The organism is Sinorhizobium psoraleae, assembly GCF_013283645.1.
Classification (GTDB): Bacteria; Pseudomonadota; Alphaproteobacteria; order Rhizobiales; family Rhizobiaceae; genus Sinorhizobium; species Sinorhizobium psoraleae.
In genome coordinates, this window is sequence record NZ_JABEKV010000003.1 from 111,536 (window position 1) to 221,014 (window position 109,479).

Annotated in this window: 111 protein-coding genes and 5 pseudogenes (2 of these 116 only partly in view); 46 read left to right on the forward strand and 70 right to left on the reverse strand. The window is 62.5% G+C overall.

All coding sequences use genetic code 11. The features are described from left to right. A protein-coding gene (locus ILFOPFJJ_RS16380) for a dihydrodipicolinate synthase family protein (RefSeq protein ID WP_173511634.1) crosses the window boundary here: on the forward strand, positions 1-868 show its 3' portion. Its footprint begins 89 nt before the window's first position; 868 of the gene's 957 nt are visible here — the last part of the coding sequence; the start codon falls outside the window, past its left edge; the stop codon is at positions 866-868. Positions 869-1,196: 328 nt separating this feature from the next. Here the strand turns inward: ILFOPFJJ_RS16380 and ILFOPFJJ_RS16385 are convergent, their stop codons facing one another. Next, positions 1,197-1,919: a FadR/GntR family transcriptional regulator gene (locus ILFOPFJJ_RS16385; RefSeq protein WP_173512468.1), complete on the reverse strand. Its 723-nt coding sequence runs from the start codon at positions 1,917-1,919 to the stop codon at positions 1,197-1,199. A 77-nt stretch (positions 1,920-1,996) separates the two neighbouring features. Between ILFOPFJJ_RS16385 and araD the strand changes: the two genes are divergently transcribed. Both araD and ILFOPFJJ_RS16395 read left to right on the forward strand, forming a co-directional pair. Then, positions 1,997-3,721 (forward strand): L-arabinonate dehydratase, encoded by a 1,725-nt coding sequence (gene araD / locus ILFOPFJJ_RS16390; protein ID WP_173511635.1) that lies wholly within the window; start codon positions 1,997-1,999, stop codon positions 3,719-3,721. A 15-nt stretch (positions 3,722-3,736) separates the two neighbouring features. Further along, positions 3,737-4,523 (forward strand): annotated as a pseudogene (locus ILFOPFJJ_RS16395) (NAD-dependent epimerase/dehydratase family protein). Between the two features lie 274 nt (positions 4,524-4,797). Here the strand turns inward: ILFOPFJJ_RS16395 and ILFOPFJJ_RS16400 are convergent. Further along, entirely contained in the window at positions 4,798-6,084 is a 1,287-nt protein-coding gene (locus ILFOPFJJ_RS16400) for an ABC transporter substrate-binding protein (protein WP_173511637.1), read from the reverse strand. Between the two features lie 147 nt (positions 6,085-6,231). Here ILFOPFJJ_RS16400 and ILFOPFJJ_RS16405 point away from each other — a divergent pair, with 147 nt between their 5' ends. The 7 genes from ILFOPFJJ_RS16405 to ILFOPFJJ_RS16435 all read left to right on the forward strand — a co-directional run bounded on the left by ILFOPFJJ_RS16405 (position 6,232) and on the right by ILFOPFJJ_RS16435 (position 12,771). Then, complete coding sequence (locus tag ILFOPFJJ_RS16405; RefSeq protein ID WP_173511638.1) at positions 6,232-7,257, forward strand: LacI family DNA-binding transcriptional regulator; 1,026 nt, start codon at positions 6,232-6,234, stop codon at positions 7,255-7,257. Then, positions 7,254-9,107 (forward strand): DUF2264 domain-containing protein, encoded by a 1,854-nt coding sequence (locus ILFOPFJJ_RS16410; protein WP_173511639.1) that lies wholly within the window; start codon positions 7,254-7,256, stop codon positions 9,105-9,107. The genes ILFOPFJJ_RS16405 and ILFOPFJJ_RS16410 overlap by 4 nt, the downstream gene beginning before the upstream one ends. Then, the gene (locus tag ILFOPFJJ_RS16415; protein WP_173511640.1) at positions 9,104-10,114 is read left to right on the forward strand and encodes a hydroxyacid dehydrogenase; all 1,011 of its coding nucleotides are present in this window, start codon (positions 9,104-9,106) and stop codon (positions 10,112-10,114) included. Before ILFOPFJJ_RS16410 ends, ILFOPFJJ_RS16415 begins: the two co-directional genes overlap by 4 nt. After that, on the forward strand, positions 10,111-10,881 hold the full coding sequence (locus ILFOPFJJ_RS16420) for a sugar phosphate isomerase/epimerase family protein (RefSeq protein WP_173511641.1): 771 nt from the start codon (positions 10,111-10,113) through the stop codon (positions 10,879-10,881). The genes ILFOPFJJ_RS16415 and ILFOPFJJ_RS16420 overlap by 4 nt, the downstream gene beginning before the upstream one ends. Before the next feature lie 204 nt (positions 10,882-11,085). Further along, entirely contained in the window at positions 11,086-11,511 is a 426-nt protein-coding gene (locus ILFOPFJJ_RS16425) for a low affinity iron permease family protein (RefSeq protein ID WP_173511642.1), read from the forward strand. A 99-nt stretch (positions 11,512-11,610) separates the two neighbouring features. Continuing rightward, entirely contained in the window at positions 11,611-11,985 is a 375-nt protein-coding gene (locus tag ILFOPFJJ_RS16430) for a hypothetical protein (protein WP_173511643.1), read from the forward strand. Between the two features lie 3 nt (positions 11,986-11,988). After that, positions 11,989-12,771, forward strand: a complete 783-nt coding sequence (locus tag ILFOPFJJ_RS16435; RefSeq protein WP_173511644.1) for an SDR family oxidoreductase — start codon at positions 11,989-11,991, stop codon at positions 12,769-12,771. Positions 12,772-12,854: 83 nt separating this feature from the next. Here ILFOPFJJ_RS16435 and ILFOPFJJ_RS16440 read toward each other — a convergent pair whose 3' ends face one another. The 7 genes from ILFOPFJJ_RS16440 to ILFOPFJJ_RS35995 all read right to left on the reverse strand — a co-directional run bounded on the left by ILFOPFJJ_RS16440 (position 12,855) and on the right by ILFOPFJJ_RS35995 (position 15,457). Then, entirely contained in the window at positions 12,855-13,271 is a 417-nt protein-coding gene (locus tag ILFOPFJJ_RS16440) for a GFA family protein (RefSeq protein ID WP_173511645.1), read from the reverse strand. 49 nt (positions 13,272-13,320) lie between these two features. Beyond that, positions 13,321-13,785: an SRPBCC family protein gene (locus ILFOPFJJ_RS16445; protein WP_173511646.1), complete on the reverse strand. Its 465-nt coding sequence runs from the start codon at positions 13,783-13,785 to the stop codon at positions 13,321-13,323. Beyond that, complete coding sequence (locus ILFOPFJJ_RS16450; protein ID WP_173511647.1) at positions 13,782-14,111, reverse strand: ArsR/SmtB family transcription factor; 330 nt, start codon at positions 14,109-14,111, stop codon at positions 13,782-13,784. The genes ILFOPFJJ_RS16445 and ILFOPFJJ_RS16450 overlap by 4 nt, the downstream gene beginning before the upstream one ends. 154 nt (positions 14,112-14,265) lie before the next feature. Beyond that, positions 14,266-14,460 carry a hypothetical protein gene (locus tag ILFOPFJJ_RS16455; protein ID WP_173511648.1) on the reverse strand — a complete coding sequence of 65 codons (195 nt, stop codon included), beginning with the start codon at positions 14,458-14,460 and terminating at the stop codon, positions 14,266-14,268. Positions 14,461-14,733: 273 nt separating this feature from the next. After that, on the reverse strand, positions 14,734-14,985 hold the full coding sequence (locus tag ILFOPFJJ_RS16460) for a hypothetical protein (protein WP_173511649.1): 252 nt from the start codon (positions 14,983-14,985) through the stop codon (positions 14,734-14,736). A gap of 11 nt (positions 14,986-14,996) precedes the next feature. Continuing rightward, a complete protein-coding gene (locus ILFOPFJJ_RS16465) occupies positions 14,997-15,239 on the reverse strand; it encodes a hypothetical protein (protein ID WP_173511650.1) in 243 nt (80 codons plus the stop codon). Positions 15,240-15,325: 86 nt separating this feature from the next. Beyond that, the gene (locus tag ILFOPFJJ_RS35995) at positions 15,326-15,457 is read right to left on the reverse strand and encodes a hypothetical protein (RefSeq protein ID WP_282438646.1); all 132 of its coding nucleotides are present in this window, start codon (positions 15,455-15,457) and stop codon (positions 15,326-15,328) included. A gap of 173 nt (positions 15,458-15,630) precedes the next feature. Between ILFOPFJJ_RS35995 and ILFOPFJJ_RS16470 the strand changes: the two genes are divergently transcribed. After that, positions 15,631-16,488 carry an SDR family oxidoreductase gene (locus ILFOPFJJ_RS16470; protein ID WP_173511651.1) on the forward strand — a complete coding sequence of 286 codons (858 nt, stop codon included), beginning with the start codon at positions 15,631-15,633 and terminating at the stop codon, positions 16,486-16,488. A gap of 156 nt (positions 16,489-16,644) precedes the next feature. On the opposite strand, the gene ILFOPFJJ_RS16475 is transcribed toward ILFOPFJJ_RS16470, so the two are convergent. The 5 genes from ILFOPFJJ_RS16475 to ILFOPFJJ_RS16495 all read right to left on the reverse strand — a co-directional run bounded on the left by ILFOPFJJ_RS16475 (position 16,645) and on the right by ILFOPFJJ_RS16495 (position 18,874). After that, positions 16,645-16,911 carry a DUF982 domain-containing protein gene (locus ILFOPFJJ_RS16475; protein ID WP_173511652.1) on the reverse strand — a complete coding sequence of 89 codons (267 nt, stop codon included), beginning with the start codon at positions 16,909-16,911 and terminating at the stop codon, positions 16,645-16,647. After that, positions 16,911-17,381 (reverse strand): CBS domain-containing protein, encoded by a 471-nt coding sequence (locus ILFOPFJJ_RS16480; protein ID WP_173511653.1) that lies wholly within the window; start codon positions 17,379-17,381, stop codon positions 16,911-16,913. The genes ILFOPFJJ_RS16475 and ILFOPFJJ_RS16480 overlap by 1 nt, the downstream gene beginning before the upstream one ends. Before the next feature lie 296 nt (positions 17,382-17,677). Beyond that, complete coding sequence (locus ILFOPFJJ_RS16485; RefSeq protein ID WP_173511654.1) at positions 17,678-17,953, reverse strand: hypothetical protein; 276 nt, start codon at positions 17,951-17,953, stop codon at positions 17,678-17,680. Positions 17,954-17,995: 42 nt separating this feature from the next. Next, positions 17,996-18,280, reverse strand: coding sequence for a DUF1236 domain-containing protein (locus tag ILFOPFJJ_RS16490; protein WP_173511655.1), 285 nt, complete (start codon positions 18,278-18,280; stop codon positions 17,996-17,998). Between the two features lie 288 nt (positions 18,281-18,568). Further along, positions 18,569-18,874 (reverse strand): hypothetical protein, encoded by a 306-nt coding sequence (locus tag ILFOPFJJ_RS16495; protein ID WP_173511656.1) that lies wholly within the window; start codon positions 18,872-18,874, stop codon positions 18,569-18,571. A 316-nt stretch (positions 18,875-19,190) separates the two neighbouring features. Between ILFOPFJJ_RS16495 and ILFOPFJJ_RS16500 the strand changes: the two genes are divergently transcribed. Further along, on the forward strand, positions 19,191-19,712 hold the full coding sequence (locus ILFOPFJJ_RS16500; RefSeq protein ID WP_173511657.1) for a sigma-70 family RNA polymerase sigma factor: 522 nt from the start codon (positions 19,191-19,193) through the stop codon (positions 19,710-19,712). Between the two features lie 24 nt (positions 19,713-19,736). Here ILFOPFJJ_RS16500 and ILFOPFJJ_RS16505 read toward each other — a convergent pair whose 3' ends face one another. From ILFOPFJJ_RS16505 to ILFOPFJJ_RS16530, 6 genes are all read right to left on the reverse strand, one after another. Further along, entirely contained in the window at positions 19,737-19,895 is a 159-nt protein-coding gene (locus tag ILFOPFJJ_RS16505) for a hypothetical protein (protein ID WP_173511658.1), read from the reverse strand. Between the two features lie 274 nt (positions 19,896-20,169). Beyond that, positions 20,170-20,358 (reverse strand): DUF3008 family protein, encoded by a 189-nt coding sequence (locus ILFOPFJJ_RS16510; RefSeq protein ID WP_173512469.1) that lies wholly within the window; start codon positions 20,356-20,358, stop codon positions 20,170-20,172. A gap of 248 nt (positions 20,359-20,606) precedes the next feature. Further along, positions 20,607-21,119 carry a hypothetical protein gene (locus ILFOPFJJ_RS16515; protein ID WP_246299670.1) on the reverse strand — a complete coding sequence of 171 codons (513 nt, stop codon included), beginning with the start codon at positions 21,117-21,119 and terminating at the stop codon, positions 20,607-20,609. Between the two features lie 122 nt (positions 21,120-21,241). Continuing rightward, positions 21,242-21,682, reverse strand: coding sequence for a CBS domain-containing protein (locus ILFOPFJJ_RS16520; RefSeq protein ID WP_173511659.1), 441 nt, complete (start codon positions 21,680-21,682; stop codon positions 21,242-21,244). Between the two features lie 66 nt (positions 21,683-21,748). Then, positions 21,749-22,000 carry a DUF2934 domain-containing protein gene (locus ILFOPFJJ_RS16525; RefSeq protein WP_173511660.1) on the reverse strand — a complete coding sequence of 84 codons (252 nt, stop codon included), beginning with the start codon at positions 21,998-22,000 and terminating at the stop codon, positions 21,749-21,751. A gap of 59 nt (positions 22,001-22,059) precedes the next feature. Further along, positions 22,060-22,248 carry a hypothetical protein gene (locus ILFOPFJJ_RS16530; protein ID WP_173512471.1) on the reverse strand — a complete coding sequence of 63 codons (189 nt, stop codon included), beginning with the start codon at positions 22,246-22,248 and terminating at the stop codon, positions 22,060-22,062. A 283-nt stretch (positions 22,249-22,531) separates the two neighbouring features. Here ILFOPFJJ_RS16530 and ILFOPFJJ_RS16535 point away from each other — a divergent pair, with 283 nt between their 5' ends. Then, on the forward strand, positions 22,532-23,221 hold the full coding sequence (locus ILFOPFJJ_RS16535) for a BON domain-containing protein (RefSeq protein WP_173511661.1): 690 nt from the start codon (positions 22,532-22,534) through the stop codon (positions 23,219-23,221). Positions 23,222-23,243: 22 nt separating this feature from the next. Here ILFOPFJJ_RS16535 and ILFOPFJJ_RS16540 read toward each other — a convergent pair whose 3' ends face one another. Continuing rightward, positions 23,244-24,287: a DNA topoisomerase IB gene (locus ILFOPFJJ_RS16540; protein ID WP_173511662.1), complete on the reverse strand. Its 1,044-nt coding sequence runs from the start codon at positions 24,285-24,287 to the stop codon at positions 23,244-23,246. Further along, a complete protein-coding gene (gene glgX / locus ILFOPFJJ_RS16545; protein WP_173511663.1) occupies positions 24,280-26,385 on the reverse strand; it encodes a glycogen debranching protein GlgX in 2,106 nt (701 codons plus the stop codon). Before glgX ends, ILFOPFJJ_RS16540 begins: the two co-directional genes overlap by 8 nt. Positions 26,386-26,542: 157 nt before the next feature. Here glgX and treZ point away from each other — a divergent pair, with 157 nt between their 5' ends. Together treZ and ILFOPFJJ_RS16555 are read left to right on the forward strand one after the other, a co-directional pair. Next, positions 26,543-28,345 carry a malto-oligosyltrehalose trehalohydrolase gene (gene treZ, locus ILFOPFJJ_RS16550; RefSeq protein ID WP_173511664.1) on the forward strand — a complete coding sequence of 601 codons (1,803 nt, stop codon included), beginning with the start codon at positions 26,543-26,545 and terminating at the stop codon, positions 28,343-28,345. A 66-nt stretch (positions 28,346-28,411) separates the two neighbouring features. Further along, a complete protein-coding gene (locus tag ILFOPFJJ_RS16555) occupies positions 28,412-29,113 on the forward strand; it encodes a UdgX family uracil-DNA binding protein (protein ID WP_282438649.1) in 702 nt (233 codons plus the stop codon). Here ILFOPFJJ_RS16555 and ILFOPFJJ_RS16560 read toward each other — a convergent pair. Both ILFOPFJJ_RS16560 and ILFOPFJJ_RS16565 read right to left on the reverse strand, forming a co-directional pair. Beyond that, on the reverse strand, positions 29,108-29,842 hold the full coding sequence (locus ILFOPFJJ_RS16560) for a glutathione S-transferase (RefSeq protein WP_173511666.1): 735 nt from the start codon (positions 29,840-29,842) through the stop codon (positions 29,108-29,110). The two genes, ILFOPFJJ_RS16555 and ILFOPFJJ_RS16560, sit on opposite strands and share 6 nt — an antisense overlap. A 12-nt stretch (positions 29,843-29,854) precedes the next feature. Continuing rightward, complete coding sequence (locus tag ILFOPFJJ_RS16565) at positions 29,855-30,148, reverse strand: DUF3175 domain-containing protein (RefSeq protein WP_173511667.1); 294 nt, start codon at positions 30,146-30,148, stop codon at positions 29,855-29,857. 162 nt (positions 30,149-30,310) lie between these two features. Here ILFOPFJJ_RS16565 and ILFOPFJJ_RS16570 point away from each other — a divergent pair, with 162 nt between their 5' ends. Further along, on the forward strand, positions 30,311-30,817 hold the full coding sequence (locus ILFOPFJJ_RS16570; RefSeq protein WP_173511668.1) for a cupin domain-containing protein: 507 nt from the start codon (positions 30,311-30,313) through the stop codon (positions 30,815-30,817). Positions 30,818-30,824: 7 nt separating this feature from the next. Here ILFOPFJJ_RS16570 and ILFOPFJJ_RS16575 read toward each other — a convergent pair whose 3' ends face one another. Together ILFOPFJJ_RS16575 and ILFOPFJJ_RS16580 are read right to left on the reverse strand one after the other, a co-directional pair. After that, on the reverse strand, positions 30,825-31,262 hold the full coding sequence (locus ILFOPFJJ_RS16575) for a PPC domain-containing DNA-binding protein (RefSeq protein WP_173511669.1): 438 nt from the start codon (positions 31,260-31,262) through the stop codon (positions 30,825-30,827). 57 nt (positions 31,263-31,319) lie between these two features. Then, positions 31,320-31,535, reverse strand: a complete 216-nt coding sequence (locus tag ILFOPFJJ_RS16580; RefSeq protein ID WP_173511670.1) for a hypothetical protein — start codon at positions 31,533-31,535, stop codon at positions 31,320-31,322. Positions 31,536-31,675: 140 nt separating this feature from the next. Here ILFOPFJJ_RS16580 and ILFOPFJJ_RS16585 point away from each other — a divergent pair, with 140 nt between their 5' ends. Beyond that, complete coding sequence (locus tag ILFOPFJJ_RS16585) at positions 31,676-32,008, forward strand: hypothetical protein (RefSeq protein ID WP_173511671.1); 333 nt, start codon at positions 31,676-31,678, stop codon at positions 32,006-32,008. Between the two features lie 134 nt (positions 32,009-32,142). Here the strand turns inward: ILFOPFJJ_RS16585 and ILFOPFJJ_RS16590 are convergent, their stop codons facing one another. From ILFOPFJJ_RS16590 to ILFOPFJJ_RS16600, 3 genes are all read right to left on the reverse strand, one after another. Beyond that, positions 32,143-32,322, reverse strand: a complete 180-nt coding sequence (locus ILFOPFJJ_RS16590) for a hypothetical protein (RefSeq protein WP_173511672.1) — start codon at positions 32,320-32,322, stop codon at positions 32,143-32,145. A gap of 101 nt (positions 32,323-32,423) precedes the next feature. Beyond that, the gene (locus ILFOPFJJ_RS16595) at positions 32,424-32,687 is read right to left on the reverse strand and encodes a hypothetical protein (RefSeq protein WP_173511673.1); all 264 of its coding nucleotides are present in this window, start codon (positions 32,685-32,687) and stop codon (positions 32,424-32,426) included. Positions 32,688-32,808: 121 nt separating this feature from the next. Then, complete coding sequence (locus ILFOPFJJ_RS16600; RefSeq protein ID WP_173511674.1) at positions 32,809-33,261, reverse strand: YbhB/YbcL family Raf kinase inhibitor-like protein; 453 nt, start codon at positions 33,259-33,261, stop codon at positions 32,809-32,811. Positions 33,262-33,837: 576 nt separating this feature from the next. On the opposite strand from ILFOPFJJ_RS16600, the gene ILFOPFJJ_RS16605 reads away from it, so the two are divergent. The 3 genes from ILFOPFJJ_RS16605 (at position 33,838) to ILFOPFJJ_RS16615 (ending at position 38,888) form a co-directional block, all read left to right on the forward strand. Beyond that, entirely contained in the window at positions 33,838-36,228 is a 2,391-nt protein-coding gene (locus ILFOPFJJ_RS16605; RefSeq protein WP_173511675.1) for a phosphoketolase family protein, read from the forward strand. A 181-nt stretch (positions 36,229-36,409) separates the two neighbouring features. Further along, entirely contained in the window at positions 36,410-37,864 is a 1,455-nt protein-coding gene (glgA, locus tag ILFOPFJJ_RS16610) for a glycogen synthase GlgA (protein ID WP_173511676.1), read from the forward strand. 109 nt (positions 37,865-37,973) lie between these two features. Continuing rightward, positions 37,974-38,888: a DMT family transporter gene (locus ILFOPFJJ_RS16615; RefSeq protein WP_173511677.1), complete on the forward strand. Its 915-nt coding sequence runs from the start codon at positions 37,974-37,976 to the stop codon at positions 38,886-38,888. Between the two features lie 156 nt (positions 38,889-39,044). Here the strand turns inward: ILFOPFJJ_RS16615 and ILFOPFJJ_RS16620 are convergent, their stop codons facing one another. Beyond that, complete coding sequence (locus ILFOPFJJ_RS16620; RefSeq protein ID WP_173511678.1) at positions 39,045-39,884, reverse strand: fumarylacetoacetate hydrolase family protein; 840 nt, start codon at positions 39,882-39,884, stop codon at positions 39,045-39,047. Positions 39,885-40,068: 184 nt separating this feature from the next. Here ILFOPFJJ_RS16620 and ILFOPFJJ_RS16625 point away from each other — a divergent pair, with 184 nt between their 5' ends. The 3 genes from ILFOPFJJ_RS16625 (at position 40,069) to ILFOPFJJ_RS16635 (ending at position 42,319) form a co-directional block, all read left to right on the forward strand. Further along, positions 40,069-40,464 (forward strand): VOC family protein, encoded by a 396-nt coding sequence (locus tag ILFOPFJJ_RS16625; protein ID WP_173511679.1) that lies wholly within the window; start codon positions 40,069-40,071, stop codon positions 40,462-40,464. Positions 40,465-40,600: 136 nt separating this feature from the next. Beyond that, positions 40,601-41,380, forward strand: a complete 780-nt coding sequence (locus ILFOPFJJ_RS16630) for an ABC transporter substrate-binding protein (RefSeq protein ID WP_173511680.1) — start codon at positions 40,601-40,603, stop codon at positions 41,378-41,380. Between the two features lie 189 nt (positions 41,381-41,569). Next, entirely contained in the window at positions 41,570-42,319 is a 750-nt protein-coding gene (locus tag ILFOPFJJ_RS16635; RefSeq protein ID WP_173511681.1) for an SDR family oxidoreductase, read from the forward strand. A 275-nt stretch (positions 42,320-42,594) separates the two neighbouring features. On the opposite strand, the gene mmsB is transcribed toward ILFOPFJJ_RS16635, so the two are convergent. The 4 genes from mmsB to ILFOPFJJ_RS16655 all read right to left on the reverse strand — a co-directional run bounded on the left by mmsB (position 42,595) and on the right by ILFOPFJJ_RS16655 (position 47,400). Next, positions 42,595-43,491 carry a 3-hydroxyisobutyrate dehydrogenase gene (mmsB, locus tag ILFOPFJJ_RS16640; RefSeq protein WP_173511682.1) on the reverse strand — a complete coding sequence of 299 codons (897 nt, stop codon included), beginning with the start codon at positions 43,489-43,491 and terminating at the stop codon, positions 42,595-42,597. Positions 43,492-43,537: 46 nt separating this feature from the next. After that, positions 43,538-44,599, reverse strand: coding sequence for an enoyl-CoA hydratase/isomerase family protein (locus ILFOPFJJ_RS16645; RefSeq protein ID WP_173511683.1), 1,062 nt, complete (start codon positions 44,597-44,599; stop codon positions 43,538-43,540). A 12-nt stretch (positions 44,600-44,611) separates the two neighbouring features. Next, a complete protein-coding gene (locus ILFOPFJJ_RS16650; RefSeq protein WP_173512472.1) occupies positions 44,612-45,754 on the reverse strand; it encodes an isobutyryl-CoA dehydrogenase in 1,143 nt (380 codons plus the stop codon). A 227-nt stretch (positions 45,755-45,981) separates the two neighbouring features. Further along, on the reverse strand, positions 45,982-47,400 hold the full coding sequence (locus tag ILFOPFJJ_RS16655; protein ID WP_173511684.1) for a helix-turn-helix domain-containing protein: 1,419 nt from the start codon (positions 47,398-47,400) through the stop codon (positions 45,982-45,984). A 159-nt stretch (positions 47,401-47,559) separates the two neighbouring features. Here ILFOPFJJ_RS16655 and ILFOPFJJ_RS16660 point away from each other — a divergent pair, with 159 nt between their 5' ends. The 4 genes from ILFOPFJJ_RS16660 to scpA all read left to right on the forward strand — a co-directional run bounded on the left by ILFOPFJJ_RS16660 (position 47,560) and on the right by scpA (position 53,837). Beyond that, the gene (locus ILFOPFJJ_RS16660) at positions 47,560-49,092 is read left to right on the forward strand and encodes an acyl-CoA carboxylase subunit beta (protein WP_173511685.1); all 1,533 of its coding nucleotides are present in this window, start codon (positions 47,560-47,562) and stop codon (positions 49,090-49,092) included. Between the two features lie 35 nt (positions 49,093-49,127). Next, positions 49,128-49,394, forward strand: coding sequence for a hypothetical protein (locus ILFOPFJJ_RS16665; protein ID WP_246299671.1), 267 nt, complete (start codon positions 49,128-49,130; stop codon positions 49,392-49,394). A gap of 29 nt (positions 49,395-49,423) precedes the next feature. Continuing rightward, entirely contained in the window at positions 49,424-51,427 is a 2,004-nt protein-coding gene (locus ILFOPFJJ_RS16670) for an acetyl-CoA carboxylase biotin carboxylase subunit (protein WP_173511687.1), read from the forward strand. A 271-nt stretch (positions 51,428-51,698) separates the two neighbouring features. Then, on the forward strand, positions 51,699-53,837 hold the full coding sequence (gene scpA / locus ILFOPFJJ_RS16675) for a methylmalonyl-CoA mutase (RefSeq protein ID WP_173511688.1): 2,139 nt from the start codon (positions 51,699-51,701) through the stop codon (positions 53,835-53,837). Positions 53,838-53,853: 16 nt separating this feature from the next. On the opposite strand, the gene ILFOPFJJ_RS16680 is transcribed toward scpA, so the two are convergent. After that, positions 53,854-54,480 carry a hypothetical protein gene (locus tag ILFOPFJJ_RS16680; protein ID WP_173511689.1) on the reverse strand — a complete coding sequence of 209 codons (627 nt, stop codon included), beginning with the start codon at positions 54,478-54,480 and terminating at the stop codon, positions 53,854-53,856. Between the two features lie 33 nt (positions 54,481-54,513). After that, positions 54,514-55,908, reverse strand: coding sequence for a selenium-binding family protein (locus tag ILFOPFJJ_RS16685; RefSeq protein WP_173511690.1), 1,395 nt, complete (start codon positions 55,906-55,908; stop codon positions 54,514-54,516). A gap of 181 nt (positions 55,909-56,089) precedes the next feature. Here ILFOPFJJ_RS16685 and ILFOPFJJ_RS16690 point away from each other — a divergent pair, with 181 nt between their 5' ends. Further along, positions 56,090-56,389 (forward strand): DUF1905 domain-containing protein, encoded by a 300-nt coding sequence (locus ILFOPFJJ_RS16690; RefSeq protein WP_173511691.1) that lies wholly within the window; start codon positions 56,090-56,092, stop codon positions 56,387-56,389. Positions 56,390-56,549: 160 nt separating this feature from the next. Here ILFOPFJJ_RS16690 and phnF read toward each other — a convergent pair whose 3' ends face one another. Further along, positions 56,550-57,287: a phosphonate metabolism transcriptional regulator PhnF gene (gene phnF / locus ILFOPFJJ_RS16695; RefSeq protein WP_173511692.1), complete on the reverse strand. Its 738-nt coding sequence runs from the start codon at positions 57,285-57,287 to the stop codon at positions 56,550-56,552. A gap of 110 nt (positions 57,288-57,397) precedes the next feature. Here phnF and phnG point away from each other — a divergent pair, with 110 nt between their 5' ends. The 7 genes from phnG (at position 57,398) to ILFOPFJJ_RS16730 (ending at position 62,632) form a co-directional block, all read left to right on the forward strand. Next, entirely contained in the window at positions 57,398-57,871 is a 474-nt protein-coding gene (gene phnG, locus ILFOPFJJ_RS16700; RefSeq protein WP_173511693.1) for a phosphonate C-P lyase system protein PhnG, read from the forward strand. Continuing rightward, the gene (gene phnH, locus ILFOPFJJ_RS16705; protein ID WP_173511694.1) at positions 57,871-58,473 is read left to right on the forward strand and encodes a phosphonate C-P lyase system protein PhnH; all 603 of its coding nucleotides are present in this window, start codon (positions 57,871-57,873) and stop codon (positions 58,471-58,473) included. The genes phnG and phnH overlap by 1 nt, the downstream gene beginning before the upstream one ends. A 4-nt stretch (positions 58,474-58,477) precedes the next feature. Further along, a complete protein-coding gene (locus ILFOPFJJ_RS16710) occupies positions 58,478-59,584 on the forward strand; it encodes a carbon-phosphorus lyase complex subunit (protein ID WP_173511695.1) in 1,107 nt (368 codons plus the stop codon). After that, a complete protein-coding gene (locus ILFOPFJJ_RS16715; protein WP_173511696.1) occupies positions 59,581-60,474 on the forward strand; it encodes an alpha-D-ribose 1-methylphosphonate 5-phosphate C-P-lyase PhnJ in 894 nt (297 codons plus the stop codon). The genes ILFOPFJJ_RS16710 and ILFOPFJJ_RS16715 overlap by 4 nt, the downstream gene beginning before the upstream one ends. After that, the gene (gene phnK / locus ILFOPFJJ_RS16720; RefSeq protein WP_173511697.1) at positions 60,471-61,247 is read left to right on the forward strand and encodes a phosphonate C-P lyase system protein PhnK; all 777 of its coding nucleotides are present in this window, start codon (positions 60,471-60,473) and stop codon (positions 61,245-61,247) included. Before ILFOPFJJ_RS16715 ends, phnK begins: the two co-directional genes overlap by 4 nt. 66 nt (positions 61,248-61,313) lie before the next feature. Further along, positions 61,314-62,021, forward strand: a complete 708-nt coding sequence (phnL, locus tag ILFOPFJJ_RS16725; protein ID WP_173511698.1) for a phosphonate C-P lyase system protein PhnL — start codon at positions 61,314-61,316, stop codon at positions 62,019-62,021. Then, a complete protein-coding gene (locus ILFOPFJJ_RS16730; RefSeq protein WP_173511699.1) occupies positions 62,018-62,632 on the forward strand; it encodes a DapH/DapD/GlmU-related protein in 615 nt (204 codons plus the stop codon). Before phnL ends, ILFOPFJJ_RS16730 begins: the two co-directional genes overlap by 4 nt. 1 nt (position 62,633) lies before the next feature. Here the strand turns inward: ILFOPFJJ_RS16730 and ILFOPFJJ_RS16735 are convergent, their stop codons facing one another. The 3 genes from ILFOPFJJ_RS16735 to ILFOPFJJ_RS16745 all read right to left on the reverse strand — a co-directional run bounded on the left by ILFOPFJJ_RS16735 (position 62,634) and on the right by ILFOPFJJ_RS16745 (position 64,723). Continuing rightward, on the reverse strand, positions 62,634-63,230 hold the full coding sequence (locus tag ILFOPFJJ_RS16735) for a DUF922 domain-containing Zn-dependent protease (protein WP_312032703.1): 597 nt from the start codon (positions 63,228-63,230) through the stop codon (positions 62,634-62,636). A 129-nt stretch (positions 63,231-63,359) separates the two neighbouring features. Next, positions 63,360-63,899 carry a DUF992 domain-containing protein gene (locus ILFOPFJJ_RS16740; protein WP_173511700.1) on the reverse strand — a complete coding sequence of 180 codons (540 nt, stop codon included), beginning with the start codon at positions 63,897-63,899 and terminating at the stop codon, positions 63,360-63,362. Positions 63,900-64,177: 278 nt separating this feature from the next. Then, a complete protein-coding gene (locus ILFOPFJJ_RS16745; RefSeq protein WP_173511701.1) occupies positions 64,178-64,723 on the reverse strand; it encodes a Pycsar system effector family protein in 546 nt (181 codons plus the stop codon). Positions 64,724-64,880: 157 nt separating this feature from the next. On the opposite strand from ILFOPFJJ_RS16745, the gene ILFOPFJJ_RS16750 reads away from it, so the two are divergent. Both ILFOPFJJ_RS16750 and ILFOPFJJ_RS16755 read left to right on the forward strand, forming a co-directional pair. Next, positions 64,881-68,501: a FecR domain-containing protein gene (locus ILFOPFJJ_RS16750; protein WP_210267494.1), complete on the forward strand. Its 3,621-nt coding sequence runs from the start codon at positions 64,881-64,883 to the stop codon at positions 68,499-68,501. Then, complete coding sequence (locus tag ILFOPFJJ_RS16755; RefSeq protein ID WP_173511703.1) at positions 68,501-70,489, forward strand: CHASE2 domain-containing protein; 1,989 nt, start codon at positions 68,501-68,503, stop codon at positions 70,487-70,489. The genes ILFOPFJJ_RS16750 and ILFOPFJJ_RS16755 overlap by 1 nt, the downstream gene beginning before the upstream one ends. Before the next feature lie 37 nt (positions 70,490-70,526). Here ILFOPFJJ_RS16755 and ILFOPFJJ_RS16760 read toward each other — a convergent pair whose 3' ends face one another. The 6 genes from ILFOPFJJ_RS16760 to pcaD all read right to left on the reverse strand — a co-directional run bounded on the left by ILFOPFJJ_RS16760 (position 70,527) and on the right by pcaD (position 76,317). Next, the gene (locus ILFOPFJJ_RS16760; protein WP_173511704.1) at positions 70,527-71,921 is read right to left on the reverse strand and encodes an FAD/NAD(P)-binding protein; all 1,395 of its coding nucleotides are present in this window, start codon (positions 71,919-71,921) and stop codon (positions 70,527-70,529) included. 650 nt (positions 71,922-72,571) lie between these two features. Next, positions 72,572-73,627 carry a 3-carboxy-cis,cis-muconate cycloisomerase gene (locus ILFOPFJJ_RS16765; RefSeq protein WP_173511705.1) on the reverse strand — a complete coding sequence of 352 codons (1,056 nt, stop codon included), beginning with the start codon at positions 73,625-73,627 and terminating at the stop codon, positions 72,572-72,574. Between the two features lie 90 nt (positions 73,628-73,717). Then, entirely contained in the window at positions 73,718-74,332 is a 615-nt protein-coding gene (pcaG, locus tag ILFOPFJJ_RS16770) for a protocatechuate 3,4-dioxygenase subunit alpha (RefSeq protein WP_173511706.1), read from the reverse strand. 11 nt (positions 74,333-74,343) lie between these two features. Beyond that, the gene (pcaH, locus tag ILFOPFJJ_RS16775) at positions 74,344-75,093 is read right to left on the reverse strand and encodes a protocatechuate 3,4-dioxygenase subunit beta (protein WP_173511707.1); all 750 of its coding nucleotides are present in this window, start codon (positions 75,091-75,093) and stop codon (positions 74,344-74,346) included. A 14-nt stretch (positions 75,094-75,107) separates the two neighbouring features. Beyond that, a complete protein-coding gene (gene pcaC, locus ILFOPFJJ_RS16780) occupies positions 75,108-75,512 on the reverse strand; it encodes a 4-carboxymuconolactone decarboxylase (RefSeq protein ID WP_173511708.1) in 405 nt (134 codons plus the stop codon). Next, a complete protein-coding gene (pcaD, locus tag ILFOPFJJ_RS16785; protein WP_173511709.1) occupies positions 75,505-76,317 on the reverse strand; it encodes a 3-oxoadipate enol-lactonase in 813 nt (270 codons plus the stop codon). The genes pcaC and pcaD overlap by 8 nt, the downstream gene beginning before the upstream one ends. A gap of 609 nt (positions 76,318-76,926) precedes the next feature. Between pcaD and ILFOPFJJ_RS35085 the strand changes: the two genes are divergently transcribed. Next, positions 76,927-77,118, forward strand: coding sequence for a hypothetical protein (locus ILFOPFJJ_RS35085; RefSeq protein WP_246299673.1), 192 nt, complete (start codon positions 76,927-76,929; stop codon positions 77,116-77,118). A gap of 143 nt (positions 77,119-77,261) precedes the next feature. Here the strand turns inward: ILFOPFJJ_RS35085 and ILFOPFJJ_RS16790 are convergent. Both ILFOPFJJ_RS16790 and ILFOPFJJ_RS16795 read right to left on the reverse strand, forming a co-directional pair. Next, positions 77,262-77,551, reverse strand: a pseudogene (locus ILFOPFJJ_RS16790) (branched-chain amino acid transport AzlD family protein). Continuing rightward, a pseudogene (locus tag ILFOPFJJ_RS16795) lies at positions 77,548-78,233 on the reverse strand (AzlC family ABC transporter permease). Before ILFOPFJJ_RS16795 ends, ILFOPFJJ_RS16790 begins: the two co-directional pseudogenes overlap by 4 nt. Before the next feature lie 2 nt (positions 78,234-78,235). Here ILFOPFJJ_RS16795 and ILFOPFJJ_RS16800 point away from each other — a divergent pair. Continuing rightward, the gene (locus ILFOPFJJ_RS16800; RefSeq protein WP_173511710.1) at positions 78,236-78,637 is read left to right on the forward strand and encodes an Lrp/AsnC family transcriptional regulator; all 402 of its coding nucleotides are present in this window, start codon (positions 78,236-78,238) and stop codon (positions 78,635-78,637) included. A gap of 119 nt (positions 78,638-78,756) precedes the next feature. On the opposite strand, the gene ILFOPFJJ_RS16805 is transcribed toward ILFOPFJJ_RS16800, so the two are convergent. The 3 genes from ILFOPFJJ_RS16805 to ILFOPFJJ_RS16815 all read right to left on the reverse strand — a co-directional run bounded on the left by ILFOPFJJ_RS16805 (position 78,757) and on the right by ILFOPFJJ_RS16815 (position 83,769). Then, positions 78,757-79,407: a TetR/AcrR family transcriptional regulator gene (locus tag ILFOPFJJ_RS16805; RefSeq protein WP_173511711.1), complete on the reverse strand. Its 651-nt coding sequence runs from the start codon at positions 79,405-79,407 to the stop codon at positions 78,757-78,759. 142 nt (positions 79,408-79,549) lie between these two features. Continuing rightward, positions 79,550-82,660 carry an efflux RND transporter permease subunit gene (locus ILFOPFJJ_RS16810; protein WP_173512474.1) on the reverse strand — a complete coding sequence of 1,037 codons (3,111 nt, stop codon included), beginning with the start codon at positions 82,658-82,660 and terminating at the stop codon, positions 79,550-79,552. Beyond that, positions 82,660-83,769 carry an efflux RND transporter periplasmic adaptor subunit gene (locus tag ILFOPFJJ_RS16815; protein WP_173511712.1) on the reverse strand — a complete coding sequence of 370 codons (1,110 nt, stop codon included), beginning with the start codon at positions 83,767-83,769 and terminating at the stop codon, positions 82,660-82,662. Before ILFOPFJJ_RS16815 ends, ILFOPFJJ_RS16810 begins: the two co-directional genes overlap by 1 nt. Positions 83,770-83,867: 98 nt before the next feature. Here ILFOPFJJ_RS16815 and ILFOPFJJ_RS16820 point away from each other — a divergent pair, with 98 nt between their 5' ends. The 3 genes from ILFOPFJJ_RS16820 (at position 83,868) to ILFOPFJJ_RS16830 (ending at position 86,724) form a co-directional block, all read left to right on the forward strand. Further along, positions 83,868-84,455, forward strand: coding sequence for a TetR/AcrR family transcriptional regulator (locus ILFOPFJJ_RS16820; RefSeq protein WP_173511713.1), 588 nt, complete (start codon positions 83,868-83,870; stop codon positions 84,453-84,455). Positions 84,456-84,534: 79 nt separating this feature from the next. After that, positions 84,535-85,839 (forward strand): beta-ketoacyl-ACP synthase II, encoded by a 1,305-nt coding sequence (gene fabF, locus ILFOPFJJ_RS16825; protein WP_173511714.1) that lies wholly within the window; start codon positions 84,535-84,537, stop codon positions 85,837-85,839. A gap of 69 nt (positions 85,840-85,908) precedes the next feature. Continuing rightward, positions 85,909-86,724, forward strand: a complete 816-nt coding sequence (locus ILFOPFJJ_RS16830; protein ID WP_173511715.1) for an oxidoreductase — start codon at positions 85,909-85,911, stop codon at positions 86,722-86,724. Positions 86,725-86,784: 60 nt separating this feature from the next. Here the strand turns inward: ILFOPFJJ_RS16830 and ILFOPFJJ_RS36000 are convergent, their stop codons facing one another. The 4 genes and pseudogenes from ILFOPFJJ_RS36000 to ILFOPFJJ_RS35095 form a co-directional block, all read right to left on the reverse strand. Beyond that, complete coding sequence (locus ILFOPFJJ_RS36000; protein WP_282438653.1) at positions 86,785-86,919, reverse strand: hypothetical protein; 135 nt, start codon at positions 86,917-86,919, stop codon at positions 86,785-86,787. A gap of 84 nt (positions 86,920-87,003) precedes the next feature. Then, positions 87,004-87,162 (reverse strand): annotated as a pseudogene (locus ILFOPFJJ_RS35090) (gluconokinase); the annotation flags it as partial. Continuing rightward, a complete protein-coding gene (locus ILFOPFJJ_RS16835) occupies positions 87,131-87,898 on the reverse strand; it encodes an SDR family oxidoreductase (RefSeq protein ID WP_173511716.1) in 768 nt (255 codons plus the stop codon). The gene ILFOPFJJ_RS16835 and the pseudogene ILFOPFJJ_RS35090, both read right to left, overlap by 32 nt. A gap of 55 nt (positions 87,899-87,953) precedes the next feature. Next, positions 87,954-88,058, reverse strand: a pseudogene (locus ILFOPFJJ_RS35095) (4-carboxy-4-hydroxy-2-oxoadipate aldolase/oxaloacetate decarboxylase); the annotation flags it as partial. 227 nt (positions 88,059-88,285) lie between these two features. On the opposite strand from ILFOPFJJ_RS35095, the gene ILFOPFJJ_RS16840 reads away from it, so the two are divergent. Continuing rightward, a complete protein-coding gene (locus ILFOPFJJ_RS16840) occupies positions 88,286-88,957 on the forward strand; it encodes a protein-L-isoaspartate(D-aspartate) O-methyltransferase (RefSeq protein WP_173511717.1) in 672 nt (223 codons plus the stop codon). Positions 88,958-89,130: 173 nt separating this feature from the next. On the opposite strand, the gene ILFOPFJJ_RS16845 is transcribed toward ILFOPFJJ_RS16840, so the two are convergent. Next, positions 89,131-90,054: a LysR substrate-binding domain-containing protein gene (locus tag ILFOPFJJ_RS16845; RefSeq protein ID WP_173511718.1), complete on the reverse strand. Its 924-nt coding sequence runs from the start codon at positions 90,052-90,054 to the stop codon at positions 89,131-89,133. 175 nt (positions 90,055-90,229) lie between these two features. On the opposite strand from ILFOPFJJ_RS16845, the gene katG reads away from it, so the two are divergent. Further along, a complete protein-coding gene (gene katG / locus ILFOPFJJ_RS16850) occupies positions 90,230-92,404 on the forward strand; it encodes a catalase/peroxidase HPI (RefSeq protein WP_173511719.1) in 2,175 nt (724 codons plus the stop codon). 49 nt (positions 92,405-92,453) lie between these two features. On the opposite strand, the gene ILFOPFJJ_RS16855 is transcribed toward katG, so the two are convergent. From ILFOPFJJ_RS16855 to ILFOPFJJ_RS16910, 13 genes are all read right to left on the reverse strand, one after another. Beyond that, complete coding sequence (locus ILFOPFJJ_RS16855; protein ID WP_173511720.1) at positions 92,454-92,657, reverse strand: hypothetical protein; 204 nt, start codon at positions 92,655-92,657, stop codon at positions 92,454-92,456. Positions 92,658-92,687: 30 nt separating this feature from the next. Further along, positions 92,688-92,822: a hypothetical protein gene (locus ILFOPFJJ_RS36005; RefSeq protein WP_282438669.1), complete on the reverse strand. Its 135-nt coding sequence runs from the start codon at positions 92,820-92,822 to the stop codon at positions 92,688-92,690. Positions 92,823-92,879: 57 nt separating this feature from the next. Further along, complete coding sequence (locus tag ILFOPFJJ_RS16860) at positions 92,880-94,490, reverse strand: GMC family oxidoreductase (protein ID WP_173511721.1); 1,611 nt, start codon at positions 94,488-94,490, stop codon at positions 92,880-92,882. Further along, entirely contained in the window at positions 94,487-95,896 is a 1,410-nt protein-coding gene (locus ILFOPFJJ_RS16865; protein ID WP_173512475.1) for an FAD-binding oxidoreductase, read from the reverse strand. Before ILFOPFJJ_RS16865 ends, ILFOPFJJ_RS16860 begins: the two co-directional genes overlap by 4 nt. Next, a complete protein-coding gene (locus ILFOPFJJ_RS16870) occupies positions 95,896-96,711 on the reverse strand; it encodes a shikimate dehydrogenase family protein (protein WP_173511722.1) in 816 nt (271 codons plus the stop codon). The genes ILFOPFJJ_RS16865 and ILFOPFJJ_RS16870 overlap by 1 nt, the downstream gene beginning before the upstream one ends. A gap of 139 nt (positions 96,712-96,850) precedes the next feature. Further along, complete coding sequence (gene fabG / locus ILFOPFJJ_RS16875; RefSeq protein WP_173511723.1) at positions 96,851-97,660, reverse strand: 3-oxoacyl-ACP reductase FabG; 810 nt, start codon at positions 97,658-97,660, stop codon at positions 96,851-96,853. Positions 97,661-97,662: 2 nt separating this feature from the next. After that, entirely contained in the window at positions 97,663-98,367 is a 705-nt protein-coding gene (locus tag ILFOPFJJ_RS16880; RefSeq protein ID WP_173511724.1) for an ABC transporter ATP-binding protein, read from the reverse strand. Continuing rightward, complete coding sequence (locus ILFOPFJJ_RS16885; protein WP_376741433.1) at positions 98,354-100,087, reverse strand: branched-chain amino acid ABC transporter ATP-binding protein/permease; 1,734 nt, start codon at positions 100,085-100,087, stop codon at positions 98,354-98,356. Before ILFOPFJJ_RS16885 ends, ILFOPFJJ_RS16880 begins: the two co-directional genes overlap by 14 nt. 83 nt (positions 100,088-100,170) lie before the next feature. Beyond that, positions 100,171-101,058, reverse strand: a complete 888-nt coding sequence (locus tag ILFOPFJJ_RS16890) for a branched-chain amino acid ABC transporter permease (protein ID WP_173511726.1) — start codon at positions 101,056-101,058, stop codon at positions 100,171-100,173. Between the two features lie 125 nt (positions 101,059-101,183). Continuing rightward, the gene (locus tag ILFOPFJJ_RS16895) at positions 101,184-102,386 is read right to left on the reverse strand and encodes an ABC transporter substrate-binding protein (protein ID WP_173511727.1); all 1,203 of its coding nucleotides are present in this window, start codon (positions 102,384-102,386) and stop codon (positions 101,184-101,186) included. Positions 102,387-102,430: 44 nt separating this feature from the next. Then, positions 102,431-104,176, reverse strand: coding sequence for an acetolactate synthase catalytic subunit (locus tag ILFOPFJJ_RS16900; protein ID WP_173511728.1), 1,746 nt, complete (start codon positions 104,174-104,176; stop codon positions 102,431-102,433). A gap of 35 nt (positions 104,177-104,211) precedes the next feature. Next, a complete protein-coding gene (locus ILFOPFJJ_RS16905) occupies positions 104,212-105,213 on the reverse strand; it encodes an NAD(P)H-quinone oxidoreductase (protein WP_173511729.1) in 1,002 nt (333 codons plus the stop codon). Beyond that, entirely contained in the window at positions 105,210-106,274 is a 1,065-nt protein-coding gene (locus ILFOPFJJ_RS16910) for a zinc-dependent alcohol dehydrogenase (RefSeq protein WP_173511730.1), read from the reverse strand. Before ILFOPFJJ_RS16910 ends, ILFOPFJJ_RS16905 begins: the two co-directional genes overlap by 4 nt. A gap of 127 nt (positions 106,275-106,401) precedes the next feature. Here ILFOPFJJ_RS16910 and ILFOPFJJ_RS16915 point away from each other — a divergent pair, with 127 nt between their 5' ends. Continuing rightward, entirely contained in the window at positions 106,402-107,118 is a 717-nt protein-coding gene (locus ILFOPFJJ_RS16915) for a GntR family transcriptional regulator (protein ID WP_173511731.1), read from the forward strand. A gap of 304 nt (positions 107,119-107,422) precedes the next feature. Beyond that, entirely contained in the window at positions 107,423-108,079 is a 657-nt protein-coding gene (locus ILFOPFJJ_RS16920) for a GntR family transcriptional regulator (RefSeq protein WP_173511732.1), read from the forward strand. Between the two features lie 64 nt (positions 108,080-108,143). Here ILFOPFJJ_RS16920 and ILFOPFJJ_RS16925 read toward each other — a convergent pair whose 3' ends face one another. Next, on the reverse strand, positions 108,144-109,479 hold the 3' portion of the coding sequence (locus ILFOPFJJ_RS16925; protein ID WP_173511733.1) for an aldehyde dehydrogenase family protein. It continues 101 nt past the right edge of the window; only the last 1,336 of its 1,437 coding nucleotides appear in the window; the start codon falls outside the window, past its right edge; its stop codon occupies positions 108,144-108,146.

Consider the following 109,479-nt stretch of genomic DNA (forward strand, 5'->3'; position numbering starts at 1 on the left):
CAAGGCGGAAAATCGCAGGCAAGTCGATTGGCTGCTCTCGGGAGGGGTGACCACCTATCTCTACGGCGGCAACGCCAACCTCTACAACTTCGGCGTCCTGGAGTTCGGCAGCCTTCTGGACATGCTCGAGGACATCGCACCGCGTGACGGCTGGATGATCCCCTCGATCGGCGCCGACTTCGGCAAGGCGATGGATCAGGCGACGATCCTGCGCGGACGGAACTTTCCGACAGCCATGGTCCTCCCGCTCGCCTTCCCCGCGACTTCGGCGGGCTTGGCATCGGGATTCGCCAAGCTGGCGGATGCCGCCGGCAGACCGCTGATCGCCTATATCAAGAATGACGGCTTCCTCGATACCGGCGATGTCGCGCGTCTCTTCCGCGACGGAGCAATCTCCGCCTTGAAATATGCCGTCGTGCGGCCCGACCCGAAAAGCGATGCCTATCTTTCCGGCCTCCTCGATGCCGTCGGCTCGGGCGAGCGTATCGTCAGCGGCATCGGCGAGCGCCCGGCGATCGATCACGTCGAGATGGGCCTCTCCGCCTTCACCTCCGGCTCGGTGTGCATCGCACCGCATTTGTCGACAGCGATCCTGAAGGCCTGCCAATCCGGCCAATTCGCCGCGGCACGGGCCATTCGCGAAAGTTTCCTGCCGCTTGAGGACCTGCGCGACGCGCACTCGCCGATCCGCGTCCTGCACGAAGCGGTGAGACTCGCGGACATCTGCGACACCGGCCCGATCGGCGAATTTCTATCGAATCTCGACAGTGCCGAAAAGCTCGATGCCATTGCCTCGGCCGCACGCAAGCTGAAGGCGAAGAGCGAAGACGCCGCTCGCGACGCCCAGCCGTTATCGACGAGCGCATGACATGGTGGCGGAGAGAGTGCGGGCAAGGCGCCGCGCTTTTCGGCGACTGGCCTTGGATCGGCATCCGATCAGATTGCAGTCGCAACGGTCGGGGACACGGGTGTCAATGGGGGAGATTGAGGAGGCACCGTATTCCACCACGGCCATTTCACGCCGCGAAGTTGGCTCTGCCGACGAGAGGGAATGGGGAACCCGCACCTTGTCCTCCACCCTTGTGGGGGAGATGCGCGGCAGGGCAGAGGGGGGTGCAGTTCGCCGTGGCTCTGAGAGGCTGCGACGCGCGAACGCTGACAGTTGCCGTAACGATCCGATCACACGGAGTATTGCTCTAGAGGTCCCCGTGGGATCCCGTGATGCGGGCCCGCGATTCCGTCAGGTGATAGCGCATGTAGAGACGTGCGAGCTCGCTGTTCTGACCGGAAATCGCCATGAATATCTTGCGGTGCTCTTCGAGAACGCGTCGCCGCCGGTCCTCCGAGCCTTGCCGCGTCAGGCTGAGCGCCATGCGCATCGAGCCCCGCAGAATGTCGCCGAGCTCCTCCAGGAGGCGCGGGAAAAGCTCGTTGCCCGCAGCCGCGGCGACCGCAAGATGGAAAGCGAAGTCCTCCTCCCAACCCGTCTCGCCGCGTGCAAAAGCGCCCTCCAGCGCCGACAGCGCGTCACCGATCTGGTTAAGCTGGGCCTTGGTGCGGCGCATCGCGGCCAGTCCCGCGCACTCCGTTTCGAGTGCCAACCGCGGCTCGAAGGCCCTGAGATAACTCGCGATTTCCGCCGAGGCCGCGAAATCGGTCAGCTTGTTGGACGGGCGCGACTTGACGAAGGTCCCGATGCCCTGGCGCGAAACGACGAGGCCGTCCGCCTGCAGCCGCATCAGCGCCTCGCGCACGACCGGCCGGGAAACCTGGAAGTCGCGGCAGATCCGCGCTTCGGACGGCAGCTTCGCTCCCTCGGCCATCTCGCCGCTCGCGATCTGCTCGAGGATTTGGCCGTAAAGGACATCGGCAAGCCGCTCCCGCCGCGCCGGTTTCAGTTTCAACATCACGTCGTTCAAGGGTTTGCTTTCGCCTGTCATTTTTCCGAACAGGTGCAATCTAGCCGACCCGCCCGGGAATGCAAAGGAGGTGACCGATGACCAGGCGCAAGAAGCCGGAGGATTTTCGAAGCTTTCGCTGGTTCGGCGTCAAGGACCTGCGCTCCTTCGGCCACAGGTCCCGGCTTTACCAGATGGGTTATGATCATGCGGAGCTCGCGAACAAGCCGGTCATCGCGATCATCAATACCTGGAGCGACATCAATCCATGCCACGCGCATCTGCGCGCGCGGGCTGAGGAGGTAAAGCGCGGCGTCTGGCAGGCGGGCGGGTTTCCGATCGAGCTGCCGGCAATGTCGCTGGCCGAAACCTACGTAAAACCGACAACGATGCTTTACCGCAACTTCCTCGCGATGGAAGTGGAGGAGCTCATTCGCTCGCATCCGGTCGATGGCGTCGTGCTGCTTGCGGGCTGCGACAAGACCACGCCGGCGACAATCATGGGGGCGATCCAGGTCGACCTTCCGACGATCTTCGTGCCGGCAGGACCGATGCTGCGCGGTACCTATCGCGGCCAGGCCCTTGGCTCTGGCTCCGATGTCTGGAAATACTGGGCGGAGAAAGAAGCCGGGCGCATCACCGAGCACGAATGGAGTATCATGGAGCGCGGCATCGCCCGCTCTTTCGGAACCTGCATGACCATGGGAACCGCCTCGACGATGACGGCGCTCGCCGACACGCTGGGCCTTTCACTGCCGGGCGCGTCGGCCATTCCGGCTGCCGATGCCGGACATTCGCGCATGGCCGCGCTGTCGGGGGCGCGCATCGTCGAAATGGTCTTCGAAGACCTGAAACCGTCGGATCTGCTGACGGCCAAGGCGTTTGAAAACGCACTGACCGTGCATATGGCAATGGCCGGCTCGACCAATGCGATGATCCATCTGATTGCGATGGCGCGGCGATGCGGCGTTCATCTGACCTTGGACGATTTCGATCGCATGTCGGAGAAGGTCCCGGTTCTCTGCAATATTCGCCCGACCGGCGAATTCCTGATGGAGGACTTCTATTACGCCGGCGGGCTGCCGGCGCTGTGGAAGCAGCTGGAGCTCCTGCTGCATCTCGAAGAGCGCAACGTGATCGGCAGCATCGGCGAGGCGATCCGCGAGATCGAAGTTCATCTGCCGGACGTCATCCGCCCGCTTGACAATCCCGTCGCCGCACGCGGCGGCACTGCGATCCTCAAAGGAAATCTCGCGCCGCAGGGATGCGTCATGAAGCCCGCCGCGGCCGATCCAGCCCTTCTCAAGCACCGCGGGCCGGCACTCGTCTTCGACGACTACGACACGATGATGGAGGCGGTGAACGACGAGGATCTCGATGTCACCGCCGACACGGTTCTTATCCTGCGCAATGCCGGCCCCGTCGGCGGACCGGGCATGCCTGAATGGGGAATGCTGCCAATTCCGAAAAAGCTCCTGAAACAGGGCGTGCGCGACATGGTGCGCATTTCCGACGCCCGCATGAGCGGCACCAGCTACGGCGCCTGCATCCTGCATGTGGCGCCGGAGTCTTACGTCGGCGGGCCGCTGGCGGCCGTCCGCAATGGCGACATTATCGCCCTCGACGTTGCCAATCGGATGCTCACGCTGGAGGTCAACGCGGCGGAAATCGCGCGCCGGCTTTCCGAATGGCGACCGCCGGAGCGCGATTATTCGAGAGGCTTTCTGAAAATGCACGCGGAGCACATCCAGCAGGCCCCCGAAGGCTGCGACTTCACCTTCCTGCAATCGCCCCACAAGCTGCCCGAGCCGGAAATCCATTGAGGACAGGTGAAACGGATGACGACGCGACTGCTGGTGACGGGAGCGGGCGGTGCACTGGGCCGCCATGCCCGGCAGGGTTTGAAGGGCTGTGCGAAGGTTCTGCGCCTGTCGGATATCGCCGATCTTGCCCCGTCCGAGGACTTTGAGGAGGTGGTCCGGTGCGACCTCGCCGACCGGCAGGCCGTCGATGATCTCACGCGCGGCTGCGACACAATCCTGCATCTTGGCGCGATCTCCATCGAAGCCGATTTCGACGGGCTGCTCCAGGCCAACATTCTCGGCACCTACAATCGGTACAGCCCGAAAGGCGCGCGTCAGACGCATCATCTTCGCGAGCACCAACCATGTGACGGGCTTTTACGGCATCGGCGAGACCCTCGACCACGCCTCGCCGCGTCGGCCGGACAGTCTTTACGGCGTCAGCAAGTGCTTCGGCGAGGATCTCGGCCGGCTCTATTTCGACAAGTACGGGCTGGAGACGGCTTGCCTCCGGATCGGCAGTTGCTTCGTCGAGCCAACGAACCGACGCATGCTTTCGACTTGGCTGAGCCCGCGCGATTTCCTGTCGCCGGTGCGCAAGCTTCTCGAAGCTCCGTCCATCGGCTACCTGATGCTGTACGGCGCCTCGGCGAACCGCGACGCGTGGTGGTCGAACGCGCACGCCGATTTCCTCGGCTGGCAGCCGATGGACAGCAGCGAACCTTACGGGCAAGCAATCGAGCAGCGCGAGCACGGATCTGCGGAAGGCAACACGTACCAGGGCGGTCGCCTTGCGACGGTTGAGGCCCGCCTCGGGGATTAGAGGCAGATCGCGCTGCGTAAATACCCCCCTCTGCCCTGCCGGGCATCTCCCCCACAAGGGGGGAGATCGGCTAGAAGCAAAAACCTCGCCCAACAGCGATCTCGTGAACGCCGAACTCAACCGTGAGCGGCGCGCAACTGGTTGAGCGGGACATCGCCGCTTATCGATCTCCCCCCTTGTGGGGGAGATGCCCAGCAGGGCAGAGGGGGGTGCCACGGCGACCAACTCGCAGCTGTGCCCCCGCGGTGAGCGCAACGACCCAGTGAGCAGGCGTTCAGCCGGCGCGGACGGTCGCTTTCCCCTCCTCGACGAGACGTGTTGCAGCATCCGCGATCGATATGCGGTCGAAGGCGAGCTCGTCGGCAATCGGGCGAAATACGCGATGGTCGAACTCCGTCGCACCGAGCGGTGCCGGGGGCGGATAGCTGCCGACCTGATCCTTCAGGGCGTTGATGTATTTCACCGTTTCCGCTTCCGTCGGGTTGAGCTGTGGCAGTATTGCCTCGCGAACTGTCGGCGACATCGGCACGCCGCGTTCGACCCCGAGAATCCTGCCGGCCTCGACATCGTTGACGAAGAAACTGATGAACTTGGCGGCTTCTTCTCCATGCTCCGTGGTGGCGCCGACGCTCCAGATCAGCGCAGGGCGATAATAGTGGCCGGATGGGCCGCCCGTCTCGGCCCGCGGCAGCATGCCGATACCGAGCTTGCTCTTCATGATGAGCTGGTAGCCGATCATCTGGTTCGAATAGGCCATGCCGATCGCCGAATAGCCGAGCGCCAGGCAGTTGGTGTCGATGGTATTCTGGTCGAGCGTCTGGATGTCGGCCCCCACGGTGCCGCCCCGCTTGCGCAGATCTTCCCAGTAGGCATACCACTCCTTGGCCTCTTCGACGCCAAAGCCCAATCCGCTTTCGTTGAAAAGACTGCTGCCGCGCTGTCTGAGCCAGGCATCGAAGACATAGGTGTAGCGAGCTGCATAAGGCCCGCCGCCCTTGCCGGTGGCCTTCGCCATTTCGACCGCGATGTCGGCGTATTCCGACCAGGTGGTGTCAAGCCCGGGAGGGGTGATGCCTGCTTTTGCGAAGGCATCCGCGTCGTAGAACAATGCAAAGGAATTGAGGCCGAGGCCGATACCCCAGAGCTTTCCGTCCACGGTCGTCAGCTTCAGCACATCATCGCCGAAGTCTTTCACATTCAGCACCGAAGCGATGAATGGATCGAGGGCGAGGCAGGCGCCGCGCTTCGAGTAATCCGAAATCGTATTGGGTTCGAGCTGGAAGATGTCGGCGATGGAGCGACCAGCCATCTGCGTCGCGAGCTTTGTCCAGTAGCCGTCGCCGCTCAGGCTCTCGCCGACAACGGTGATGTCGGGATTCTTCTCCTGGAAGAGCTTGGCAACGCTCAATGTTCGCTTGGAGCGATCGTTGGAACCCCACCACATGGCGCGCAGGTTAACGTTTTCCGCCGCGAATGTCGGCCGGAGGCCACCGGGGCCGAGCGCAATGCCAGCAGTCGCGCCGGCCGCGCCGAGCATGAATGTGCGTCGATTGAGTCGCATGCGAATCCTCCCTCTCGTTACCTGCCTCGCGCCCTCCTCCAGCGTCCGGCGGACCAAAGTTCCGCAATAACATTATGCAAAAATCCAAATCGTGCAAGAAATTGTTTTGTGCTTGCAAATTTGCGTGATTTGCGCAACATTTGCGATATGAGTGACACGCCCACAAAACGATTCCGCCAATCCGACATCGCCACCCGCGCCGGAGTTTCGGTTTCCACCGTCTCGCGCGTTCTCGCGAACGAGCCCGGCATCAGCGAAGACGTCCGCCGGCAGATTCTGAAGGTTGCAAGCGACCTCGGCTACCCCTTGAAGGTCGGCCCGAAGACGTCCCCTGGGACCTTGGCGCTGATCGCGAGCAATGGCGTCACCGGAGTCTTAAGCATTTTCTACGAGGGTATTGTCGAGGGCTTGCGTTCAGAGGCGGCCCTCAAGGGCATTCCCTTTGACATCCGTCTGATCAGCGAGGCGAAAGCAACGCCCGAGACTGTCCGGGATCTGATGGCATCCGTCGGCGCGCAAGGGCTGTTCCTGGTCGGCATCGACCCCGGTGAGGGGCTCAGCGCCTGGCTGATGGAAAGCCGCACGCCCGTGATACTCGTCAACGGCACCGACCCTCAACTGCGCTTCGAAGGCGTCTCGCCGTCGAACTTCTTCGGCGCCCATGCCGCAACGCAGCGGCTCCTCGGCGCCGGCCACCGCCGCATCCTTCATCTGACCGGATCGCATCGGCAGACGATCCGCGAGCGCATACGCGGTTTCGAAACGGCAGTCGCTTCGGTTGGAGGCGAGGCGCGTGTCATCCGCTTGCCGTTCGAGACCAATGCGAGCGTCGAGTCGCATGCGGCGACACTTGCCGTACTCAAGGAGGATCCCGGCTTCTCGGCTGCCTTCTGCATGAACGACTTTGTCGCCGTCGGCGTCCTCGAAGCGGTGACCGAGCTCGGCCTCAGGGTGCCCAGGGATTTTGCCATCGTCGGCTTCGACGACCTGCCCTGCGCCGAGATGTCAAGTCCACGTCTGGCGACGATGCGCGTCGATCGGGTGGCCCTTGGCCGCGAGGCGGTCGGCATGATGCACTTCCGCTTCCGCCACCCGGAGGCCCCCGCCCGGCACGTGTCCCACGCGGTCATCCCGGTACATGGCGGCACACTAGTCGAAGGACAGCGCTCATGACCTATGATCCTGCCAGTGCCAATCCGCTTGGCTCCAATCCACTGGCAACGCGCAGTGACATGCAGCGCGCCCTGATCGACCTCTTCGATCCGCTGCTGCCGTATTTTTCCGAGGGAAATGCCCGCGTCCGTCTCGACGCCGCCGCCGCGCACTTCGATCGCGCCGCTGCTGATCTCGAAGGTTTCGCACGCCCTCTCTGGGGACTCGCACCTTTCGGCGCCGGCGGCGGCCACTTCGCCCATTGGGACCGCTATGCGGAGGGGATCGCCAACGGCACCGATCCGGATCATCCGGAATTCTGGGGCAATGTGAACGGCCGCGACCAGCGCATGGTCGAGCTCGCCGCGCTGGGCTTCGCGCTTGTCCTGGTGCCGGAAAAACTGTGGGATCCGCTGAGCCCTCGGGCGAAAGACAACCTCGTCGCCTATCTCATCCATGCCCGCCAGTTCGACTACGCCGACAACAACTGGAAGTTCTTCCGGATATTCGTCGACATCGCTCTGGATCGTCTCGGCGTCGAATACGACCGCAGCCTGACCAGGCAGTATCTGACCGAACTCGAAGGCTTCTACATTGCGGATGGTTGGTACCGCGACGGCAATGTGCGGCGCATCGACCACTACATTCCGTTCGCCATGCACTTCTATGGGCTGATCTACTCGCGCTTCGTCGACGACGATTGCGCGAAGCGCTACCGCGAGCGCGCTCTCGCCTTCGCACAGGATTTTCGTCACTGGTTCGCCGAGGACGGAGCGACCCTCCCCTTTGGCCGCAGTCTCACCTACCGTTTCGCCTGCGCCGGCTTCTGGTCGGCGCTCGCCTTTGCCGATCTCGAGGCGCTACCCTGGGGAGAGATCAAGGGGCTTTGTCTCCGCCACCTCAGATGGTGGGCGGACAAGCCGATGACGCATCGTGACGGCGTGCTGTCGATCGGCTACGGCTATCCCAACCTGCTCATGTCGGAAAACTACAATTCCGCCGGCTCGCCCTATTGGGCGTTCAAGGCCTTCCTGCCGCTTGCGGTCGGCGAAGACCATCCATTCTGGGCGACCCCGGAAACGCCTCTGGCGCCGCTCGACGAGACGGTCGCCCTTCGTCACCCGGGCATGATGGTGATGCCTTGCAAGGGCGACGTGGTGGCGCTCTCCTCGGGCCAGGAAAACCGGCAGATGCGGTTCGGTTCGGAGAAATACGCGAAGTTCGCCTATTCGACGCGCTATGGCTTCAGCGTCGAGAGCGACGAACGGGGTTTTGCCGGCGGCGCTTTCGATTCCATGCTGGCCTTCAGCGACGATGGCATTCACTACCGGGTGCGCGAGAGCAATGACGAGGTTCGTCTTGCCGGTAACGTGCTCTTTTCCAGATGGTCGCCCTGGCCTGATGTCGTCGTCGAGACCTGGCTGCTACCGTCGTCGCCCTGGCATGTGCGTGTGCATCGGATCACGACCCCAAGGGTGCTCGAGACAGCCGAAGGCGGCTTTGCCATCGCCCGACGAGATTTTGAGGCGGACGCGCTTTTCTCGGCACCGGGCTCGGCTTATGCCGTCGGCGAGGAGGATTTCAGCGGAATCCGCGACCTCGGCTCGACTATTATACGCGAAGGCATGGCTCAGAAGGCTCCGCCAAATACCAACCTGATCGCCGCAAAGACGCTGGTGCCGCAGCTGCGTGCCACCATACCGGCCGGGGAAACCATCCTGCGCTGCGCGGTGATCGCAGTTCGCGACACCTCTACCGTGTCGGGCGAGTGGTTGAGACCGCCGGCGGCCCCTGGCATCGACGAACTGCGCATCCTCGCAAGGCAGGGCGGCAGCGTGAGTGCGATGGACGCACCGGGACGAATGCCATGAGGCGTCCCGCGATTGCCTTTGCGATGCAGCCCGAAAGGACGCGATACGTCCTGACACCGGAGCTTCTGCTGCGGTTCGATGATCTTGCCCGTATTCTGGATCAACAACCGATGACGGAGTTCGGCGACGACCGGGCAAAGCGGCTGTTGGCTGAAGCGGAAATCCTCGTGACTGGATGGGGCGCCCCGCTGTTCGATAGAGCGGCGCTTGCGGCGGCACCGCGCCTTCGCTTCGTCGTGCATGCGGCCGGAACGATCAAGGGTGTGATCGACGATTGGGTCTTCGACGCCGGCGTGGCGGTCAGCCATGCCGCCGAAGCCAATGCAGTGCCGGTCGCCGAGTTTACGCTCGCGGCAATCATCTTTGCGGGCAAGCAGGTGTTTCGGTTCCGTGATCTCTATGCCGCCGACCGTGACCGCACCCGCACCTATCTCCTGCAAGGGCAGCCGATTGGAAACTATCGCCGCACTATCGGGATTGTCGGCGCATCGAAGATCGGCAGACGGGTGATCGAGCTTCTTCGTCCGTTCGATTATCAGGTGCTGCTCTATGATCCGTTGGTCGGCCGGGATGCCGCTTCCGCCCTCAATGTCGAGAAGGTCGACCTCGATGCTTTGATGGCGCGCGCGGACATCGTGTCGCTGCACGCGCCGTCGCTGCCCGAGACCCTGCACATGATCGACGCCCGGCAGTTGTCTCTCATGAAGGACGGCGCAACCCTTATCAACACGGCGCGCGGCGCGCTTGTGGACGAGGCCGCGCTGATCGACAAGCTGAAGACGGGTACGATCGATGCGATCATCGATGTCACGCATCCCGAGGTGCCGGAAAGCCGCTCGCCGCTCTATGACCTTCCGAACGTGTTCCTGACCCCGCACATTGCCGGCGCTATCGGACTCGAACGTACGCGCCTCGGCGAAATGGCGCTCGATGAAATCACCCGGTTCATCGACGGTCGGCCACTGCTTTTCGAAGTCCGCAAGGGCGACCTGGAGCGCATGGCATGAGCGGTTTCGAACCTGCGCTCTGCACCGTCACGTTCCGCAAGATGCCCGCAGAAAGGGTCCTGGAGCTGGCCGTCCAAGCCGGGCTTGCGGCAATCGAATGGGCAGGCGATGCGCATGTCGTCCCCGGGGACGAGCCGGTCGCCCGGAACCTCGCGCGCCTTTGCGAAAGCGCGGGGTTGGCGACGTCCTATGGTTCCTACGTTGCGCCGCCGACCGACGACCTTCCCGTGTTCCGACGCGCGCTCGACAGTGCGATCGCGCTTGGCGCCTCGAATATCCGCATCTGGCCCGGCACGCGGCAGCGCGATTCCAAGGACTACAGCGAAGGTGAAAGACGCACGGCGGCGGCCGCGATCCGTGATATGGGCGCGGAAGCCGCGCGCCATGGCGTCACCGTATCACTGGAATATCACCCGCAGTCCCTGACGGATGAAAGCGACTCGGCGCGGCGTCTGATTGACGCGATCGCCCACGACAACGTCTATCTTTATTGGCAGCCGCGGCCCGGGCTTCCGCTTGGCGAAGCTCTGGCCGAGGTCGCCCAGATCGGTGAGCATGTTTCACATGTCCATGTCTTTGCCTGGGACGCTGACCGCAACCGCTTCTCACTGAGGTCGGCGTCCGATTATTGGCGAACGGTTCTGGCCGAAATGCCCGCGTCGCGCTGGACCGGAAGGCGATTTGCCATGCTGGAGTTCGTGGCAAATGACGACCCGGCGGCATTCCTCGAAGATGCCGCGACGCTCAGGCACATTCTCGAAAGGTGAAGGCTGCCCGCATCAGCAGCGCCGAAGTGCTTCGACTGAACTGCCTCCGGCAAGCGACGCCACGGTGGGCGCGATCCGCGCAGCCCGGCGGGGCAACCATCCTGCATGTCCAGGTCTTGGCACGTTCCGCTCCATCGTAGCAGCTCGGGAACTCTTTGCCACGCTGGAGGGTTATCGGAAACGAATGACGGTCGGGTGTCGCAAATGTCTCAGAAGATCAATGCGTTCAGCAAATTCTCGACTGCAATAGCGGAATATTCCGGGCGGCCTGTCACCTTCACACTTGCGGTGGCCGCGATCGTCGTCTGGGGCGTGACCGGGCCACTGTTCGGCTTTTCCGAAGCATGGCAGCTGGTCGTGAACACCGGGACCACGATCGTAACCTTCCTCATGGTTTTCGTTCTCCAAAACTCTCAGATCCGCGATGGCATAGCGATCCAGGCGAAGCTCGACGAGCTCATCCTGACGAGCTCGGCGGAGAACAAGTATATCGGCATCGAGGAGCTTGATGAGCGTGAACTCAAGCGGATCACCGAGATCCTGAAGGAACATGCCAAGAGTGAGGATGATCGCGCTCTGCATGAGAAGATATCGCGAGCAGTCGAGCGGCAGCCAGAGGAAAGCGAATAACGAAAACGGCCCTGGCCGCGAGCACGCAGAAGGCGTCGCTGGAACCAAACGTCGGCGAGGCCGTTTGCGTAGCGAATGCAGTTGCCAGGAGGGTCACGTATGCATCTCGTTGGAACACAGGTCATCCCGGAACAGGGCGGCCGCTCGGGCTTCACGGTCGAATTCGTCGGCGAAGGCGGAGAGATCGTTTCGGTTTCGATGCGCAACGACGCGGCGCGGAGCCTTAACCGGTTGAATGCGGTCGAACGCGCCAAGACCGTCATGATGGAACTCGCACGTGCGGATACGGATGCGTTGGAGAGCGACCCCGACGCGGAGCATAAAATCAAGACCGCACGGACCGCACGGGCGGCCAAAGACACGGGCGAGATGGAGCGTCAGCTCGATGAAGGGCTGGAAGACACTTTTCCTGCCAGCGACCCGGTTTCCGTCACGGGCACCACCATCGCCAGCGACCACCGGAAGAAGCACTAGGCCATGTCGGGTCGATCGTCTGTCGCCTTGGTCACGGGCGCGGGGTCCGGCATCGGCCGCGCCACCGCACTTGCGCTTGCCGCCGACGGGATGAAGGTCGGCGTGCTCGGCCGTACCCGTTCAAAGCTGGAGAAGTCCGCTTCGCAGATCGCTGCCGCTGGCGGCAAAGCGCTGGTGCTTGAGGCAGATATCGCCGATGAGCTCGAGATGCGCAACGCCGTCAAGACGCTTGTGCGCGAATTCGAGCATCTCGATGTCGTCGTCGCAAATGCCGGTATCAACGGCGTTTGGGCGCCGATCGATGACTTGAAGCCGTTTGAATGGGACAAGACCATTGCCGTCAATCTGCGCGGCACCTTTCTGACGCTGCATATGACGGTTCCCTACCTCAAGGAAAACGGCGGCGGCTCGATCGTCGTCGTGTCATCGATCAACGGTACGCGGACGTTCACCACACCCGGTGCAACCGCATATACCGCCACCAAGGCGGCGCAGGTGGCGATCGTCCAGCAACTCGCCCTCGAATTGGCCAAGCACCACATTCGCGTCAATGCCGTCTGCCCGGGAGAGATCGAGACCGAAATCGAAGAAAACACCAGTATGCGCCATGAAGAGGAGACGGCGATAGCGGTCGAGTGGCCGGACGGCCAGGTTCCGATTACCGGCGGCAAGCCCGGCCGCAGTGAGGACGTTGCGGAAGTCATCCGCTTTCTGGTTTCGGATAGCGCGCGGCACGTGACCGGCAGCCCCATCTGGATCGATGGGGGCCAAGGCCTGCTGAGATAGGTCGTGGCGCCAGATCATTCTCATCGTTTCAACGAAACAGTTAGAATGATCTAGGCGCAGGCCTCATGTTCAGAGGCAGAGGATTACGCCGGCGGCATCTTCTCGAATTTCTGCACGGCCGGATCGAGCCGGTCCCAGGCATGACCGCGCACCGTGTACGTCACCATCTGCGGCTCGTATCGGCCTGGATCGTCGAGGCTTGCGGCGTGAATGGTGAAGAAGTCCGGCGTGTCCGAGAAGGTCAGATAGACAGGCGACCCGCAGGCGGGGCAGAAGCCGCGCGTCTTCACGTTCCCGCTGTCGCTGACCATGTCCCAATGCGTCGCTTCGCCCTCGAGCCTCACCGCCTCCCTGCTAGGGAAGGTCAGATAGGATCCGTGCCCGGTGCCGCTCGTACTCTGGCAATGGCGGCACTGGCAGTCGTTCATCGCGACCGGCTCGGCCGAGATTTCATAGCGGATCGCGCCGCAGGCGCAGCCGCCGGTATAAGGCTTGCTCATGTCTCTCTCCCAATAAAGCGCTGCATTGGCCACGGCGATTTCCGTCGCGTCAGTCCTTCCCGCCGGCGATAGCGCCAATGTTCTGGACTACCTTCTTCCAGCCTTCGCCCATCTTCCTGAACGCCGTGTCGTTCTTCGGCAGGATGAAGCCGGAATGGACGAGGCGGAGGCGCGTGCCGTTTTCGACCTTGGAAAGGATGAACGTGACCACGGTGTCGAGCGGTGAGCCGTATCCGACGTTTCCCTCATCCCCGCCTCTCCAGGCATAGGCCAAACGTTCGTTCGGCTTCACCTCCAGCACCTGGCAGTGAATGGTGCCGTCCCACGCGCCGGCCGGCGTGGTCTGATAAGTAAATCGCTTGCCTTCCACGGGCTCGAAGCCGGTCGGCATCATCAGCCACCGGCCCATCAAATTGGCTGTGGTCAGCGTGTTCCAGATCGTCTCCGGCGTATGCGGGAAAACCTCGTCGACCACTATTTCTTGCACATCGAGTTTCAATGCGGCGTCGTTCATGGATCAATTTCCTTCAGCAATGTTCTGAGATCTGCAAAGCGTTCGCGCCAGAAGACGCCGTAATGGCTCATCCAGTCGACCAGCGGCGCGAGGCCGTCCGGCTGAGCGCGGTAATAGACTTTTCGGCCTTCGGGGCGCTCGGCCACCAGACCGGCCTGCTTCAGGGCCTTGAGGTGTTGAGAAACAGCACCCTGCGTCACGCCGCTCCCTCGCGTCAGATCGACGACGGTGATCTCGCCGGAGTTGACGACCTGCTCAAACACGGCCCGTCGTGTGGGATCGGCAAGGGCGCGCATGACGGCGTTGATATGAGTGGCTTCGGTCATGGCGAAATCAATAGCGTGCGCTAATTGATTAGTCAAGGCTAATTGCTTCGAATGATGTGTTGCTCCTCAGTGAGCAAAGAAAATGAGGCCACCGGTACGCGATCGCCACCGTGCTCGACGCGAAATATCCGCCGATGCTTTTCCTGGAACTGCTCTAATCGCCTTTGGTCTTGCCCGCGTCCGACAGCTTGCCGCGATGGGGGTCCTTCAGATTTTCCCCGACCGCATCCCTGTCCCGCTCGGGATTATCCTTGGCGGGAAGGTAGCCCCTCGGCTTCGTCTCCTTCGGCCCTTCCCAGCGCGGCGATTGTTCCGTTGTGCCGGGCGCACCCGGTTTCGGCGTTTTCATCATTGCTCTCCACGTTTATCTTCGGTGACGAAACCACAGCGGCTGCAAATCGTTCCCGGTTTTCAAGATCATCGCTCCCGCGTTGCCAGCAAGAACTTGTCCAAAAAATAGGGCCCCATCAAATCGATGGAGCCCGATCTGCACTGTCGTTTGGGATCGCGCGGATCCGTAGGGGCTTGCGGAGAGGGGACTTTTTCCACGCGGTCCGACAGATAAACCGGAAGCGCGGCAATTTGTTCCCGATCGGTCAGGAAAAGCTTGCGCACTCCATATTCACCACGACCAGAACCGCTGGCTTCGCGCAGGAGCGGCCGATGTACCGCCCATGACGAAACCCGCGACGAATGCGAGGGTCGCGACCACGAGCAGCGTGCTACTGAGCGCGGCCGGATGCTCGCGCGCGGTCCCGGCAACCACCGCCGCCTCGTCGCGGACGTAGCGTGCGGCATCCTGAGCCCTCGTTTTCAGATCGGGTTCCGCCGGCCTGCCGGTGAAGCCGGCTTTCAGCGATTTCGGCGCTGCCATCGTTCTACTCCTTATTCCTGGTCTTTCATGCCCGGGGTCGGATAGCGTTGGTCCGCTTCCTCGAGATCGGACTCCACGAGATAATCATCTCTCTTCGAGTGCACGGCTTCCCGCATGGCGCGATGGTTAGCGAGATCGTCCGGCTCGACGGGCTGCTTCTTCGAGCGCGGATGCAAATCACTATCCTTCTCGATGGGTCTCTGTCCGGCGGTATTGCCGGGGACGCCCTTGCGCCGCTTTTCAGTGTCTTTCATCATTTCCTCCTGAGGGTTCCTGATGGGTCAACGCCAGCCCGGATAGGAAGTTCCCCGACGGAAACCCTCGGACGATCCTCAAGCGATCAATCGGTCGTGGCGGGAACGCGTGTGCCGTCTTGCTCGGCAGGATTGCGATCGGCGGCATCATAGATCAGCAAAGCGAGAGCCGCTGCCGTCAGAAAGACAATACCTGTGAGAATCGTGCGCGGTTTCATTGCCAATCGTCCCGAAGTGAGGAAACGCCTCCCGGTGCAATCGGTTCCGACGATACACGGGACAACCGCGAGCGGAATACGTCCGGAACAAAAGCGTCCGGCCCTCGGTTAGACCCCACACAACACGAAGGCGGAACTGCGAAAGCCGCCTTGTTCACACGGAGTCTTCGGAAATGGATACCTTCCCTCACCCTCCCTTTGCGCGGCAACCCCAGGCCATGCCCGGAACGACGGATCGAATGGAGCCATTACCGGATCATGGGGAGAATTCCTACAAGGGCTCGGGCCGGCTGAAGGGAAAGAAGGCGATCATAACCGGCGGCGATAGCGGCATCGGCAGGGCCGTGGCGATCGCCTATGCCCGAGAGGGCGCGGACGTTCTGATCTCCTATCTGAGCGAGCACGAAGACGCGCAAGCGACGAAGGCGCTCGTCGAAGAAGCCGGGCGCAAGGCCGTGCTGGTAGCGGGCGACATCCAGTCCTCCGATCATTGCCGGCGCATCGTCGATACGGCAGTGGAAGAGCTCGGTGGTATAGATATTCTCGTCAACAACGCTGCTCACCAGGCGGCATTCAAGGCGATCGAAGACATAACCGACGAAGAATGGGAACTGACTTTCAAGGTCAACATCCATGCGATTTTCTACCTGACCAAGGCGGCGGTGCCGCATATGCATGAAGGCAGTGCGATTATAAATACTGCCTCCATCAATGCCGACAGCCCCAATCCGACCCTGCTTGCTTACGCCACCACCAAGGGTGCGCTCCACAACTTCACGGCCGGGCTGGCGCAGTTGCTGGCAGAGCGGGGCATACGCGCGAATGTCGTGGCTCCAGGCCCAATCTGGACGCCGCTGATTCCTTCCACCCTTCCGGAAGATTCGGTCGTCAACTTCGGCAAGCAGGTACCGATGAAGCGCCCCGGCCAGCCGGTGGAACTGGCGTCGACCTTCGTGATGTTGGCGGATCCGATGTCGAGCTACGTGTCCGGCGCCACGATCGCGGTGACCGGAGGCAAGCCATTCCTCTGATAACGGGGTAAGGAAAAGTTCGAAACAGTTGGCGCGCGTTTGAAATCGCAACACGTCCGGATGCGGGTCACGTGATTCTGAGTCTAGGCAACCCGACGGCGATCCGGTCGCATATGATAAGTTTGCCGGCGCTGCTTCGCCGGCACCAGCCAGATATCAGGAACCGGTCCAGCTATTGACGCGGAATTGTGCTTCCTCAGCCGCCTTGATGAATGCGGCCCGTGCCGCATCGGGTTCGTCAGCTCCCTCGATCACGCGGTCGCATACAGCCAATGCCTCGCTTTTTGCCTCGCCTTCCGCGAGCGGCCAGTGGTTCTTGAGGCATAGGAAGGCGTCGCGTGTACTCTGCACCCGCAGCACGCGGCTCGGCGCCTCCAGGATGACTGCTTCGCTCCACAGGCGATCCTGCGTCAGAGTTGGCATTAGGAAACTCCTTCGAGCGGAGGTGATTGGGATGCCTGGCGGCTTATTCCACCCAGTACGAGGCCACCGAGTTCCGGGCTCGCCCGCGTGATATCCCCCAGTGAAACGATGCCGGCTGCGCGCTTCTTTTCGTCGACGACAACAAGACGGCGTATTTTGTAATCATGCATTTTTTGTGCGGCCAGCAGGATGCTGTCATCCTCCTCGCAGGATTCGGCCGAAACCGTCATGAACTCGAACACGGCCGTCGATGTCGACAGTCCCTGGGCAACCACCGAGGTAAGGATGTCTCGGTCCGTGACGATCCCAAGGATCGTTCCGACGCCCGGGGCCTCGACTGGCAGGGCGCCAACGCCTGCCTCTTCCATCAAACGCGCAACCGACTGCGCCGTGTCGCTCGGTGAAACGGTGAAGACCAGTCTGGACATCACGTCCCGCACGCGTATCGCTTTGTCTTCATGGGCGGCCATTGATGAGACTCCTGCCATTGATGGATGCGGGCACCCTGACTTCCTCATCAGCCGACTTCTTGAGTGTGAGATCTACGCGATAGGGAACGATGACCTGGGGTTGCCATGTATTTCTTCGCGTCTTCTTCGGATTCGGATTCTCAGGCGGCCGCTGGAATCTCTGACGCTTCTTCTTCGATCGTTGCCGCACGATGCTCTCCTTCTGCTGGTATGGACGTGCGCGGGCTTTGCCGCAATGCATCCTTAACGCACCACAGAGAGAGCAGTTCCCGCCCATGGCAGGCTATTTCGTCTTATCAACGATCGCTTTTCGGCGCAGCGGCGGCAGTTTCCGCCGCCGCGCGTGCGCTGGCGTCCTGGAGAATGGATGAAATTTCCGTCGTCACTGCGTTCTGTCGCGCAAAGGCTTCGGACGGCACTATCCCCGGATCTTCCTCATGATCCTGCACGATCAGTTCTTCTTCCAGGATGCGATTGATCACCAGCCAGGCATCGTCATTTTTTGCCAGTGCCGAAAGGACAGCCACGAGGATTTCGCGGTGGGCGGCTAGCCGAAACTCGATGTTTTCCATGCTCCGCTTTCCGATCTTTTCGCGCTGGCAGGGGCCCGTTCGTTATTCAAGAACCTGCACGACGGTCTTCGTCTTCGGGTTCACAATGACCCGCTTTTCGTTGACGACTGCGTAGCCGTACTCAGGCTGGTCAGGAATCGGGTAAACCTCCACCACTTCGGGCACCGGCTGTCCAACGACGATCTCGCCCTCATATTGAATGGACGGCGTATTCTGTTCCAACACGTAGGTCCTGACCTCGCCGGGCAACACGACCGTTGTCTGGGCAATCGCCGACGAACCGGCCGTCAGCAGCACAGCAGCAATCATCATGGCAAATTTATTCATGATATACTCCTTCCGTAAGGGACCCTCCCAACCAGCGGCAACGCAAATGGTTCCCGGTCCGCTCGTGCTCGGTCCAAGTCGTGACCTCTCCGGTTGTGGCTTGTTTCGCCGCCGTGTGCCAGCCGAGGCAGCCCTGTGCGCGTGTGCAAAGGAAGAACGTCTCTGGAGCCGATTGTAAGCGGTAACCTCGTCACCCCGCTTCGACGAACGGCGCAAAAAGAGGTCCATCGACAAGAAGGACCTCTTTAGACCCCCTTTAGGCAGTCATCAGGTTAGAACTGGCTGTCCTCAACCGCCGCTGCCCGATGTGCCGCCGGTGCCGGCACCGTCGTCCCCTCCACCTCCACTGCCAGTATCCTCTGGGCCACCACCGCCGCCGGTACCGTCCTCAGGGCCGCCGCCTCCACCGGTACCGTCCTCACGACCACTGCTGTCGTTGCTGCTGTCTCGCGTTCCTCCCGGTATGAGAATGACACCGTTGTCGGCGTAGGCATTGCTTGAATCGCTGTCCACACTCGCCGAGATGAGCGGCGATACAGTCGCGGATGCGAGCCCAAGCAGCGACGCGGCGATGACTCTTGGAAGCTTGTCCATTGCATATCCTCCTTTGGCGGGCAAATGCCCGCCTCGGGCCAACCTTCACGAAGGAAAGCAGGCATCTGCCCCAGCCAGTCGAAGGATCGCACCAGACAGAGGCATTTTAGAGATCTGCAATACCACTGCCGAATCTGCGGCGGCACGAGAGCCGCGCGGAGAGAGGATCGGCTGTACTTTGAAGAACCAGGTAGCCAAGTAACGGGGCGTCCCACCGGCCCTTAAATATCATCCACGGCGCGAGGGAACCAAAAGGCAAGCCAGGCATTGTCCGACGTTACCTATGTTCTGTTCGTGCAAAAGGGCGGTATTCGATATGCCTGCCACCGGCATCCATGTGCTTCACCAATCGCATCACGTAGAGGAGCAGGTCGTCGATCTGATTCCTGCTCTGCGGGCGTTCGCCCGGACGTTCACATCGGTACCCTTCGAGGCGGATGACCTCGTGCAGGAAACCCTGTTTCGTGCACTGAGAAGCATCGATCAATTTGAACCGGGCACCAGCCTGAAGTCCTGGCTGTTCACGATCATGCGCAACGCTTTCCGGACGCAATACAAGATCCGAACGCGCGAGAGCCCTGGGAACACCAATTGCGCGGAGTTGCCGATTCCGATGGCTCCGCCGCAGGAATGGTCCGTCCTCAATGGCGAGCTCCGCAACGCTTTGGCGTCACTGACCCCCGAGCACCGCGAGGTCCTTGTCCTCGTCGCCGGTTTCGGCATGAGCTACAAGGAAGCGGCCGACATATGTGATTGCGCGATCGGCACCATCAAAAGCAGGCTCAGCCGCGCCCGCGAAGAATTGATGGTTCAAATGCATGGAAATCCGTTGAATTAACCGCAGCTGGAAATGAACATCCGCTCAGCGCCTGCGCGCATTCAGCGCTTGCTGCAGTTGCCGAGCGAGTTCCAGCAGCCGCTCCGGCGCAGCTTCCTTCTGTATCTTCGCCATGAGCGACGCGATCCGCTCGTCGATAGCCTTGTCTACGTTCGCACCCTCGGGTGCTCTGGTTTCGCTCATCCGCCTGTCCTTCGTCGTGGCGAGGATCTCAGGATAACGTATTGTGCCCGGTTCGCCATGTAAACCGCCAGAGCCGGATGGGAAAAGTTTGATGCGGTTTTTGTCCGCAGGGTTCGTAACCCATTGGAGTCGATCACCATTTTGGCGCAAATCCATACCGATCGAGGGCCCATTCCGGTGGACGGCCCCTGCGCAGTGGAGTTTGGCGGATCGCCAAAGCGTCAACCGTCAGTGCTGCAAACTTCGGCTCGTGCCGACGGGTACCCGTCGCATCTCAAGACTTCGAAACGTGCTCCTTCTTGCCCTTTCGCTTGGTCGACGCCATTTCCTCGAGCTCCTTTTCGGTCATGGATTTTTCCATGCTTTTCGAAGCCTCCTTGAGCTCGCTCTTCTTCTTTTCTCCCCGCTTGGCGGCAAGCGCGGCACCTGCAGCCTTTTGCTGTGCTTTTGATTTTGCAGGCATCTCTCTTCTCCTTCGGGCGCCCTTAAGCGCCGCACGGATTTCAACACCCCCGGAACCGGCAAGCGTCAATTATGTTCCGTTCGATGAGAAGGAGTGGCAAAGGCGTCAGTGGAGATTTGGAGCCGCCGCGGCCTTGGTGCCGGCTGTGTTGACCTGGGCTCGCACGTCGTCCCTTTCCTGCGTGGTAAACGCTGAAATCATGCTAATCCCAAAACGGGATTCGCCTTGAGAAATCCCGCGGCGGCCGATCAATCGGCGAAGAGCCAGAACAGGGACGCGAATATCAGGATGAAGAGCGCAATCGCTCCGAGAAAGCGGATCATGCCGGCATTGGTGTTGCCGCCAAGAACGCGGTTCCACATTTCTCCGCCGGTGCCGTCGTCGCCCTGTTGCGCGTCACTCTCGGCCGTCGCCTGGTCGCCGCGAGGTTCGTGTCCCGGCACGTATTTCACCGCCGTGCGTATGGTTTCGCCATAGTCGCGCGGTCGCGGCTGCGGCGGATCTGCCCGTGCGGCCTCTTCATCACTCGTGCTTGGCGTCCAGCCAACGGCGTCGCCGGCATCGGCGACATGTTCGCTCACCGAGGCCCTGTCTTCCGCCTCGGGCAGGCCAAGTTCCGCCGCCTTCCAAGCCTCTTCCTTCCGGGACTCTTGGGGCTTTCCTGTTCTCGGCGATCTGCCCGCATGCCTCGCTTCACGCGAGCCTGGTTGCGCTCGACGCGGGTCTGCGCCGTTGCCGCCGCTGTATTGCTTCGCTGGCATCTCCGGACTCCTTCGTTGCAAGAAAAGCGCAAGGCATGCCTTTTGTTCCGCCTTGCGCTCTGACTGCGACCAAAGCAGGCTGACCCGTACCGAAGAATAGACCGGACGCGATCGCGTGTGTCTTAGCCGCTTCGTTCGGACTGGTTGTGAGCGCCGCCGGGAACCGTCACGCCTTTAAGACCGGTGCCGGCAATCGCGGGCTGCTCGCGGGCAGCATCGGCGAGCGATACGACGCCGACCAATCGCTTGTCGCGGTCGACTACAGGCAGGCGCCGAACCTGGACATCGCCCATGTTGCGCGCGACGTCATCCACTTCCTCGTCCTCGAAGCAGTATTTGACATCGGTGGTCATGATGTCTCCTACTTTCGACTGGAGATCGAGGCCGTCTGCGACGCCCCGAACAACGATGTCTCTGTCCGTTATCATGCCGACCAGGCGGTCGTGATCTCCCACGGGCAGAAAGCCGATATCGTTCTCAGCCATTTGCTTTGCGACCTCGGTGATGGTCTCGTTCGGGCTGACAAGATGAACGTCTCTGGTCATGATTTCCGATACGTGCATGGTCTTGCTCCTTGTGAATTCTTGATTGCAACCGACCAGGCGTTCCCGCCGGCGGTTTTCGCGCGGCTACCGCCCCGCCGGTCCGGCTTTTCGGTTCTTGCCCTCAGAGGGGGGCGACGCCGGCGTTGAGGTCGCGTGCGTTGTTCCCTCGGTTTCGAGATCCTGCTTTTCGCCGGTACTCGACCGGTTTTCCTCGCGCTGCATCTCGCGCGACGCCTGTTCCCAGTGCCTCTGATCCTGGCCCTCGGGGCGACCTTCCTTTTCCCAGATCGCATAGGCTCTGCGCCGGATAAGTTCTTCCCTGTCGTTGTTGTCCATGTCCCTTCTTCCTCACCGCTGAACTCTGTCGATGGCAGAAATTCAAACGGTGCGACCGCTCAATTGTTCCACCCATTGCGGCGCGTTTGGAAATGTTTGGGGGGCTCCGGATTTTCGTCCGGATTGGGGTCCGGCACTTCGTCGGGAAGGCGGTCGGGATCCGGCTCCTCGATCGGCGGTTCGGGGTTCCAGGGCGGTGGTGGCTGCGGTGACGGTGGTTTTGGGTCCGGTTGGCGCGGATTCGGCATTTTTTCGCTCCATTCCTGAATGCGGGCACGTTCCTGAATGCGGGTCTGAAGCCCGGCCTCGGGTTTCATTGAAAATCCCGGTCGACCGTGAATGTTCCACACGTTATCCGTACCGCGGACCGCGGGGCGTCTCCCTCGCCTGCCGATCGCGGTCCAGGGCCTTGGATAAGGCCGGGCCTCTCGAGAACGACTGCGGATCGACCCGCCGTGGAAACCTGGAACCGATCCGCCCCTCAGCCGTTGGGATCGCATTGGCACGAGGAACGAGCGCAAGGAGGAACCGATGGCGAGGAAAAAGGATTTTGACCGGTCCCACGAAAGGGAGCGGGATCGGTATGGCGCACCCGACGACTATGAGCGCGAGCGGCGACGCGCGCGCGAACGCTTCGGCGAAGCTCCACGCGGCGCGGAGTACGAAAATTCCATGTATTTTCCGGATCCCGAACCCCGCCGCTCGGAGCGTTATCGCGGCACGGACGAGGACTATGACCGGTGGAACAGGGAACGGGCGTTTAGCGACTATTATGGCTCCGGCTACGGCTATAGTGGGCAACGCCCTTACCGCGGCCACGGAGCGCCTTCGGAAGAGAGGCGGCAACGTGGCTTCGTTGATCGAGCGAGAGACGAAGTTGCCTCCTGGTTCGGCGACGAGGAGGCCGAGCGGCGACGCGAGATGGATCAGCATCGCGGCAAAGGGCCCAAGGGTTACACTCGTTCCGACAGCCGTATCCACGAAGACGTGAGCGACCGGCTCAGCGACGACGGCGCGCTCGACGCCTCCAACATCGAGGTCTCCGTGTTGAATGGCGAGGTGCAACTCAGCGGTTTCGTCGATTCCAAGTGGGCCAAGCGCCGGGCCGAAGACTGTGCCGATGACGTTTCAGGCGTTACGCATGTGCAGAACAATATTCGGGTCCAGCCGACGAAAGGCGCGGCACCTCGGCCAATCGGCGACACCGATCGCGACCTCTGACTGCGTTGCGAAGGTCGGTGATTCAGTTCGGTTTCCGGCGCTTCGATCGCCCGGCGCGGGTCAGAAAATTCAACATGCGTGCCTCTTCGGCGCGTAATTCTTTGTTCGCACGGCCGCGTGGGTCGAGGTTCCTGGCTGAAACCGAACCGTCACCGGCAAGCGCAATGATTTCCGGATGGATGTAGCTCGCGCGCGCGATGGCCGGCGTGTTGTGCAGGACCGATGCGGCAGCCTCGCTCATCTGCTTGACGGTTGGCCGTTCCCCCCTCTCCACAGCGGCCCGCGCGACGGTAAATGCCGCGACGCTTCCCGCCCAGGTCCGGAATGTTTTCGCAGAAATCTCCGCTCCCGATATTTCGGCGAGATAACGGTTGAGGCGCCCCGAATCGATGGACCGCACAGTGCCGGTCTCATCCTTCCAGACAAAAAGCTGCCGGCCGGGCAAGTCCGAAATCTCTTCGAGCAGCCGCTGCAATCTCGGATGACGAAGTCTCCGCCTCACCCGCTTGCCGCCTTTGCTGGTGAAGCTCAGTTGGACGCAGCCATCGGAAAGCTTGAGGTGGCGCTTGAGCAAGGTCGTCGCGCCATAGGTTGCATTCGCCTGCACGTATGCCGGACTGCCGACACGCAGGTGAGCTTCATCGAGCAGGGCCACCAGCGCCGCCAGAACGGTGCGGACGTCGTCGGGTGCGCCCTGCATGTGGCGCCGAATCGTGCGGCGGATCCTCGGCAGCACCTTTCCGAACGTCAGAAGCTGTCCGAACTTGTCGCCGCTTCTGAGCGCCTGCCATTCCTTGTGGTAGCGATATTGCTTTCGGCCGCGCGCGTCATAGCCGGTCGCCTGAAGGTGGCCGCTTTCATCCAGGCAGATCCAGACGTTCTCGTAAGCCGGCGGCAGGCCCAGAGACGATATGCGCGCTTTCACCGCGGGATCGGAAAGCACCGAACCGTCCGGCAGACGATAGACGAAGCCCCTGCCTTTACGTTGGCGCCTGATGCCGGGCTCGGTGTCGCTGACGTAAACGAGCCCGTTTTCCTCCAGCGCGGGCTCGCCGTTTCTAGCCATGGTCCGCCGAAATGAACGCTGCGACGCTTTGCGCAGCGACAAGCGCCCGATCTTGCGCCGCGCGAACAAGTGCGGGCCCATCACTGGCCGCATCGAGACTGGCGGTATCAAGCACGCGCTGCCATTGCTCCGTTCCATTTACACGGGGAAGTGAGATCTCGCAATCGGCACCGGCATTGAAAGCCAGAAAGAGACCGTTCGCCGGCGTCGTCTCGGCGACGCCATTGCGGCTGATATAGACCCCGACGATACGCAGTTCCCCATCATGCCATGCTTCCTCGTCCATCGGATGGCCGTCAATCCTGTACCAGGCGATTTCGACGTGACCGTCGTCACCTGGTTCGCCGCGCAGAAACCGCTCCTGGCACAAAGCCGGATTGTCCTTACGGAACGCCACCATCTTTCGGCAGAAGGTCAGGAAGGTCTCATCCTCGGACGCCCAGTCGAGCCAGCCGATTTCGTTGTCCTGACAATAGGCGTTGTTGTTGCCGCCCTGGCTATTTCCGAGCTCGTCGCCGCCAAGGACCATTGGCACGCCCTGGCTGAGCATCATGGTGGCAAACATGGCGCGGCGCCGGCGTGCGCGTGCGTTCCTGATCCCCTCGTCGTCGGTGGGACCTTCGACGCCCATATTGTCAGAATGGTTCTCGGAGTGTCCGTCGCGGTTCTCCTCGCCGTTTGCCTCATTGTGCCTGTCGTTGTAGGAAACGGTGTCCGTCAGCGTGAAGCCGTCATGCGCGCTGACGAGGTTGATCGACGCGGTCGCACCGCGATCGGAATGATTGAACTGCACCGGCGAGCCCGCGATGCGCTCGGCAAGCGTCGGCACCACGCCGCCATCCCCCTTCCAGAACCGCCGGACATCGTCGCGGAAGCGGTCGTTCCATTCGCGGAACGGATGCGGGAAGCCGCCGAGCTGGTACCCGCCCGCGCCTATATCCCAGGGCTCGGCAATGAGCTTCACTCCAGCGAGAATCGGATCCTGCCTGATTGCGTCAAAGAAGCCGCCTTCCCGGTCGAACTCAATGTCCTCGCGACCGAGCGCACTCGCGAGATCGAACCGGAAGCCGTCGATGTGCATGACCTGCACCCAGTAGCGCAGGCTGTCGAGCACCATGCGCAGCACCATCGGATGCGCGACGTTGAGCGTGTTGCCGGTGCCGGTCATGTCGAAGGTATGACGCGGCTTTTCCGGCGATTGCCGGTAATAGCTGAGGTTGTCGAGGCCGCGGAAACTCAAGGTCGGGCCGTGCTCGGAGCCCTCGGCCGTGTGGTTGTAGACGACATCCATCAAGACTTCGATGCCGGCGGCATGAAACCGCTTCACCATTGTCTTGAATTCGGTGATCCGATTGCTCTTCATGTAACGCGTTTGCGGAGCGAAGAAGCCGAGCGTCTGATACCCCCAGTAATTCCTGAGACCGCGTTCGATCAAATAGCGGTCGTCGAGGAAATACTGGACCGGCAAGAGTTCGATGGCCGAGACGCCGAGTTTCGTCAGATGGTCGATGATCGGGTCGCTCGCCATGCCAATGAACGTGCCGCGCAAGTCCTCCGGCACGGCCGGATGGGTCATGGTCATGCCGCGAACATGGGTTTCGTAGATGATCGTATCCGTCCACGGGCGGCGGATCGCTTCCTCGCCGGCCCAGTCGAAAGCGGGGTCCTGGATGACGCCCTTGACCATGAAGGGCCCGCTGTCGCGCTCGTCGAAGGAGAGGTCGTTTCCCGTGCCGTCGATCGTGTAACCGAACAGCGCATCGTCCCAGACGAAGGTGCCGGCAACCTGCTTGGCATAGGGGTCGAGCAGCAGCTTGTTCGGATTGAACCGATGGCCGTTGTGCGGGTCATAGGGGCCATGGGCGCGATAACCGTAGAGCGTGCCCGGACCGATGCCTTCGATATAACCCGACCAGACATCGCCCTCGCGCTTGGGCAGCGGCAAACGTGCCGTTTCCCGGCTGCCATCCTCGGAGAACAGGCAGAGTTCGATCTTCTCCGCATGGGCCGAAAAGACCGCGAAGTGCGTGCCCTCGCCGGTGTACTCGGCACCGAGTTCGGGTTTCAGAAAATTGAGTTCGGAGAAAGATACGTTCATTGCCGTTATCATCCCTCCCGCGCCCGTTCGAAAGCGATGGTGCAACGCGGAAGAAGAGAAATTGTTCCTACCGGCGCTTTTGGCCGGTGAGACAGAGAGGGTGGAACTTTCGCCGGAGCCGACCAGTTTCCCTGCACTCAACAGGGGACCAGAGCCGATGCAGCGAGAGCAATCGTCCGGACTTTTCAGAAAAACCTGGGGCGCCAGTTTCACTTCGGCCGATGCCGCACGATTCCGATTGTGGGCACCCGACGAACGGGCCGTGAGCCTCATTCTCAACGGGGCTGCCCATGACATGCAGGCGATCGACGGCGGATGGTTCGAGCTTTCGGTGAAAGCGCAAGCCGGGGACCGATACTGTTTTCAGCTATCGGACGGGTCGCTGATCGCAGACCCGGCATCGTCAGCCCAGCAGAGCGGACCTTCCGGTCCTTCCATCCTCGTCGATCACTGCGCATATCGTTGGGAGACCGCATCCTGGCGCGGCCGGCCATGGGGAGAAGCGATCATCTGCGAGCTGCACACCGGCACCTTCACGCCGGAGGGCACGTTCCGCGCGGCAGGCGAACACCTCGCCCATCTTGCCGATGCCGGAATTACCGCGATCGAGATCATGCCCGTCGCCCAATATCCAGGCATGCGCGGCTGGGGCTATGACGGCGTGCTACATTATGCGCCTCACCATGCCTATGGGACACCGGACGACCTGAAGGCCCTCGTCGATGCGGCGCATTCGCTCGGCATCATGGTTCTGCTGGATGTCGTCTACAACCACTTCGGCCCGGAAGAAAATGCCTTGCCGCGCTACGCGGCGGACTTCTTCAACACGGATCGGGCGACGCCGTGGGGAGCCTCGATCGCCGTCGAACAGGATGCCGTCCGGCGCTATTTCATCGAGAATGCGCTCTATTGGCTCGGCGATTTCCGCTTCGATGGGCTGCGCCTCGATGCGACGGAGCAGATCAGAGACAGCCGCGAGCCACATATCCTGGTCGAAATGGCGCGCGAGATACGCGAGACATTTCCCGAGCGCCACGTTCATCTCGTCGTCGAAGATGCACACCGCCGCAGAAGCCTTGTGGGGCGAAAATCGAGAGGGATTCCCGAACTCTTCACCGCCGCGTGGAACGATGATCTTCACAACGCACTGCATGTCGCGGCGACGGGAGAAACCAAGGGCCACTACCAACCCTTTGCCGTGGACACGTGGCGGAAAATTCGCGAGGCCATGGCCGAAGGTTTCGCGTCACCCGCCGAGGGAAAGGAGATTTCGTCGCCCTGGACGGGCGACCGGGTGCCGCCGCAGGCACGCGTCAATTTCCTGCAGAACCATGACCAGGTCGGAAACCGCGCCTTCGGCGAGCGCCTCGCCTCGCTTGTCGGAGAGGATCTGATGCGGGTTCTGACCGCGACGCTGATGCTCGTTCCGCAAGTTCCGCTTCTTTTCATGGGCGAGGAATATGGTGAGACCCAACCGTTTTGCTTCTTTGCGGACTATCAGGGCCAGATCGCCGAGGCCATTCGCTCCGGACGCCAGCGGGAGGCCGAGAATTTCGGTGGCATGCCGCCTGGCGCGACCATGGCGGATTTGCCCGATCCGCTCGACCCGCGGACATTCGCCGCATCGAAATTGCAATGGGACCGGGCGGAAAGCCCGGCGGGCAGACGGCATGTCGCCTTCATCCGCGAGCTTGCCGACATCCGTCAGCGGCATATCGCCCCTTTGCTGGAGAAGCCCGGTCTGCCCGACCACCGCATACGTCAGACCGACGACGGGCTCGTCGCGCTCGACTGGCAGTTCGGCAGTTCCGTTCTGCAGCTGCGGATCAATCTCACCGACGAAGCAGGAGCAGTGCCCCCTATCATCGGTCAGCCGATTTTTACCATGTCCGGTGAGCGCGCAGCGACAGCGGGCGAACTGCCCGGGCCGGGCATCGTTGCCGCCGTCGCACGAGTGTAAGCCCGACGGAACATGATTTCCATCTTCGGGTTAGAACTTCGACGCGCTATCGCTTTTGGGGCGTCAATGGGAGCGAGGAACAATCCTCGACAGCAGATGCCGCGAGAAACAGCAAGCACCGGTCCGGCCCTCTCTGGCGACCACGCCGAAGCCCGCTCGATAGCGGCCTTGCGGAGGCAAGCGGAAGGTTGCGAACGCTGCGATCTTTACAAAAACGCAACACAGCTCGTCTTCGGCGAAGGCCCTATCGACGCCCGCGTCGTTCTCGTCGGCGAACAACCGGGCGACCGGGAGGACCTGGCGGGGCACCCCTTCGTCGGTCCGGCCGGCCGGGTTCTCGACGAATGTCTGCACGAGGCCGGCGTCGACCGATCGAGGTGTTATCTCACCAATGCGGTCAAGCACTTTAAGTTCGAGCAGCGGGGCAAGCGGCGGTTGCATTCCCGCCCCAACGCGGGCGAGATCCAGCGTTGCGCCTGGTGGCTAGGCGCGGAACTGGAACAGCTTCGACCGGACCTCGTCGTTGCACTCGGCGCCACGGCGGTGATGACGCTGCTTGGCCGGAGCGTAGCTGTCACGAAAAATCGCGGCGACCTGATCGACACCCCGGCCGGCTATCCCGTCCTGGTGACGATCCATCCGTCCTATCTTCTCAGGATCCGGGATGGATCGGATGCGGCGGCGCAACGTGCACGCTTCGTCGAGGATTTGACGAAGGTCGCCGTCTATGAAGCTGAACACGAAAGACGGAAGCAGCGCCGTCTATGACTGTCGGTCGAGCTCCGGATAATGGCGGAAAATACCGGCCTCGTTGAAGGAGAGCCGTCGATCGGAGGCCAGATAGCTGCGGATGTTCGGCCGTTCGGCGACGGCATCGCGCAGAGCGATCAAGCCCGGGATATTCGCTTCGTAGTCCCGCATTGCCTTCGGAAACGCGTAGCGAAGTCCCTCGACAACTTGGAAGAGCGAAAGATCGACATAGCTCAGGCGGTCGCCGACGACATGTGTCCCCGCTCTTGGATTCTGGCGCAGGACCCGCTCGAAATAGCCGAGAAACTTCGGCAGGCGCTCCGACAGGAAGTCGGACGATCGCCGCAAGGCTTCCGGCTTCTGGTCTTCATAATAGAGCGATACGCCGATCGGGTGGTGTGTGTCGTGGATCTCGGCGACCAAATCGGTGATCGTCAGCTGCAGCCCGTTGGCAACGAAGCGGAGACCTTCGTCCTGGGGCGCCAGGCCGAGCTTGGGGCCGAGATAGAACAGGATATTGGCGACATGCGATATGAGGAGGCCACCATCCTTCAGAAACGGGGGCGCAAAGGGGATCGTCTCTCCGTCGCCGTCCCTCAGCAACTTCAGCATCGCCCTTGTGCCCCGCTCCTGCCCGTCGGGCTCGCGGGCGACATCCACATAATCGGCTCCGGCTTCCTCGAGCGCGAGGCGAACGAATTCGCCGCGTCCGGGAATGCCGTCCCAGTAATAGAGCTTGTAAGGCATTGAAGGCTCCCCTTACCTGGGCTCGCGCCCGAAATCTTTTCGCAATTCGACCTTGGCCTTTTCGAGGACGTGTCTCTGGCGGCGGCTCAGTCCCGCACCGGCTCTGTTTATATAGAACGTCAGCATCGACATGGCAGAGCGGAAAGGAGTGGATTTCCGCCGATCGCTCGCCTCGGCCGACCGCTTCAGCGAATGCGCGATCTTCGCTGGATCGTCGGACTTGAAGATACCTTCCTCAAGGTCAAGCGCATCGCTCTTCTCGGTCACTTCCTGCGACCATTTCTTCTTCTTGCTCTCCTTGCTCATCACGGTTTCTCCCTTGGTAACCTGCTGCAGGTTTCCTTAAATCGGAGCCGATTCGAGGGTAAAAACATGCAGCAGTGTCGTAGCGGCCTTCATGCCTCTGAAGAGACGTACGACGCCATATGTCCAACGGAAGCGGACGAAAATCGTTCCGGGAGGGAGCCGATGCATATCGAGGAGCTGATGTTTGCCGAAAGCGGGGGCGTGCCGAACAACCCGCACCTGCCCGCCCTCATCTACCACGGCGCACTCGACGCCGGGGAAAACAATGCAGCAGGCATCGAGGACAGGTTTCATGCCAACGGCTGGAGAGGCATGTGGCGCGACGGTGTTTTCGACTTTCAGCACTATCATACGCGCGCCCACGAAGTCCTGGCCATCGCCCGAGGCAAGGCACGCCTCCTGATCGGCGGACCGACAGGCAAGGAACTGGAGGTAGCGGCGGGAGATGTGATCGTGCTGCCTGCCGGCACCGGTCATCGCCGGATCACCGCAAGCGCCGATTTCCTCGTTATAGGCGGCTATCCTCCCGGGCAGCACGCAGACATTCAGCGCGGGCCGGCGACCGACGCCGATCGTGAGGCGATCGCTTCGGTGCCGCTGCCCCAACTCGACCCGGTCCTCGGCATCGCAGGTCCAGTGGTGACACGCTGGCAACGCCCGGCGTCTTGAACAGGATTCAGACGTCTATAAGGGCAATTCCAAGGTCGGGATGGTGCTTGCGCCGAAGATGCGCAGGTGTCTCCGACAAAGTTACTTCGAGAGTGGGCTTGACGGTCCCTTCGAGGAAATGGCCGCCGCGCGTTGTCCCATCGCTGAGCCCCAGCACGACATGGGCGTGCAGACTGCGTTTCCCGTCCTCTCCGAGCGCAATGTCGCCAATCAGGCTCAACACTTCGCATTGCTCGTCGACCACGATCCGGCGGTAGTCTCGCTTTTCCAGGTCATACCAGCCTACGACGGCTTTCTCGAACGCGCCGATCGCGATCAGTGAGGCCGCGGAGATCTTCTGGGTTGCGGCGAACTCGGAAATGGCGGCGAAGGCTTCCTCCCCCGGGTCCAGCACAAGGATGAATATCTCCTCTGATGCTTCTTTTGAAAGAAGTCTCCACCTCATGATCCAACCCTTTGAACTTACGCGTTTCCGAACGTAAAGACCGTTGCTGGAATTGCTTTAGCGCAACCAGACTGGCAGATCCGAGGCCTGGGTGAATTCGCGGGTTCGATCTTTCAGGCCGAGCGTTTCCCATGCGAATTTCTGCGCGGCCAGTCTGGCCATTTCCTTGGTCGGATAGCTGTCCGGCAGCACGTAGTCCCGGTCGCCGCACGAAAGCAGCGCCCGGTGGCTCAGGAGATCGAAATGAAGCTGCAGGTTTTCCTCCGAGCGCATGAAACCTCCCAGTTCAGCTCCAGCAAAAACGGCCGTTGTGGGCAGAAGTTCCAGACGGTCGGCGAAAAGTCTGCGGCCACCAAAATCCTGCGGAACAACGGCCGCGATCAGGAGTTTGGAGCCCTACGGGAGATCAGCCAATGACGAAACGCGGAAAACCAGGATCGAGCTCGATCCATGCCCGCCCGCTCGACCCTCCCGGCGTCGACGAACCGATCGATGCCTGGGGCGCGGGTTCTCGCAACAATCGCGACCAAAGCGTCCAGAGTCAGCTCGATGAGTTGCGCAACCGCATTGCCGAACTCGAGACCGAAATCGACGCGATCGCGACGGAGGCCCACACGGCGGTCGGAACTGTGCCAGGTGCCGACAGGCTGGAGACGGCGAAGGACGTGGTTGCAGAGAAACGGGACGAAATCCAGCGCCTGAAATCGCGCCTGCAGGAGATCGAGCAGTTGCTGGCTGTAGAATAATAGGGCAGCCATTGAGGCGTCTTCGGTACACGGATCACCGCCCACGATCCGGTCGCATTTTTTGTGCGCTTTCCCAGCTCATCGAAACGATCACTTGCGGACGGGGAACCGTTACGCGGATTTCTGGTATTGCGCTAAAACACGGTCATCCAGATGCCGCGCCAAAAAAGCGACTCCCGGTCCCGCAGGTCTTCCTCGTCTCTGCTCATGCCAAGCTTGCGTATTTCTTCCGGCTTGACCTTTCGGGCGGCGGCCGGTTCTTGACGTCGCTCGCTCTTCAACTTGTCGACATCCGTCGCCTTGCTGATCGGCATCGGCAATTCCTTCCCTGCGGTTAAGGAGAAACTGTCTCGCAACGCAACGGTTCCATGGCGCGAGGCCAGAACCCGGCCGGAGATCGGTTGGAGCTACGGCTTCAATGGCGATGGATGAACTTGCAGAAGCGGCTGGTCTGTCCGTCATCGGTCAGGTCCTGGTGGAGAAAGGCCAGGTTGTTCTTTTCGAAGATCTCGAAGAACTCATCCCACGAGATTTTCTCCAGCGTTTCTTCCGGTGTGCCGAAGTCGATGCGCAAAAGACCGCCGTCGGTTGCGCCTTTGACGCGTGCCGGATGGCCGTTGCGGGCCTCGGCCCAGTTGCGGATGGTGTCGTGGTCGATCGTGGTGCTCGAAGCGCTCATTGGAAGCTCTCCCTCCCGCTGTGACTTGCTTGCACGTCTAATCGATCGCGATCACGATTGTTCCGAACGGCCGCATTTGCCACGCTGGCGCGCAGACCGTATCTGCCGTCTTGCTGCCGCCCTATTGCTCGAATGTGCCGACGATCGCGGCTTCTTCGATCAGGTGCTTGCGCACCTTCTTCCAGGCTTCCTCTGCCCCGACCTCTTCCGGAATCGAAAGGTTGACGGCATCAAGCGCCGCGAGCCTGAACCAATAATGGTGAAGTCCGGTCCCGGCCGGCGGCTGCGGCCCATCGTAGCGAGCATTGCCGAAGTCGTTTTTGATGAATTTGATGCTGTGATCCGGCGCGGTATCCACCGCTTGCGGCAGCTCCGTCCAATTGCCCGGGATGTTGATGATAACGCAGTGTCGAAACAATCCTCGCGTCGCATCCGGATCCTCGACGATCAGAGCGAAGCTCTGCGGGGTGCCCGTCCACTTCAGCGGTGGAAAGAGGTTCTCGCCTAGTCGGGTATATTTCTGGGGAATGGGTTGCCCATCGGCAAATACGGGACTGATCAAGCTGAAGGTCATCCAAGTGTTCCTTCCTTGCTTTGCACCGAGAGGGCTGACACGATCGAAAAATGAGCCTCGTCGAGACGAGGCTCACAAGACGAACCAGCATAGGAGAGACCGCCAGGGAGCCTCCAGAGTTGGGTCAGAGAACGCGCTCCGTGCGATCCACTCATCAAACCTTATGCCCCCGAGAATGTTCCACCACAGCGAATATATTTCGGCACGCCTGCAGCGCCGCGCGTCGTTTCGGCGCGCAAATGTCGCTGGAGCACTTTGAATTGCTGCATGTTTCCGTCTCTAAATCGGTGCCGATCTAAGAAAACGTGCAGTGGCGACTCGCAGTGAGAAGCGCCTTGCCTTCGCCGCCGCCACCGCTAGATCACGGTCAATGACCGCTACGGGCACAACGCCAGCCATCGACGCCGTCCGTCCTCGCGATAAGGGCCGGCACGAACTGCGGTGGATTCCGGTTCGTCGTCATGGCCGGCCAAGGCGAAAAAGAACTGCGGTATGATCCATGTCATCTCTGACGATGCCGGCGGAGACTAAGCTGTCGCCCCATGCAACTCACCGGCCCTAGCGAGGAGAAAGCAGATGCGCAAGCCTTATTCGAGATCGGCACCATTTGTCCTTGACAATGCCGCAGCCGAGCTTGTCGATCGATACTGGCGCGCGGCCAACTATCTCTCCGTCGGACAAATCTACCTGCTCGACAATCCGCTGTTGCGGGAGCCGTTGAAACCGGAGCACATCAAGCCTCGACTGCTCGGTCACTGGGGTACCACGCCGGGCCTCAACTTCATCTATGCCCATTTGAATCGCGTCATCAGAGCCCATGACCTTGAGATGATCTACATCTGCGGTCCCGGTCACGGTGGGCCCGGGATGGTTGCGAACACCTATCTCGAAGGCTCCTACAGCGAGATCTATCCGGAGGTCAGCGAAGATGTCGCTGGGATGAGAAAACTCTTCCGTCAGTTTTCCTTTCCGGGCGGTATTCCGAGCCATGCGGCGCCGGAAACGCCCGGTTCGATCCATGAGGGCGGCGAACTGGGCTACGCCCTCGCCCACGCCTTTGGCGCGGCGTTCGACAATCCCGACCTCATCGTTGCCTGCGTCGTCGGTGACGGCGAAGCCGAGACAGGCCCGCTCGCCGCAAGCTGGCATTCGAACAAGTTCCTCAATCCTGCCCGCGATGGCGTCGTGCTGCCCATCCTGCATCTGAACGGCTACAAGATTGCCAATCCGACAGTGCTTGGGCGGATGAGCGACGAGGATCTAAGAAGTCTTTTCAGCGGTTACGGCTACGACCCCCTCTTCGTAGAAGGCGCCGAACCATTTGCCATGCACAGGCATATGGCTGCGACACTGGAACAGGCGCTCCAGGACGTTCGCGCCATTCAGCAGCACTGGCGAAACGGCGGTGCCGACAATACCTGCCCTCGCTGGCCGATGATCGTACTGAGAAGTCCGAAGGGCTGGACCGGCCCCAAGGAAGTCGACGGCAAGATGGTCGAGAATTTCTGGCGGTCGCACCAGGTGCCGGTCGCCAACTGCCGCGAAGATGGAAATCACCGCAAGATCCTCGAAGACTGGATGAGGAGCTATGCGCCCGAAGAACTGTTCGATGAAAACGGCCGGCTGAAGCCGGAACTGCGGGCACTGGCGCCTGTCGGCGCCCGAAGGATGGGGGCGAATCCGCACGCCAATGGCGGCTTGCTCAGGCGGGAGCTCAAGACACCTGCGATCGAGGATTATGCCGTCGCAGTCGAGCGGCCGGGCGCGACAACAGCGCAGTCGACGAAAATCCTCGGGCAGTATCTGCGCGACGTCCTCTTGCTCAACCAGTCCCATGCCAACTTTCGCGTCTTTGGTCCCGACGAAACGGAATCGAACCGGCTCGGCAGCGTTTTCGAAGTGACCGATCGGGTCTGGATGGAAGAGATCCGGCCCTATGACGTGCAGCTCGGCCGCAATGGCCGCGTGATGGAGGTGCTGAGTGAACACCTCTGCCAGGGATGGCTCGAAGGATATCTGCTTACGGGCCGGCACGGCTTCTTTTCCTGCTACGAAGCATTCATCCACATCGTCGATTCGATGTTCAACCAGCATGCGAAATGGCTGAAGGTCTCGCGCGAACTGGCTTGGCGCAGGCCGATATCCTCGCTCACCTATCTGCTCACGTCCCATGTCTGGCGGCAGGATCACAACGGTTTCAGCCATCAGGATCCGGGTTTCGTCGACTTGGTCGCCAACAAGAAGGCCGATATCGTCCGCATCTACCTGCCGCCGGATGCAAACAGCCTGCTCTGGGTGGCGAATCATTGCCTGAAGACCTACGACCGCATAAACGTGATCGTTGCCGGCAAGCAGCCGGAGCCGCAATGGATGGCGATGGAAGAGGCCGTCCGGCATTGCGAAGCGGGCATCGCCATCTGGAAATGGGCCAGCAACGAAGGCAACTCGGGCGAGCCCGATGTCGTCATGGCCTGCGCCGGCGATGTCCCGACAATGGAGACGCTCGCCGCCGTCGATCTGCTGCGCCGGCATATTCCGGAGCTGCAGATCCGCGTCGTGAACGTGGTCGATCTACTGGCGCTGCAATCGCGCGACCAGCATCCCCACGGCCTGCCCGACGATGTCTTCGACCGCCTGTTTACCACTGCGCGGCCGGTGATCTTCGCCTATCACGGCTATCCGTACCTGATCCACCGCCTGACTTACAAGCGCACCAACCACGACAATTTCCACGTGAGGGGTTTCATCGAGGAGGGAACGACCACCACGCCTTTCGACATGACCGTTCTCAACGAACTTGACCGCTACCACCTGGCCATCGAAGCGATCTCACGCATTCCCGGACTGCTGGAGAAGGCCGGACATGTCGTCGAAGCGCTTCGCGCCAAGCTCGATGAGCATGGCCGCTATGTGCGCGAGCATGGCGAGGACATGCCGGAAATACGTGACTGGAAGTGGGAGCATTGACAACCGAGACGTCGGATTCCGCTCCACGGAGCCGCTTCAGGGCGCCTTGTTCAGGCCTGCGCACATGCATGTTCAAAATTCAACATGTGGCGGAACTTTGGTGGCTCGATTGTGTTGAGGGAGCGCAGATTACGTCTGCGTGTCACCCCTGGCCCATGACATAAATCCCCGGAAAAACGCGATGAACATTCTGTCCGTCACGGCCGAGATTTTCCCCCTGGTGAAGACTGGCGGTCTGGCGGATGTCGCCAGCTCGCTGCCAAAGGCATTGACGGCCCACGGCATCCATACGCGTAGCATGGTTCCCGGATATCCGAGCGTCATGCAGGCGCTCACGGGAGCTTCACCGATCAGGCAATATGATTGCCTGTTCGGCGAGCGCGCCACCCTTGTCGCAGGACGGGCCGACGGCCTTGACATCCTGGCGCTCGACGCGCCCGGCTTCTTCGATCGCCGGGGCGGTCCTTACACCGACGATCACGGCAAGGACTACCCGGACAACTGGAAGCGTTTCGCAGCCTTTTCCTTCGTCGCCGCGCAGGTCGCGGAGCAGGGCGTCGCGGACTGGCGGCCGGACATCATCCACGCTCATGACTGGCATCCGGCGCTGAGCCTGGTTTATCTCAAATTTTCCTCTGATGCCGAGATCCCTCGTGTCCTGACGGTTCACAACCTCGCCTTCCAGGGGCAGTTCCCCGCCCGTCGTTTCACCGAGTTGGGACTGCCGGACGAGGCCTACTCCATCGACGGCCTCGAATATTACGGCGACCTCGGTTATCTGAAGGGTGGACTGCAGGCGGCCGACGTGATCACCGTGGTCAGTCCAACCTACGCGCGCGAGATCATGTCCCCGGCTTTCGGCATGGGTCTCGAAGGTCTGATGAATGAGCGTCACGATGACGTCATCGGCATCGTCAACGGCATCGACACGGAGGTATGGGACCCCTCCTCGGACCCGCTTATCGAAAATCACTTCTCGGTGCGTGCGCCGTTGCGCCGCCTGCCGAACAGGCAGAAGCTGCTCGACCGCTTCGGCCTGCCGAACACGTCCGGGCCGGTTTTCGCAGCGGTCAACAGGCTGACCTGGCAGAAAGGCATGGACCTCCTGGCGGGTGTGGTCGACGAGATCGTCAAAGGCGGCGGCAAGCTGATCGTGCATGGCCAGGGCGATGCCGTGATCGAGGATGCGTTCACCGACGCCGCGCGGCGCTTCCCGCATAGCGTTGCCGTCAGGATCGGCTACGACGAGCCGCTCGCCCACCAGATCCACGCCGGGGCGGACGCCATGCTCGTTCCCTCCCGCTTCGAACCTTGCGGCCTCACTCAGCTCTACGCCTTGCGCTATGGCTGCGTGCCGATTGTCGCCCGCACGGGCGGATTGTCGGAAACGATCATCGACGCCAACGACGCCGCATTGCATGCGCAAGTGGCAACCGGCATTCAGTTCTCGCCCATCGACGCGAACGGATTGAGGCTTGCCCTGCGCCGCGCCTTCAGACTCTTCAAGCGACGGCGCATCTGGGAAAGGTTGCGCAGACAGGGGATGCGGACGGACTGCTCCTGGCACCGCAGCGCCGCACAATACGCGGAGCTCTACGGAAAGGTACTAACGCCCGAAATCCGCCTGGCGGGATAGCCGCGATTTGCGGCATCCATTCGCAATGCTGATGAGTTGATCAGAAACGGAGCATGGATCACGTCGCCGGAATGTGCCAATGGCTGGGCTGAAGACAAAGGCCCCGACCATGACCGCAGATACTGCCACCACCTCTCCTGTCGTTCAGACCTCCAGTACCGCCCGCACCGGCGTTCTCCTCATGCTTCTCGGCATGTTGATGTTTTCGTTGAACGACGTGATGGGCAAATGGCTGGTCGCGACCTATTCGGTCGGCCAGGTGGTGCTGATCCGCAGTCTGGCCGCGGCACTCCTGCTCGCGCCCTTTCTTTGGCTCGGCGGACTGCAGAAGGTCGTAGCGATCGAGCGGCCGTGGCTTCAGCTTGCCCGCGTCGTCGCCTCGACAGCGGAGGTCATCGCGTTCTATTTCGCGGTCGTCTACCTGCCGCTTGCCGATGTCATGACCTATTGGCTGGCCGCACCGATCTATGTCGCGGCGGTCTCGCCGCTGGTTCTCAAGGAACATGTCGGCTGGCGGCGCTGGACCGCGATCGCCATCGGCTTCGTCGGGGTCGTCATCGCGCTCGAGCCATCCTCGCAAGCCCTCACCCTGCCGGCGCTGATCTCGATTCTCGGCAGCATGTTCTTCGCCTTCATGATGATTTCCGGACGCTCGCTGCGCGGCACACCGGATTCGGTACTGGCCTTCTGGCAGATCGTCGGCGCTGCGCTCGTCGGCCTCGTCTGGGCGCCGCTGGACTGGACGCCGCTGAAACCGCTCGACACCGCGCTGCTCGGGCTGCTTGGCGTCGTCGCCATGCTCGCGCATGTATTCGTCAACAGGGCGCTGAAGCTCGCAGAAACGGCGACGATCGCGCCCTTGCAATATACGCTGCTCTTCTGGGCGATCGTCTTCGGCTGGCTGATCTTCGGCGACGCGCCGCGTCTGTCGATGATCCTCGGCGCCGGTCTCATCGTTGCTTCCGGCCTCTTCATCTTCTTCCGCGAGCAGCAACTCAAGCGCCAAGGGCGGCTGAAGGGCTGAATGGTGTGGGTTTCGGCCCACATTCGCCCACACTTCGCCCCCCATCCGGCCTACCCCCTTCCGCCCGCTTGGGGGGAGAAGGATGTGCTGTGCCTTCAGGTTTCCTCGCCCCGCTTGCGCGAAGAGGGCGAGGCGTAATAGGGGCTCGAAACCGGATCAGTCGTCCGCGACGACCTTCTGCTTCTGCGTGCCGAGACCTTCGATGCCGAGTTCGATCACGTCGCCGGCCTTCAGATATTGCGGCGGCTTGAAGCCCATGCCGACGCCGGGAGGGGTTCCGGTTGAGATGATGTCACCCGGATGCAGGGTCATGAACTGCGAGAGATAGCTCACGAGATAGGCGACGCCATAGACCATGGTCTCGCTCGATCCGTCCTGTTTCGTCTCGCCGTTGACGGTCAGCCACATCTTCAGGTTTTGCGGATTGGCGATCTCGTCGGGGGTTACCAGCCAGGGGCCGATTGGCCCGAAGGAATCGCAGGATTTTCCCTTGGTCCACTGACCCGAGCGCTTCGTCTGGAAATCGCGCTCCGAGACATCGTTGACGACGCAATAGCCGGCGACGTGATCGAGCGCTTCGGCTTCGGAGACATATTTCGCCGTCTTGCCGATGATCACGCCGAGTTCGACTTCCCAGTCGGTGGCGACGGAACCGCGCGGCATGATCACATTGTCGTTCGGCCCGACGATCGCCGAGGTGGCCTTCATGAAGACCACAGGCTCCGGCGGAACCTCCAGCCCCGATTCCGCGGCATGATCGGCGTAGTTGAGACCGATACAGATGAACTTGCCGGTACCGGCAACGCAGGCGCCGAGCCGTGGTGCGCCATCGACGACCGGCAGGTTTTCGATGTCGAGCCCGCTCGCCCAACCAAAATCCGCGATCGCGGCGCCGCTGACATCGGCGATGACGCCGGAGAGATCGCGAATCCTGCCCGCGCCATCAAGCACGGCCGGCTTCTCGGCCCCCACGGGTCCGTAACGCAACAGCTTCATCCTGCTCCTCCCGAAAGATCGAAGAAATCACTGCGCCTGACAAATCAAACGCCATCGCGGATGTAAAGCCGTTTCCACCGCCACGACACGAAAACCGGGCATCCACGGCGGCGGATCGTCCCCGGTTCCCTCAACCGCAGCCGTCTGTTATCTCCGCTGCACGAAATCGACGAAGGAGACCATCTTGGCCAAGGCAATCCACTCCATGATCCGCGTCATCGACGAGAAACGTTCGGTCGACTTCTACCGCCGGGCCTTCGGCCTCGACATTGCCGAGCGGCTGGATTTCGAGACATTCACGCTCGTCTATCTCAGCAATGCGGAAAGCCCTTTCGAACTCGAGCTGACGATCAACAAGGGGCGCACGGAACCCTATGCGCTTGGCGAGGGCTATGGCCATCTCGCCTTCTCCGTCGCCGATCTTGACGCGGAGCATAGACGTTTGACGGAGGCGGGTCTCAACCCCAACAAGATCGTCGAGTTCGAGCGAGACGGGACGCAGCTTGCGCGCTTCTTCTTCATCGCCGACCCCGACGGTTACAAGATCGAGGTGCTGCAGCGCCACGGCCGGTACAAGTGACAGAGATTCCACGCGCAGACGTCGATAAATTGAAACAATATCGATTATCGCCTCTATCTATTTCGCTTATGCGGCATGTGCCCATAAAGTTCGGACGAAGCCCTGAAAAAGGGTGAAAACTCCAAGGGAACGAACCATGAAAACGCGGATTCTGACATTGGCGCTCGTCTGCGCCGCCCTGGTATCGTCGACAGCTCAGGCGGCCGACAAACTGAAGATCGGCACGGAAGGCGCCTATCCGCCCTTCAACTTCGTCGACTCCAGCGGCAAGATCGGCGGTTTCGACGTCGAAATCGGCCTTGCGCTTTGCGAGCGCATCAAGGCCGAATGCGAAGTCGTCGCGCAGGATTGGGACGGCATCATTCCCGGTCTGCTTGCCAAGAAATACGACATGATCATCGCTTCGATGTTCATCACCGAGGAACGCAAGAAGCAGGTGGCATTCACCGATCCCTATTATCTTGCCGCGATGACGCATGTGGCCCCGAAAGGCGCAGGGCTCACCGAGTTCAGCAATGAGGCGCTCAAGGGCAAGGTCATCGGCGCCCAGTCCGGTACGACCCAGGCGGACTATATCGCCGCGGTCTATCCGGACGCGGAGATCAAGCTCTACCCGACCCAGGACGAGGCCAATCTCGACATGGTCAATGGCCGTCTCGACCTGCAGGTCGGCGACATGCTGCCGATGCTCGATTGGGTCAATAAGAACGACGACGGCAAAGGCTGCTGCGAGCTGATCGGCGAGCCGATCACCGACAAGAAGTTCGTCGGCGACGGCGTCGGCATCGCCGTCAGGCAGGAGGACAACGACCTGCGCGAAAAGCTGAACAAGGCGCTCGAAGAAATCCGCGCCGACGGCACCTATCAGAAGATCAACGACAAGTATTTCACGATCGACGTCTATACGATGAAGTGATCGGCAGGCCTCCAGTTAGCGAAGCCGGTCGCCGCTGCCGCGGTGGCCGGCTTCGCCATATCCGGCGGACGAAACTCAGCTTCCGGAACGCAACCGCCAACACTTGCGTGGATGCCGTATCGCTGTAAATTTCTGCGCTTCAAATCGGCTCTGCCGACAGAGGTTGATTGAGCGACAGACGAGGAAGCCATGTTTGATCTCAACGGCAAGACCGCGCTGGTGACGGGCGGCGGGCGTGGGCTCGGCCTTGAAATGGCCAAGGCCCTGGCGAGAGCCGGCGCCTGGACCGTGATCAACGGCCGCAATCTCGAAAGCCTCGAGGAGACGAGAGCCCGGCTGGCGGATGACGGCATCACCGTCGCGGTGGCGCCGGGCGACGTTACGCGTGATGTCGAAGCCATTCTCGTCGATGCCACGGCGAAGACCGGGGCGCTCGACATCCTGATCCACGCCGTCGGCGAGCGGGACCGCCGCAGCACGGAGGCGATGGAGCCGTACGAGTTCGCAGCACTCCTCAACACCGATCTCACCGCAGCCTACGCCATGGCAAAGGCGGCATTGCCCTATCTTAAGCAATCCGCCGCCGGCCGGCTGATCTTCGTCACCTCGATCGCCGCCTTCGCGGCGCGCGCCGGCGATCCGGCCTATACGGCGGCCAAAGGCGGGCTTTCGGCGCTGACGCGGTCGCTCGCCGTCGAACTCGGCGCCGACAACCTGACAGTCAACGCCATTGCGCCGGGCTGGTTTGCAACCGAGACCAACGCACATCTTGCCGCCGACCCGACGCTCAAGACCTTCGTCGACGTGCGCATCCCGCTGAAGCGCTGGGGCCGACCGGAAGAGATCGCCCCGGCCGCCGTCTTCCTCGCCTCGCCGGCCGCGAGCTTCGTCAACGGCATCACGCTCACCGTCGATGGCGGCATGACCGTGCAGATGTGAGGCCGATCAGAGTGGGAGCCGGATGCCAAGGGAGGCACCCCCTCTACCCTTCCGGGCATCTCCCCCACAAGCGGGGAGACCGGCTGGAAGGGAAGCTCTCACCCGACAGCGAACTCGCAAACCGAAGTCGCAAGGTCCGGCGGGCTGGGTGAAGGGTAGTTGCTTGAAGGAACAGTTGCCGCGTGCCGATCTCCCCCCCTTGGGGGGAGATGCCCGGCAGGCCAGAGGGGGTATCAACACCCGCTATCTCGATTCTCGCAATCCAATCGGGGTCCCTACCCCGCCTTAACCTCTTCTGTGCCGCGCAGCATTCGGATCAGGGCAGAGAAATCCTCGCCGCCGTGGCCGAGCTTTTCGAACAGGCTGTAGAGCTGCGCTGCCTGCGCACCCATCGGCGTCGCCGCGCCGCTGGCGCTTGCCGCCTGCTGCGACAGCTTCAGGTCCTTCAGCATCAGGCTTGCGGTAAAGCCCGGCTTGTAGTCGTTGTTGGCCGGCGCGGCCGGAACCGGGCCGGGAACCGGGCAATAGCTCGTCAGCGACCAGCACTGGCCGGAAGAGGTCGAGGCCACATCGAAGAGCGCCTGATGCGACAGTCCCAGCCGCTCGGCCAGCACGAAAGCCTCGCAAACGCCCGCCATCGAGATGCCGAGGATCATGTTGTTGCAGATCTTCGCCGCCTGGCCGGCGCCGACATCGCCGCAATGAACGATTTTCTTGCCCATCGCCTCGAGCAGATGCTTGCCGCGCGAAAACGCCCCGTCGCTGCCCCCGACCATGAAGGTCAGCGTGCCGGCCGCGGCTCCCGCCGTGCCGCCGGAGACCGGCGCGTCGAGCGACGGGCAGCCGGCCTTGTCGGCAAAGCCGTGCACCTTGCGCGCGCTTTCGACATCGATCGTCGAGCTGTCGATGATGAGCGTGCCCGGATCGACGAAACCGAGCAGTTCATCCCAGACATAAAGAACATGCGCGCTTGCCGGCAGCATGGTGATGACACATTGCGCCTCGCGCACCGCTTGCGCGATCGAGCCGGCCACCGAAACGCCGCTCTTCGCCGCCGCGTTGCGAGACGCCTCCGACAGGTCGAAGCCGGTGACGGCATGTCCCGCCTTCACCAGATTGGCGGCCATCGGGCCGCCCATGTTGCCAAGCCCGATAAAGGCGATCTTCGTCATCTTGCCTCTCCTCCTCAACTCGCATGTTTTCGTCTGACGGCTGTCTTCACCCGAAGAGCGGCGCGCCCCCGTGTTTCTCAAAGCGGGCGAGCATTTGCGGCGTCACCTCCGCGAGCCCGACCGACCATTTCGGATTGCGGTCCTTGTCGATCACCGCCGCCCGAACCCCTTCGTAGAAATCCGGATTGGAAAGCATGCCGATGGTCGCGGCATATTCCCGCTCCAGGCACTCGTTGAGCGAGGCGCTCGCGCGCCCGGCACGCAACAGCGCTAGCGTCAATTTCAGGCTGATTGCGGAGCGCGTTCGCAGCAATTGCAACGTCTCACCGGTGAAATCCGAACCATCCCGTTCCAGCGCGTCAAAAATTTCTTCAACCGTGTCGAAGGCAAAGCAGCGGTCGATGAGCGAAAAATGGTCGTGCAGCGGCGACGCCGGCGGCTTGCCGGAAACGTTCCGGATTGCGGCGGAAACGTCATCAGCGGTCGCGGAAGCCGGAAGGGCTGCTAGCGCGGTGATCAGCTCGCCGATCCTGTCCGTCGGAACAAAACTGTCGGCGAGCCGCGCGTGGATGGCATTCGCAGCGCCGATATCGCGGCCGGTGAGCCCGATATAGGTGCCGAACTCGCCGGGCGCGCGCGGCAGAAGCCAGGTCGCGCCGACATCCGTGAAATAGCCGATACCCGTCTCCGGCATGGCAAGCCGCGTCCTCTCGGTCACGATCCGATGGCTGCCGTGGGCGGAAACGCCGACACCGCCGCCCATGACGATGCCGTCCATGAGGGCGATATAGGGCTTGGAATAGGCGGAAATTCGGCTGTTGACGATGAATTCCTCGCGCCAGAATTGCGCGCCCTCCTCGGGTCGTTCCCGTCCGCTCTCGTAGATCATGCGGATGTCGCCGCCGGCGCAAAGCCCGCGCTCGCCTTCGCCAGTGACAAGCACGGCGGCGACCGCCGGGTCGCGCTCGAATTCGGTCAGCGCCGCATCAATCAGCCGGATCATCGGCAGGTTGAGGCTGTTCAGCGCACGCGGCCGGTTGAGCCGGAGCCGACCGATCGCGCCCTGGCGCTCGACGATGACCTCCGGCAGAGCGGTCTGCATCTCCATGAAATCTCCTTCCTATTTCCGTCCCATGATCGCGCGGGAAACGATCAGCCGCATGATTTCGTTGGTGCCCTCGAGTATCTGGTGCACTCTCAAATCCCGGACAATCTTCTCAACGCCGTAATCGGCGAGATAACCGTAGCCGCCATGGAGTTGCAGCGCGTCGTTGGCGACCGCAAAGCAGCGGTCGGTGACGAAGCGCTTGGCCATGGCGCAGAGCTTGGTCGCCTCCGGATCCGCCGCATCTAGCGCCGCAGCCGCCCGCCAGAGGAAGGTGCGCGCAATCTCCAGATCGGTCGCCATATCCGCCAGACGGAACTGCAGCGCCTGGAATTCGCCGATCGCCTTTCCGAAAGCACGCCGCTCCTGCACATAGGCAAGCGCCTTGTCGAATGCGGCCTGCGCGCCACCGAGCGAAGCTGCGGCGATGTTCAGCCGGCCGCCGTCGAGGCCGGCCATGGCGATCCGGAAGCCCTCACCCTCCGCGCCCAGCCGGTTTGTAGCCGGAACGCGGACATTGTCGAGCATCACCGCGCGAGTCGGCTGGGCGTGCCAGCCCATCTTCTTCTCGTTGGCGCCGAAGGTCAGACCCGGCGCCCCCTTCTCGACGACGAACGCCGAAATGCCCTTTGGCCCCTCGTCGCCGGTGCGGGCCATGACAATATAGAGACCGGATTCGCCGGCGCCGGAGATGAACTGCTTCTGGCCCGTCAGCACATAGGTGTCGCCCTCGCGTACGGCCTTGGTTTTCAGCGCCGCCGCGTCCGAGCCGGAGCCGGGCTCGGTCAGGCAGTAGCTCGCCAGCGTTTCCATGCTGAGGAGCGGCGGCAACAGGCGCTGGCGCTGATCGTCAGTGCCATAGCGGTCGATCATGCCTGCGCACATGTTGTGGATCGAGACGAAGGAGGCGATCGCCGGGCAGCCGGTCGCCAGCGCCTCGATGATCATCGCCGCGTCGAGACGGGTGAGACCGGTGCCGCCGACGTCGTCGCGAACATAGATTCCGGCCATGCCGAGTGCCGCCGCAGCGCGCAGCGTCTCCACCGGAAAATGCTTCTGCTGGTCCCAGTCGATGGCGCTGGGCGCGAGTTCGTCCTGGGCAAAATCGAGCGCCATCGCGCGGATGGCCTCCTGCTCCTCAGACAGGCGAAAATCCATATGCATGTCCTCCCTGACCCGCATACTGACAATGTGGCGCACTGCATGTTTCCATAAATCGAAGGCGATTTATGGATATAAAAACATGCAGCACTCAAAGTGCTACAGCGACCTTTGCACGTCTGAGAAGACGCGCGGCGCTGTAGTTACACCAAATTTCGCACAGGCACAGACGCAAATTCTCACAACATCTGTTCAAAAACGAACAGAGCCGATGAAACCCACGCTCAGCTCTCGCTAAGACGATACGGCAGAGAGCCGCGCATGTCATGGTCGACGATCAGCTTGCGTTTCAGCGGCGGCACGGCGCGGCTGGCGCATTTGGTGCGCTCGCAGATGCGACAGGAGATGCCGATCGGGTCGAAGGCGGTGCGATTGCCGAGATCCATGTCGTCGGCATAAACGAAGGCGTCGGCATAGGAGATTTCGCAGCCGAGCGCCAAAGCGTAGCGCGGATGGTTGGCGCGGTAACCCCCGCCGCCCTTGGTGATCTGGGTGGCGAGGCAGAGATAGCGCACGCCATCCGGCGTTTCGGCGAGCTGGCGGATGATCCGCCCCGGCGTCTCGAAAGCCTGATGCACATTCCAGAGCGGACAGGCCGCCCCGAAGCGAGCGAATTGCAGCTTGGCCGCGCTATGGCGCTTGGTGATGTTTCCGGCCCGGTCGATGCGCGCGAAGAAGATCGGAATCCCTTTCTGGCCAGGGCGCTGCAGGGTCGAGAGCCGATGGCAGACCTGCTCCAGCGAGGCTCCGAAACGGGCAGCGAGCAGTTCGATATCGTGCCGCAATTCGCGCGCCGCTTTGAGGAAAGACTGGTACGGCAGGATCAGGGCGCCGGCGAAATAGTTCTGCAGGCCGAGCCGGCAGATTTCGTGGGCCTCCTCGGTGCGAAATGCGGCACTGCCGACAATCCGGTCGATCTCCTCGCGGGCATGGAATTGGGCGATCTGCAACGCCAGTTGAAAATCACGCGTCGGCGCCGGCGCGTATGGGTTCAGAGTCAGGATGCGGGCACGCGGATCGAAGCGGCGGATCGCCTCGTCGCCCGCGATGCCGCGCACCACGCGCACGCCATGGCGCTGCTCGAGGTGCGCCGCGAGCGCCGTATGATTGTCCCCCTCCCCAAGGCCAAGGTCGGCGGCAAGCGTTTCGGCGAGCGCGTCGATCTCGTGGATGTAGTTGTCGACGAAATGGAAGAAGTCGCGCACCTCCTCGTAAGGCGTCGTCTCGACGAAGGAGGCACCGCGGCCGATCGTGTCGTCGATGCTGGCAAGCTGTTCGCTGTTGCGCCTATAGGCCTGATGGCAGGTGATCAGCGCATGCGCGAGACCCGGCGCGTTCTGGGCGACAAGCTTCAGCTCCTGCAGGCTCGGAGAATAGGTCTCGAACAGCGGATCGTTCAACGCCTCCGACAGGGCCGACAGGAGCCGGTCACCCTCGCCTGTCGAGAGTTCCGCAATATCGATCTGGAACTTCTCCGCAAGCGCGAGCAGCACCGCCGCCGAAACCGGCCGCTGGTTGTTTTCGATCTGGTTCAGGTAGCTCGTCGAAATGCCGATACGCTCGGCGAACTGCCCTTGCGTCGCCCGGTTTGCTTCCCTGAGTTCCCGGACTTTGCGGCCGATGTAAAGTTTGCCGATCGCCATGTTCGCAACTTTGCAATTTACGTTTTACATATTTCTATATTCCACATTCGCACATCATCGGTCGTTTTGCCATCCGCCCTTCGACGCTATTGCGAAGCTTCAAACGCCTCTGCAAAATCGAGAAAAATCTCGGCGAGAAAGAAATTCGGGAGGAAACACATGCGCGCCATATTGGAACAGGTGGAAGCCCGCCGGGCACAAGCTCGAGCCGGCGGTGGCGAGCGCCGCGTCGACGCGCAGCACGGCAAGGGCAAACTGACGGCGCGCGAGCGCATCGACGTGCTGCTCGACGAAGGCTCCTTCGAAGAATACGACATGTACGTCACGCATCGCTGTGTCGATTTCGGCATGGCAAGCCAAAAGATCGCGGGCGATGGCGTGGTCACCGGCTGGGGTACGATCAACGGCCGGCAGGTCTATGTCTTCAGCCAGGATTTCACCGTGCTCGGCGGCTCGCTCTCCGAGACCCATGCGCAGAAGATCTGCAAGATCATGGACATGGCGGCCCGCAACGGCGCACCGGTCATCGGCATCAACGATTCCGGCGGCGCCCGTATCCAGGAGGGCGTGGCGTCGCTCGCCGGCTATGCGGAAGTCTTCCGCCGCAACGCGGAAGTCTCGGGCGTCATTCCGCAGATCTCGGTGATCATGGGGCCGTGTGCCGGCGGGGCCGTCTATTCCCCGGCGATGACCGACTTCATCTTCATGGTGCGCGACAGTTCCTACATGTTCGTGACCGGCCCCGATGTCGTAAAGACGGTGACGAACGAGATCGTCACCGCGGAAGAACTTGGCGGAGCTCGCACCCATACGACGAAGTCATCGGTCGCCGACGGCGCCTACGAAAATGACGTCGAGGCGCTGGAACATGTGCGCCTGCTCTTCGACTTCCTGCCGCTAAACAACCGCGAAAAGCCGCCGGTCCGGCCCTTCTATGACGATCCGGCGCGCATCGAGATGCGTCTCGACAGCCTGATCCCCGACAGTGCCGCCAAGCCTTACGACATGAAGGAGCTGATCCTGGCGCTTGCCGATGAAGGCGATTTCTTCGAGCTTCAGGCGAGCTTTGCCCGCAACATCGTCACCGGCTTCATTCGTCTGGAAGGCCAGACCGTCGGCGTCGTCGCCAACCAGCCGATGGTTCTCGCCGGCTGTCTGGACATCGATTCTTCCCGCAAGGCTGCCCGCTTCGTCCGCTTCTGCGACGCCTTCTCGATCCCGATCCTGACGCTCGTCGACGTGCCGGGCTTCCTGCCGGGTACGAGCCAGGAATATGGCGGAGTCATCAAGCACGGCGCCAAGCTGCTCTTCGCCTATAGCCAGGCGACCGTGCCGATGGTGACGCTCATCACCCGCAAGGCCTATGGCGGCGCCTATGACGTTATGGCCTCCAAGCACATCGGCGCCGACGTCAATTATGCCTGGCCGACGGCGGAAATCGCCGTCATGGGCGCCAAGGGCGCGACCGAAATCCTCTACCGCTCCGAACTCGGCAATGCGGAGAAGATCGCCGCGCGCACGAAGGAATACGAGGAGCGCTTCGCCAACCCCTTCGTTGCCGCCGAACGCGGCTTCATCGACGAGGTGATCATGCCGCATTCGTCGCGCCGCCGCATCGCGCGCGCCTTCGCGTCGCTGCGCAACAAGCAGGTGGAAACGCGCTGGCGCAAGCACGACACGATACCGCTCTGACGAGGCACGCGATGAAACCGGAGCCGGAGCCCATCATGACACCCGAGGCCGCGCGCCGCGACCACTGGCAGATGCTACGCTATCTAGCGACGAACGCGCTTTACGGCGCGCTCGTCGGCGCGGCGGTCGCGGGCGCGCTGATCTGGCTCAACATCGGCGCGGTCGGCACCCATATCGCACGCTCGTCGAGCCCCTTCCTTGCAGCGGCCATGGTGGTCGCCCCCTTCGCCCTCCTCTTCGGCGGGGCGGTGGTGGCGTCGTCCATCGCGCTTCTACCCTACCGGCGAAAGTTCAGGCGCTGACGCGACAGAAAGGATTGAAAGAGAAACGCATGTTCAAGAAAATCCTCATCGCCAATCGTGGTGAAATCGCCTGCCGCGTGATCCGCACCGCCAAGAAGCTCGGCATTCCGACCGTCGCCGTCTATTCGGATGCCGACCGCGATGCCATGCATGTGCGCATGGCGGACGAAGCGGTGCATATCGGCGCCTCGCCCTCCAGCCAGTCCTATATCGTCATCGACAAGATCCTCGACGCGATCCGCAAGACCGGCGCCGATGCCGTGCATCCGGGCTACGGCTTCCTTTCGGAAAACGCCGCTTTTGCCGAAGCGCTGGAGAAGGAGGGCGTCGCCTTCATCGGGCCGCCGGTCGGCGCTATTAAGGCAATGGGTGACAAGATCACCTCGAAGAAGATCGCCGCCGAAGCGGATGTCTCGACTGTTCCCGGCCATATGGGACTGATCGAGGACGCCGAGGAAGCCGTCCGGATCGCCTCTGCCATCGGCTACCCGGTGATGATCAAGGCGTCGGCCGGCGGCGGCGGCAAGGGTATGCGGATCGCCTGGAACGACATCGAGGCACGCGAAGGCTTCCAGTCGTCGAAGAACGAGGCGAAAAGCTCGTTCGGCGACGACCGCATCTTCATCGAAAAATTCGTGACCGATCCCCGCCACATCGAAATCCAGGTGCTCGGCGACAAGCATGGCAACACACTCTATCTCGGTGAGCGCGAATGCTCGATCCAGCGCCGAAACCAGAAGGTCATCGAAGAGGCGCCATCGCCCTTCCTCGACGAGAAGACGCGGCGCGCCATGGGCGAGCAGGCGGTCGCACTCGCGAAAGCCGTCGGCTACCACTCCGCCGGTACGGTCGAATTCATCGTCGACGGCGAGCGCAACTTCTACTTCCTCGAGATGAATACGCGTCTGCAGGTAGAGCACCCGGTGACCGAACTCATCACCGGGCTCGACCTGGTCGAGCAGATGATCCGCGTCGCCGCCGGCGAAAAGCTGTCCTTTGGCCAAGAGGACGTGAAGCTCGACGGCTGGGCGATCGAAAGCCGGCTTTACGCGGAAGACCCCTACCGCAACTTCCTGCCCTCGATCGGCCGGCTGACGCGCTACCGCCCGCCTCAGGAAGGCAGGCAGGATGACGGCACCGTCATCCGCAACGACACCGGCGTCTTCGAGGGCGGCGAAATCTCGATGTATTACGATCCGATGATCGCCAAGCTCTGCACCTGGGGGCCGGATCGCGCCACCGCCGTCGAGGCGATGGCGAGCGCGCTCGACGAGTTCGAGGTCGAGGGCATAGGGCACAACCTGCCCTTCCTTTCCGCCGTTATGCAGCAGCAGCGCTTCCGCGAAGGGCGTCTGACCACCGCCTATATCGCCGAGGAGTTCGCCGCCGGCTTCCAGGGCGTCGTGCTGGACGAGGCGGACGCACGCAAGCTCGCGGCCGTCGCGGTCACCATCAACCAGGCGCTGCAGGAGCGCGCGAGCCAGATATCGGGCACGATCGGCAACCACCGCCGCGTCGTCGGCCACGACTGGGTGGCAAGCCTTGGCGATCGCGACCTTGCTGTCACCGCCGGCACCTCGGCGGATGGCGCCTTTGTTCGCTTTGCGGACGAGAGTTCGGTGACCGTTGCCACCGACTGGACACCCGGCCGTACGCTCGCCACCTTCAACGTCGACAATCAGCCGATGGGTGTGAAGGTCGATCTCGTCGGCACCGGCATCCGGCTGCGCTGGCGTGGCATCGACGTGATCGCCCGTGTGAGGACCCCGCGCGTTGCCGAACTTGCGCGACTGATGCCGAAGAAGCCGCCGCCGGACACGTCGAAGATGCTGCTCTGCCCAATGCCGGGCGTCGTGACCTTGATCCCGGTCAAGGAGGGCGACACGGTCGAGGCCGGACAAGCAATCGCGGTCGTCGAGGCGATGAAGATGGAAAACATCCTCAGAGCCGAAAGGCGCGCGACGGTGAAGCGCGTCGCGATCGCCGCCGGCGCGAGCCTCGCGGTCGATGAGTTGATCATGGAGTTCGAGTGATGATGGCGAAGCTCTCAGAGGAGGCGTTGATACCCCCCTCTGCCCTGCCGGGCATCTCCCCCACAAGGGGGGAGATTAGCCAGAGGTACGGCCCCGCGCGACACCAAAGTCGAAGATGCCGAGGCACGTCCTTTCCACACCTCAGGCAAACGGGCGCTGGTGAAGCGGGACATCGACGCTTGTCGATCTCCCCCCTTGTGGGGGAGATGCCCGGCAGGGCAGAGGGGGGTGCACCGGATAGCGACCAGCTACGCCTCGATGGAGCAAGCCAATGACTGACAAAACACCTAAGGACTGGGAAGCCCTCGCCGAGAAGGAGCTGAAGGCCTCGCCCGAAAGCCTCACTTGGCACACGCCGGAAGGCATCGACGTCAAGCCGCTGTACACGCGCGACGACTTGGCCGGTATCGGCCACCTCGATTCACTGCCCGGCTTCGAGCCCTTCGTGCGCGGTCCCCGCGCCACCATGTATGCCGGCCGGTCCTGGACGATCCGGCAATATGCCGGTTTCTCGACGGCGGAAGCTTCGAACGCGTTCTATCGCAGGAATCTCGCCGCCGGCCAGAAGGGCCTGTCCGTCGCCTTCGACCTCGCCACCCATCGCGGCTATGACAGCGACCATCCGCGCGTCGAGGGCGACGTGGGCAAGGCGGGGGTGGCGATCGACTCAGTCGAGGACATGAAGATCCTCTTCGACGGCATCCCGCTCGACGAGATGTCGGTCTCGATGACGATGAACGGTGCTGTCATCCCGATCCTTGCCTCCTTCATCGTCGCCGGCGAGGAGCAGGGCATCGCCCGCGCCGATCTGTCGGGCACGATCCAGAACGACATCCTCAAAGAGTTCATGGTTCGCAACACGTATATCTACCCGCCGGAACCCTCGATGCGGATCGTCGCCGACATCATCGAATACACGGCGAAGGAGATGCCGAAGTTCAATTCGATCTCGATCTCCGGCTATCACATGCAGGAGGCGGGCGCGACACTCGTGCAGGAGCTTGCCTTCACCCTTGCCGACGGGCGCGAATATGTGCGCGCGGCGCTTGCCAAGGGGCTCAACGTCGACGATTTCGCCGGGCGACTCTCCTTCTTCTTCGCCATCGGCATGAACTTCTTCATGGAGGCGGCGAAGCTCCGTGCGGCGCGGCTGCTCTGGACGCGGATCATGAAGGAATTCGAGCCGAAGAAAGCGTCCTCGCTGATGCTGAGGACTCACTGCCAGACGTCCGGGGTCTCGCTTGCCGAACAGGATCCCTACAACAACATCATCCGCACCGCCTTCGAGGCGATGTCGGCGGCGCTCGGCGGCACGCAATCGCTGCACACCAATTCCTTCGACGAGGCGATCGCACTGCCGACGGACTTTTCCGCCCGCATCGCCCGCAACACGCAACTGATCCTGCAGCACGAGACCGGCGTGACAAAGGTCGTCGATCCGCTTGCAGGTTCCTACTATGTGGAAAGCCTGACGAACGAGCTTGCGGAAAAGGCCTGGGCCTTGATCGAGGACGTCGAGGCACTCGGCGGCATGACCAAGGCGGTCAATGCCGGCCTGCCGAAGCGGCTGATCGAAGAGGCGGCGACGCGCCGCCAGGCGGCGGTCGACCGCGGCGAGGAAGTGATCGTCGGCGTCAACAAATACCGGCTCGAAAACGAGCACCCGATCGACATCCTCCAGATCGACAATGCCGCCGTCCGCACGGCACAGATCAAGCGGATCGAGGAGACCAAACGCCGGCGAGATTCGCAGAGGGTGACGGAGACGCTCGAAGCTCTTGCAGAGGTCGCGCGGAGCGGCAAGGGCAATCTGCTCGCGGCGGCGATCGAGGCCGCGCGGGCGCGTGCCACCGTCGGCGAGATTTCCGAGGCGATGCGGCAGGTCTTTGGCGATCACACCGCCATCCCGGAAGTCGTCACCGACATCTATGGCAAGGCCTATGAAAGCGACCCCGAACTCGGCGTGCTCGCCGGGCGGCTCAGCGACGTCACCAAGCGGCTCGGCCACAAGCCGAAGATCATGGTCGCCAAGCTCGGCCAGGACGGGCACGACCGCGGCGCCAAGGTGATCGCGTCGGCCTTCGGCGACATCGGCTTCGACGTCGTCGCCGGGCCGTTGTTCCAGACGCCGGAAGAGGCAGCCGATCTGGCGCTCGCCGAAGAAGTCACCGTCGTCGGCGTCTCCTCACTTGCCGCCGGACACAAGACCCTGATGCCGCAGCTCGCCGAGGCTCTGAAGAAGCGCGGCGGCAAGGACATCATCGTCGTCTGCGGCGGCGTTATTCCGCGCCAGGACTATCAATACCTGATGGACAACGGCGTCGCCGCCGTCTTCGGTCCCGGCACGCATGTGCTCGATGCCGCGCGCGCGGTGCTCGACCTGATCGAGGGTAAGCGAAGGAATATCTGACCGGCAGGGCGAAGCTTCAGGCCACGACGAGCATGACGCCGGTCACCACCAGTGCCAGCGTCCAGATCAGATCGAAATTGATCCATGCGGAGCGCAGGATCGCAAGGCCGAGCCATTCGATCACGACGAAGGCAACAGCGGCGGTGACCACAAGCGTCGCCCCGGTATGGAGTGCGACGGCTGCCAGCGAAATCGGTAGCGAATTGCCGAGGGGGATGGTCGCTGATTGATCCGCAAGGCAGAGGCCCAGCACCGCAGGCACCAGCATCAGTCCCGCGCCATGCCCCGTTGCCATCAGGAACGACCAGAGTGCAAGGCCGGCCATCCCCGTCCGCATGCCGACCCTTACCCGGTGGCGGTGTCCGTAGAAGGCATAGTAGCCAGCAAGGCCGAGAATAAGCGCGGCCGCGAAAAGCTTGAGGCTCCGCAGGTCGACGACCGCGCCGAAGGCTATAAAAGCCGCCAGCACCACCGCAATGGCAGCGGCATGCCCGGCGGCGATCGGCAGCAGCGACAACCAAACGATCCGCGAACTTTGTCGATGAAGCCCCAGCGCCACGGCAAAAAGCCAACCCATCGCCGGGTTGACGCCATGGAAGGCGCCGAGGCCGGCAAGCGAGAGCCAGGGCCAGAGATCGGTCATCCGCATCCGTGGGGCAGCACGATCCCACACCCCTCATGGATAGCAGTATGAGTCCGACGAGCAGTCGCCGCCTTCGAGCCGAACCTGATGCGGGCGATGGCCCTTGGGCCAATCGATAAAGAAGTTCTCATCGAAGGAAATTCCGCCGTTATCTCCGACATCCAGCTTCACCATCCATCCGTCGATGCCTTCAGGATAGAATTGCGGGTCGATCGCGCCGTAAAGCGAATTGGTGAAATAAACACGCTTGCCGTCGCGGCTGATTTCCACCATCTGCGGTCCGCCATTGAGCGCGCCGTTCGACGCTTTCGAATGCGTGGCGCGGGAAACGATCCCGCCGATCCTGACGCGGCCCGTCTCCTTCGGCGCGAAGGGATCGGAGACATCATATTGGATCATGTCGCCGGTGCCCCAGCAGGAGACGTAGAGGAACCGGTCGTCCATCGAGAGGTCGATATCGGTGACGAGTGGCGCGACCGCCTTGAAGCCCTTGAGCACGGGCGGCAAGAGGTCCGGGTCGGCGGGCTCGGCCGGAATCTCGATGACTTTCTTCACTGCCCACTGGTCGCCATCGCGATACCAGGTCCAGATCGATGCGGAGAGATCCTTGAGGCTGATGACGCAGCCGACGAAGCCATAGGCCTTGGTCGGATCGTGCGCGGGGCGCAATTCGAAGACGAGTTGATGCTCTTCGCCGAAGTCGATCTCCTGCAGGTGCTTACGCTTGTTGAGATCCCAGAAATGAAGCTTGCGGCCGTATTTCGAGCCGAGCAGCACCTCCGGAATGAGGCCGTTTTCAAACGTATCCGGCGTGCCCCACTCGCTGGTGATCATTGTGTCGTGACCGAGATGCCACCAGAAATCATAGGCGAGCTTCTGCGGTCCGCGATCCATCTCCCATTGCCCGAGCACATCGAAGCTGTCGTGGTCGAGCAGGAAGATGCCGCCCGGCGCGTTGCCGTCGCGGTCGGCGAGCGCGTTGACGTAGATGCCCTCCGGTCCGCAATGGATGGTATGCAGCCGCGAATAGTTTGCCTTCTCGGCAATTTCCGCCGGATCGATCACGCGGACGATCTGCGGATTTTTGGGATCCGGCTTAGTGTCGATAATATGAAGCCGCGACGACCTGAGACCGGGCACGACCAGATAGCGGCGCTCGACATGCGGGTGCGGCGCATTGGGGCAAAGGCAGGACGAGCAGGCGTTCCAGCCGAAATGATGCAGTTCGTCGCCGACATTCGGCATTTCGACCTGCCCGACGATCTGCGAATAAGTCGTGGAGGTCGGATCCACGTCGACCACGGCAATCGCGTCGGGACGCTGTCGCTCGGGATCGAAGGCCGCCACATAGGCGATGGTTTCTTTCGGGGCCTTTGCGGCCATGCGCGGTGACGGATAGAAGGAAGGATCGGGTCGCCACGTCGCCATTTCGGTTTCTCCCCCAGAGAAGACAATGCGTGGATCCTGATGCAAAGCTTAATGCATGTCGCCCAAAAGTGTGCAGCGGTTTTGGGAAAACGACATGCATTAAAGCAGTTTAGTAGGTGCGGCAAAAACGCGTCGGAAATGCGGCACCATTGCCTTACTTTGGCGACAGAACGAGGGACACGTGACGGTTTTCGAGTTTGAAGCGGAACTATGGCTCTATCCTGGAAAGGGCGGCTGGCATTTCGTCACCCTGCCCAAGGACATCGCCCAGAAAGTCAAGTTCCTGGCCGAACCGAAAAAGCGCGGATGGGGCAGCGAACCGATAATCGCACGCACCGGCAAGACCGAATGGACGACCTCGATCTTTCCCGACAAGGGGTCGGGCTCGTTTCTCCTGCCGGTCAAAGCGGAGGTTCGGCGGCAGGAGAAGCTTGCGGCCGGCCAGAAGATCCGGATCGCGTTGACGCTGGATCGTGCCTAGATCGACGTTGAGCCGAATCGCCGCCCCTCACCCTAACCCTCTCCCCGCACGCGGGGAGAGGGGCGGCAGAGCGTCGCCGCGAGTCTCCTTCGCCCCGCTTGCGGGGAGAAGGTGGCCGGCAGGCCGGATGAGGGGCATTTTATGGGACCTGCCGCTCCACCTACGTCTCTATCCTCAGCTTCATCCGGTCGGCGGCAAAGCGCGTGCGCGAAAATTCGACCGGCTTGCCCTCAAGATCGGCGTTCACCGATTGCGCTTCCATCACGATCGCGCCGGGCGAGAGCTTCAAAAGCGAAAGCTCGTCTGCATCGGCATGCCGCGCGACGATTTCGGTCGAAACGCGCACATAGTCGTCGAGCCCGTGCACGGCAAAAGCCTTGGTGACCGAGCCGAGGCGCGCGTATTCCTCGGCTATCCCGGGAAAGCGGTCGGCGGGAAAATAGCTGACCGCCGTCGAGAGCGGCCGGCCGTCGCCGCTGCTCACCGTTCGCAACTCTATGAGCAACGCGCCGGGAGAAACGGCTAGGGCCGCCGCAACTTCGCCGCTCGCCGGCACTTCCGCATGGCCAAGCAGCCGCGTGCCGACCTCCTTCACCTGTCGGCCGAGTCCTTGCGAAAAGCGGGTGCGCCGCGAGATCGGATAACTGACGCGGTCCTTGCGCTCGATCATCGTGCCGCGTCCCTGCACAGCGCGGACAAGGCCTTCGTCCGCCAGCGCCGCCAGGGCGCTGCGAACCGTGTGGCGGTTGACTCCGAACTCGTGCGCCAACGCCGTTTCCGGCGGTACCATGCCGGTCCGGTCGTAGTCGCCGTTACTGATCGAAAGCCGGATGCGGTCGGCGATCTGCCGCCAGAGCGCCACGCCGGTCTGTCGTTCGACGATTTTCTTCAACGCCATTCTCTTCACCCCATTTTCTCCGCGGATGTCACAAGCCTGTCATTTGCGGGGGCTAAGGAAAGGTATAAGATGTACAGTTGTCTAGATCAATAGACATTTAGGATAAAACCATGAACGCAACTCAGAAACTTGAAGGCCTCCCCGAAGAGGCGGCCAAGCGCAGGGAAGGCATGCGGCTTCTGGCGCGCGCCAGCCTCGCCGAACTGAAGACGGCTTGGCAAGCGATCGCCGACAAGCCGGAAATCTTCGCGGTCCGCGGTCCGGAAACGGGTCTCGTCATGGTGCGCGGCCGGATCGGCGGCGGCGGCGACGCCTTCAACCTCGGCGAGGCGACCGTGTCGCGCGCCACGGTCAGGCTCTCCAGCGGCGAGATCGGCCACGGCCAACTGCTCGGCACCGACAAGGAACGCGCCCGCTACGCCGCGATCTTCGATGCGCTTCTCCAGACCGGAAAGTATCGCTCGGCAGTCGAAGCGCTGCACCGGCTGATCGCCGCCCGCATCGACGCGGAAGACCGCCGCAAGGCGGAAGAGACCGCCGCGACCCGCGTCGACTTCTTCACGATGGTCCGGGGAGACGACTGATGGCCGCACAATCGCAAATCTATGCCGGCGCCTTCGCCGATCCGGTGTTTCAGGCGCAATCCGTATTTCGCACCTTGATGGATGGCTTTGCCCGCCCCGGCACCGTTGCCAGTTTCTCGGCGCTTGCAGCCCCGCCCTCGCCCCTCGGCAGGGCCAGCGGCGCCGTTGCACTGACGCTTTGTGACCACGACACGTCCGTCTGGCTCTCGCCAGCGCTCGCAAAGTCCGCAGTCCCGCAATGGATCGCCTTCCACACTGGCGCGCCGATGACCGAAACGAAGGATGACGCCCGCTTCGCCTTCATCGAGAAGGGTGCCGCCGTGCCGAGTTTCGATCAGTTCGCGCTCGGCACGCAGGAATATCCCGACCGCTCGACGACGCTGGTCATCGAGATCGAAGCGCTCAGCGGCGGCCGGTCGCTTATCGCCAAGGGAGCGGGAATCAAGGATGAGACGGTCATCGCGCCGGAAGGCCTGCCCGATCTCTTCCTCGATTTCTGGGCTGCTAACCGGGCGATCTTCCCGCGCGGCATCGACCTGGTCCTGACAGCAGGCGATGCGGTCCTCTGCCTGCCGCGCACCACCAAACTTGAGCGGGAGTAAGAGCATGTACGTAGCCGTCAAAGGCGGGGAAGCCGCCATTGCCAATGCCCATCGCCTGCTTGCCGATCGCCGCCGCGGCGACCGCGCGCTGCCCTCGATCACCATCGAGCAGGTTGTCGAACAACTCGGACTTGCCGTCGATCGCGTGATGGCCGAGGCCTCGCTTTATGACCGGGCGCTGGCTGCGCTCGCCGTGCGCCAGGCGCGCGGCGACATGATCGAGGCGATCTTCATCCTGCGTGCCTACCGCACCACGCTACCGCGCTTCGGCTATTCCGAGCCGATCGACACGGCGAAGATAAAGGTCGAGCGCCGCGTCTCGGCCACCTACAAGGATCTGCCCGGCGGCCAGCTGCTCGGCCCCACCTTCGACTACACCCACCGCCTGCTCGATCCTTCGCTGATCGCAGAGGAGACGGTTGCGGAGCCGGCAGTGAAAGAGCCCGGCGAGCATGTCATGCGCGTCTCCGACATTCTCGATGGCGAGGGCCTCATCGAAGGCGACGGCCGGATGCCGGAAGGCCACGTGATGGGCGATCTCACACGCGAGCCGATGGAATTCCCGATGGCGCGCGACCTCCGCCTTCAGGCGCTTGCGCGTGGCGACGAAGGTTTTCTGCTGGCCCTCGCCTATTCCACCCAGCGCGGCTACGGCCGCACCCACCCCTTCGTCGGCGAGGTCCGGATCGGCGAGGTCGAGGTCGAACTGGACCTGCCGGAGGTTGGCTTTGCGGTTTCGCTCGGCGTGATCCGCGTCACCGAATGCCAGATGGTCAACCAGTTCAAGGGCTCGGCCAAGCAACCGCCGCAGTTCACGCGCGGCTACGGCCTCGTCTTCGGTCAGAGCGAGCGCAAGGCCATGTCGATGTCGCTCGTCGATCGGGCGCTTCGCACCGACGAGTTCAGCGAGGACATCGTTGCTCCGGCGCAGGACCAGGAATTCGTCATCTCGCATGCCGACAATGTTCAGGCGACCGGCTTCGTCGAACATCTGAAGCTGCCGCACTACGTCGACTTCCAGGCCGAACTCGACCTGGTGCGCCGCATGCGCCGCGATTACGAGGCCGCCCGCACTGGCGGTGAGGACGGCATGAAGGAGGCCGCCGAATGAACGACCTTGCCACCTACAATTTCGCCTATCTCGACGAACAGACGAAGCGGATGATCCGCCGCGCGATCCTGAAAGCGATCGCCATTCCCGGCTACCAGGTGCCCTTCGCCTCGCGCGAAATGCCGATGCCCTATGGCTGGGGCACGGGCGGCGTGCAGGTGACTGCCTCGATCCTCGGGCCAGGCGACGTTCTGAAGGTCATCGACCAGGGCGCAGACGACACCACCAACGCCGTCTCGATCCGCGCCTTCTTCCAGAAGGTTGCCAATGTCGCGGTAACGACGCGTACGAAGGAGGCGACGATCATCCAGACCCGCCACCGCATTCCCGAGGAGACGCTGAAGGAAGGCCAGACGCTCGTCTATCAGGTGCCGATCCCGGAACCCTTGCGCTTCCTAGAGCCGCGCGAAACCGAAACGCGCAAGATGCATGCGCTCGAGGAATATGGCCTCATGCATGTGAAGCTCTATGAGGATATCGCCCGCAACGGCCACATCGCCACGACCTACGCCTATCCGGTCAAGGTCGAGGGTCGTTACGTGATGGACCCCTCGCCAACACCGAAGTTCGACAATCCGAAGATGCACATGTCGGAAGCGCTCCAGCTCTTTGGCGCCGGCCGCGAAAAGCGCATCTATGCGGTGCCGCCCTATACCGAAGTGGTCAGCCTCGATTTCGAGGATCACCCCTTCGAGATCCAGAAGTTCGACAAACCCTGCGCGCTCTGCGGCGCCGAGAACGTCTATCTCGATGAGGTCGTGCTCGACGATAAGGGTGGGCGCATGTTCGTCTGCTCCGATACGGACCATTGCGAAGACCGGCGCGCACACGGCCATGCCGGACACATGCTCGCCCGCCCAACGCCAGAAAGCCAGGAGGCCGCAGAATGAGCGCCGTTCCGCTTCTAAAAGTCAACGACGTCTCAAAGTTCTACGGCAGCCGCATCGGGTGCCGAAACGCCTCCTTCGAGCTCTACCCGGGCGAAGTGTTGGCGATCGTGGGTGAATCCGGCTCCGGCAAGACGACCCTGCTTTCCTGCCTCTCGACCCGACTGATGCCGACCTCCGGCATCGTCGAATACCACATGCGCGACGGGCAGTACCGCGATCTAGCCCGTATGGCCGAGGCCGAACGGCGCTTTCTGATGCGCACCGACTGGGGCTTCGTTCACCAGAACCCGGCCGAGGGCCTCAGGATGACGGTCTCGGCCGGTGCCAATGTCGGCGAGCGGCTTATGGCCGTCGGCGACCGGCACTACGGCAATATCCGAGCCGCCGCCTGCGACTGGCTCACCCGCGTCGAGATCGACGAGGATCGGATCGACGACCAGCCGCGCGCCTTTTCCGGCGGCATGCGCCAGCGTCTGCAGATCGCCCGCAATCTCGTCACCTCCCCTCGCCTCGTCTTCATGGACGAGCCGACCGGCGGCCTCGACGTCTCGGTTCAGGCCCGCCTGCTCGACCTCGTGCGCGGCCTCGTCCACGATCTGGGGCTCGCGGCGATCATCGTCACGCACGACCTCGCGGTTGCCCGCCTTCTGTCTCACCGGATGATGGTGATGAAGGACGGCGCGGTCATCGAGCAGGGGCTCACCGATCGCGTGCTGGACGACCCGCGTGAGCCCTACACCCAGCTTCTCGTTTCTTCGATTTTGCAGGTCTGACGCATGACCCCGAAAAGTGGAATCCGGTTTGCGGACAAGATTATGCGCAAAGGAAAGTAAGAACCAATGGCTACTCCACTCGTTGTTTCAGAAGTCGCCAAGAGCTTCACCATGCACTTGCGCGATGGCGTGCGCCTGCCGGTGGTCGCGAATGTCTCCTTCTCGGTGAAGGCCGGCGAATGCGTCGTACTCGGCGGCCCCTCAGGCGTCGGCAAGAGCTCGATCCTCAAGATGCTCTACGGCAATTACGGCGTCGATGAAGGCCAGATCCTGATGGAGCACGACGGCCGATTGGTAAACCTTGCGACGGCAGAGCCGCGCACTGTTCTCGAAGTGCGTCGCACGACGCTCGGCTATGTCAGTCAGTTCCTGCGCGTCGTGCCGCGCGTCTCCGCCCTCGACATCGTCGCCGAACCGCTGCAGGCGCGCGGTGTCGCCGTCGAAGAGGGGCGCGAACGAGCGGCGGAACTGCTTGCAAAGCTCAACCTGCCGAAGGAACTCTGGGGCTTGCCGCCGGCCACCTTCTCCGGCGGCGAGCAGCAGCGGGTCAACATCGCCCGCGGTTTCATGACCGACCACAAGATCCTGCTGCTCGACGAACCGACCGCCTCGCTTGATGCGAAGAACCGCGCGGTCGTGGTCGAAATGATCGCCGAGAAGAAGGCGCAAGGCACGGCCCTGATCGGCATTTTCCACGACGAGGAAGTGCGCGACGCGGTCGCCGACCGCATCATCGACGTCTCCGAGTTCTCGCCAAGGAAACAGGCGGCATGAGCCAGAAACTTGGGCCCGAACCTTTCATCCACCCGACCGCCCGCGTCGTGAATTCGACGCTTGGCCGCTACACGGAAGTGCAGGAACGCTCGCGGCTCGACGAGGTCGAATTCGGCGACTATTCCTACGTTATGCAGGATGGCTCGATCTGGTGCGCAACGGTCGGCAAGTTCGTCAATATCGCCGCCTCGGTGCGCATCAATGCCACCAACCATCCGACCTGGCGCGCGACGCTGCACCATTTCACCTATCGCGCGCCGAACTATTGGGATGACGCCGACCTCGACCACGATCTCTTCGCCTGGCGGCGCCAGAACCGGGTAACGATCGGTCATGATGTCTGGGTCGGCCACGGCGCGACGATCCTGCCGGGGGTTTCCGTCGGCAACGGCGCGGTGATCGGCGCGGGTGCCGTGGTCTCCAGGGACGTCGCCCCCTATACGATCGTCGGGGGCGTTCCGGCAAAGCTCATCCGCGAGCGGTTTACGGCCGAGATCGGCCGAGGCATGGATCGGCTCGCCTGGTGGGACTGGGAGCACGCGCGGCTCAGGCGTGCACTCGACGATTTCCGCCATCTGACCGCCGAGGAATTCCTCGTCCGTTACGGTTGATTTAATGCCCGTTCACCAGCTTGAGGATGAGCTGGTGAACATTGCCGCCATCGCTCAATTCGACACGGTCGAAATCCCGGCTTCGCTGCCGCTGCGCGAGCGAAAGCTCACCGAGGCGCTTGGTCAGCTCGGTCCTGATTTTGCGGCACGCCGGATCATCGGGTACGGTCAGGCCTACTGACACGCCTTCGATCTGCCGCACCATGTCCTTGATGAAATCGCCATGCACCCGTTCGTGCTTGTGCACGCCGGCGATGAACGTCTCCCAACTCTCCCGCGCCCCCGACGGCAATGTACTTGCCGGCTCGGGCAGCATATAGGTGATCGTCAGCTTCGGCCGAGCAGAAGAGAGGACGCAAGCATTGCCCTGAGGCTCGTACTTCCGGGTCCAGGTCAGCTTGAAATCCGTATGCGCGATCGCGCGAACGAGGCCAACCTTCGGCCCCCGCTCGCCGATCGATGCATAGAGCTCGGCACCGGTTTCCCCCGCGATGGTGTAGGTCCGCACCTTCTCGACGGCCTGCCATTCGGCGTACGCCACAGCAGGCGATGCCGCCACGCAGGCCGCCAGCAAACAAGAACGAACGATTGTTCCCACGCGCTCCCCCGCAAATCAATCGGACCCTGTATACTTCCGTCAGGGCCGAGACGGAACGGCAACGACACGGCTAGATCATTGAAACGATGCAATTCCGGACGGAAAAACCGTTATACACTTGGAATTGCTTCAGTTGACGGCGTTGAGCGTCATCGACGTCCCGGCGGCAGCGATATTGAGCCCGAGCTGACCGGTTACGCTGATCGCCTGCAGATGGATCGAGCCGGCGGTGCCGCCAACGAGCACGTTTGCACCTACGCCGGCGCCTACGGTCGCTTCGGCGGACGCACCCTGGTAGATGCCGCCCAGGGATCCGCGGTGATAGCCGGCGGTCGGCGCCAGCACGGCCCAGATCAGCCGGCTGCGCGTCGTGAAACCAATATCGACGCCGAGCTTCCTGATCTCGCCCGCATAGTGATCCGAAGCTTCACCGGCGAGGGTGGAACGGAAGACGCAGTCAACTTCCTTCGCCGAGCCAAGAACATAGCCGGCGCCGCCGCCGATAATGCAGTCGAGATAGCCGATCTTCACGCCACCATGCAGATCTGCCTCAGCCGTCGGCGCCGGCGCCTGGGCCGGATAGCTTGGGACGTCGGCTGCGTGGGCGGCAACGGTCCCCGCGAAAACCAGCGCCGCGACGGACGCCTTCACGGCAAAACTCTTCTTCATTCATGGTCTCCTTTTCGGGATCGGCAGCGGTGGCTGGCGCTCGATCGTTCAGCAATCAAGCACAGGAAGGGCTGGTAGACGGTAGGAGTCGCCACGTTAGTTGCCGATTGGGCTTTTCCAAGGCAACTCCGAATGCAGGACACACTTCCGGCAGACAATCCCCTCGCGAACAATCGAAGAAGCGCCACCGACCACCGTTCAAGCGCATTTTCCACAACCGCCGCATGACCTGACGAGACGCTCGTCACCCAGCGAGGACGCTATGATGCAGGTTGACGCTAGCCCGTCACCAGGATCGCGACGTAGGCAAGCACCGTGACAATCAATCCCCGAAAAGCGAAATTGACGAAGCGGTATTTGCTGCACGCGATCGACGCGAGGGCGTCAGCATTCTCGATATATTGCTGAAACAGATAGGCCGTTTCGCCGCCTGTCGCCGCTTTGCGAAACGTATCGCGGTGCGACAGCCAGCCGCCCCAAAAGAGTGTCGTTGAGGTCGCGCTCTTTCGCGGCAGAACGACGAGGATCGCCGAAATGATCGAAAAGATTGAAGCAAGCGCCAGCAATGCCGATAAAATCATCGCCAACGGATCATCGCCGAGATAACGTTGCCAGGTGAACACGTTTCGTCCCTCGGCCGAACTGATCAGGAACGCAAACATAAAAGTGAAGATATAGGCCGCCTTCTGGTCGGACATCTTTATTTGGTCGTAGAAGACGTCGTTGATCTTCCGGATGTGATCGTAATAGGCGCTTGGTCCAAGCTCCAGCGGCAATACTTCATCCGAAAGGTCAATGTTGTATAGATTTTCGCTAATCCCCATTTACACCAGCCCCCTCACACTGTTTCCCTCTTAATACACCGTAGCGACAAAAAAGGCCGTCGCACCACAGGGAACTTGACTTTTTTCTCCTAAAAATCCACTGGATTCGTAAGGCGAGGTGGGGAACTCGGCAGTGAGGGGAAAGTTATCGGGGGTCATGTTTGCCGCCATGGCGCTCTTTGCGCCGTGGCCGACGTTTGCCGAACCGATTCCGCGACCGGCGCCCGCAGCCGGCTCCGTCATCGCCCGCAAATCCGGCGAAGAGGTTCGCTTCGTCGACATCTCCAACTGGCGGGTCGTTGACCTCGCCCAGGACCTGCTCCCCGGCGACGTCTTGCGCACCAACGCGGTGGGCTCGCTCGCGGTACTCTTCAGAGACCACACGCAGATCCGGCTCGGACGCAACACCGCCTTGCGCGTCAAACAGTTCGGCGCAGGTGGCTCCAACCTGGAACTGCAATCAGGCACGATCTGGGCCCGTGCCGAGCGTGGCGGTGAAGGCCTGGCGATCGACACGCCCGCCGCAACCGCCGCCATCCGCGGGACGGACTGGACGCTGACCGTCGGCGCCGATGGCAAGACCTCGCTGGTCGTTCTCGAGGGCGTGGTCGAGCTCAGCAATGCCTACGGCAGCGTGACCGTGAACCAGGGCGAAGGCGCCGTGGCGGCGATCGGCAGTGCGCCAACCAAGATCGTGATCGTCACGCCAAAAGACCGCGAGCAGATGCTCTTCCATCTGTCGCTGCGCGATGCCTTCGTCTGGATGCCGTCGACGCCGCTCAGGGTTGCCGATATGCGGCGCGAACGCGCGCGCATCGAGTCGCTGCCGCAGGCAGCTCGATCGGCAGAAGACTGGCTGACGCTCGCGGAGATCTACCTTCCGCTCGACGGGCGGGAGAAGGCGCGCGCTGCGCTTTCGCAGGCGCAGCGCCACGGTCTCTCGCCCTCGCAATCAGCGCGCGGGGATCTTATTGAGGGTCTGATAGCCGGTTCAGAAAACCGTTACGAAGAAGCCGCAAAGCTCTTCGCACGAGCGGCACCCGGGCTTGATGCCAAACGCCGCTCCATCGCCTCCTATGGTGGCTATTTCGCCCGCGCTCTTGCAAATCCCGACCGGGTCGAAGGGCCGCCGCGTCAAGCCACTGGTTCTTACGGTAGCTTGGCCGAGGCGTGGACCGCGGGGTTCCGCACCGACATCCGCGCCGCGATCGAGACGATCAAGAAGGCGGAAAATCGGTATCCCGACGATCCCATGCTGCCGGCTGCCCGCGCTTTGTTCGCAATGTTGCTTTACGATCGGGAGGAAATGCGAAGCGGCATCGAGAGGGCACTGTCGATCGATCCGGAAGATCCCACCGCGCTCGAAGCGCGCTCCAACTACCGTTTCTATGTCGAAAATGATCGCGAAGGTGCACGGGCGGACCTCGAACGCGCCCTGGAGATAGCACCTGGTTATGCTCGTATCTGGAATTCGCTCGGTCTTGTCCAGGGGAGCCGCGGCGACAATCGTGCGGCAGAGAATGCCTTCAAAAAGGCTATCGCCCTCGACCCTGGTGACCCGCTCTATCATGCGAACCTCGCGATCCAGTACTTGGACGAAAACCGGATGGAGGAAGGCAAGCGCGAGATCGACGCGGCACTGGCGGCAGATCCGTCCTTCGACCTGACGCTCATCGCGCGCGGCCGTTACCATTTGCAAAACGGCGATCTCGACAAGGCGGTCAACGACCTGCTCGCGGGCGCGACGGCCAATCCTTCCTATTCCAATGCCCAACTCCTGCTCGCCGCCGCACATTATGAGAAGGGTGATCGCATCCCGGCGGCCCAGGCCCTCGACAACGCCGACAGGCTCGATCCGAACGATCCTATCGTCTCGCAGGTGCGTACGATAATTGCGATCGATGAGTATGATGCGGATGCGGCCATCCGCTATGCCCAGGAAACCATGCGGCGCACCCGCGCCAAAGGTGGCGACACGGCAGCTTTGGGCGCCAACCAGGACGCGGGCTCGACACTCAATAACGCCTTTCGTCTGCAGGGTCTCGACGCCTGGGGGCAATACTATGGCGATGCCGTGTTCGATCCGTTTGTCGGTGCGGCCTATGTGGATCAGGCGATCCGCGGCAGCATCAATCCCCTGTTCAATACATATGATTTTGACGGCAGTCCGGTCGCCAATTCGCAAAACCCATCGAGCTTCTCGGCCTTCTTCCAGGGGCTTTTGATCGAACCGCATATGCTGGCTGACCGAGCACGCGCGGCCGACCTGTTTCAAACCCCCTTCTTCGAAGTCGACCTCGGCGGCGGTGTCGTGGCGGACGAGGATCACGCCGGTTGGGTCGGTGAAGCCGAAGTCAGGGGATTCACCTTCTCGCCATTCCCGATCAGCGTGTTCGGCAATTTGCAATGGACGGAGCCGCACGATACCGTCGACCTCGGAAGCAGCCTTGAGGTCGATCGTGAGTCTCGCCTGATCAGCGGCAGCGCCTATCTGACCGCAACCCCGTCTCCTGACGATAGGGTGGTCGCCTTCTTGAGCATGGCAGACGTAGATGACAGCCGGAATATTTTCGACATTCCGGATCCGGACATATTCCCACTTACCGCCGACCAGCTGAACAACGACAGCGGCTCGAGCCTGATCTCCGGCGTCGCCTGGAGCCATACATTTGGATATCAGAATATCGCCAATGCCGCGTTCTTCTTCAGCGACCGGGAGGTCGATCAAGCCTCGAAGCTGGCTTTCTCGGACATCCCGTTTCCCGATCTTGTGCACCTGAGGAGTGAGCAGAAGGAAACGAGCTACATTGGCGCGTTGAACCACCTTTACGGAGACGGTGACCTGACGTGGCGCTATGGCATTGAGGCCGGCGCCGTCAGGTCGGAAGCGAACGCGGAGTATTACGACCTTATCCCTCCTTCGACGCCGTTCAGCTCCACGAGTTTATCCGCCACCACAGGGGTCATGAGGGCCTATGTCGATGGCCTTTACGAGATCACCCCGGACCTGAAGGTCGAGACCGCGCTCTTTGCCCGTTACATCGAGGACGTCAACGACGACAATATTCGACTTGAACCGAAGCTCGGTGTCGCCTGGGCGCCGGCCGAGGGCCATTGGCTGCGCGTAGCCGTTCAGCGCGAGGGCTATAATTTCGGCTCCGCCACCCTGGCGCCCATCGGCATCGTCGGCCTCCAACCGAACCAGTTCCTCATCGGTACAGAGGGTTATGCCGATACCCTCGCCCTGCGATGGGATGCAGAGTGGAGCGACTGGCTTTTCACCGCGGTCGATTATCAGCATCAGGAAATCCGCAACGGCTCGATCGCGATTCCGTTTTCAGTTCTGTTCGTGCCGAACGAGTTCGATTTCGACCGGGCAAGAGTCGACCGCCTGGCGCTGACGGCCAACATGGCGCTCGGCCATGGCCTAGGCCTGTCAGCGACTGTTGCCCGCACCGAAAGCGAGGACCTCTCGACAGGGAGCAGTGGCGACCTCCCGTTCCTGCCGGAAAACTCGGGACAGGTGGCATTGACCTGGGTCAGCACCGCCAACGTCAGGACGACGGTCGCAGCAAACTACATTGGCGAGCGTTTCGGCGGCACCACGACCCTGGACGACTTCTGGACCCTCGACGCATCCCTCCTATGGGAGCCCTTCGACAAACGGTTCGAAGTGGAACTCGCCGGCTTCAACCTGCTTGACGAAGAGTTCGAAGTGCGAGACGGCCTTCCGGGCTGGGGGCCTACCGTCAAGGGCACCGTCAAAGTGCGGTTCTGATGAACGCCCCCGCTCCAGCGCTCGTCCCCCAACGCTTTTCCGCGGCAATTGATCGAATTCGCCGCTCCACGCGGCGGATGAAGCTTGCCGTCTTGACCTCCTTCGTTGCCGCCCTCGTCTCGCTTGTCTCGCTGACTGGCAGTTGGTCGCTCGTCGATCTCCGCGCCTATGATTATCTCTCGATCATCGGCCGGCCCACGCTACCGGAAGATGGCCCCATTATCGTCGCGATCGACGAGCCATCCATGGCGGAAATCGGCAGCCAGTGGCCCTGGCCGCGCGCCCTGCATGCCCGCCTGATCGAATCCTTGAGGCGCGCCGGCGCGCGGGCGATTGCGCTCGACGTCATCTTTGCCGAGCCGGCCGCCGCCCCGGAAAACGACACGGCGCTGGCCGAGGCCCTCGGGCCCGACGTCGTGCTTGCCGGCGATCAGTCGGTGATCGAGACGCCGCAGGCCGACCAGTTCGTCCGTACAGAACCCCTGCCGCTTTTCACGGACAAGGGAGCGAAAATCGGCATCGCCTCGGTCAATCTTAGCGGCGACGGTACACTCAGGCAGATTCCACCCTACACGGACGGCTTCGCTGTGACGCTCGCGACCGTCGCCGGAGCAGATCCGGCACCTCCGCCGAGGAGGGCCCTGATCCAGACCTTCGGTCCGGCGCGCACCTATCCGACCGTTTCCTATTACCAGGCACTCGATCCGGAAAACTTCCTGCCGCCGGGCACCTTTCGCGATCGCGTCGTCATCGTGGGGCTGAGCCTGCAGAATGCACCGACACTCGCGGAAGGCGGGGTCGATGCCTTTGCCATCTCCGACACGGTCTTTTCGCGCGGCCTCGTCGCCGGCGCCGAAATCCAGGCGACGATCTACGACAATCTCGTGCACCGGCTGTTCATCAAGCGGTCGGGTACGACGATTGCCATACCGGCGATCATCCTTGCCACCTTGGCGGCGGCTCTGGCGGTCTCCAGATCGACGAGTTGGAGGACACTCGGCTACGGCGCCATTGCCATCACCCTAATCTTCCTTGCAAGCTACGGCCTGATGCGCCTCGGCCATGTCTTCGTCTCGCCGCTCGGCCCCGGACTGGCTTTCTTCGGCGTTGCGGTCGGGCAGGCAGGTCTCGACTACGCGGAGGAGCGCAAACGGCGGCGGGCGATCACACGCGCTTTCTCGCAATATCTCTCGCCGGCGCTCGTCGAACGGCTGGCCCAGGATCCTTCGCAACTGAAACTCGGTGGTGAGAGGCGCACGCTATCGATCCTCTTCTGCGACGTTCGCGGCTTTACGACGATTTCGGAAGACATGAAGAACGATCCGGAGGGGCTGACAACGCTTATCAACCGGCTGCTGACACCGCTGTCGGAGGCCGTGCTCAACCGGGGCGGCACGATCGACAAGTATATCGGCGACTGCCTGATGGCCTTCTGGAACGCGCCCCTCGACGATCCAGATCACGCCGTCCACGCCGTGCAGGCGGCGCGCGACATGCTCGTCGCCCTCGGAGACCTCAACGCAGAACTGGAAGCCGACGCACGGGCGGCAGGACGCCCGCCGAAGACGTTGCGCATCGGAATCGGCATCAACACCGGCGAATGCATCGTCGGCAACATGGGCTCTGCCCGCCGCTTCGACTATTCGGCGCTCGGTGACGCGGTCAATCTTGCCTCGCGTCTGGAAGGGGCGTCGAAGGACTATGGCATCTCGCTGCTGCTCGGGGAGCGCACGGCGAAGCTCGCGGCGGTGAAATTTCCGATCGCCGAAATCGACCGGATCACGGTGAAAGGGCGAAGCGAGGTCTCGCCGGTATTCACGGTCGCCGATGGTGCCAACGAGGTCGCGCTCGAACGCCACCGCCATTTTATCGAAGCGAAGTATCGAGGTTCGGTTGCTGCCGATGACCCGCTGTTCGAGCAGTTAAAGACGGAACTGCCGTCGCTTGAGCGCTACTATGAACGCGAACGCGAACGGCTTTTGCATTAGCAATTCCAGACGGGAACCCGCTCACACTCATCCGGCCCTAGTCAGGATGTGCGTTTCGCTGCTCTCGATGGTGCAGCCGCAACGTCTCGGCAATCGCGCTTGCCACGCTCTTCGCCTGGATCCGGATATCCGGAACCGCCGTGATTTCCCAGAACTGACCGGCAGTCAACGCGCCTACCGCATAAAGTCCCGGCTGCGGCTCTTCCTGCAGACCAAGCACACGGGAATCCGTGTCGACAGAAAGGCCGAGGCCGAGCTCGTCGGCGGCAATCAGCCCCTGTTGCTGCATTTGCCGAAGCAGCGGCGAGTGCGCGACGCCGGCCCGCTCCATGCCGGTGCAGTTGACGATCCAATCTGCATTGAACGAACGGGGCTGGCGGCTTTGCCTTTCTCTATAGGAGACCAGTGCACCGCGGGTGCCTTCCCGGATCGTCTCCAGAAAGCCGGCATGGATCGTGACGATGCCATCCCTTTTCAAGGCGTCGACGCGCGAAGCTATCTGCGGGGCAATCCGATGGCGATGGATGTTCCACCACGCGAGGCCATGGCGCAGGAAGCGGGCGCGTTGCTCTTTCGTCAGTTGCTGCCACAGCTCTTGCGTCACTGGTCTCAAGCCATCCATCAGGCCGCGCCAATCGGCTCCGTCGCGAACCTGCTTGCGGAAGCCCGCGAGCAAAGCGCTGATTTCTCGCGAACGCCCAAGCTTTGGCTCGACGGCCGGCGCCCGGCGATCTGCCGGCGGATGCGCATGCGGAAGGAGGCCGCGACGAGACAGGACGCGGACAAGCCCCCGGTGACCATGAACCCGCAATGCAAGCACCTGATCGATCATCGTCAAACCGGATCCGAGAATGCAGATCGTGTCGCTGGGGCCAACCTTCGAGAGCCAGCTCAGCCGCCAGGGATTGCGCACGATGCGCCTTTCGACAGCGTCGATTTTTCCGGCCGCGAGCGGCAGATCGGCATTGCCGATGCCGAGACAGAGCACGACGTTTCGCGCGCTCAATTCGCCGCCATTGTCGAGATGAAAGACAAGTCCCGCCTTGCTGCATTGAGTGCAATTTGTCGCCTTGGCCCTGACAAAATCCACTCTCGCGCGGCGCTCGTGGCCGCGCAACAGCGACGCCAGCCGGTCGCGCAGATAAAGACCATAGTCTCCCCGCGAAGCAAAGCCGTCCGCAGAAACCTGTTTCATATGCTCTTCAAGCCATTCGACAAAATCGTCGGGCTTCTCCGGAACGACGCTCATACGCCCCGCGGGGACATTCAATCGATGAACATAGAACTCTGTCCGATAGGCGGTGCCCCTTCCAAACCCGGGGTCGTCGCCGACGACCGCAATGGAAGTGGAGGCTGGCAGCAGATGGAGCAGATTGATTGTCACCGCGATCGCCGAAAACCCCGAACCGACAACTGCGACATCGTAAAGCAAAAGCGCCTCCTGATCCGTTGTCCCCTGGTTACCAGCCTCGGAACGCGCAAGGCGTGCGCCAAGATCCGAAGTTCCGGCACCAGTGCGCTCCTGAGCCACCGGTGAACGGCCGACGCTCCTCAGGCATGTCGGCGCCGGCGAGACTCGCGAAACGCGCCGAGGACATGGTAGCGCAGGTTAATAGATAATCTAGAGAAAATGTCGATATAGGAATCGCCGAGGCTATCATCGATCGTATTATCGGCCTGCCTCCACCAGAGCGATGCGGCAAGCAGCCCGGTCGACACTCGGGCTAACCTCGTCGGCACCGGAACGTGTTTGGCTCCTGACCACTCGGGTGATTGCGCCGAAATTCCATCAGTTCAAGCAGGTAGACGTCGTCCGAGCCCGGACCTCGGGGGTTGCAGAGGAGTTCGGCAATACGCGTTGTGTATTCCCACTCCAGGCGGCGGTCGCGAGCGGTCGTAACCATTGGCGGCTCCCAATTTCTCCTTCGACCGTGTTAGGCCGGCGCGTCCCGATGCTCTTTGCGCTGACGCAAGCAGGAGCTTGAGAACCGCTGGAATGGAGCTGAGCAAATCTCAGTTGGTGTACTGCGACGCGGCCCCAGCGGCGGCAATCGCCAGAGGCCTGGAGCACCGGCGGGTGGGTCACGCGCCCCCTAATCGCCTGATGTTGCCCGCAAGTTCCGCCGCAAGCCGTGTGGCGGCCGCCGTCGCGCCGGCCATTTGCGGGAGGATCAACCATTCGAGCGTCCAGGCGGAACCGGAGCGTTCCTGCTCGTGGATGAGAGCCTGATGCACGCCCGCGAGCTGGGTTGCATTGAACCGTGCCAAGGTGACAAGCACTTCGGCCGCAACCGGGTTCTGCTTGTGCGGCATGGCGGAGGAGCCGCCGCCGCCGGAGAGCACGATCTCCTCGCCGGTTTGCGCCATCAGCGCGACGTCCTGGCCGAACTTGCCGAGGGTGCCGGTGATCAATGATAGCAGATTGGCGAAATCCGCGACCGCCGAACGCTGGCTGTGCCATTGCGGACAATCGACCAGCGCAAGCTCCTCGGCGAGAGTCTCGCGAACGGCCTCCGCCTTGTCCTCGAGCTTTTCGAGCGTGCCCGCGGCGCCACCGAACTGCACGGCGAACAGGTCGCGGTCCATGGCCTCGAGGCGGTCCTGGTGGTCGAGGAGCGGCTCGATCCAGGAGCGCAGGCGGTCCGAAACCGTAACCGGGATCGCCGCCTGCATGCGCGTGCGCCCCATCAAGGGACGAAAGCCCCACTGCCGGTCGCATTCATCGAGCGCCGCGACGACATCGCGGAGCCGGCCGCTGAAGAGTTCGGTGATCGCTTTCAATCGCAGCATCAGGCTGGTGTCGATGACATCCTGGCTGGTGGCCCCGAAATGCACATGGCTCGCGGCGTCACCGCCAACCGCTAGGCGCAATTGCCGGACGAGTTCCGGAACGACGACGCCGTCTGCCGCCGTCGCACGGCGCAACGCCACGACGTCCGGGGAAAAGGCGCGACAGGCTTCGGTGATCCGATCGGCTGCAGAACGCGGAATGATCCCGTGCTCCGCTTCGGCCCGGGCAAGCGCCGCTTCGAAGGCGAGCATGGCGCGGATATCGGCCGCAGCGGAAAATTCCGCCGCGACGACCTCGTCACCGAGAAGACCGGAAAGATAGGGATGATCAAAGGCCGAGTAGGTCATTCCACATCTCCAGGATCTCGTGCTTCCGCGGCGCGGGAGCAGCGACGTCAAAGGCACGAAGCAAACGCGGTCAAGGCCGCCGCACGATGATCATATATCCAGGAAGACGGTTTCCTTCTCGCCCTGGAGATGAATGTCGAATGTATAACTAGGCGCCGCGCCCGCCGCGACAAGCGTTTCGGCGCGATGGCGATGTTCGATGCGGGCAAGCAGCGGATCCTCGGCATTGGCCGCCGCCTCGTCCGGGAAATACATCCGCGTATGAAGGCCGATATTGATGCCGCGCGCGACGATCCAGAAGGTGATGTGCGGCGCCATCAGGCGGCCGTCCTTGAATGGCACGCGGCCCGGCTTGACGGTCTCGAAAGTAAAGACGCCGTCCTCGGCGCCCGTGGGGCACCGGCCCCACCCGGTAAAATTAGGATCGGCGGCGCCGCGCATCTCCGAGGGAGAGCTGTAGAGGCCGCCGGCATCCGCCTGCCAGATCTCGATCAGCGCGTCCCTGAGCGGCATTCCCGCGCCGTCGATCACCCGGCCGTTGACGGTGATGCGCTGTCCGAGCGTCTTCTCGTTGATCATCGAAGCGCCGAGGTCGGCTTCGTAGACGCCCGCAATGCCGCAGAAGTTCGGCGTCAGGCCGATATGGACGTAAGGCCCGGCGGTCTGCGAGGCGGTTTCCTTGAGATAGCCAAGTTCCTGAACCATCGGTTGCCCCCTCAATTGCCTTCCGGCCGGTTTTCGAAAAACGTCGACCGGCGCCCGCGCAGCACGATGTCGAACTTGTAGGCTCGCGCGTCCATCGGGATCGTGTTCGCCCAATCGAGCGGCGCGATCAGTTGCTCGATCGCCCGGCGGTCCGGGATCGTGTTGACGATCGGACATTTCCAGATCATCGGGTCGCCCTCGAAATACATTTGCGTGATCAGCCGCTGGGCGAATCCGTGCCCGAAGATCGAGAAATGGATATGCGCCGGCCGCCAGTCGTTGACGCCGTTGGGCCAGGGATAGGCGCCCGGCCGGATCGTCCGGAAGAAATAACAACCCTCGTCATCGGTGATCGTCCGCCCGCAGCCACCGAAGTTCGGGTCCAGCGCGGCGAGATAGCTTTCCTTCTTGTGGCGATAGCGCCCGCCGGCATTCGCCTGCCAGAACTCGAGCAGCGCACCCGGCACGGGACGACCGCGCTCGTCGAGCACCCGGCCGTGCACGATGATGCGTTCGCCGATCGCGCTTTCGCCGGGCTTGGCGAAGTTGTGGATCAGGTCGTTGTCGAGTTCGCCCAGCATCGAATGGCCGAAGACCGGACCGGTGATCTCCGAGATCGTGCCGTCGAGCGAAAGCAGCGCCTTTTGCGGCGAGCGCAGCACGGAGGTCTTGTAACCGGGCGTAAAGGCCGGCGCATGCCAGTCGCGGTCGCGCTGGAAAAGGGCGCCCGTTTCGGGCTTGCGGTTCTGCCTGTCCGACATCGTCATTGCTCCTCTCAGACCGCCTTGCCGGCATCCATTTCAGCCAAGACCTGCTTGGCGATCTTGATCGCGTGGTTCGCCGCCGGCACGCCCGCATAGATTGCCACATGCAGCAGCGCCTCGCAGATATCCTCGCGGCTCGCGCCCGTATTGGCCGTCGCGCGGACATGCATCGCCACTTCCTCGTCCTGGCCGAGCGCGGCTAGAAGCGCGATGGTGACGATCGACCGCTCCCGTTTCGTGAAGGTCGGGCGCGACCAGACATGGCCCCATGCGGCTTCGGTGATCAGATCCTGGAAGGGTCGATCGAAATCGGTTGCGGCCGATTGCGCGCGGTCGACGTGCTTGTCGCCGAGAACGGCGCGCCGTGTCGCCATGCCTTGTCGATAGCGCTCGGAGGGCGCGGAGGCGTCACTCATCTTTCCTGTCTCCATGCATGACGAGTTCGAAGAATGGCCGCAGTAGCGCGGTCAATATCTCAGGCTGTTCGACGCAGGGGATATGACCGGCGTCGCGGATCACCTCGTAGCGCGCACCTGGGATGAGCTGCGCCGTCGAGAGCACCAGATCCGGCGGCGTCGAACCGTCCTCTTCCCCGACCACGCAAAGCACGGGAACGGCAATCTTCTTGGCCGCCTCCGTGTAATCTGCGTCGCGGATTGCGGCACAGGTTCCGACGTAGCCCGCCACCGGCTGCCGGACCAGCATGTTGCGATAGCCGATGAGCGCTACATTCTCCGGCCGCCGGAAGGCCGGCGTGAACCAGCGCTCCAGTACAGAATCGGCAATCGCCTCGATCCCGTGGGCCTCGATCGCGGCGATGCGCGCGTCCCAGATGTCGGCCGTACCGATCTTGTGCGCGGTGTCCGAAAGCACGAGCGCACGCACCAGATCGGGACGGCGCTGATAGAGCGACTGCGCGATCAGCCCGCCGACGGAGAGCCCGCAGACGATTGCCTGGCGGACCGCGAGCAGGTCGAGCAAGGCGGCAAGGTCGGTCGCATGATCCTCGATCGAATAGGGAACCTGGCCGACATCGGAAAGGCCATGGCCCCGCTTGTCGTAGAGAACGATCGCGAATTCACCGGCAAGCCGGACGACGACATCGCGCCAGATCCGGAAATCCGTGCCGAGCGAATTGATGAAGACGAGGACGGGCTTTTCTCCCGTCGCGCCAATCACCTGATAATGAATCGTGAGGTCGTTGATACGGGCGAATTGCACGGCAGATCTCCTCGTCGCCAAATTGGATCTTTGATCTGGTTAAGTAAAATGATATTTCACCGGCTTCCAATAACTAATGGGTTATGGGTTTCATGGTCGATGCTCGCATCAATGAAGGGCGCGCTTAACCATAGCACCGGACCCAGAGTCCGGGTACGGAAGCGCCACTAAAAGCACGCTACGAAAAAGCTGATGAACGCACTGAGAAAGTGCGACCCGCTTTGCCACTTTGCCGACAGCCGCAGATCCTCGAATGAACTGCTCGTTGGATGGCTGCGGTTGTCAAGGCTGTTCATTGCCGAGTCTCCGGACACCGCTTATCCGACAAGACCACTCCCGCCCATGGAAACAGCGAATTTCACCTCCAGTTTCCGATGGGAGGGAACCCCGGCGTTGACCCTGGGCCGCTCAGACGCCACCGCCCTCCAAGCGCCTTTTTCCTTCGACAGTCTCGGGTGGGATCGCGCTCATCGGTCTGGTTGCATCCGCGAGTGATTGCCCGTCGCTGAGGGGAGGCAGCGCCAACCAATTAGAAGCGCCTTAATTAAAAGCTTGCTCCATTAGACTTTAGTAGCATAGTCTGACACCCATCGCTTTGGGAGGAGCACGATGGTTGAACGCGTAGAAGCCGAAAAACTTTCCAAGCAAACCGCCACGAAAGTGTGGTCTGTCCGCGAGTTCTGCCGACGGCAGCACTTGTGCCAGGAGGAAGAACGGCGCTTGACGCGGCTATTCGGCGGGTTCGCCACATCTAGCGAGCTGCTGCACAATGCGAAGCGCGCTCCCAGGTGGAGATATTGAGGGCTGGGGCGACGGGATCCTGCGTTCATCGATGATGCGGGCTCGGTCGCAAATGAAGCTGTGCACCGAAAAAGCCAGGACGGGCCCATGGCAGGGTCAGCGGAGAGCCTGCCAATTGCGGCTCTTGCCGGATCGTCACGCGATCATGCTCCCAGAAGGCCGGCCGATGCAATCGCGATGAGGACAGTCGGCAGGATGGACAGCCGTGTCGCCGCCGCCGTGGTGACTCCGAGCGCCATCAGGTCGGCCGGATGACCAGTCACGAAGTCAGGGCGATGATCGTGATCAGGACGCAGCCAGGCGCGCGCTCCAGCACCGTCGAGAGCTTCGGGCTGAGCGTACGGTTGCGCAGAAACACGTAGCCGCCGATGCGTGTCAGGTAAGTGACCAAAGCCATCAGCAGAATGGTCGTTAGGTTCATGGGATCGATCATGACGGTCTCGCAAGAACATAGGCGGCAAGGACGCCAGACACCGCGCCCGCCGGCACATACCAGGCTCCCGGCACGACCAGATAGGTGGTCGCCGCCGCGACAAGGCTGACGAGCCATGGAAGGGCCGCGGACGGTCCCTTCCACATTCCCGAAAGCATCACCAGAAAAACGGCCGGGAACGCCATATCGAAACCATAGCGCGTCACGTCGCCGAGAACCGGCCCGACGAGCGCGCCGACCGTGGTGAAGACGATCCAGCATGTATAGAGGCCAAGCGCGATCGCCAGATAGTAGCCGAGCGACAGGCGCGCACCGGATTTCCGGGCGTCGGCAAGTCCCATCGCCCAGCTCTCGTCGCACATGTGGAAGAGGGCCGCCAGGGCCTTCCTCTTCGGCAAGTGTCGGATAAACGGCGCAAAGGCCGCTCCCATCAGCAGATGACGGCTGTTGACCAGGAAGGTGCCACGATCAGCAGCACGTGCGGCGGTGAACTCCACAGCTCGACGGCGGCGAATTCCGAGCCGCCGCCGAAATTCAGGCCAGTCAGCAGAGGCACCTCGACGGCGTTGAAGCCCTTCTGCGAGGCTTGCGAGCCTAGCACCAGCGCGAAAGGAACGAAGCCGAGCGCGACGGGCAGCACACCCCGTAAGCCGCGCCAGACTTCGCCGGTCCGCCACGCCATTGATGAAGAACGTCGACCTGGCGGAGCGCGTCGGCCTGTCGCCATCGCCATGCCTGCGGCGCGTCCGGCTGCTCGAGGAAGCTGGCGTCATCGACCGTTATGTGGCGCTCCTCGACCCTGCAAAGGTGGGGATGGGTTTGACCCTCTTCGTGCGTGTCTGGCTCACCGGTCAGGATGAGGAGACTGTAAACGTGTTTGTAGAGGCGGTCAGAAAGCTGGCCCAGATCGTGGAGTGCCATCTTATGGCGGGAGACAGCGACTTCCTGCTGCGAGTTATCGCTCCCGACCTCGAGGGATATCGGCGCTTCCAGATTGAGCACCTTGGCCGTATCAGGGGCGTCAGGAACATCAAGACAGAAATCCCTATGCAGAAGATCAAGCACTCGTGGGAAGTCCCGGTCTGATTGTGTTCAGACGGATCGTAGGCGTTAGCATGTCAAGGCTCCGAATGTCCGCTGGCTCTCTTCCGCTCCCCACCTATTGCGGGCTTATGGTGCACCTGGGCTGGAAATGGCGGTCGGCCTCATCCGGAATCACAGGCCTGAACAAGGCAGCCCGCATTGTCAGACTTGCCGAGGGCTTTCAGGACAAAGCGAATCTGCTCGCGCAGGGCGACTTCGGTGTCTTCGCCGTGTTGAACGCAGTGCTCTATCAGACTCGGATGGACGAACGGTATAAAGGCCGTGTTGACGGCCCGCGCCGCTTCCGCGGCATCTTCGACCTCGAACGCGCCCGCCTCCATGCCCTCGCGGATGATCGCCTCAAAGATCGCGATCATCCGCTCGTCATGCGCCTTGATGGCAGCCCAGTTTTCCCGCACGGCGGCGGTAATCAGGTCATGGATGCGCTTTGCCTCAGTCAACTGCATCTTGGTGTGGTGGTGAACGGCAGTCAGGATCTGGTTGAGTTTTTCCAATGGCGACGCGCTCGTGCGTGCGATCGTAAGGGCCACGTCGGCGGCATCGTTCACAATCCGACCGCAGACGGATTCACTGATCGCATCCTTAGAAGAGAAGAAGCGGTAGATGTTCGCTCGGCTCATGCCGAGTTCGGAGGCGATGTGGGCCACCGATGTCTTGTAATGGCCGATGCGGCGGAAGTGTTCCTCCGCCACGTCCAGGATGCGCGCGCGCATCCTCTCGGTGTCAGTCCCCGGTCGGACCGGATAATCCATGAACGCCTCCAGATTGAATGAACGGATCGGCCGGGCCCGTCCCGGACGATCATCTGCAAGCGGTAAGATGGCGTGGCTCACCCGGCCTCGTGTTGCCAAGGCCAGCGCGAGAGAACCTGAACCGTCTCCCCCGACAAAGGTCCTACTCGGCAGCCATTGCTATTCGCAATTCCGGTTCCTCTATCGGCTCCTCATGGAGCTCATCTGCAGTCGGCTTGATGCGGAACCACGCCGCGTAAAGCGCCGGGAGGAAGAGCAGGATCAGCACCGTGCCGACCGCCGTGCCGCCGATCAGCGTATAGGCCATCGACCCCCAGAAGACGGAGTGCGTGAGCGGGATGAAGGCCAGCACGGCGGCAAGTGCGGTGAGGATCACAGGCCTCGTGCGTTGCACCGTGGCCTCGATTACGGCGTGATAGTCATCGAGGCCGGCAGCACGGTTTTCCTTGATCTGTTCGGTCAGGATCAGCGTATTGCGCATCAGGATGCCCGCCAGTCCTATGAGGCCCAGAATGGCGTTGAACCCGAAGGGCTGATTGAAGGAGAGCAACATCGGCACGACCCCAACAAGACCAAGCGGTGCCGTCAGCATGACCATGGCCATCGTCGAGAAGGATCGCACCTGCAGCATGATGACGATCAGCATCGCGGCGATCATCGCCGGAAAGACCTTGCCCAGCGCGGTGTTGGCCTTGGCAGCCTCCTCGATCGATCCACCCAGTTCGATGCGATAGCCGGCCGGAAGCGACGCGATCAGCGGCTGAAGGGCCGTCATGATCTGCTTGGAGACCTCCGGAGGCTGGGTCGCCTCATTAATGTCCGAGCGGATCGTGATGACGGGCGTGCGATCGCGGCGCTTCAGGATCGGTTCTTCCAGACGGATTTCCGAACGACCGATCTGGTCGAGCGGAATCGGGCGGCCGTCGCGGCTCATCAAGGAGAAATCCGCCAGACGTGTCGGATCCAGTCGCTCGCCGCCGGCGCTGCGTGCCACGACGGGGACATTGCGGATGTCCTCGCGGACCTGCGTAACGGGGATGCCAGTGAGGAGGAACTGCAGTTGCTGAGCCGCCTCTGCCGGCGAGAGGCCGATGAGGTTCAGTCGCTCCTGATCCGGAATGAAGCGGAGAACAGGTGTGCGATTGCCCCAATCGCGGTTGGCCTGTCGCACGTCCGGGACGCCGCGCATGATGTCGAGGGCCCTCTCGGAAATGCTGTACAATTGGGTCGGATCAGGTCCCATGACCCGAAACTCGACCGGGAACGGCGTGTACGGCCCGAACACAAGCTGCGTGACGCGCACATAAGCCTCAGGGGCAAGCCCCTGGGAGATCGCGTCACGGAGCCGTTGCTTCAAGGCCTCGCGCGCCTCTGCGTCCGGGGTCAGCACGACGATTTTGGCAAAGGCGGGATCGGGCAATTCCGGCGCCATCGCGAAGAAGAAGCGGGGAGCGCCCTGACCGACATAGCTCGTGACGATCTTGGCCTCGGGCTGCTCGTCGAGCCAATGCTCGAGCTTCTCGACTGTCGCGGTCGTCGTTTCGATGCTGGTGCCTTGCGGCAGGCGAACCTCCACCAGCACCTCCGGGCGGTCGGATGTCGGGAAGAACTGCTGCTTGACCGCTCCCATGCCGCCCACGGAAAGCGCGAAGGCGATGCCGACGACAGCGCAGGTTAGAAATTTGTGGCGCACGGCAAAGGTGATGAGCCGTCGTAGACGCCGATAGTTCGGCGTGTTGTAAATCGCGTGGTGACCGCCCTCGATCGGTTTGATCGCGGGCAGCATCTTGACGCCGAGATAGGGCGTAAAGACCACCGCAACGATCCAGGAGACGATGAGGGCGAACCCCACCACCCAAAAGATGTTGCCGGCGTACTCGCCCGCCGTCGAGCGCGCAAAACCCACCGGCAGGAAGCCGGCGACCGTCACGAGTGTTCCCGACAGCATCGGCGCCGCAGTGTGGCTCCACGCATAGGCCGCCGCCTTGATGCGGTCCATGCCCTCTTCCATCTTCACCACCATCACCTCGATGGCGATGATGGCGTCGTCTACGAGAAGGCCGAGCGCCAGGATGAGGGCGCCGAGCGTGATGCGGTCGAAGAACCGGCCCGTTTCCAGCATGATGAGGAAGACGACCGCAAGCGTCAGCGGAACGGCGGCCGCCACGACGATGCCGACGCGCCAGCCAAGACTGAGCAGGCTCACCACCAGCACCACGCCGAGCGCCATCGCGAACTTCATCATGAACTCGTCGACCGCCGAGGTGATATTTACGGCCTGGTCGGTCACCTTGTCGAGCGTCATGCCGAGCGGCAGTGCCGATGCGATCGCTGCAGTCCTGTCCTCGAGCGCCTTGCCGAGCGCGAGACCGTCCCAGCCCTCCTGCATGACAGCCGCGAGCATGATGGTCGGCTCACCTTGGCGCCGGATCAGGTAGGTGGGAGGATCCTGGTAGCCGCGGTGGACCTCGGCGATGTCAGAGAGCTTGAGCGTCCGCCCCGCAGCGGCGATCGGTGTGTCGGCGATCGCCTGGACACTGTCATAAGCGCCGTCGACCCGGATGAAGACCTGTGGCCCCTTTGTGTCGATCGAGCCTGCCGGCGTAACGGTGTTCTGCCGCTGCAGGGCGGCAACGAGATCCTGTGCCGAGACGCCGAGGGTTGCCAGTTTGGCATAGGAAAACTCGATGAAGATCTGTTCGGGACGTTCACCGAGGATGTTGATCTTCTTGACGCCGGGCACGTGCAGGAGGTCCTGCCGGATCACCTCGGCCTGCCTCGCCAGCTCACGCATCGGCATGCCCTTGGCCTTTAGCGCATAAAGGGCAAAGCTCACGTCCGAATATTCGTCGTTGACGAAGGGGCCAAAGACGCCGGACGGCAGGTTGCGGGCTTCATCCCCGAGCTTCTTGCGCGCTTGGTAGAACTCCTCCTGTACGGCTGATGGCGGCGTGCTGTCCTTCAACGTGACCGTCATATAGGCATAGCCTGGCCGCGTGGTCGTCTCCACCCGGTCGTACCAGGTCAGCTCCTGAAGCCGCTTCTCCAACGGTTCGGCGACGAGATCCTGCATCTCGCGCGCCGTAGCGCCCGGCCATGCAGTCGTGACCGTCATCGTCTTGATGGTGAAGTTCGGATCCTCCGCCCGTCCGAGCATGAGGAAGGCGTAGGCGCCGGCGGCCACCAGCAGGAGGATGAAGAACAGGGTGACGGCCCGTTCGCGAACGGCGATCGCGGAAAGATTGAGGTTCATCATCTGTTGTCCCCCTCGGGCGCAGTTCTGACGCGAGCGCCTTCCTGCAGGAGATGAGCGCCGAGCGAAACGATCGGATCGCCAGAGTTCAATCCGGAGATCATGGCGGTTTCGCTGGTCACGCCAACAAGTTTGACCGGCCGGAAGTGTACGGTCGAAGTGGCGCTATCGACCACCCAAACGCCAGTCCTCTCGCCGTCGTCGAGCACGGCTCCCAGCGGCACCGTGATTTCCGGTTGCGTCGCCTGGCTAGCAATCCGGATAGTGACCGTAGCGCCAAGAGGTGCCGCCGCAGCCTCGCCGTCAAGCACATAGCGAGCTTCGTATGTACGGGTCTGGACATCGGCGGAGTCCGACAACTGCCGCAGACGTGCCGTGGAGAGTCGGCCATCGCGGCCGTACAGGGCGGCCTCGGCTGCCGAGCCGATTGCCGGCCGAAGCGTCTCGGGAAGGGCGACCACCGCCTCACGGGGGCCGGCATGGGCAAGTCTAACCACCGGCTGACCGGCGGCGACAACCTGCCCCGGCTCGGCAAGCGTTTCGGTTACCGTTCCATCGGCGCCCGCCAGCAGGACAGAGTAGGTCGCCTCGTTCTCTGCGACCTTCGCTTCCGCTTCCGCGGCGGCAAGCTGTGCCGTGGCGGTATCAAGCGCTGCCTTCGCCTGCTCGTATCGCTGCGGCGTTGCCGCCAGTCCATTCTTCACCAGAACAGCGTAGCGCTTCTCGTCGGCACGCACCTGAACCAGAACAGCGCGCGCTGCAGCGACGGCGTTGCGCCTGGCCGTGAGCGCAAGTTGCAGATCGGTTTCATCGATCCGCAGCAGCTCCTGGCCCGCTTTCACCTGTTCACCGACGTCCACAAGGCGCTGAGTGATCTTGCCCGGCACGCGAAAACCGAGATTGCTCTCGACCCGCGCGGCGATGATACCTGTAAAGGCCCGCTCGGCGCTTTCTGATCTCGCCGCCTGCACCACCCTTACAAGTGGCGACGCGACGCGGGGATCTGTGGCCTCCGTGTCCCGCGCTGGCGTTTCGAAAACGAACGCAAACGCCGCGCCCCCGGCTGCAGCCGCAAGGCCGATCGATGTGAGAAGAAATTTGCGCTTCATTTCAGATGACCCTTGTTGACGGGCGCTGCCTCTATTAGATTGCGATCTAAATCTATCCGTGGTATAGATGTCAAGTGAAATCTAATTGGAGGTCGATCATGAGAGTTAGCCGCGCACAGGCGGAGGCAAATCGCGAAGCGGTCATCAATGCGGCGAGCCGGCTTTTTCGAGAGCGCGGCTTTGATGGCATCGGGCTCAAGGATCTGATGAAGGGAGCCGGCCTGACCCAGGGCGGATTCTACAAGCAGTTCGAATCCAAGGACGATCTTGCGGCGCAGGCATCGAGGCGGGCGATGGAGCACGCAACGCGCCGATGGTCGGACGTCGCTGCCGCCAGCCCTGATCCCCTTGAGGCCGTTATTGAGCTCTACCTGTCGACGGGACATCGCGAAGAGATGAGCGACGGTTGCCCATTGGTGGCGCTCGGCGCTGACGCGGCGCGTCAAAGCGAGGAGGTGCGAGCCTCATTCCAGGACGGAATTCAAGCGCATCTTCAAATCCTCGCGAAATTGATGCCGGCGACGGGAGGTCCAGAAACCTCTGGCAAAGCCATGGCGATGCTGTCGCTCATGGTGGGCGCCGTGACGATCTCTCGCATCCTGAATGATCAAGAGATGTCGGAGCGGTTTCTCAACGTAGCTGCCGACGAAGTTCGGCGGATTTCGGTCTCCGCCGGGGAAGCATGACGCCATCCCCGCCACTCCGTAGCGCCGTTATCCCTGTAGCCGCGCAGACGGATCCAACAAAATGACAACTGGAGAGCACATGCGCCGTATCGTTATCACAGGCATGGGAGCAGTCAGTCCGCTCGGAGCCAATGTGGCGACGTCCTGGTCTCGGCTCTTGTCTGGTCGTTCGGGAATCCGGCGGCTTCCGGACGGCGTCGTCGGTGACCTGCCGGCGAAGATCGGCGGGACGGTTCCCTCCCTGGAAGAAGACCCCGAAGCTGGCTTCGATCCGAATACCGTCTTTGCTCCAAAGGATCAGCGCAAGGTCGACCGGTTTATTCTCTTCGCGTTGGCGGCGGCGGAAGAGGCGCTTGCTCAGGCGGAATGGAAGCCGGCCTCCGAAGACGACCGTGCCCGCACCGCCACGATCATCGCGTCGGGCATCGGCGGGTTCCCCGCCATAACTGAAGCGGTGCGAACGGTCGATCAGCGCGGTGCCCGACGGCTTTCACCCTTCACGGTGCCGTCATTCCTGGTGAACCTGGCAGCTGGACAAATCTCCATCCGCTACGGCTTCAAAGGTCCGCTCGGCGCGCCGGTGACGGCGTGCGCGGCCGGCATTCAGGCGATCGGCGATGCGGCTCGTCTTATCCGCGCCAATGAAGCCGACATTGCGGTGTGCGGCGGAACGGAAGCATGCATGAATATTGTCAGCCTCGGCGGTTTTGCCGCGGCACGCTCTCTTTCGACGGGGTTCAATGACATACCTTATCAGGCCTCGCGTCCCTTCGACATGTTGCGTGACGGCTTCGTCATGGGCGAAGGCGCCGGCATCCTGGTCATCGAGGCATTGAGCCACGCGCTTGCGCGCGGTGCAAAACCCCTAGCCGAGCTCGTCGGCTACGGCACGACTGCGGACGCTCACCACGTCACTTCCGGTCCCGAGGACGGCGATGGTGCGCGCCGGGCCATGGAGATCGCGATTGCCCAGGCCGGAATTTCGCCGCGAGAGATCCGCCACCTCAATGCGCACGCGACCTCCACGCCGGTCGGCGACCTCGGGGAAATAGCGGCGATCAAGAGGGTCTTCGGCGCAGAATCCAGCATAGCTGTCAGCGGAACGAAGTCCGCGACCGGACACCTGCTCGGAGCTGCCGGCGGGCTCGAAGCCATCTTCACGATCCTGGCGCTCAGGGATCAGGTGGCCCCGCCAACGCTCAATTTGAGCGCTCCTGATCCGGCCGGCGACGGGATTGACTTCGTCGCAAATCAGGCCCGGCCCGCGGAGATGGACTACGCGATCTCCAACGGTTTCGGCTTCGGAGGTGTCAACGCCAGCGCCGTGTTCCGACGTTGGACGGACAAATTGGCCGGTGCCGGAATGCCCGTGGCTGAAGCTTAGCGGGCAGCATGAACGAGAGCGCTTACGTCATTTGCAACCGAAATCAGCACAAAGAAGGAAGTGGTTTCCATGAACAAAGCCAATCTTGGCGTCGCCCTGGTGACTGGCGCATCGACCGGCATCGGGCGCGCAACGGCCAGAGCCCTTCAGCGCGCGGGCTTTCGGGTCTTCGGAACCAGCCGCCGTGCGGCGGCCGAAGGATCCGACGGCGTCACCATGTTGAGCTGTGACGTGACCGATGACGCATCCGTGGCGAAACTGATCGAGGAGGTGCTAGCCGAGACAGGGCGTATCGACCTGCTCGTCAACAATGCCGGCATTGGACTGCTCGGCGGAGCGGAGGAGTCCTCAACTGCCCAGGCTCAGGCACTGTTCGACGTGAACGTCTTCGGCGTTCTTCGCGTCACCAACGCGGTGTTGCCAACAATGCGGAGTCAAGGGAAGGGCAGGATCATCAACATGAGTTCCATTCTGGGGCTGATCCCGTCGCCCTACAATGCTCTCTATGCATCGACCAAACATGCCGTCGAAGGCTATTCCGAATCGCTCGATCACGAACTGCGCACATTCGGAATTCGGGTGGCGCTCGTCGAGCCCGGCTATACCCGCACCGCCTTCGAGGAAAACATAACCAGGCCCGATCGTTCGCTTGCTGTCTACGATGCGGTGCGCGCAGACATGGAAGTCCAGATGCGCGAGAGCGTCGAAAAAGGCGACGACCCCGAGATTGTGGCAGAGACGGTTGTCAAAGCGGCTACGGCCAAGGCGCCGAGAAGACGTTACACCGCGGGCAAACTGGCCGGCCAAGTTCGCTTGCTGCGCCGTTTCGTCCCCGAATCCGCTTTCGACAAGAGCTTGCGGAAACAGACCGGTCTGCCGGTCTGATGTCGATAATGTTCGTTCCGCGCGAGGCAAGACAGTCGAACGACAGCGCCGCGCGTCTTATCAGACGTGGGCCAGCCGAGCGACCTGCTCAAGCGGTTCTGGAAGTCTAAGAGCCCTGGAGGCGAACTTGACCTTAAGCTCCGGGACGTTGTTCGGAAGCTTTGTCGCCTCGCTCATCTTCGTGACCGCCTCCATGCTCGCCCCTTATTTCAACGCGACGGCTGCCTTCTGTGAGACGGACTCGATGCAGGAATGTCCTCCGCATCTTGTCGACTTGGTCGCAGGATGCAGGCTATCGCGTTCCACGAACGGGTAATCGAGATAACCGGCGAGCCGCTCCCCGACCGAGCTTTTGCCGCAGCCGGATACGTCCATCATCACGATCGGGCCGAGGGCGCTCGCCGCCTTAGAGGCTGGTCGTGATGCCGCCGTCGACATAGAGCGTGTGTCCGTTGACGAAGGAGGAAGCCCCGGCTGCCAGGAAGACCGCCGCGCCGACCAGTTCCTCGACATTGCCCCAGCGGCCGGCCGGCGTGCGGTTCTCCAGCCAGGACGAGAACTCGGTGCTGTCGACCAGCGCCTGATTGAGCGGTGTCTTGAAATAGCCGGGAGCGATCGCATTGATCTGAAGGCCGTATCGCGCCCAATCCGTACACATGCCGCGCGTCAGGTTTTTCACCGCCCCCTTGGTCGCCGTATAGGGCGCGATGCCGGGACGGGCGAGTTCACTCTGCACCGAGGCGATGTTGATGATCTTACCGCGCCCTCGCCCGATCATGTGGCGAGCAACCGCCTGGCCGACATAAAAGACGCTGGAGATATTGGTCTTGAGCAACTGTTCCCAGCGATCGACAGGAAAGTCTTCGAGCGGGGTGCGGAACTGCATGCCGGCATTGTTGATCAGGATATCGATCGGTCCGATATCCTTCTCGATGGCATTCACCCCCCGCCCAACGGCAGCATGGTCGGTGACGTCGAAGTCGGAAACGGACACCTCGTGCCCGGCGCTTCGCAGCGATTGGGCTGCATTCTCAAGCTTGTCGCGGTCGCGGCCGTTCAGAATGATGGCCGCACCGTGCTCGGCCAGACCGCGCGCGAGCGCATAGCCAATGCCCTGGGACGATCCCGTCACCAACGCGCGGGAACCGGAAAGATCAAATAGAGGGAAGGTCATGAAACCTCCTTGCGAGGATAGAATGGAAACACCACACGGCAGCAAGCCCGGCTCGGATGTCTATGATCAGCCCTTTGGCCTTCAAAACCGATTCCAGCTTGCTGACGTCGATCACCGACTTAGCCTGTTTATGGGCTTCGATATAGCCGGCCTCTCCTCGGACCCGGGATGGGCTCCATCGGCATGATGATGCAGCGGTAAGTTCAGCAAGTGGCGCAGAGCGGTCGCCAGATGATTCGCGTGGACGGTCGGCTCCCGCCCTCTTAGATGTTGAGGCGCCGGCTCGTTGAGGCCATCGTTCAGCTTTTGATCTTGCTATCGTCTATCCGTGGCCGTTTAATGTTGAAAGGCCGCTGGCGGCAAACTGGCGGAGGAGAGCCCGCGCTCATGAAGCCAATGACCGAAAAGCACCTCGCGGTTCTGCGCAGGCATATGGTCGAGGTCATCGAAATCCAAACTGACCTTGCAAGCGAAGAACTCGGCAAGTCGGCGCTCGATGAGCGGGTGTTGGCAGCGATGCGGCAGGTGCCGCGGCATCTCTTCGTACCTGCCGCGGTTGCACCTTTTGCCTACGAGGACATGCCGCTGCCGATCGGCTTCGATAAAACCCTGTCGCAGCCCTTCATCGTCGCTCTGATGACTGATCTCCTTGCACCCCAACCGCATGAGTCCGTGCTCGAGGTCGGCACCGGGCTTGGCTACCAAGCCGCAATCCTCGCCGAACTCGCCGGCCAAATTTGGAGCGTCGAAATCATCGAGGAGTTCGCAAGCCATGCCGAGGCTCTCCTGCAGCGCCTCGGCATGTCAAATGTGGGCATTCGTATCGGCGACGGGTCCCGCGGCTGGCCTGAGCGCGCGCCATTCGACAAGATCCTGGTCACGGCAGCGGCTGAGGAGCCGCCGCCGGCTTTGCTTGAGCAGCTCAAGCCGATGGGCCGTCTGGTTCTTCCTGTGGGCTCGGAAGAACAGTTGCTGACTGTCATAGACAAGGATTCGGCAGGACAACTCGAGGCCCGCGAACTCATCCCGGTTCGATTCAGCCAGCTTGAGGCGGTCTAGTGCGCGTGCGTTCGGCGCGCTTAGCTCCGTCAAATTCACGAAGCTGTTGAGTTTACGCTTGCATAAACAGCAAGCAGGGTGACCCCAATAACGGCCCAAGCAACAAAAGTGCTCTTGGCGATCTAAGCTGACGCCACCTGAGACATCGCTCTCTCCGGTCCCTGCTCGGCAACTCAACTGCGCAGTAGATCCTGCATTTGACCTTGTTTTTGCAACCCGACTTCGCGAACGATCTCGGCGATCCGGGTGAACTGTGAAGACAGGGGATTCGTCTTCCGCCACACCATTCCTATGGTCCGAGAAGGACGCGGCTTGGCCAAGCGAGACATGCACACCCTGGCGGATAGCGTCTCCGTATAAACCGCCATCTGCGGAACGAGAGTGACGCCGATGCCGGCACCCACCATCTGGACAAGTGTGGAAAGAGAGCTCCCCTCCATCAACTCGCGTGTAGGCAAGGCCGAGACATTGCAGAAGGAAAGGGCCTGGTCTCTGAAGCAGTGGCCCTCCTCAAGCAGCAGCAGCTTCATCTCGTGAAGTTTGTCGGAACTGGGCACCGGTTTGCCCGCATCTTCCAGTGGACGCACCAACACGAATTCCTCATCGAAGAGCGGGACCTCTTCCAGCGCAGGTTCGGAAACCGGCAGTGCGACGATCGCCGCGTCGAGCCGGGCTTCCAAGAGGTTTTCGATCAGCTTCTGAGTGATTGCCTCGCGCGGCCTGGGTTCCAGACCGGGGTAGCGCTGGGTGAGCGTCTTTATGATATCGGGAAGAAGATAGGGCGCGACAGTAGGAATAACGCCGATTCGAAGGCGACCGGCGAGCGGACCATGCGCCGCGCGCGCCAGGTCCTGTAGTTCGTCAACTGAGCGCAGGATCGAGCGAACCCTTCCTGCGAACTCCTCGCCAAGGCCTGTGAGACGAATTTTCCGGCCCCCTCTTTCCACCAAGGGAGCACCGATCAAGTCTTCCAATTCCCTTATCTGCACGGACAACGCCGGCTGGGAAATTGCGCATGCCTCAGCCGCCCGTCCGAAGTGGCCCAATCTCGCGAGGGCGTCGAAATAGCGCAGGTGTTTCATGGACAACCCAATCATAACCTCAGCATATGGGAGCCTTTAGAATATACAATTGGAATTTATCGTCAGGCTTGGCTACTGCATCGGTACTGCTAGTGGGTCTTGATGGTTATGGCCGCCTTCGAAAGCGGGCGCTCCATGGGCCACTTTCAGTCGCTCCTTTCTGTCTAGGCAACCCCATCGGAGAGCAAATATGGACGCAAAGACGAAACCGGCCGGCAAATGTCCGGTCATGCACGGCGGTAACACTGCCCTTGGCAAATCTGTCATGGAATGGTGGCCCAACGCGCTGAACCTCGACATTCTGCACCAACACGACACCAAGACCGATCCGCTGGGCAAGGAGTTCGACTATCGGGAAGAGCTCAAGAAGCTGGACGTGGAAGCCCTGAAGGCCGACCTGCGTGCGCTTATGACGGACAGCCAGGATTGGTGGCCGGCGGATTGGGGCAGCTATGTCGGCATGATGGCTCGTGTCACTTGGCATGCGGCGGGGTCCTACCGCACCTCTGACGGCCGCGGCGGCGCCAACACCGGCAACCAGCGTTTCGCACCGCTCAATTCCTGGCCCGATAACGTCAACACCGACAAGGGCCGCCGACTGCTTTGGCCGATCAAGAAGAAGTACGGCAACAAGATTTCCTGGGCCGACCTGATCGCGCTCGCCGGCACGATCGCCTATGAGGTTGCTGGTCTCAAGACGTTCGGCTTCGCCTTTGGCCGCGAGGACATCTGGCATCCGGAAAAGGATACCTACTGGGGTGACGAGAAGGAGTGGCTCGCGCCGAGCGACGGCCGCTACGGCGATGTCTCCAGGCCTGAGACGCTCGACAACCCGCTTGCCGCCGTACAGATGGGTCTCATCTACGTCAATCCCGAAGGCGTCAACGGGAAGTCGGATCCGCTGGCAACCGCCGCGCAAATGCGCGAGACTTTTGCTCGTATGGGTATGAACGACGAAGAAACCGTGGCGCTCACTGCTGGCGGCCATACGATCGGCAAGACCCACGGTAACGGCAACCCGCTCGATCTCAGCCCCGATCCGGAGGCTGCAGGCCCGGAACTCCAGGGCCTGGGCTGGATGAATACGAAGGGCCGCGGCATCGGCCGCGACACGGTTGTTTCGGGCCTCGAAGGCGCTTGGACCACCGAACCGACCAAGTGGGACAATGGCTTCTTCAAGATGCTGTTCGAACACGATTGGCACCTGGTGAAGAGCCCGGCCGGCGCGACCCAATGGGAGCCGGTCTCGATTGCCGAACAGGACAGGCCGGTTGACGTGGAAGATCCTTCGATCCGCCACAACCCGATGATGACTGACGCGGACATGGCGCTGAAGGTGGACCCGATCTACCGCGAGATCTCCCTGCGCTTCATGAACGATTTCGAAGCATTCTCGGACGCTTTCGCCCGCGCCTGGTTCAAGCTCACACACCGCGACATGGGTCCGAAGACCCGCTATCTCGGTCCCGACGCGCCCACCGAAGACCTCATCTGGCAGGATCCGGTTCCCGCCGGACGCAAGGACTACGACGTCAACGCCGTCAAGGCAAAGATCGCGGCCTCCGGTCTTTCGGTTTCGGACCTGGTCACGACCGCGTGGGATAGCGCCCGCACCTACCGTGGTTCGGATTTCCGTGGCGGTGCAAACGGTGCGCGCATCCGCTTGGCTCCCCAGAAGAACTGGGAAGGCAATGAACCGGCGCGTCTGGCCCGTGTTATCTCGGCGCTCGAGCCGATCGCCGCAGAGTCCGGCGCCAGCCTCGCCGACGTGATCGTGCTGGCAGGCAATTACGGTGTGGAGCAGGCAGCGAAGGCTGCTGGCTTTGATATCGAGGTGCCCTTCGCCCCGGGTCGTGGCGATGCGACTGCCGATGAGACCGATGCGGCAAGCTTTGCGCCGCTGGAACCGCTCGCTGACGGCTTCCGCAACTGGCTGAAGAAAGACTATGTGGTCAGCCCGGAGGAATTGCTGCTCGACCGCGCCCAGCTCATGGGCCTCACTGCGCCGGAAATGACGGCGCTGGTCGGTGGCATGCGGGTGATCGGCACGAACCATGGTGGAACGGCGCACGGCGTCTTCACGGATCGCGCCGGCGCATTGACGACGGACTTCTTCGTGACGCTGACCGACATGGCCTATTCCTGGGTGCCGACCGGTAACAATCTCTACGAGATTCGCGACCGCAAGGCCGGAACGACCAGATTTACCGCCACGCGCGTGGACCTCGTCTTCGGCTCGAACTCCATCCTGCGGGCCTATGCCGAAGTCTATGCCCAGGACGACAACAAGGAGAAGTTCGTCAAGGACTTCGTCGCCGCCTGGACGAAGGTCATGAACGCCGATCGTTTCGATCTGTCCGAATAAGGCTCCCTCGGAATCGCATGCCCCATCCCTGGGTTTTCCCGGGGGTGGGTCACTTGTTTTCCGCGCGAGACCGTTCGGAACGATTCGCCGGATCACCCGCAGGGTCGTCCATCTGCCTGCCGCCGCGCTTCGATGGTGCCTTCCCGGCACGTTCCCGCGCATGGGCGTCCGGACCGGCCACTATGGTGCCGGGTTTCTTGCTGTCCCGGCGTTCACCTTCCTTGCGATCAGGACGTCGACCCTCTTTGGCCATGATGTACACCCTCCTTTTTGAACTATAACCTCAACGGCGCTGGCCGTGCCTTGTTCCGGAAATGTAATCGGTGTTGAGGATGAAAAAGTCCTTGGTGCCGTGCCGCTCTGTCAGGAACTCTGCCACCGCCTGCCCTGCGAGATCGCCCGAGACGTCGTGACTCACCGTACGGTGATGCCCCGCAACGGCGACGCAGTTGACCGTGATGCCGTCGACGCCGACCTATTTTGCAGCGTCAGCCAGGATCATGTCCGCCGCCTTTTCCGCAATCATGAAGACGGCCGCCTGGGTGTTTCCGGATACCATCTTCGGCATGATCGAGGCGTCGGCGATGCGTAGGCCTTCAATGCCGCGCAGCTTCAGCGTCGGGTCCGCCACGGCTTTCTCGTCCGTTCCCATCCGGCATGTGCCGCAGATGTGGTAAATCGTCTGGCCATTGGAACGGGCGAAATCCAGCCAATCCGCATCCGTGCGGCAATCAGGCCCGGGGCTTGTTTCCATATCGCGGAAGGCATCCATCGGCGCCTGTTCGACGATATGGCGGGCAATCTTCATGCCTTCCACCATGACGCGGCGGTCCTCTTCCTCCGCGAGGAAATTGGGCCGGATCGAGGGGGCCGCAAGCGGGTCCGGCGAAACAGCATGGATGGTTCCGCGCGACTGCGGCCGCAGCTGCGTCACCCCGATGGTCATGCCGGGCTTGCGGTCCAGCACCCGCTCGGCGGCGTTCGCATAGCTTGCATGCATGAAGAAGTACTGAACATCCGGGCCTTCCAGCCCTTCGCGGGTCCGCACGAAACCGTGAACGAGGCCGGTACCAAGCGTGAGTATGCCGCGACGGGTGGCGGCATACTGCGCAACGGCCATTGCCAGCTTCACCCCGCGCGTCTGCTCGTTCAGTGTGACCGGCCGTTTCACCCGCCAGTTCATGCGGGTGCAGAAGTGGTCGATGTAGTTTTCCCCGACCCCCGGGAGAGCATGAGCCACCGCGAGGCCAAGGTTCTGCAGAATTGCCGGGTTGCCGATGCCGGAAAGTTCCAGCAATTGCGGCGTCTGCGCCGCACCCGCCGCCAGAATGACCTCCGCCCTCGCCTTGAAACGGAGCTTGGCATCGCCGATACGCGCGGTGACCCCGGTTGCCCGCTTTCCATCGAGATCGACGGAAAGGACATGCGCCCCGGTCCGGACGCTGAGGTTCTGGCGCTTCATTGCCGGCTTCAGATAGGCTTCGGCGGCACTGACGCGGCGGCCGCCGCGCTGGTTCACCTGATAGTAGCCGAAGCCATCCTGGCTCTCGCCGTTGTAGTCGGGATTGCGCGCGTAACCGGCCTTTTCGGCAGCCCTGATGAAGGCCTCGCCGATTTCCGGGCGGAGTGCGACGGTGCTGAGCGGCAAGAGACCTCCATGCGCCCGCAGATCGTTTGCGGGGCCGTCATAATCTTCGATGCGCCGGAAGACGGGCAGGACATCGTCGAAACTCCAGCCGCGGCAGCCTGCCTGGGCCCAGCCGTCATAATCCCGGGGCTGGCCGCGCACGTAGATCATGCCGTTGATCAGCGTCGAGCCGCCGAGGCCCTTGCCGCGCGGCACGGCGATGACGCGGTTCTTCGTCGCCTCTTCCGGTTCGGACTTGAAGCGCCAATTGTAGGTCGGATCGACCAGCAGCTTGGAGAAGCCGGCGGGGATCCCGATCCACGGGCTACGACCGACGCCGCCGGCTTCGAGGAGAAGCACGCTGTGGCGGCCGGATTCCGTCAGGCGGTTGGCGAGTACGCAGCCGGCGTTGCCGCCGCCGACGATGATGTAGTCGAAGGTTTCCGCCGCAGCCTTCACGCCGCACCTCCTTTGGCCGGCGCGGGCAGCACCTTTCCGGGATTGAAGAGACCAGCGGGATCGATCGCCTGCTTGATAGCACGGGCAAGCGCCTGTTCAGCGACCGCCTTCGTGCGCTGCCACTCGCCCACGCGATATTGGCCGAGCCCATGTTCGGCCGAGATCGAACCGCGGTGGCGAACGACTGCATCATGAACCGCGCGATTGACCGCAGCCGGATCGTCCTCGGGTCCCAGCAGCACGTTGTAATGAAGATTGCCGTCGCCGAGATGCCCGAAGACGTTGAGCCGTGCCGCGCCCGAGACGGCAGCCACCGCGGCACGTGCGTCCGCGAGGTAAGCAGGCATGGCGGTGAGCGGCACCGAGATGTCGTGCTTCAGGCCGCGGCCCTCCCGCGCCTCTGCCTCCGTCACGTGTTCACGCAGCGCCCACAGCGATTGCGCCTGCTGACGGCTCGCGGCCACGACACCGTCAAGGGCAAGCTCTTCCTCGAAGGCGGCGGCAAACAGCGCTTCCATCGCAATCTCGAGCCCGGTCAGGCTAGACGCTGCTTCAATCAGCAGAAACCACTCGCCGGCGGCAATCGGACTTTTCAGGCCGGCGTGCCTCTCGACGAGCGCAATCGATTCCCCCGAGATGAGCTCGAAGGCGGAAAGCGCATCGCCGATCTCGCTCTGGGCCTTCGCGTAGAGCGCGATCGCCGTTTCCACGTCGGCTACGGAGAGCAGCGCAGTGACGCTGTGGCGCGGCGCCGGCACGAGCCGCAGGACGGCCGCCGTGACGATGCCGAGCGTTCCTTCGGCGCCGATGAAGAGCTGCTTCCAGTCGTAGCCCGCATTATCCTTGCGCAGGTGCCGGAGGCCGTCGACGATCGAACCGTCGGCAAGCACGACCTCGAGCCCGAGCACCAGCGCGCGCGTCATCCCGTAGCGCAGCACGTTGACGCCGCCGGCATTGGTGGAGACGATGCCGCCGATCGTGGCCGATCCCTCGGCCGCGAGGCTGACGGGCAGCATCCGCTCCCGCTTCGCGGCCTCCTCCTTGACGGACTGCAGGATCGCGCCGGCCTCGACCTCCACGGTCATGCCGACCGGGTCCAGGCTGCGGATCTTGGTCAGGCGGTTGAGCGACAGCAGCACCTGCGACGAACTGGCGTCGGGCGTCGCTCCACCGGCAAGGCCCGTGTTGCCGCCCTGCGGCACGATCGATGCGCCGTGCTTGCGGCAGGCGGCGACGACCTTCGCCACTTCGCCGGTGTTGCCCGGACGCACGACACAGAGCAGGCTCCCAACGAAGCTCCGCTTCCAGTCGACGGCATAGGGCTCGATGTCGCTCGGCGCCGTCAGCACGGCTGCGGGCCCGCAGATCGTCCGCAGTTGATCGAGGAGCGCGTCCTGCCCGGCCATCACGCGATCGCCCCCATGTGCTTCGCCATGAGTTCGATCTGGCATTGCAGCATCGGCAGGCCGCGCTGGATGCGGCACCCGATCGCCTCCGCCGCCTTCAGAAGCGGCGTCATCACCGGGTCCATGATCGCGTCGGCGACGACCTGACCGGCAGAGAGCCTGGAGAAATCGAGAGGCGGCGCGTCGGTCTCCTTCATGCCGAGCGATGTGCCATTGACGACGAGATCGTGGTCGGCCACTGACGCGGCATCGGTCGAGAGCGAGAGGCCGGGATGCGCCTGCCGCAGCCGCCCCACCAGAGCCTCGGCCCTGTCGATGGTGCGATTGGCGATGGTGAGGTGGCTGACACCGGCATCGGCCAGCGCGAAGGCAATCGCGCAGGCTGCACCCCCGGCACCGGCCACGTAGGCGCGTTTGCCCTCCGGCTCGAAGCCGGTTACCGTCCGAAGCGCCACGACGAAGCCGATGCCGTCGAGCATCGTCCCCACCATGCGGCCGTCCGCCTCGCGCCGGACGCAATTGACGGCGCCGATGTTGCGGGCCTCTCCGGTCACCCCGTCGCAGAGCCCGAGCATGACCGGCTTGTGCGGCACGGTCGCAATGAAACCGCCGAAATTCTCCATCGTCTTCAGGCCGGACACCAGCGTCGCCAGCCCTTCGGGTTTGACATGGAAGGGGATCAGCACCGCGTCCACGCCGTGACGAGCAAAGACCTCGGCCATGACTTCCGGCGTCTTCACGTGGTGGATCGGATCGGCAAGAATACCGTAGATGCGGGTCTTACCCGTGATCCGGTGGGCGGGTGCGTCCGTCATGCCATGCTCCGTATCGCTCGGACGTTGGAAGGATTGGTCTGGCGCCAGGCATTGGACGCCGAACGCCGTTCTGCGGCGATTACGTTCTGGAACGACATCGGTGATCTCGTCTGTTGCAGTGGGCTCGAAACCTGGTCTTTCACGTCATGTAAAGACCGCCGGCGACGTCGATCGTCTGCCCGGTGACGAAGCTTGATTCCGCCGAGGTCAGATAAACGGCGGCATCCGCCACCTCCTCCGGCTGACCCAGCCTGCCCATTGGCGTCAGCTTCACCTGCTCGTCGTTGATCTCGCGCGCGACGCCGCGCACCATCGGGGTCTCGATGCGGCCGGGCGCCAGCGCATTGACCCGGATGCCATAGGGGCCGAGTTCGGCTGCAAGGTGCTTGGTGAAACCGATCAGCGCCGATTTCGTCGCCGCGTAGTGGCAGGCGACGATCGGCGAATAGGTCTTGCCCGCCACCGACGACATGTTGACGATCCAGCCGCGCTCGGCCTTGCGCATTGATGGCGTGAGCGCACGGATCGTATTGAACGGGCCGGAGAGGTTGACGGCAACCACGCGGTTCCATTCCGTGGGATCCATCTCCCAGACCCTATGCGCCACCCCATCGTGCTTCGGCGAAATGCCTGCATTGTTGACGACGGTGTCGAAAGCATCGCCCATGGTCCTTGCGGCATCGTCAAGGCCGGCTTCGACTGCGCCGTAATCTGCAACATCGAGAAGAAGCGGCAGGCCCTCACCGTGACCATCGGCCTTGATGAGCGCCACGGTCTCGGCGATGTCGTCCGCGTTCATGTCGGCGACGCCGACGGTCGCGCCGCGGGCGGCAAAGCCGAGCGCGATCGCCCGTCCGATTCCGCGACCGCCACCGGTGACGAGCACGCGGCGGCCGGCATGGCTCGGACGGTACGAGATGGAGCAAGGGTTTTCTTCTCTTACAGGCATCATCAAATTCCCAAATAGGCTTGACGGACGTGATCGTTCGTAAGCAGCGCATCGGAGCTGTCCGAAAGGACGATCTCGCCGTTTTCGAGGACATAGCCGCGGTCGGCGGCCTTGAGCGTATGAAAGACGTTCTGCTCGACGATCAGGACCGTGGCACCCGTCTTGACGATCGTATCGATGACGTCGAAGACCTGCTGCACGACGATCGGCGCGAGACCCAACGACGGCTCATCGAACATCAGCAGTCTCGGGCGGGCCATCATGCCCCTTGCGATCGCCACCATCTGCTGTTCGCCGCCGGAAAGAGAACCGGCGCTCTGGTTCAGCCTCTCCCGCACGCGGGGAAAGAGCGACAGCACGTGGTCGAGCGTATCCTTCTGCTTCGCGCGCGCTTCCGCGCGATAGGCACCCATCAGCAGGTTTTCATGCACGGTCATGTCCGCAAAGAGTTGCCTGCCTTCCGGGATGAGCGTGATACCGAGATCGACGACCTCATGCGCGGGAAGCCTGGTGATATCCTGCCCCTCGAATGTGATACGTCCCGCGGTGGGCTTGATCAGGCCGGCGATGGTGCGCAGTGTCGTCGTCTTGCCGGCGCCGTTGGCTCCGACGATGGTTACGACCTCGCCCGGCTGAACGTCGAGCGAGACGTCGTGCAAGATGGTTGTCGCGCCGTATCCTGCGTGAATGCCTTCAAGCCTGAGCATGGGTGAATTCCTTTCCGAGATAGGCCTCGATCACCTGCGGATCGCGCACGACATTCTGGGGCTTGCCCTCCGCGATGATCCGGCCGGAGTTCAGCACCACCACACGATCCGACAGCGACATCACCGCCTGCATCACATGTTCGATGGCGATGATCGAGACGCCGCTGTCACGAATGGAGAGCATGAGGTCGATGGCGCGGCGGACGTCGGTCTGGTTGATGCCGGCCATGACCTCGTCGAGGAGCAGGATCCGCGGCTTCATGGCCATGACGCGGGCGACTTCCAGCCGCTTCAGCCCGCCGATGGTGAGCCCCCTCGCCTCGGCGTGGAGCCAGGGAGCGAGACCCATGCGGAATGCCGTCTCGCGTGCCGCCTCGCGGGCGTCGTTGACGTCGCGGTGGCGGTGGAAGGCGCCGACCATGATGTTTTCTTCGACCGTCATCGCCGCGAAGGGCTGGACGATCTGGAAGGTTCGGCCGACGCCGATCGCAGCGAAATCCCCCGGCGTCAGCGGCGCCTGCCAGGAGCCGTCCTCGGCCCGAACCCTGACCGAGCCGCTGTCCGGCTCGAGGAAGCCGGAGAGCATGTTGAAGACGGTGGTCTTGCCGGCGCCGTTCGGGCCGATCAGGCCGAGGATTTCGCCTTCCTTTAGCGAGAAGCTGACGTCGTTGGTGACGTGCAGTCCGGCGAAGTGCTTGTCCAGATGCTCCGCGACCAGGATGTCGTTGCCGATCGGCGGGCGCTCGGCGGCACGCGGGGCAGCGGCAACCGAAGCCGACTGAGTTCCGCGCTCCGGTACGGCGCTGCCGAAGTAGCGCCCGAGGATGCCCATCAGGCCATTCGGCATGAAGAGCACGACGAGGACCAACACGACGCCGTAGACAAAGCCGTGCAGGCCGAGCGCCTGCGCGCCGAGCCAGCCGCGGGCAAGTTCGGAGAGCGGCACGAGGAACAAGGCGCCGACGAGCGGCCCGACGACTGTACCGAGACCGCCGATCAGCGCGAACATCGCGATCTGGATCGACATTGTCAGCGAGAACATCGCCGCCGGCTCGATGAATGTGAGGTACATGGCGTGGAACGTACCGATGAAGGCGGTGAGCGCGGCCGATGCCGAGACTGCGATGAGGCGTACCTTGACGGTGTTCACGCCTGCGGCCTGGGCAGCGCTTTGGCGCTCGCGAGTGGCGACCAGATGGAATCCCAGGCGGTGCGAACGGATCCACCAGGCGACGGCGAGCGCCACGACCAGCATGCCGAAGGCGATGAGAAGCGCAGGTGTGCGATCGCGGAAGACCATCCACTCCCAGCCGAATTTCAGCGGGATCATCAGACCCGTTGCACCGCCGGTGAACTCCCGAAAGTGCAGCGCGAGCACGCGGAACACCTCGAGGAAAGCGATCGTCGCCAGCGAGAAGAACGGACCGCGCAGGCGGAAGCAGGGATAACTGATCGCAACGGCGACGACGACGGACACCGCCGCACCGGCAAACATCCCGAGCCAGGGCGAGATGCCGATGTTCATCAGCATCACGCCGGCGTAGGCGCCGATGCCATAGAAGATGGCATGACCGAGCGAGAGCTGTCCGGCATAGCCGCCGACGATGTTCCAGGCGGTCGAGAGACCGGCGAAGATGAAGATGGTGATGAAGATGTGTGCGACGAACTGGTCGCCGATGGCAATCGGTGCCGCCAGCAGCGCCAACAAGAGCGCGCCCAGCGCCCCAGCCTTCTTTAGCGGAACCGAACTTGTCCGAGCGGTCGGAGCGGTGTTGTCGAGCGTGGTATCTGTCATGGCTTTCCTCATGGCGATACATGCGAGAGGTTGAGGCGCTCGCTGAAGAGACCTGAAGGCTTGAGAATCAGGATCAGCAGGAACACGCCGAAGACGGCGACCTCGCGCAGATCGGATCCGATGTAGAAGCCGGCGAAGCTGTCGATCAGGCCGATGATCATCGCACCGGCAAAGGCGCCGCCGATCGAGCCGAGGCCGCCGAGGACCACCACCACGAAAGCGGTCAGCACAAAATAGGTGCCGATGGTCGGGGACGCCGGATAGAGGGGCGCGACCATGGCGGCGGCGAAGCCCACACAGGCCGCACCGATGCCGAAGGTCAGCATGTAGATGCGGTTGACATTGATACCCATGAGCTGGGCGGCGGCGCGGTTCTGCGCCACGGCGCGAATGGCGCGGCCCATCTGCGTCCGCTGCAGGAAGAGTTGCAGTCCGACCACGAGCGCTGCGGAAGCGAGCAGGATGATCACCTGCCCGAGCAGGACGCGGACAGGCCCGATCTGAATGGGCATGCGCAGCCCGCCGGGAGGCGTGTTGGCGATATCGGCGCCGAAGATCAGGAGCGCCAGGTTGATCAATGCCGTGGAGAGACCCACTGTGGCGAAGATCTGGATATGGTCGTCGCGTGCACTCATCAGCGGCTGGATGATGAAGCGCTGCGTGGCGACGCCCACCAGGAACAAGAGCGGCGCGACCGCCACGACGGTTACGAGCGGATGGAGACCAAGCTTGGCCGTGATCAGGTAGACCAGGTACATCCCGATCATCAGGAACTCGCCATGCGCGAAGTTCACGACCTTGACGATCCCGAAGATCAGGGTCAGGCCGATACTGACGATGGCAAAGAGGGCGCCGAGCATCAGGCCGCTGGCAAGCACTTGCAAAAACGTGTCCATCACGCCTCACTGTCTGTTGGGCACGGCGAACGGGACGAGACCGACCGGGCCGCAGCGTGCGAAACAAGGAGAACAGCTTCGGAAGGCGCAACCAACCTGCTGCGCCTTCCGCTCGGGAGGTCGCCTCAGTCGGCGAATTGCATCGGCGCGGTCGCCGCGGCGTCGGGATAGACCGTGACGAGTTTGCCGCCCTGCCACTGCATACCCATCATAGCGGCGCGTTCGTTCTGGTTGTTCTCGCCGAACTTGATGCCGTATCCGGCGGCGGTCGCACCGTCGGGAATGTCCATGGCCTTGACCGCCTCGACGATAGTGTCAGGCTCGAAGCCCTCCGCCTTGCCGATCGCTTCGAGAATGGCCTTGGCGCCGACATAGTTGTTCAGCGAATGGCCGGAGCGCGGCGCACTACCGTACTTCGCCTTGTAGGCCTCGATGAAGGCCTCGAGGCCAGGCGTCGCCTTGGTGTTGACGAGGTATTGGGTGAAGTCCACGTCAAGGACGCCATCGATCACGTCATGGCCCACTGCATCGGCCGTCGGCTGCATGGAGTAGCCGCCGCCACCGCCGATGACGGCCGCAGGCTTGTAGCCGGCCTCGTTGGCCTGCTGCAGGAACAGGACCGAGTCGTTCTGGTAGGAAGTCTGCAGCACCACGTCGACGCCGGCCTGCTTCAGCTCCAGCACCAACGAGGACATGTCGACGGTCGCCGCCGGATAGCCGGAGGAAACGGCCACGTTCAGGCCCCTCTCCTTGGCGTAGTTGGCCTGGTGCGTCGAGACGGAGGTGCCGTAGCTCGAGTCTTCGTAGATGATGCCGATCTTCAGCTCTTCCGGCTTCTTGCCGATGCCAGGTGCGATCTTGTCCGCGACCATGTCGACGATCATCTTGCCCATGTCGGCGGCATAAGGGTTGGTGCGGAATAGGTACTTGAGGCCGCGTCCGGTCACCTCGTCGGCAACGGCACCGAGTTCGAAATAGGGAATGCCGGAAAGCTCGGCAACCTGGCTTGCCGCGATCGAGCGCGCCGACGAATAGGTGCCGAAGATCGCCGCAACCTGCTCGAGCGAGATGAGGCGGCGGGCCTCGCCGATCGCCTGGTTGTTGTCGACCGCGTCACCGCGAACCAGGACGACCTTTTCGCCCTGGATGCCGCCGGCTGCATTGATCTCGTCGACCGCGATCTCCAGACCGCGTGCGCTCTCCTCCCCGAGAAGCGCGAGCTGGCCACTGAAGGGATAAAGCGCCCCGAACTTCACATCGGCATGCGCAGCGGTTGCCGACAGCACGATGGCTGCGACGGTAGTCTTCAGAAGATACGACAGTTTCATGTTCTCCTCCCGGAAGTGCCGTTGGTTACGATGGTCTCAAGGTCTCAGTAGTTCAGGGCGTCCTTCCCCTGAAAGCTGGTGATCGGCGGATGCGCACGCTCGTCGGTGATGACGTCGATGACTGTCAGTTCGTCGCGCGAGAGAGCCTCCTTCAATGCCGGCAGGAAGTCTGCCGGCTGGTCGACGCGAACACCGTTGCAGCCGATGGCCCGTGCGATGGCCGCATGATCGACCGCCTCGAAGTCGCAAACATCGGTGAAATTGCCGAACAGGCTGAGCTCGGCATGTTTCTGGTAGCCGAGGATCTGGTTGTTGAGCACGATGACGACGACCGGCAGCTTCATGCGGCGCGCCGTCTCCATCTCCGACCAGACATGGCCGAAGCCGCCGTCACCGGTAAGGCAGACAACCGGCGCATCCGGACGTGCCGCCTTGGCGCCGAGCGCATAGGGAAGGCCCCAGCCGAGGCCGGCGATGCCGCGCGGCGTGATGAAGCGCTGGCCGGCCTTGCGGGCGGTCAGGAAGTTGGCGATCCAGATCGACGAATAGCTGGCATCGGCGACGACGATGCTTTCCGGCGTCAGCACGCTGTCGAGATCGGCCATCAGGCGCTCCGGCCGCAGCGGCGCTGCGTCCATGTCGACGAGTTTCTTCATGTCCTCGCGATGGGCGGCAAGGCCGGTGGCGATCTTCTCCTCGAGCGCCTTCCGGCGAGTGGAAAGTGCCAACAGGTCCTCTTTCTCCAGCGCCTGCTTCAGCGCCGCGAGCGTCAGCTTGGCGTCGCCAGCAAGGCGCAGTGCCTCGTAGTTGCGGCCGATCTCGCCACCGTCCACGTCGAGATGGATATAGGTCGCGCCCTTCGGGTAGAGCGACCAACTGTCGGTTCCGTTCTGATTGGTGCGGTTGCCAATGAGAAGCACGACGTCGGCCTCGGTCACGAGGCTGCGCAGATGCGATGTGCGACCGCGCGGGGCCATGAAATAGCCGACGACACCGAGCGAGAGCGGATGGGTCTCGTCGACCGAGCCCTTGCCCATGACGGTGGTTGCGACCGGCAGGCCGAGCGCCTGCAAAGCAGAGAGCTCCGCGGATGCCTGCGAGGCATGCACGCCGCCGCCGGCGATCACGATCGGGGCTTTGGCCTTTGCGATAAGGCTAGCGGCCTCGGCGATCCGGGCCGGATCTGCAGCGGTGCGGTCGAGCGGGAACGTTCCAAGGCTCGCGCTGCGGCGCGGTTGTGCGGGGTCGATCTCCGGGCGCTCGTCCAGGACGTCGAGCGGGACGAGCAGGACCGCGGGGCCGGCGCGGCCGGTCGCGGCGGCGGTAAAGGCCATGTCGACATAGTCGTCGATGCGGGCCGGATCGGCCACGCGGCGGACCCATTTCGCGACCCCCGAAAACAGCGCAAGATGGTCGAGTTCCTGGAAGGCGTTCTTGTCGGTAAAGCGGCGCGAAACGTCCTGTACGATCGCGACGACGGGGATCGAGGCCTTCAGCGCCTCGGCGAGGCCGGGCACCAGGAGGGTCGCCGCCGGCCCGTTCTGAGCGGTGACGACGGAGACTTTGCCGGAGACCCGCGCGAAGGCGTCGGCCATGGCGGCGCCGGCGTTCTCGGTTCGGTAGCCGATCTGGCGGATGCCGTAATCGGGCGCGGCCAGGAACAGGGCCGAGGGAATGCTCTGGCCGAAGATCTCCCTCACGCCGTGGCGCTGAAGGGCTGCGGCGAGCAGATGGGCGCCGGTCATGTTGTCGGCGCTCGATGTCGCCTGTGACCTGCTCATGACGTTCATGCTCATTTCCTTTCCTGGCCTTTCGGAGGGCAGGCCTATGCCTGCGTGTCCATAACGAGAACGATCTTGCCGGTGTGGCTGCCGCTATCCATGCGGGCATGGGCATCGGCGACCTTTTCAAAGGGATAGGTGGAGTCGATCAGCGGTCGCGCCTGGCCGCGCGCAAGAACCGGCAGCACGTGCTCCTCGAGCGAGCCAGCAAGCTTCGCCTTCATGGCGAGCGGGCGGGCGCGCAACGTCGAACCGGTGAGTGTGATTCGTTTCATCAGGAGCGGCAGGAAGTCGATTTCCGCCTTCGAGCCTTTCTGGAAGGCGATCTGGGCGATGCGGCCATCGACGGCGACGGCCTCGAGGTTGCGGGCGATATAGTCGCCGCCGACCATGTCGAGGATGACATCGGGGCCGCGACCGCCTGTAAGTTCCTTCGATACGGCCACGAAATCCTGGCGGCGGTAATCGATCGCCCCATCGGCGCCGAGTTTCAGGCATGCCTCGCATTTCTCAGGCGAGCCGGCGGTGACAATCACCTTGGCGCCGAAGGCCTTCGCGAGCAACAGTGCCGTCGTGCCGATGCCGGACGTGCCACCATGGATGAGCAGCGTCTCGCCCGGCTTCAGGCCCGCCCGCTCGAAGACATTGCTCCAGACCGTGAAATAGGTTTCGGGAAAGGCGCCGGCCTCCACGAAGGACATGCCCTCGGGCACCGGAAGCGCGGAAGCCTCCTGCACGACCGCCCATTCGGCATAAGCGCCGCTATGGACCAGCGCCATCACCCGGTCACCTGGTTTGAAGCGGCGCACGCCGGACCCGAGGCTTTCGACGAAGCCCGCGAGCTCCAGCCCGAGTATGTCGGAGGCACCCGGCGGGGGCGGATAGTTACCCTGACGCTGCATCACGTCGGGTCGGTTGATGCCGGCGGCGCAGACACGCACGAGCATCTCGCCTTCGCCGGGAACGGGGCGCGGCCGTTCGACGATCTGAAGAACCTCGGGCCCGCCCGGCCTGGATGCGATGACGGCACGGGTGGTGGCGCTCATGCCTCTTCTCCATTGATTTGCTGGTTCAAAGCACCGGGAAGCAGCAGCACTTTCACCGCCTGGCGGCTGCGGGCGAGTTCGAAGGCTTCGACGGCCTGCGATAGCGGTCGCCGATGGGTGATGAGGCGCGAGAGCGTCCTGGCATTCTCGGCAAGCAATCGGATTGCCTCCTCGAGCGCCGTCGATGTCGTGTCGTGAGCCGCGCGTATCTGCTTCTTCTCGCGAACGAAGCGGGTGAGGTCGAGCTGGAGCGGCCTCGAGTGGATGCCGGCGGCCACCAGAATGCCGCTGGAGCGCAGCACCGCGAGGCCGTCGGCGACCGATTGGGCTACGCCCGTGGCTTCGATCACGCGATCCGCCGGCTGGCCGAAGGTCTCGGCAACGGCGTCGGCAAGACTGGTTTCGGCAAGATCGGCGATGTGGGGGATGCCCATCTCGCGGGCGAGGGAGAGGCGGACCGCGTCGTTGAAACCGGCCAGCAGGACATTGGCGCCGCGGTTTGCAGCAACCCAGGCAATGCCAAGGCCGATCGGTCCCGGCCCGAGGACGACGGTACGGTCGCCGGGCGTCACCTCGGCGACATCGACGGCGTTGACGGCGATCGATAGCGGCTCGGTCAGCGCGGCAATTTCGAGATCCAGGCCGTCAGGGATGCGGCGGCAGTTGGAAGCCGGCACCGTGACCCTCTCGGCGAAGCCGCCGTCGCAGTGAAGACCGATGATGCTGCGGTTGCCGCAGTCCTGCGGCCGCCCGGCGCTGCAGGCGTGACACTTACCGCAGGTCTTTGTCGGCCAGCAGGTGACGCGATCGCCGGCTCGAAAGCCGCTTACCCCCTCCCCGACGGATTGCACCACGCCGGAGAACTCGTGGCCGATCGTGACCGGCATGACTGCAGTCATGAACTCGTACCCAGCTGTCCACTCATAGGCATGGATATCGCTGCCGCAGATGCCGGCGGCCGCCACCTCGATGGCCAGCTCCCCATAGCCGGGCGCCTGCGCAGCACCGAGCGATACGAGCTCGGCGCCAAACGCGGCCACGGTCTTGCGCAGCGCGATCATGCTTTCCTCCACTTTTGCTTCGGCGACTGGCCTCCTCGCCCGTCCCTGTGTACGATTTCTGCTCGCACAAGCCGAAGTTTGTGATATATGTAATTTGTTATAACACTATCTGCGAAGAAGGTGACGCGTGTCAAGAAGCCTGCAAGAAAATAGTGCGAAGACCCTGGAAGAGGCCGATTGGGTGCAGCCGATCGTCAAGGAGAACCTGAGCGATCGCGCCTATTCCGACCTGCGCCAGGCGCTGATGCGCGGGCAGTTGCGACCGGGCGCGCTCCTGCGCCTGCGGCCGATGTCGGCACGATTCGGGATCAGTGCCACGCCGATGCGCGAAGCCCTGCTGCGGCTCGTGAGCGAGAAAGCGTTGGCCCTCGACGCACGCGGAACCGTGGTTGTCCCCACCCTCACGCTCGACCAATTGCTCGAGATCCGCGCGGTTCGGACCGATCTGGAGGGGCGCGCGGCAGCGGCAGCGGCCAGATGTGCGTCCAAGCAGGAAATCGACGGGTTGGAGGCTATCCATCGGCAAATCTCGCAGTGCCATCTTTCGCAGCAGTTCGAAAAGGCCGTCGACCTTAATACCGAGTTCCACCTGAGCCTGTGCCGCATTGGGCGCATGCCGATCGTCTACGATATCGTCGAAAGCCTCTGGGTACGCTGCGGGCCGATCCTGTCGCATCTCTACGACGCCGGGCTGCCGGACTGGGAGCCGCATCCACACTTGCGCGTAATCGCGGCGCTACGGGCCGGCGACGGAGAAGGAGCGCGCGATGCCATCCGTGAGGATATCGAGCGCGGAGGCCAGGGCCTCCTGACACACGTGAAGGATGTCGACCCTGGCACGTAATGGGCTGGCGCTCCGTCATCGCCATGCGAACGCGGGACGATCAATGTCATGTGCCCCGGCACCCACTGCTCGCTTTTGCAACTTTCGAGATAGTGGGCCTTGACGCAACGTCGCCAGGTTGGTGACAGCGTTGTCACAATGGCGACTGCCGGAACCGACGCGAGCCTCGCGACTCATAAGCAAGTCGTGCTCATAAGTATGGAGGAGGAAAACCTGGGTGGGCTTTCTTGGACTCGCTCGAACACCGACCGAATCCAATGTATGATACATCAAGTTTTTGCCTGAAGTGCAAGGATCCTCTGGAATGGACGAGCTGCAAGTCCTGAACCACGCGAACCTGAGTGATACCGTCTATGCAACGCTGTGCGACGCCTTGATCAAGGGCCGATTCAACCCCGGCGACCGTCTGAAGATTCGCGATCTTGCCGAGCAGCTGGGCACGAGCGTGACGCCCGTGCGAGACGCCATTCTTCGCTTGAGCCACGACGACGCACTTGTTTTCCAGACCGCCCGCAACATCCAGATCCCGCACATGACCAAGGCACGATACCTGGAAATCAGGGCTATTCGCCTCCGGCTTGAGGCGTTGGCGGCGGAAACAGCCGCTTCGGTGGCGAGCCAGAAAGATATCCAGGATGTGAGGAGGATCCTGGATGCAAACGAAAAGGCACTGGCGGAGGGCGACCGCCTGGCCGGGGCCGAGCTCAACCAGGCGTTCCACTTCCAACTGGCGACAATCGCGAAGCTGCCCACCCTCCACAGCATCCTGCGCCGGCTTTGGCTGCAGATAGGCCCGCTGATCGCTGATGTCTATCTTGCTGGCGGTCGCGATATGATTGATTACCATTATGCCGTCCTCGAGGCATTGGAGCACCATCGTCCGAAGGATGCCGCCGAGGCCATCATGAGCGACATTCTGAACGGGGGCAAAGTGCTGCTGGACAAGGTCCAGGGCTCCTGAATAGAGCGACTCCGGCGCTGTTGGGGGAAGGGCCGCCGCTTGCCGCACCGGCCCCTCTTCTGTCTCATGCGAGGGTGTAGGCCGTCTTGACCGACGTATAGAACTCGCGGGCATAGGCACCCTGTTCGCGCGGCCCATAAGACGAGCCCTTGCGGCCGCCGAACGGCACGTGATAGTCGACGCCGGCCGTCGGAAGATTCACCATCACCATGCCGGCGGCGGATTTGTGCTTGAAGTCCTCGGCATATTTCAGCGAGGTCGTGCAGATGCCGGACGACAGGCCGAATTGCGTGTCGTTTGCGATCTCGAGGGCGTCGTCGTAGTTCCTGGCGCGAATGACTGTTGCGACGGGCCCGAAGATCTCCTCGCGATTGATGCGCATGTCGTTGCTCGTCTCGACAAAGAGCGCCGGCGACATGTAGTAGCCCGGATGCTCGCGGTTCAGCCGCTCACCACCGAATGCAAGCCGCGCGCCTTCTTCCTTGCCCAGGCGAACATAGTCCAGATCCTGCTCGAACTGGCTCTCGCTGACGACGGGGCCGATCTCGCTCGCCTTGTCGAGCGCGTGCCCAACGCGCAGTTTGGAGAGCTTGGCGACGACGCCTTCGACGAACCTGTCGTGAATGCCGTCCTCGACAATCAGCCGGCTCGACGCGGTGCAGCGCTGGCCGGTCGAGAAGAACGCGCCGTTGACTGCCGTATTGATCGCGAGGTCCAGGTCGGCGTCGTTCAGGACGACAAGCGGGTTCTTGCCACCCATCTCCATCTGGACCTTTTTCCCACTCTGGAAGCAGGCAAGACCGATGCGGCTGCCCGTCGGCACCGAACCGGTGAAGCTGATGGCGCGCACCTTCGGATGATCGACGAGGGCCTGGCCGACCTTGGAACCGGGACCCATCACGAGATTGAAGACACCGTCAGGAAGTCCGGAGCGCGAGATGATTTCGGAGAGCGCCCAAGCCGAGCCGGGAACCATTTCCGCCGGCTTGAAGACCACGCAGTTGCCATAGGCCAGCGCTGGGGCGATCTTCCAGGCCGGGATGGCGATCGGGAAGTTCCAGGGCGTGATGAGGCCGATCACACCTTCTGGCTCGCGAACCACATCGATGTCGACGCCCGGGCGCACGGAACGGACACGCTCGCCGTTAAGCCGCACCGCCTCCCCTGCGAAAAACTTGAAGACACGGCCCGCGCGGACGACTTCGCCGATACCTTCCGACAGGATCTTGCCTTCCTCGCGCGAGAGCAGCGTGCCGAGCTCTTCGCGACGCGCCAGAATCTCGGTGCCTATCTTGTCGAGGATGTCGGAGCGCACTTCGGGCGTGGAACGTGACCAGGAAAAAGAAGCCGCTGCGGCCGCCTCGATTGCGGTGTTGGTCGCAGCCGCGTCGGCGGACGCG

Coding starts and splice junctions, on each gene's coding strand:
- araD (WP_173511635.1), top strand. CDS start 1,997: ATGACCAGGCGCAAGAAGCCGGAGGATTTTCGAAGCTTTCGCTGGTTC.
- ILFOPFJJ_RS16400 (WP_173511637.1), bottom strand. CDS start 6,084: ATGCGACTCAATCGACGCACATTCATGCTCGGCGCGGCCGGCGCGACT.
- ILFOPFJJ_RS16405 (WP_173511638.1), top strand. CDS start 6,232: ATGAGTGACACGCCCACAAAACGATTCCGCCAATCCGACATCGCCACC.
- ILFOPFJJ_RS16410 (WP_173511639.1), top strand. CDS start 7,254: ATGACCTATGATCCTGCCAGTGCCAATCCGCTTGGCTCCAATCCACTG.
- ILFOPFJJ_RS16415 (WP_173511640.1), top strand. CDS start 9,104: ATGAGGCGTCCCGCGATTGCCTTTGCGATGCAGCCCGAAAGGACGCGA.
- ILFOPFJJ_RS16420 (WP_173511641.1), top strand. CDS start 10,111: ATGAGCGGTTTCGAACCTGCGCTCTGCACCGTCACGTTCCGCAAGATG.
- ILFOPFJJ_RS16425 (WP_173511642.1), top strand. CDS start 11,086: ATGTCTCAGAAGATCAATGCGTTCAGCAAATTCTCGACTGCAATAGCG.
- ILFOPFJJ_RS16430 (WP_173511643.1), top strand. CDS start 11,611: ATGCATCTCGTTGGAACACAGGTCATCCCGGAACAGGGCGGCCGCTCG.
- ILFOPFJJ_RS16435 (WP_173511644.1), top strand. CDS start 11,989: ATGTCGGGTCGATCGTCTGTCGCCTTGGTCACGGGCGCGGGGTCCGGC.
- ILFOPFJJ_RS16440 (WP_173511645.1), bottom strand. CDS start 13,271: ATGAGCAAGCCTTATACCGGCGGCTGCGCCTGCGGCGCGATCCGCTAT.
- ILFOPFJJ_RS16445 (WP_173511646.1), bottom strand. CDS start 13,785: ATGAACGACGCCGCATTGAAACTCGATGTGCAAGAAATAGTGGTCGAC.
- ILFOPFJJ_RS16450 (WP_173511647.1), bottom strand. CDS start 14,111: ATGACCGAAGCCACTCATATCAACGCCGTCATGCGCGCCCTTGCCGAT.
- ILFOPFJJ_RS16455 (WP_173511648.1), bottom strand. CDS start 14,460: ATGAAAACGCCGAAACCGGGTGCGCCCGGCACAACGGAACAATCGCCG.
- ILFOPFJJ_RS16460 (WP_173511649.1), bottom strand. CDS start 14,985: ATGGCAGCGCCGAAATCGCTGAAAGCCGGCTTCACCGGCAGGCCGGCG.
- ILFOPFJJ_RS16465 (WP_173511650.1), bottom strand. CDS start 15,239: ATGAAAGACACTGAAAAGCGGCGCAAGGGCGTCCCCGGCAATACCGCC.
- ILFOPFJJ_RS35995 (WP_282438646.1), bottom strand. CDS start 15,457: ATGAAACCGCGCACGATTCTCACAGGTATTGTCTTTCTGACGGCAGCG.
- ILFOPFJJ_RS16470 (WP_173511651.1), top strand. CDS start 15,631: ATGGATACCTTCCCTCACCCTCCCTTTGCGCGGCAACCCCAGGCCATG.
- ILFOPFJJ_RS16475 (WP_173511652.1), bottom strand. CDS start 16,911: ATGCCAACTCTGACGCAGGATCGCCTGTGGAGCGAAGCAGTCATCCTG.
- ILFOPFJJ_RS16480 (WP_173511653.1), bottom strand. CDS start 17,381: ATGGCCGCCCATGAAGACAAAGCGATACGCGTGCGGGACGTGATGTCC.
- ILFOPFJJ_RS16485 (WP_173511654.1), bottom strand. CDS start 17,953: ATGGAAAACATCGAGTTTCGGCTAGCCGCCCACCGCGAAATCCTCGTG.
- ILFOPFJJ_RS16490 (WP_173511655.1), bottom strand. CDS start 18,280: ATGAATAAATTTGCCATGATGATTGCTGCTGTGCTGCTGACGGCCGGT.
- ILFOPFJJ_RS16495 (WP_173511656.1), bottom strand. CDS start 18,874: ATGGACAAGCTTCCAAGAGTCATCGCCGCGTCGCTGCTTGGGCTCGCA.
- ILFOPFJJ_RS16500 (WP_173511657.1), top strand. CDS start 19,191: ATGCCTGCCACCGGCATCCATGTGCTTCACCAATCGCATCACGTAGAG.
- ILFOPFJJ_RS16505 (WP_173511658.1), bottom strand. CDS start 19,895: ATGAGCGAAACCAGAGCACCCGAGGGTGCGAACGTAGACAAGGCTATC.
- ILFOPFJJ_RS16510 (WP_173512469.1), bottom strand. CDS start 20,358: ATGCCTGCAAAATCAAAAGCACAGCAAAAGGCTGCAGGTGCCGCGCTT.
- ILFOPFJJ_RS16515 (WP_246299670.1), bottom strand. CDS start 21,119: ATGCCAGCGAAGCAATACAGCGGCGGCAACGGCGCAGACCCGCGTCGA.
- ILFOPFJJ_RS16520 (WP_173511659.1), bottom strand. CDS start 21,682: ATGCACGTATCGGAAATCATGACCAGAGACGTTCATCTTGTCAGCCCG.
- ILFOPFJJ_RS16525 (WP_173511660.1), bottom strand. CDS start 22,000: ATGGACAACAACGACAGGGAAGAACTTATCCGGCGCAGAGCCTATGCG.
- ILFOPFJJ_RS16530 (WP_173512471.1), bottom strand. CDS start 22,248: ATGCCGAATCCGCGCCAACCGGACCCAAAACCACCGTCACCGCAGCCA.
- ILFOPFJJ_RS16535 (WP_173511661.1), top strand. CDS start 22,532: ATGGCGAGGAAAAAGGATTTTGACCGGTCCCACGAAAGGGAGCGGGAT.
- ILFOPFJJ_RS16540 (WP_173511662.1), bottom strand. CDS start 24,287: ATGGCTAGAAACGGCGAGCCCGCGCTGGAGGAAAACGGGCTCGTTTAC.
- glgX (WP_173511663.1), bottom strand. CDS start 26,385: ATGAACGTATCTTTCTCCGAACTCAATTTTCTGAAACCCGAACTCGGT.
- treZ (WP_173511664.1), top strand. CDS start 26,543: ATGCAGCGAGAGCAATCGTCCGGACTTTTCAGAAAAACCTGGGGCGCC.
- ILFOPFJJ_RS16555 (WP_282438649.1), top strand. CDS start 28,412: ATGGGAGCGAGGAACAATCCTCGACAGCAGATGCCGCGAGAAACAGCA.
- ILFOPFJJ_RS16560 (WP_173511666.1), bottom strand. CDS start 29,842: ATGCCTTACAAGCTCTATTACTGGGACGGCATTCCCGGACGCGGCGAA.
- ILFOPFJJ_RS16565 (WP_173511667.1), bottom strand. CDS start 30,148: ATGAGCAAGGAGAGCAAGAAGAAGAAATGGTCGCAGGAAGTGACCGAG.
- ILFOPFJJ_RS16570 (WP_173511668.1), top strand. CDS start 30,311: ATGCATATCGAGGAGCTGATGTTTGCCGAAAGCGGGGGCGTGCCGAAC.
- ILFOPFJJ_RS16575 (WP_173511669.1), bottom strand. CDS start 31,262: ATGAGGTGGAGACTTCTTTCAAAAGAAGCATCAGAGGAGATATTCATC.
- ILFOPFJJ_RS16580 (WP_173511670.1), bottom strand. CDS start 31,535: ATGCGCTCGGAGGAAAACCTGCAGCTTCATTTCGATCTCCTGAGCCAC.
- ILFOPFJJ_RS16585 (WP_173511671.1), top strand. CDS start 31,676: ATGACGAAACGCGGAAAACCAGGATCGAGCTCGATCCATGCCCGCCCG.
- ILFOPFJJ_RS16590 (WP_173511672.1), bottom strand. CDS start 32,322: ATGCCGATCAGCAAGGCGACGGATGTCGACAAGTTGAAGAGCGAGCGA.
- ILFOPFJJ_RS16595 (WP_173511673.1), bottom strand. CDS start 32,687: ATGAGCGCTTCGAGCACCACGATCGACCACGACACCATCCGCAACTGG.
- ILFOPFJJ_RS16600 (WP_173511674.1), bottom strand. CDS start 33,261: ATGACCTTCAGCTTGATCAGTCCCGTATTTGCCGATGGGCAACCCATT.
- ILFOPFJJ_RS16605 (WP_173511675.1), top strand. CDS start 33,838: ATGCGCAAGCCTTATTCGAGATCGGCACCATTTGTCCTTGACAATGCC.
- glgA (WP_173511676.1), top strand. CDS start 36,410: ATGAACATTCTGTCCGTCACGGCCGAGATTTTCCCCCTGGTGAAGACT.
- ILFOPFJJ_RS16615 (WP_173511677.1), top strand. CDS start 37,974: ATGACCGCAGATACTGCCACCACCTCTCCTGTCGTTCAGACCTCCAGT.
- ILFOPFJJ_RS16620 (WP_173511678.1), bottom strand. CDS start 39,884: ATGAAGCTGTTGCGTTACGGACCCGTGGGGGCCGAGAAGCCGGCCGTG.
- ILFOPFJJ_RS16630 (WP_173511680.1), top strand. CDS start 40,601: ATGAAAACGCGGATTCTGACATTGGCGCTCGTCTGCGCCGCCCTGGTA.
- ILFOPFJJ_RS16635 (WP_173511681.1), top strand. CDS start 41,570: ATGTTTGATCTCAACGGCAAGACCGCGCTGGTGACGGGCGGCGGGCGT.
- mmsB (WP_173511682.1), bottom strand. CDS start 43,491: ATGACGAAGATCGCCTTTATCGGGCTTGGCAACATGGGCGGCCCGATG.
- ILFOPFJJ_RS16645 (WP_173511683.1), bottom strand. CDS start 44,599: ATGGAGATGCAGACCGCTCTGCCGGAGGTCATCGTCGAGCGCCAGGGC.
- ILFOPFJJ_RS16650 (WP_173512472.1), bottom strand. CDS start 45,754: ATGGATTTTCGCCTGTCTGAGGAGCAGGAGGCCATCCGCGCGATGGCG.
- ILFOPFJJ_RS16655 (WP_173511684.1), bottom strand. CDS start 47,400: ATGGCGATCGGCAAACTTTACATCGGCCGCAAAGTCCGGGAACTCAGG.
- ILFOPFJJ_RS16660 (WP_173511685.1), top strand. CDS start 47,560: ATGCGCGCCATATTGGAACAGGTGGAAGCCCGCCGGGCACAAGCTCGA.
- ILFOPFJJ_RS16665 (WP_246299671.1), top strand. CDS start 49,128: ATGACACCCGAGGCCGCGCGCCGCGACCACTGGCAGATGCTACGCTAT.
- ILFOPFJJ_RS16670 (WP_173511687.1), top strand. CDS start 49,424: ATGTTCAAGAAAATCCTCATCGCCAATCGTGGTGAAATCGCCTGCCGC.
- scpA (WP_173511688.1), top strand. CDS start 51,699: ATGACTGACAAAACACCTAAGGACTGGGAAGCCCTCGCCGAGAAGGAG.
- ILFOPFJJ_RS16680 (WP_173511689.1), bottom strand. CDS start 54,480: ATGACCGATCTCTGGCCCTGGCTCTCGCTTGCCGGCCTCGGCGCCTTC.
- ILFOPFJJ_RS16685 (WP_173511690.1), bottom strand. CDS start 55,908: ATGGCGACGTGGCGACCCGATCCTTCCTTCTATCCGTCACCGCGCATG.
- phnF (WP_173511692.1), bottom strand. CDS start 57,287: ATGGCGTTGAAGAAAATCGTCGAACGACAGACCGGCGTGGCGCTCTGG.
- phnG (WP_173511693.1), top strand. CDS start 57,398: ATGAACGCAACTCAGAAACTTGAAGGCCTCCCCGAAGAGGCGGCCAAG.
- phnH (WP_173511694.1), top strand. CDS start 57,871: ATGGCCGCACAATCGCAAATCTATGCCGGCGCCTTCGCCGATCCGGTG.
- ILFOPFJJ_RS16710 (WP_173511695.1), top strand. CDS start 58,478: ATGTACGTAGCCGTCAAAGGCGGGGAAGCCGCCATTGCCAATGCCCAT.
- ILFOPFJJ_RS16715 (WP_173511696.1), top strand. CDS start 59,581: ATGAACGACCTTGCCACCTACAATTTCGCCTATCTCGACGAACAGACG.
- phnK (WP_173511697.1), top strand. CDS start 60,471: ATGAGCGCCGTTCCGCTTCTAAAAGTCAACGACGTCTCAAAGTTCTAC.
- phnL (WP_173511698.1), top strand. CDS start 61,314: ATGGCTACTCCACTCGTTGTTTCAGAAGTCGCCAAGAGCTTCACCATG.
- ILFOPFJJ_RS16730 (WP_173511699.1), top strand. CDS start 62,018: ATGAGCCAGAAACTTGGGCCCGAACCTTTCATCCACCCGACCGCCCGC.
- ILFOPFJJ_RS16740 (WP_173511700.1), bottom strand. CDS start 63,899: ATGAAGAAGAGTTTTGCCGTGAAGGCGTCCGTCGCGGCGCTGGTTTTC.
- ILFOPFJJ_RS16745 (WP_173511701.1), bottom strand. CDS start 64,723: ATGGGGATTAGCGAAAATCTATACAACATTGACCTTTCGGATGAAGTA.
- ILFOPFJJ_RS16750 (WP_210267494.1), top strand. CDS start 64,881: ATGTTTGCCGCCATGGCGCTCTTTGCGCCGTGGCCGACGTTTGCCGAA.
- ILFOPFJJ_RS16755 (WP_173511703.1), top strand. CDS start 68,501: ATGAACGCCCCCGCTCCAGCGCTCGTCCCCCAACGCTTTTCCGCGGCA.
- ILFOPFJJ_RS16765 (WP_173511705.1), bottom strand. CDS start 73,627: ATGACCTACTCGGCCTTTGATCATCCCTATCTTTCCGGTCTTCTCGGT.
- pcaG (WP_173511706.1), bottom strand. CDS start 74,332: ATGGTTCAGGAACTTGGCTATCTCAAGGAAACCGCCTCGCAGACCGCC.
- pcaH (WP_173511707.1), bottom strand. CDS start 75,093: ATGTCGGACAGGCAGAACCGCAAGCCCGAAACGGGCGCCCTTTTCCAG.
- pcaC (WP_173511708.1), bottom strand. CDS start 75,512: ATGAGTGACGCCTCCGCGCCCTCCGAGCGCTATCGACAAGGCATGGCG.
- ILFOPFJJ_RS35085 (WP_246299673.1), top strand. CDS start 76,927: ATGGTTGAACGCGTAGAAGCCGAAAAACTTTCCAAGCAAACCGCCACG.
- ILFOPFJJ_RS16800 (WP_173511710.1), top strand. CDS start 78,236: ATGAAGAACGTCGACCTGGCGGAGCGCGTCGGCCTGTCGCCATCGCCA.
- ILFOPFJJ_RS16805 (WP_173511711.1), bottom strand. CDS start 79,407: ATGGATTATCCGGTCCGACCGGGGACTGACACCGAGAGGATGCGCGCG.
- ILFOPFJJ_RS16810 (WP_173512474.1), bottom strand. CDS start 82,660: ATGAACCTCAATCTTTCCGCGATCGCCGTTCGCGAACGGGCCGTCACC.
- ILFOPFJJ_RS16815 (WP_173511712.1), bottom strand. CDS start 83,769: ATGAAGCGCAAATTTCTTCTCACATCGATCGGCCTTGCGGCTGCAGCC.
- ILFOPFJJ_RS16820 (WP_173511713.1), top strand. CDS start 83,868: ATGAGAGTTAGCCGCGCACAGGCGGAGGCAAATCGCGAAGCGGTCATC.
- fabF (WP_173511714.1), top strand. CDS start 84,535: ATGCGCCGTATCGTTATCACAGGCATGGGAGCAGTCAGTCCGCTCGGA.
- ILFOPFJJ_RS16830 (WP_173511715.1), top strand. CDS start 85,909: ATGAACAAAGCCAATCTTGGCGTCGCCCTGGTGACTGGCGCATCGACC.
- ILFOPFJJ_RS36000 (WP_282438653.1), bottom strand. CDS start 86,919: ATGGAGGCGGTCACGAAGATGAGCGAGGCGACAAAGCTTCCGAACAAC.
- ILFOPFJJ_RS16835 (WP_173511716.1), bottom strand. CDS start 87,898: ATGACCTTCCCTCTATTTGATCTTTCCGGTTCCCGCGCGTTGGTGACG.
- ILFOPFJJ_RS16840 (WP_173511717.1), top strand. CDS start 88,286: ATGAAGCCAATGACCGAAAAGCACCTCGCGGTTCTGCGCAGGCATATG.
- ILFOPFJJ_RS16845 (WP_173511718.1), bottom strand. CDS start 90,054: ATGATTGGGTTGTCCATGAAACACCTGCGCTATTTCGACGCCCTCGCG.
- katG (WP_173511719.1), top strand. CDS start 90,230: ATGGACGCAAAGACGAAACCGGCCGGCAAATGTCCGGTCATGCACGGC.
- ILFOPFJJ_RS16855 (WP_173511720.1), bottom strand. CDS start 92,657: ATGGCCAAAGAGGGTCGACGTCCTGATCGCAAGGAAGGTGAACGCCGG.
- ILFOPFJJ_RS16865 (WP_173512475.1), bottom strand. CDS start 95,896: ATGGCCGGGCAGGACGCGCTCCTCGATCAACTGCGGACGATCTGCGGG.
- ILFOPFJJ_RS16870 (WP_173511722.1), bottom strand. CDS start 96,711: ATGACGGACGCACCCGCCCACCGGATCACGGGTAAGACCCGCATCTAC.
- fabG (WP_173511723.1), bottom strand. CDS start 97,660: ATGCCTGTAAGAGAAGAAAACCCTTGCTCCATCTCGTACCGTCCGAGC.
- ILFOPFJJ_RS16880 (WP_173511724.1), bottom strand. CDS start 98,367: ATGCTCAGGCTTGAAGGCATTCACGCAGGATACGGCGCGACAACCATC.
- ILFOPFJJ_RS16890 (WP_173511726.1), bottom strand. CDS start 101,058: ATGGACACGTTTTTGCAAGTGCTTGCCAGCGGCCTGATGCTCGGCGCC.
- ILFOPFJJ_RS16895 (WP_173511727.1), bottom strand. CDS start 102,386: ATGAAACTGTCGTATCTTCTGAAGACTACCGTCGCAGCCATCGTGCTG.
- ILFOPFJJ_RS16900 (WP_173511728.1), bottom strand. CDS start 104,176: ATGAACGTCATGAGCAGGTCACAGGCGACATCGAGCGCCGACAACATG.
- ILFOPFJJ_RS16905 (WP_173511729.1), bottom strand. CDS start 105,213: ATGAGCGCCACCACCCGTGCCGTCATCGCATCCAGGCCGGGCGGGCCC.
- ILFOPFJJ_RS16910 (WP_173511730.1), bottom strand. CDS start 106,274: ATGATCGCGCTGCGCAAGACCGTGGCCGCGTTTGGCGCCGAGCTCGTA.
- ILFOPFJJ_RS16920 (WP_173511732.1), top strand. CDS start 107,423: ATGGACGAGCTGCAAGTCCTGAACCACGCGAACCTGAGTGATACCGTC.